The following is a 113185-nucleotide window of genomic DNA, read 5'->3' as shown; positions in this document are numbered from 1 at the left end:
CATGCAGTCGCAGGAGGCCGGCGGAGGCACTCCAGCGACATTCGAAGGGCTCAAGCCGGCTGGACACGGTCCAGGATCATGCGCACGATGATCTGCAGATCGGCGTCTTCCGGCTCACCGCGCTGCATGAACCAGTGGAACATGTCCTGATCCTCGCACTCGAGCAGCTTGCGGTAGCGTGCCTGGTCTTCCGCGCCCAGGGAGGAATAGACCTCCTTGACGAAGGGCACCAGCAATACATCCAGTTCCAGCATGCCGCGGCGGCTGTGCCAGTACAATCTGTTGAGTTCGGTAGCTTCGGTACTCATGGGGACTCCTGCGACAATCGGCGCAGTATAAGCCCGAAGCGCCCCGCCGCGCAGTGCGCCTGACATTCCCCCCGGGCGAGCCTATGATGAGCGGCTTCACTCGACAGGGAGCTGCAGCCGCAATGGCCGACTCGCCGTATTTCTGCCGCTTGACCCACGAAGGCGTCCTGGCCATCCGCGGGGTCGATGCGACCAAGTTTCTCCAGGGGCAGGTCACCTGCAACCTCAATTATCTCGCTGACGACCAGGCCGGCCTGGGAGGGCGCTGCACGCCCAAGGGACGGCTGGTCTCCAGCTTCCGCATCGTCAAGCAGGCCGACGGCTATCTGCTGGCGATGGCCGCGGAGCTGGTCGAGCCGCTGCTGACCGATCTGAAGAAATATGCGGTCTTCTCCAAGTCGGTGCTGACCGACGAAAGCGCGCAATGGCAACGGCTGGGACTCTCGGCCGCCGGCTTCGCCAGCGCCTATCCCGACGTGGCGCTGGGCGAGCAGGCCAATGCCGTGGCGCCGCTCGAAGGCGGCTTCGCCCTGCGGTTGGAGGATAGTCGGGTAGAGACCTGGCGCGCGGCCGACGCAGCGGCGCCGGCGCTGCCGGAGGTGGCACTCGACGAATGGCTGCTGGCCCAGGTGCGGGCTGGCGTGGGCCAGGTGTTCGGCGCGACCCGCGAGCTGTTCGTCCCGCAGATGATCAATCTGCAGGCGCTGGATGGCGTGAGCTTTCGCAAGGGTTGCTACACCGGCCAGGAGATCGTCGCGCGCATGCAGTACCTGGGCAAGCTCAAGCGGCGCCTCTATCGCCTCGCCAGCAGCGAGCGGCCCCCTGCCGTGGGTACCGAGCTGTTCTCGCCGGTGCATGGCAGCAGCGTGGGCGAGGTGGTGCTGGCCGCGGCCAGCCCGGAGGGTTGCGAATTCCTGGCGGTGCTGCAGGGCGATGCTGCCGAGGACGGACGTGTCTCGGTGGGCAGCTCGGACGGGCCAAACTGCCGTTTACTCGATTTGCCCTACTCACTCGATAGCGATCGTGAAATAAAGCGCTGAAGGTTGGGATCGCCTTTATCCGCTCCTCACACAGGTACGTCATGACTCCTCTTGCCGAAAAAGTTGTCCAGGATCTTCTCCACGCGATAGACACCGATCGCGTGGTGCTGCCCACCCTCCCCGAGGTGGCACTGAAGGTCAGAGAAGCGGCCGAAGACCCCAACGTGGGCGTCGCCGAGCTGAGCCGGGTGATCGCCATGGACGCCGCCCTGACGGCGCGCCTGATCAAGGTGGTCAACAGCCCGCTCCTGCGCACCAGCAAGGAGATCACCGACCTGCAGATGGCGGTCGGGCGCCTGGGTATCAACTACACGGCGAATCTGGCCACGGGCCTGGCCATGCAGCAGATGTTCCAGGCCACCAGCGACGCCGTGGATCGCAAGATGCGCGAGGTCTGGAGCCAGGGCACCGAGATCGCCGCCATCAGCCATGCGCTGTGCAAGAAGTACACGCGGCTGATGGCCGACCGCGCCCTGCTCGCCGGCCTGGTGCACCAGATCGGCGTGCTGCCGATCCTCACCTATGCCGAAGAACAGGAAGACCTGCTGGCCAACGCCATCACCCTCGACCAGGTGACGGCGCGCATTCATCCGCAGATCGGCGAACGCATTCTCAAGGTCTGGGATTTCCCGGCCGACATCGCCTGCGTACCGCGGGAATATCTGGCGCTGGAGCGGCAGCCCGCGGCGGCCGACTATGCCGATATCGTGCAGGTCGCGACCCAGCTGCACGCGCAGCGCCAGGGTCAGCAGGAGATCGCGGTCCAGACGCTGCCCGCCGGTATCCGCCTGGGGCTGAACAACCAGCCGGATCCGGCCCAGGATCAGTCCTTCTGGGACGCGGTGGAACAGTCGCGCACCCTGCTCGGTTGAGCCTAGGCTTCCTCGGCGGGAAATTCGACCCGTACCCTTAGCCCGCCGAGCGCGCCGTCCAGCAACTGGATGCGCGCCCGGTGGGCAGCGCAGATCTCACCGACGATGGCCAGTCCCAGACCGGCGCCCCCGGATTGCGGATCCAGGCGTTGAAAGCGCTCGAAGACCTTGGCCCGCGCATTGGCCGGAATGCCGGGGCCGTCATCCTCGACTTCCAGCACCGCCGGGGCCAGCACCCGCACCACGATGTTGCCACCTGACTGGCTATGGGCCAGGGCGTTTTCCACCAGATTGCAGAGCAGCTCGTTGAGCAGTGTCGGCTCGCCGATCACCGGCGCCTTGGCGAAGGGCTCGAAGGCCAGGGCGACGCCCCTGGCATGGGCCAAGGGTGCCAGCGCCATGGCCAGTTCCCTGGCCAGGTCGCTGAGCTCCAGACGTTCGGCGCCGCCTTCGGCGATGGCCTGGGCGCCGCTCTCGATCCGCGCCAGTGACAGCAGCTGGTTGGCCAGGCGCGCCAGGCGATCGGTGCTGGCGCGGGTCTCTTCCAGGGTGGCGTACCAGGCCTGGGGCTCGCGTTCGCGCAGGCCCAGCTCGACCCGCGCCTTGATCGCCGCCAGCGGGGTACGCAATTCGTGGGCGGCGTTGGCGATGAAGTCCGCCTGACGCTCGAACAGCCGCCGCAGGCGCAGGGTGAAGCCTTCCAGGGCATGCACCAGCGGCAGCAACTCCTGGGGCGCCCGCACCTCGGGCAGCGGCCGCAAGTCGTCCACGCCCCGCTCTTCCACGGCCTGGCGCAGACGCTCCAGGGGGCGCAGGGCGGCGCCGACCGCCATCCACACCAGCAGGATGGCACCCAGCCCCATCAGTCCGAGGCGGATCAGAGTGTCGGTGAGCAGGCTGCGGGCCACCTCCTCGCGGGCTTCGGCGGTCTCGGCGACGCGGATCTCGGCCATGCCGGTGAGATCCGGCTGGCTGACCGGCTGGGCCAGGCTGACCACTCGGACGTCCTTGCCGCGATAGGTGCTGTTGTAGAAGCGCGCCAGGGCCGGATAGTCGCGGGTCAGCGGAGCGTCCGCTGGCGGTGGTGGAATCTCTTCGTAGCCGGAGATCAGCCGGCCGCGGGTATCCAGCACCTGGTAGAAGATGCGCCCGACGTTGTCGTAGGCGAAATTGTCCAGGGCGATGTAGGGCACGTCGGCGCGCAGGGTGCCATTGGTGGCCGACAGGCCGGCGGCGATGGTGCGGGCCGAGGCCAGCAGCGTCCGGTCATAGGCCACGTCGGCCAGCCGCCGGCCATTGAGATAGGCGGCCAGGCTGCTGACCGCCAGGATCACCGCCAAGAGCACGACCAGTCGCAGCAGCAGTCGCCCACGCAGACTGCCAGCCGCCTTCGCCACTTCAGCCATGCTGCTCTTCCAGCAGATAGCCCAGGCCGCGGAAGGTGACGATGCGCACGGCGCCGGCTTCCAGCTTCTTGCGCAGGCGGTGGACGTAGATCTCGATGGCCTCGGGACTGGCTTCCTCGTCCAGGCCGAAGACCTGGGCGGCCAGTTGCTCCTTGCTCATGACCCGTCCGGGGCGGGCGATCAGCGCGGCCAGCACGGCGTGCTCGCGCGAGGTGAGCGACAGCGCCTCCTCGCCCAGGGTGAAGCGCGAGGTGTTGAGGTCATAGATCAGCGGGCCGCAGCGCTGCTGGCGATCGCCGCCCAGCACGCTGCGGCGCAGCAGGGCCTTGACCCGGGCTTCCAGTTCGGTGAGTTCGAAGGGCTTGGCCAGGTAGTCGTCGGCGCCTAGGTTGAGCCCCTGTACCCGATCCTTGACCTCGCCGCGGGCGGTGAGCATCAGCACCGGCAGGCGATCGCCGCGCTCGCGCAGGCGCGCCAGCACCTCGAAGCCATCCATGCGCGGCAGGCCGACGTCGAGAATGGCCAGGGCATAGCTTTCGCTCTGCAGGGCCAGATCGGCGGCCACGCCATCGTTGAGCAGATCGACGTTGAGTCCGGCATTCTTGAGCGCCTGGGCGACGCTTTCGGCCAGTGGCGGATGATCTTCGACCAATAGGATGCGCACGCTGACAGCTCCCGCTCAAAAAATCCGAGTTTACCGGATACCGGCCGGCTGGCCTGCAGCCGGAACCCCACTATCGCCGCCTTTCACATCTGAAAGGCTGTTGAAAGCTTGGCGGTCTAGAGTGAAAGGTAGCGGTCCCAGAACCGCATGATGCTTGCCCAAGCGCCACCCCTGGTTGGCCAACAACAATAACAAGCGGAACGACATCCATGCTCGCCCTCGCGCAGCTCCACGTGCTCCCGTATCTCTTCTCCGAACGATCGCCGCCCTGGCGAGCCTGAGCCGTGTCCGCCTGTCAGCTTCTGAAATAACAACAAAAGGAAGACCTCGATGAGCACCACCTTGCGCACCCTCACCCTGACCCTGGCCGCCTCCGTGCTGCTGTCCGCCCAGGCCATGGCCGAACCCAAGCGTCCCGAATGCATCGCCCCGGCCTCCCCGGGTGGCGGCTTCGACCTGACCTGCAAGCTGGCCCAGAGCGGCCTGGTGGAAGCCAAGCTGCTGGACAAGCCCATGCGCGTGACCTACATGCCCGGCGGCGTGGGCGCGGTGGCCTACAACACCGTGGTGGCCCAGCGGCCGGCGGACGGCGACACCATCGTCGCCTTCTCCAGCGGTTCGCTGCTGAACCTGGCGCAAGGCAAGTTCGGTCGCTTCGACGAAAAGGCCGTGCGCTGGCTGGCGGCGGTGGGGGCCAGCTATGGCGCCATCGCGGTCAAGGCAGATTCGCCCTACAAGACCCTGGGTGACCTGGTCGAGGCGCTGAAGAAGGACCCGAGCAAGGTGGTGATCGGCTCCGGCGGTACCGTGGGCAGCCAGGACTGGATGCAGACCGCGCTGATCGCCAAGGCTGCCGGCATCAATCCCAAGGACCTGCGCTACGTGGCCCTGGAAGGCGGCGGCGAGATCGCCACCGCGCTGCTGGGTGGGCATATCCAGGTCGGCAGCACCGACATCTCCGACTCCATGCCCCATGTCGAGGCCGGCAACATGCGCCTGCTGGCGGTCTTCGCCGAGCAGCGCTTCGACGAACCGGCGATGAAGGACATCCCCACCGCGCGCGAGCAGGGCTACGACATCGTCTGGCCGGTGGTCCGCGGCTTCTATGTCGGCCCGAAGGTCACCGACGAGCAGTACAACTGGTGGAAGACCAGCTTCGACAAGCTGCTGGCCTCCGACGACTTCGCCAAGCTGCGTGATCAGCGCGAACTCTTCCCCTTCGCCATGACCGGCTCCGAGCTGGACGCCTATGTGCAGAAGGAAGTCGCGCGCTACCGCGGCATGGCCAAGGAATTCAGCCTGATCCAGTAACGAGCCCCCGCCCCTGGCGCCCTTCCGGGCGCCTTTGAGGATGTCGACATGATCTTCCAACGCGCCTTCATGGCGGTCTGGCTGGTGGCCGGACTCGTCATGCTGTTCATCGCCCGGGATTACCAGGCGCCCTTTTCCTACGAGCCGGTCGGTCCGCGGGCCTATCCGATGCTGATGTTCGGGCTGATGAGCCTGGGCCTGGCCTATCTGATCATCCGCCCCACGCCGATCGGCGATGGCGAAGACCAGAAACCGCTGGACGCCTCCTCGCTGCGCAAGGTAGTGGCCTGCTGCGCCATCCTGCTGGGCTATGCCCTGACCTTCCAGCCGCTGGGCTTCCCCTTGAGCGCCTTCATCACCGCCACCCTCTGCGGTCTGCTCTACGGCGGTCGCCTGATGCCCTGCGCCCTGGTCAGCCTGCTGCTCGCCATCGGCCTCTATGTGCTGTTCGACCGGGTGATGGAAGTCCCCCTTCCCCTTGGCGTGCTGGAATTCCTGGAGGGCTGACATGGATACCTTGAATTTTCTGATGCAAGGCTTCGGCGTCGCCATGACGCCGACCAACCTGATCGTGGCCCTCATCGGCACCCTGATCGGCACCGTGGTCGGCCTGCTGCCGGGTCTCGGGCCGATAAACGGCATCGCCCTGCTGATCCCGGTGGCCTTCGCCCTGGGTCTGCCGCCGGAGACTTCGCTGATCCTGCTGGCGGCGGTCTATCTGGGCTGCGAATACGGCGGGCGGATCTCCTCGATCCTGCTGAACATCCCCGGCGAAGCCGCGACCATGATGACCTGCCTGGACGGCTATCCGCTGGCCCGCCAGGGCATGGCCGGCGTGGCCCTGTCGCTGTCGGCCTGGAGCTCCTTCATCGGCGCCTTCATCGCCACCTGCGGCATGGTGCTGTTCTCGCCCCTGCTGGCGAAATGGGCGATCGCCTTCGGTCCGGCGGAATACTTCGCGCTGATGGCCCTGGCCATCCTCAGCCTCTCCGGCATGGCCGCCGAGAAGCCGGTCAAGACCCTGGTCGCCGCCCTCTTCGGCCTGGCCATCGCCTCCGTGGGCATCGATGCCAACAGCGGCGTCTACCGCTTCACCTTCGACAACGTGCACCTGGCCGACGGCATCGACTTCGTGATCCTGGTGCTGGGTCTGTTCTCGGTGAGCGAACTGCTCCTGCTGCTGGAGCAGACCCATCATGGCCAGGTCGCGGTCAAGGCCACCGGGCGCATGCTGTTCAACGTGCGCGAAGCGCGCAGCGTGTTCATGGTCAACCTGCGCAGCTCGGTGAGCGGCTTCATCATCGGCGTGCTGCCGGGTGCCGGCGCGACCCTGGCCAGTGCCCTGGCCTACACCACCGAGAAGCGCATGGCCGGTGCCGATGGCAAGTTCGGCAAGGGTGACCTGCGCGGCCTGGCAGCGCCGGAAACCGCCATCGGCGCGGCGGTGTGCGGCAACATGATCCCCATGCTGACCCTGGGCATCCCCGGCTCTGGCACCACTGCGGTGATGATCGGCGCCCTGACCCTCTACAACATCACCCCCGGCCCGCTGCTGTTCCAGAACGAGCCGAATCTGGTGTGGGGTCTGATCGCCTCGCTGTTCATCGCCAACGTGATGCTGCTGATCCTCAACGTGCCCATGGTGAAGATGTTCACCAAGATCCTCGAGGTGCCGAACTGGTCGCTGGCCCCGGCCATCGCCATCATCACCGGCATCGGCGTCTACGCGGTGCACGCCACCACCTTCGACCTGGTGCTGATGGTCTGCGTGGGCATCTTCGGCTACATCATGCGCAAGCTGGACTTCCCGCTGTCGCCGCTGCTGCTGGGCTTCATCCTCGGCGAGCTGATGGAAACCAGCCTGAGACGCGCGCTGTCCATCTCCAACGGCGACATGGGCATCCTCTGGCAGAGCGGCATCAGCCAGGCCATCTGGATCGTCTGCATCCTGATGGTGGCCCTGCCCTTCTACCGTGCCTGGCGCAAGCGTCGCGCGCCCAAGCCCGCGACCGTCTGAGGCCGGCGACACCCGCGCCCGCGGCCGGAGTCCTTCGCCCGCGGGCTTTTTCATTCAAGAAGTTTTGAAGCTCTTCTTCGGATAGATATCGTAGCGGCTGGACTTGCCCTCCAGCACGTAGCCGGGCTTGGCGCCTTCGATGGCCGGCGCCTTGCGCGGGCGCTTGACCACCACCCGGTGACTGGCGCGGGCCAGGGCCGCGGCCAGCAACGCCGGGGCGTCCAGGTCGTCGCCCACCAGCGGCCGGAACAGGCGCATCTCCTTCTTCACCAGGGCGCTCTTGTCGCGATGGGGAAACATGGGATCCAGGTAGATCACCTCGGGCGCCTCGCCCTCCCCGCGCTGCAGGTAGGCGGTGGAGTCGGCCTGCACCAGGGTCATCAGGGCGGCGATGGCGGCCGCCTCGTGATCCCGCGCAGCGCGGGCAAGGCCGTCTTCGAGCAGGGCAGCGATCAGCGGCTGGCGCTCGACCAGCGTCACCGCACAGCCAAGGGTGGCCAGCACGAAGGCGTCGCGCCCCAGACCCGCAGTGGCGTCGAGGATGCGCGGACGCACGCCCGGGCCGATCCCGACCGCCTTGGCGATCATCTGGCCGGCGCCGCCGCCGAACTTGCGCCGGTGCGCCGCCGCGCCCTCGACGAAATCCACCCGCACCGGACCCGGCGCCTCCGGGCCGCGCTGTACCAGTTGCAGGCCCTGGGCGCCCACCTGCACGGCGAATTCCTCGGTGGTGGCGCTGCCCAGGGGCAGGCCCAGGCGCGCGGCCCAGGCCGCGGCGGCCTCGGTGAAGGCGGGTTCCAGGGCTTCGACGATAAGCGCGGGGTGGGCGGTGGACATGGGCGACTCGCAGGCGAAAAGACCCGTCATTCTACCGGCAGACGCGAAAGCCACCCATGTCGACATGGAAATGATCGCGGTGCGCCGCGTTGTAGTCCGGTCCCAGGGTGGTATTGAAGGACCGGCAGGCCCCGTCGCGCACCAGCCGCAGGAAGCGCTGGGCCTGGGGATCGCCGGTCCAGTCCCGCGCCACGCTGATGCGCCGCCCATCGGCCAGGCGCAACCCGGCGATGTCCAGGGCATTGGCGGTGGCGTGCTGACTGCGCCGGCCACTGGCGCGGCCATAGATATTGCGGCAGGCGAAGCTGCCATAGTGCTCCACCTCGGCCACCCGCTGGCCATAGACGGCTTCGGCCGCCGGCTGCAGCGCCTGTCGCTCGAACAGCGCGAAGCTCACCGCCAGGGGACAGCTGGCGACAAAGCTGCCGCTGAGTCTCACCCCTTCACCGCGCTGGATGCGCACGGCCCGCTCCAGCGGACAGTCGGCCGACCCCGCATTGCCGCGCAATTCCCGATAGTTGAGCGCCGAGGTGGCCAGGGACGCCGCGCAATAGTCGGCATCAGCCTGCAGACGCCAGAGCTTGAGGCGAGTGACGGCATTGGTGGGGGCCTGGATATCCAGCGGCGCCCAGGGATTGTAGGCCGGCGGGATACGCAGCCAGCCCTGGTCGAAGGCGGTATGCAGACCGCCATAGAGCAGGATGACGAGACCGAGCAGGTGTCTGGCTTTCATGCGGCGCGCCGAAGGAGATTCGCGAGGCGGTAGACCTCATCTGACCGGAGCGAGCCGCGGGAATGCCGGCGAAAACGTCGCCAAACGTATCGCGACAACCGGCGTGGGCTAGAGCAGACCGAGTTGTTCGGTGTCGGCGGTGCTCAGCTCGGGCAATGCCGGCAGACCGGGCAGGCGTTCGCGCAGCTGGGCATGGAATCTCAGGGCCAGCTCGGGCGCCTGGCGGTTGTCCGGGGTGTGCAGGAAGACATAGGGCACCTTGCCCGCCTCGATCCAGTCGGCCACCCGCGTGACCCACTTGGCCAGGTAGTAGTCGTTGGCGGCCAACTCCAGGCGGCCGATGAAGCGCACCTGGGGATGCTCGCTGAACGCCAGGGCGCGAGCCGGAACCCGCGGTTTCTTGGCCTGGGCCAGGCGCACGGCCGGCTCACTCGGATCGGCGCTGAACAGCGCGGCCGAATCCAGGCCGACGCGCTCCACGCCCAGGTCCATGAGCAGCCGGTTCAGGGCCCGCTCGGACTCGCCCTTGTCGAAAAAGGCCAGGTGCCGGACCTCCACCGCCAGGGCGCAACGCGGCGCCATGGCCGAGAGAAAGACCTGCAGTTCCTTGAGCCGATCGGGCCCGAAGCCCGCTGGCAGTTGCAGCCACAGCGGGCTGGCCCGTTCACCCAGGGGCGCCAGCAATTCGAGAAAGGTACGGGCGCTGGCGAGTTGCACCCGCAGATCCTCGGCATGGCTGATGTCGCGGGGAAACTTGGCGCAGAAGCGAAAGCCGGTCGGCATCAATTCGGCCCAGCGGCGGATGGTGTCCGCCGCGGGCCAGGCGTAGAAGGTGGTGTTGCCCTCCACGGCGTTGAACACCTGGGCGTAACGCGGCAGGAAATCACCCGGACGCAAGCCATGGTAGAGGCTCTCGCGCCAGGCGTTGTCGTTCCAGGAGGGGCAGCCGAGAAAGTACGGCAGCATCAGGCGTAGAGGTCGAGGCCCACGACGCTGGAGGAGCCGTCCGGCTCGGCGCCGAAGGCGGCGGTGCTGCCGTAGCTGGCCAGGGCCTGCTGGGCACGGGCGGTGAGCTGACTGGCGAAGCGCCCTTCGCGCTCGCTGAGCACCAGGCCGTTACCATTGCCATTGCCGGCATCGGTCGCCGCAGCCGCTTCCACACGGCGGAGGGGTGCGACGTCGGGCCGGGGATTGCCTGCGGCCTCCCGGGCGATGGCATTCTGGCGGGCGTCCTCATCCTTCGCCACCTCGCGTACGGGCGTGACCGCGCGCGAGGAACGATTCAGGGGATAAGCAGAGGAGGCATAGCCGCTGTCAATGCGCATGGCAGGTCCCGAACGGATGGCACTACTCTAAGTAGGGTCGAAAGCTATGACAATCAAGGGCCGGACGCCCGTCGCGACCGGCGGACGAGCGGCATCTACAGCTTGGACGTCAGACTATTACGCGTGGTTTCCTGCCGTCAGACCGACTGCTTGGGAGTGGCGACCCGATCACGCAGATAAACGGGTTGCGCCGCTTCGGACTCGGCCGACACGGCTTCGCCGCGCTGCCAGGCGGTGGCCGCCAGAACCGCCAGGTCCCGGGCATGGGGCAACAGAGTGGCATCCTGCTCGATCAGCGGCACGGCCATGCGGCCGACATAGCCCCAGCCGGTGCCGGCACCGAACCAGTCGCCGGTGGCGGCGGCCGGCAGGGCAATGGCCTCGGGCGCCAGCACGGCTTCCGCCCCCGCGAGCACCATGGCCGCGCCGTCGAGGCGATAGCAGCCCCAGTAGACCTCGTCCATGCGCGCGTCGATGGCCGCAGCCACCTGGGTCACGCCGCGCTCGCGCCAGGCGCGCTGGGCGATGATCGCCAGATTCGACACCGGCAGTACCGGTCGGTCCAGGCCGAAGGCCAGGCCCTGCACCACGCCGATAGCGATGCGCACGCCGGTGAAGGCGCCCGGACCACGCCCGAAGGCGATGGCGTCCACCTGCGCCAGACTCAGACCGGTCTCGGCCAGCAGCTCCTGCACCATGGGCAGGACCCGCTGGGCATGCAGGCGCGGCGCGATCTCGTAGCGATGGATGATCTCGTCGCCCAGGTGCAAGGCGACCGAGCAGGCTTCGGTGGCGGTGTCGAGGGCGAGCAGGATGGACATGGGGCAGATCCGCAACTGGGAAAAGGGCTGCGCATTCTAGAGGAAGACGGGTCGCGAGGGGACCCGCCCATCGGTCGTGACGCCAGGACGGCGCCTTGACCGGACCGCCTGCAGGCACAGGCGGCCGTGACCGGCGCTTAGTTCAGCGCCTGCAGCACCTTGGCGGTGATGGCATCCACCGAACCCACGCCCTCGATGCGGCTGCACTTCGGCGTGCCCTGGGCGGCGCCCAGCTTCTGGTAGAAGTCCACCAGCGGCTTGGTCTGGGAATGATAGAGGTCCAGACGCTTGCGAATGGTGGCTTCGCGGTCGTCTTCGCGCTGTACCAGCGGCTCGCCGGTCAGGTCGTCGGTGTCGGCGACCTTCGGCGGATTGTGTTCGATGTGATAGACGCGACCCGAACCCGGGTGCACGCGGCGACCGGACAGGCGCTGGACGATTTCTTCGTCATCCACGGCGATTTCCAGCACGTGGTCGATCTTGACGCCGGCGGCTTCGAGGGCCTCGGCCTGGGGAATGGTGCGCGGGAAGCCGTCGAACAGGAAACCCTTGGCGCAATCGGCGTCGAGGATACGCTCGCTGATCAGGGCGATGATGATCTCGTCGGAGACCAGGCCACCGTTGTCCATGATGTCCTTGACCTGCAGGCCCAGGGGCGTGCCGGCCTTGACCGCGGCCCGCAGCATGTCGCCGGTGGAAACCTGCGGAATGCCGAATTTCTCAGTGATGAACCGGGCCTGAGTACCTTTGCCGGCACCGGGCGCTCCCAGCAGGATTACGCGCATCTGTAGCTCCTTAGAATGGTCTCGGACTGGCAGCCCGCGCAGGGCGCTGTCGCGATGATTGTTGTCGACGACACGAGACGGCCAAAGGGACCAACCATACACAGCGCCCCCTGGCCGCACAAGTTACCAAGCGTCGCAGGTGCCGGGCCCGTCCAGACGACCCCGGGCGCCGGCAAAAGCGACAGTCTGTTCAACCGGTATTGCGCAGTCCTGCGGCGATCCCGGCCACGCTCACCAGCAGGGCCTGATCGAGCGCCGCCGGCTGGCTTTCGCCGGCCGCCCGCGCCCGGGCCAGCAACTCGATCTGCAGGAGGTGCAGCGGATCGAGATAGGTGTTGCGCACGGCGATGAACACCAGGGTTTCCGGATGGTGTTCGAGCAACTCGCCCTGCCCGGTCAGGCGCAACACCGCCACGCCCGCCTGGCGCAGCCGCTCGCGCAGCTGGCTGCCGAGCACCTGCAGGTCGGCTTCCACCAGGCGCTGGTCATAGAGCCGCGCCAGTTCGGCCTCCGCCTTGGCCAGCACCATCTCCAGCATGTCGATGCGGGTCTGGAAGAACGGCCAGCGCTCGCGCATCTCGCGCAGCAGCGGCGACTCGCCCCGGCGCTCGGCTTCTTCCAGGGCCCTTTCCCAGCCGAGCCAGGCCGGCAGCATCAGCCGCGTCTGGGTCCAGGCGAAGATCCAGGGGATGGCCCTGAGGCTTTCCACGCCGCCTTCGCGGCGCTTGGCCGGGCGACTGCCCAGGGGCAGCCGGCCCAGCTCCTGCTCGGGCGTGGCCTGGCGGAAATAGCTGACGAAGTGCGGGTCTTCGCGCACCACGCCGCGATAGGCCTGCAGGCTGTCGCGGGCCAGGCGATCCATCTGCTCGCGCCAGGCCGGCTCCGGCGCGGGCGGCGGCAGCAGGGTGGCTTCCAGCACGGCGCCCAGGTAGAGCGCCAGATTCTGCTCGGCGATGGCCGGCTGGCCGAACTTGAAGCGGATCATCTCGCCCTGTTCGGTGGTGCGGAAGCGCCCGGCCACCGAGCCCGGGGGTTGCGAGAGGATGGCCGCGTGGGCCGGGCCACCGCCCCGCCCCACGGTGCCACCGCGGCCATGGAACAGCAGCAATTCCACGCCCCGACTGGCGCAGATGTCCACCAGGGCTTCCTGGGCACGGTACTGGGCCCAGGCCGCCGCCAGGGTGCCGGCGTCCTTGGCCGAATCGGAATAGCCGATCATGACCTCCTGGGGACCGGCCAGGCGCGCGCGGTAGTCGGGCAGATCGAGCAGGCTGGCGATGGCGCTGCCGGCATGGTCCAGGTCGTCGAGGGTCTCGAACAGCGGCACCACCCGCATCGGCTGGCGTACCCCACACTCGCGCAGCAGCAGCTGCACGGCGAGGACATCCGACGCCGCGCCGGCCATGGAGATGACATAGGAGCCCAGGGCATCGGGCGGCGAGGCGGCGATCACGCGGCAGGTGGCGAGTACCTCCTGGGTATCGGCCTCCAGCTGGGCGTCCAGCGGCAGCAGGGGACGCCGGCTGCCGAGCTCGCCACGCAGGAATTCCAGGCGCTGCGCCTCGCTCCAGGCGGCGTAGTCGCCCAGGTCGAGATAGCGGCAGATATCGGCCAGGGCCGCGGCATGGCGCGCGGCGTCCTGGCGGATGTCCAGGCGCACCAGATAGAGACCGAAGGTACGGGCCCGGCGCAGGGTATCGAGCAGGGAGCCATCGGCGATGACCCCCAGGCCGCAGTGCTGCAGGGAGTCGTAGCACAGCTGCAGCGGGGCGATCAGCTCGGCGTTGTCGCTGAGGATATGACGGGCGCCGGCATGGGGATCGGTGATGGCATGGGCCGCCCAGCTGCGGGTGATCTGCAACCGCTCGCGCAGCACCTTGAGCACCTTGCGATAGGGTTCCGGGTGATCGCCGGCCTGTTCGCGCAGGGCCGGACTCGCCGCCTGCATGGACAGCTCCGCGGCCAGCCGGTCGACATCGCGCAGGTAGAGATCGGCGGCCATCCAGCGCGCCAGCAGCAGCACCTCGCGGGTGATGGCGGCGGTGACGTTGGGATTGCCATCGCGATCGCCGCCCATCCAGGAGGAAAAGCGTACCGGCGCCGCGGTCAGCGGCAGGCGCTGGCCGGTGCGTTCCTGCAGGCAGTCGTCCAACTTGCGCAGCAGGCTGGGGATCGCCTGCCACAGCGAATTCTCGATCACCGCGAAGCCCCACTTGGCTTCGTCCACCGGCGTCGGCCGCTGGCGGCGGATCTCCTCGGTGTGCCAGGCCTCGGCGATCAGCCGACGCAGCCGTGCCTCGATGGCGGCCACCTCGGCGGAGGTGAGGTCGCGATGATCGAGGGCCGCCAGCTGCGCGCTGATCTCGTCGTATTTCTGGATCAGGGTCCGCCGCGAGACCTCGGTGGGGTGGGCGGTCAGCACCAGATCGATGTCCAGCGCCGCCACCCGCTCGGCCAGCTCGCTACCCGCGTGACCGGCCGCGCCCAGGCGCTCCAGCAATTCCGGCAGTACCTGCTGCTCGAAGGGCGGCGGCTCGTCTTCGGTGCGGCGTCTGACCCGGTGATATTCCTCGGCGATGTTGGCGAGGTTGAGAAAGTGACTGAAGGCCCGCGCCACCGGCAGCAGTTCGTCTTCGGCCAGGGTATCCAGGGTGTCGCCCAGTTGGCGGGCACCCTCCGCGGAGCCGCCACGGGCGGCCTTGGCGCCCTTGCGGATCCGCTCGATCTTGTCGAGAAAGGCCGCGCCATGCTGGTCGGCAATGGTCTGCCCCAGGAGCTCACCCAGCAAACGCACCTGCTCGCGCAGGCGAACATCGATTTCCACCATCTCGTGCTCCTCGAAAGTACCGGTTCGGACCTCACGGCAACCGCTGCGGTCTAGCGCAGAGGACAGCACCCCGCTGTCACGGTTGCAAGCCCCGGCTGTTGCAGGGTGCCCAGCCGCGCTCGACCTGAATATCCGACCTTTGCCTAAGCCACGGGAGATGCCCATGAAGATTCGCGAACTCGCTCACCAATGGGAGCAGCAGGCCACCACCTCCAGCACCACCCGCCGCTACCACCTCGACCTGGAGCTGGAGACCGCGGCCCGTCTCGAGGCCCTCTGCGAACTCTATCCCCAGCGCACGCCCGAGGCCCTGCTCGGTGAATTGCTGGCGGCCGCCTTCGAAGAGCTGGAGGCCAGCTTTCCCTATGTGCAGGGCGAGGACGTGGTGGCCACCGACGAGCTTGGCGATCCCCTCTACGCCGATGCCGGTACGACCCCGCGCTTTCTCGAATTGGCGCGCAAGCACCTGCATCGCCTGCAGTCCGAAACGCCCGACTAGCCGCCGACCTGCACCTTTACCTACATCGCTACCGCTCTGCCAAGGGCCTCCGCGCCCTGGCGAAATTCGATAGCCAGTGAACATTTTTGTCGGATGAGCGGTCACAGAGTCAGACCGCAGCGCTGGACGAGGGCTGGTTGTCAGCACCCGCCTCGGGCCTCTCAGGGCCGCGCCGGGCTTGTTTCCACATGCGGCTTTACATGACCAGGCGCCCGCCCTGCCCGTGCCGGCGGCGCGCTTTTCGGATCAACAACGGAGCTTGAATCCATGAAGAGTGCCACTGCCCAAAAGTCCCTTTCCAAAGCCTGCACCCTGAAACTGGCAGCCCTTGCCCTGGGCAGCTCGCTGTTGCTGGCCGGTTGCGCCGGCAATCCGCCGACCGCGCAGATGGCCGTGACCCAGTCCGCCGTCAACGAGGCCGTGAGCTCCGGTGGCAACCAGTTCGCGCCCATCGAGACCAAGTCGGCCCAGGACAAGTGGACCCAGGCCCAGACCGCTCTCTCCAACGAGAAGTACGACGAAGCCAAGCAGCTGGCCGAGCAGGCCGAGTGGGATGCCCGCCTGGCCACCCGCAAGACCCAGGCCGCCAAGGCCGATGCCGCTCTCAAGGATGCCCAGAACAGCATCCAGCAGATCCGTGAGGAAGGTCAGATCAACCTGCAGCTCCAGCAGAACCTGCAGAAGAAGGTCCAGCAGTAAGCGACCGCCCCTTTCCTCCCTTCACGAATTAAAAGGACGACCATCATGCGTAAACACATTCTGATCCCTGCCGTGTCGCTGCTCAGCCTGGCCCTGGCCGCGTGCTCCACGCCGCCCAACCCCAACCTGGAAAAGGCCAAGTCCGACTACTCCGCCCTGGAATCCCAGCCGCAGGCCGCCCAGCTGGCCGCCCTGGAGACCAAGGACGCCGGTACCTGGCTGCAGAAGACCGAGAAGGCCTACAAGGACGGTGAAAACGAGAAGACCGTCGACCAGCTGGCCTACCTGACCAACCAGCGCATCCAGACGGCCATGCAGACCATCAAGCTGCGCATGACCGAAGCCCAGATGCAGGGCGTCGATGCCGAGCGCACCCAGGCCCGCCTGGACGCCCGTACCGCCCAGCTCAAGCAGCTGCAGGATGCCCTGCAGGCCAAGCAGACCGAGCGCGGCACCGTGGTGACCTTCGGCAACGTGCTGTTCGACTTCAACAAGGCCGAACTCAAGCCCCAGGGCTATGCCAACGCCCAGAAGCTGGCCGATTACCTGAAGCAGAATCCCGAGCGCAAGGTGATCGTCGAGGGCTACACCGACAGCGTCGGCAGCGACTCCTACAACCAGCAGCTGTCCGAGCGTCGCGCCCAGGCCATCCAGACCGCCCTGGTCAGCGCTGGCGTCGAGCCGAGCCGCATCCAGGCCCGTGGCTATGGCAAGAACTTCCCGGTGGCCAGCAACAGCAACGCCTCCGACCGCGCCCTGAACCGTCGCGTGGAAGTGACCATCTCCAACGACGCCAACCCCGTCGCCCCGCGCATGTAACGACTGCGTGAAGCCAGAAGACCCCGCCCAGGCGGGGTCTTTTTTTACCTGCGGATCGGCTAGCGGCGCCTGCCACCCAGCAGGGAGCCGAGCAGTCCCCGTACCAGCTGCCGCCCGAGCTGATTAGCCGCCTGGCGCGCCGCGCTTCTGAGCGCATTGCCCGCGAGCTCGCCCACCAGATCGCCGAGGGCACCACCCTGCCCGGCCTGGGTCTTTTCCGCTACCGGCGCCTGCGCCGGGACCCGCTCGGCCTGACGATCCCGCAGGATCTCGTAGGCCGATTCGCGATCCACCGCCCGGTCATAGCGACCCGCCTGGGGCGACTGACGGATCAGCGTCTGGCGCTCGGCTTCGCTGAGCGGGCCGACCCGGGATTGCGGCGGGGCGATGGCCACGCGCTGGACCATCGCCGGCGTACCCTTGTCTTCCAGGCTGCCCACCAGGGCCTCGCCAATGCCCAGCTCGGTCAGCACCTCCAGGCTGTCGAAGGCCGGATTGGGATGGAAGCCGTCGGCCACCGCGCGCAGCGCCTTCTGCTCCCGGGCGGTAAAGGCGCGCAGGCCGTGCTGGATGCGCAAGCCGAGCTGGGCCAGGATGGTATCCGGCAGATCGGCGGGGGACTGGGTGACGAAATAGACGCCGACGCCCTTGGAACGGATCAGCCGCACCACCTGCTCCAGGCGCTCGCGCAGGGCCTTGGGGGTGTCGCCAAACAGCAGGTGGGCCTCGTCGAAGAACAGCGCCAGTACCGGCTTATCGGCATCGCCGCGCTCGGGCAACTGCTCGAACAGCTCGGCCAGCAGCCAGATCAGAAAGGTGGCGTAGACCTTGGGCGCCTCGTGCACCAGGCGGCTGGCGTCGAGCAGGTGGATGCGTCCACGGCCGTCAGGCTCGGGGCGCAGTACGTCTTCCAGTTGCAGGGCCGGCTCGCCGAAGAAGGCCTCGGCGCCCTGCTGCTCCAGGGTCGCCAGCCTGCGCAGCAGCGCCTGGGCCGAGGCGCCAGTGAACAGGGCGCGGTCCTCGCCCAGGGCGTCGGGCTGTTCGCGCAGGTGATTGAGGACCGCCTTGAGGTCCTTGAGGTCGAGCAGCAGCAGGCCTTCGCGATCGGCCACCTTGAAGGCGGCGTGCAAGGCGGCCTGCTGGCTGTCGGTCAGCTCCAACAGATTGCCCAGCAGCAGCGGGCCCATCTCGCTCAGGGTGGTGCGCAGCGGATGACCGCTCCGGCCATCGACGTCCCAGAGGGTGACCGGATAGGCCTGGGACTGGTGCGGCAGACCCTGGGCGGCGATGCGCTCGGCCAGCTTGCCCTGGGGTGCGCCGGCCGCGCCGAGGCCGCAGAGATCGCCCTTGATGTCGGCGGCGAAGACCGAGACGCCGGCATCGCTGAAGGCTTCGGCGAGGCGCTGCAGGGTCACGGTCTTGCCGGTGCCCGTGGCGCCGGCGATCAGGCCGTGGCGGTTGGCCAGCTTGAGTGGATGGCCGAGCGGTTGACCAGCGCTCTGGTCATTGGAAACGGCAGTACCCAGGATCAGCAGGGGCGTCGAGGACATGGCGCAGCTCCGTAGCAGTTCTGCGCCAGCTTAACCCGAGCGTCCGGGCTCAGGTACGGTTGCGAATGCGCTCGACGATGGCGGTGGTGGAGCTGTTCTCCACCAGACCGAGGATGCGCACCTCGCCGCCGTAGCCCTGCACGATCTGGGCGCCGACCACCTCGTCCACGCTCTTGTAGTCGCCGCCCTTGACCAGCACGTCCGGGCGCACCTGTTCCAGCAGGCGCTCCGGGGTGTTCTCGCTGAAGGGGATGACCCAGTCCACCGCGCCGAGGCCGGCCAGCACCGCCATGCGCCGGTCGACGCTGTTGATCGGTCGACCGGGGCCTTTCAGCCGGGTCACCGAGGCATCGTCGTTGACCGCCACGATCAGGCGATCACCCTGGGCGCGCGCCTGCTCCAGATAGGTCACGTGGCCGGCGTGGAGGATGTCGAAGCAGCCGTTGGTGAAGACGATCTTCTCGCCATGGGCGCGAGCGTCCTCGATGGCCAGCTGCAATTGTTCGAGGGACAGGACGCCGCGCTCGGAGCCTTCCGAACGCTGCACCGCGCGACGCAGCTCGGGGGCGCTGATGGCGGCGGTGCCCAGCTTGCCGACCACGATACCGGCAGCCAGATTGGCCAGCCCCACGGCCTGCGGCAGGTCTTCACCGGCGGCCAGGGCGGCGGCCAGGGTGGAGATCACGGTGTCGCCGGCGCCGGTGACGTCGAACACCTCGCGGGCCCGGGCCGGCAGGTGCAGGGCCGGCTGGGCGGGACGCAGCAGGGTCATGCCGTGCTCGCCACGGGTCACCAGCAGGGCGCCCAGCTCCAGGCGCGCCATCAGCTCGTTGCCCTTGGCGACCAGCTCGGCATCGTCGGCGCAGACACCGACGATGGCTTCGAATTCGGACAGATTCGGCGTGATCAGGCTGGCGCCACGATAGATGGAGAAATCCTTGCCCTTGGGATCGGCCAGCACCGGGATGTTGCGGGCCTTGGCCAGCTGGATCAGCGCCTGGTGGTTCTTCAGCGCGCCCTTGCCGTAGTCGGACAGCACCAGCACCTTGACCCCGGCCAGCATGGCGGCGGTGTCCGAGGCCAGCGCCTGGGGATCGGTGTCGAAGGGCTCTTCGAAGTCGACGCGGATCAGCTGCTGGTGGCGACTCATGATGCGCAGCTTGACGATGGTCGGCTGCTGGGCGATGCGCTGGAAGCGCACCTGCACATGGGCGGCTCTCAGGCTGTCGGTGAGGGCATCGGCGGCTTCGTCCTGACCGGTGACGCCGACCAGATAGGCCGGCGCGCCCAGGGCGGCGATGTTGAGGGCGACGTTGGCCGCGCCACCGGGACGATCCTCGTGCTGGTCGACGCGGACCACGGGCACCGGCGCCTCGGGGGAGATCCGCGAGGTGGTGCCGTGCCAGTAGCGGTCGAGCATCACGTCGCCAACCACCAGGACCGGCGCGAGATCGAAGCGAGGCATGGTCAGCTTCATAGGGACAGGCTCCAAAGCGCGAAAATGGCGGCGATCATAGCATAGGGGCCAAGGCGCCCCGGAAGCGCCTGCCGGCGGGAGAGGCCGGGGTCAGAGCTCGTCGCGGCGGCTTAGCCAGAACAGCTCGTGACGCCGCACGGCCTTGCGGAAGAATTCGTCTTCCCCGGTGCGCGGCCAGCGGCGACCGGCCAGCAGCCACTGGATGGCCCGGCGCAGGCGCTTCTTGGCCGGCAGCGGCACCAGCAGGTCGTGCTGCATCCCCAGGGCCATGGCCTTGTCCAGCCGCCGTTCGGGGGTCAGCAGCGGACTCCAGGGCACCAGGGGGGCCGGCGTCTCGATGGCGGGTGGCAGGGCGATGCCGCCCTCGGCCGGCCCCATGGGCCAGCGGTCGTTGTCGTGCAGGTGATTGGCGTAGAGCAATTCGAGCTCGGGCTGCCACTGGCTGAGGGTCAGGGCCTCGCGCAGGGCCTGGGTGCTGGCCACGTGATCGGCATGGGGATCGATCTGCGGATGCGGCAGCACCACCACCTCGGGGCGGAAGTGCTCCAGCAGGGCCACCAGATCGGCCACCAGGTTGCGCCAGGTGGGGGCGCCGTCGACATCGCCGGGCAGTTGCAGGGGGTTGTGGCGACGGGCACTGCGCACATCGCCTTCGCCGGATTCGCGGGAGCCGAAGGCGTCTTCCGGCGCCTGGCGCATGGCCGGCAGCTGCAGGCAGTAGTAGCCCAGCTGCACGCAACGCTCTGTTGGTACCCCACCCCACAGCGGGGTGACCAGGCTGTCCCAGGTGCGCAGGCGCCCCTTGAGCCGGGCCGCCGCCTGGCGATCGAGGCCCAGGCGCTGGTAGTGCGCGGCCTCGATTTCGCCCTGGGTCAGGGTGACGATGCTGGCTTCCCGCGCCTGGCTGTAGAGGCCGAAGGCGGCCAGCTCGGCGTCGTCGGCGTGGGGCGCGATGACCATCACTCTCTTGCTGCGGAGGTCCGGCTGGGCGAAGACGTGCAGGCGCAACTCGCCCTGCAGCCGGCAGAAGCGCGTCCAGAGGTGCAATTCGCCGCGCCGCAGGGCCTCGGCATAGCCGCTGAGATTGACATAGCGCCGCCCGGCCACGCCGCGCTCGAAGTCCTGGCGATCCGCGTCGTCACCTGCGCGCAGACGTACTTGGGGATCCAGTAATCGGCCCAGCCAACCGGCCTTGAGGCGGCATTCCAGGAACAGCGTCAGCTCGCCCGGCGGCAATTCCACCGCGGCCAGGCGACCGTGCCGCAGATGCAGGCCCAGCACCAGGGTGTCGGCAGGGAACTGGTAGCTGTAGTTGTCGCGCGGCGAATAGAAGAGGTGATCGGCGAACCAGGCCTCGTGGCCGAGCCACACCAGCAGCGCCAGCAGCGGCGCGCTCCACCAGGGCCCCAGCGCCAGGCAGCCGAGCAGCACGACGGCGATGACCGCCAGGACCAGCCGCTTGTGGCGGCGGTGACGTTTGAGCAGGGCTTGTTTGCGGGCGGTCATCTCAGCTCTCGAAGACGGTGACGCGGTGGCACCAGCGGTCCTTGTAGTCGCGATCGGCGCGGCCGAAGGAATAACGCAACGTCTTGCCCAGGGCGCGGGCGTCCTGCCAGGCGGCCTGGGTGTTCAGATAGGTGAGGACGCTGCCCGGACTCAGGTCGCTGGCCGCGGGATCGACGCCGCCGTTGACGTACTCGACGCTGATCCAGTCGGGCGCTTCCACCCGATAGAGCACCTGGATCGCCACCGGGCGCTCGCCGAGCATGAGCAGCGAACCGGTCATGAATTCCCGCAGCAGGGCGAACACCTCGGCCAGCCGGGTCTTGCCCGGTACCTCGAAGCCCCAGCGCGCCTCGAACAGCTCGGCATAGATCCGTGCCTGCTCGGCGCTGTCCAGCTCGGCCATGGGGACCGCGCGGCCACCGGCGTCTTCGAACAGCCGCTGCTCGCGTCTCTGGTTGTAGCGGAATTTCTTCGACCAGGCTTCCGGCTCGCGGAGCATGGCCAGCTCTTCGCTCTGCCGGCGCAGACCGGCGAAACGCTCGTCGCACAGCGGCGACAGATAGCGGGCGCGCTGGCGCAGGGGCGCCAGCGCGCCAGGGGCGGCCGGCAGGATGATCTCGGCGTTGCCCAGGTCGAACAGGGCACGCTGGCGGCGCTTCTTCAGCACCGCGCGCGACAGCGCCAGCTCGCGCCCCCAGCAGGGTACCGCCGCCTGCAGGCCATCAGCGCCGGGCCAGCCCAGGTAGCGCACCGGGATGCCGGCCAGCTCGGCCAGGCGGGCGATGACCTCGGGGTGGGTGGCGACGCTGCCGCCATGACGCTGCCAGGCAGCGGCGTAGTCGGCGGCGGAAATCGTGGTCCAGCCGCGCTCGCGCCAGAAGCGGAATCTGTTCAGCATTCGATCGTCGGCGCCGGCGGCGCGACCTCCTCGAACTGCTTGGCATGCAGCCGCGCATAGTAGCCGTTCAGCGCCAGGAGCTCGCCATGGCTGCCACGCTCGACGATACGGCCATTGTCCATCACCAGGATCAGGTCGGCCTTCTCGATGGTGGAGAGGCGGTGGGCGATCACCAGGGTGGTACGGCCCTGCATGACGCGATCCAGTGCGGCCTGGATGTGACGCTCGGACTCGGTGTCCAGCGCCGAGGTGGCTTCGTCGAGGATCAGCAGCGGCGCGTTCTTCAGCAGGGCCCGGGCGATGGCCAGGCGCTGGCGCTGGCCGCCGGAGAGCAGCACGCCGTTCTCGCCGACCTGGGTGTCGTATTTCTGCGGCAGACGCTCGATGAATTCGTCGGCATAGGCCGCCTCGGCCGCCGCCCTGACCTGCTCCATGGGCGCCCCGGCCAGATCGCCATAGGCGATGTTGTTGGTGACGCTGTCGTTGAACAAGGTGACGTGCTGGGTCACCAGGGCGATGTGCCGGCGCAGGTTGGTCAGGCGATAGTCCTGGATCTCCAGGCCGTCGAGGAGGATCTCGCCCTCTTCATGCTGGTAGAAGCGCGGGATGAGATTGGCCAGGGTCGACTTGCCGCTGCCCGAGCGCCCCACCAGGGCCACCATCTGGCCGGGTTCGGCGACGAAGTCGATGCCTTCCAGCACGGCCTTCTCGGTACCCGGATAGCGGAAGGTCAGGTTGCGCACCTCCAGGCGACCCTGGACGCGCTCGCGCTCTTCGCGGCCTTCGTCGCGCTCGGCGGGTTCGTCGAGTTGCTCGAAGATGCTTTCCGCGCCGGCCACGCCGCGCTGGATGGTGGAGCTGACCTCGGAGAGCTGGCGGATCGGCTTGGGCAAGAGGCCGGCCATGGTGATGTAGGCCACCAGGTCACCGGCGGAGGCTTCGCCGCGCAGCCAGAGCACCAGGAACATCAGCACCGCCATGGCCGAGTAGATGACCAGCTGCAGCATGGGCGTATAGACCGCGCCGGTCTTGGTCATGGTCAGCTGCTTGTCGGTGTTGGCCGTGCTGGAATCGAGGAAGCGCTGCTGCTCGTAGCGCTCGCCACCGAAGCTGCGCACCACCCGATAGCCCTGGATGGCTTCGGAGGTGATGTGGGTGACGTCGCCCATGGCCGACTGGATCTTGCTGCTCTGCTTGCGGAACTTGCGACTGGCGCTGGTCACCATCAGGGCGATCAGCGGCAGGATGGCCACCATCACCAGGGTCAGTTTCCAGTTCATCCACAGCAGGGAAGCGAACAGGAAGACCACGGTCATGCCTTCGCGGATCACCACCTTGATCGCCTCGGTAGCGGCGCCGGTCACCATGGTGACGTTGAAGGTGATGCGCGAGATCAGATGACCCGAGTTGTTGGCGTCGAAGTAGCGATTGGGCAGCCGCAGCATGTGGTTGAACAGCGCCACCCGCAGGTCGTGCACCAGGCCGAGGGAGACCCGCGCCAGGAAGTAGTTGCCGAGAAAGGAACCGACGCCCTGCCAGGCGGCGATCAGGATGATCATCAGCGGCACCGCCTGCACCAGGTGCAGGCCACCGACGATGGGCCAGCCCGGAAACATGGAGGCATTGGGGTTGTTCAGGCCATCGACGAAGTACTTGAGGATGCCCGCCAGCATCGGCTGGGTGGAGGCGAAAATCAGGAAGCCGACGATACTCAGGGCGAACATGCCGATGTAGGGCCGCACGTAGCCGAGCAGGCGGAAATAGATCTTCAGACTGGAGGTCTGCGCAGGGGAGTCTTGGCTCATGGTCTCGTCGTGACGCAAAAGCGCCATGTTAACACGCACCCGCCGCCGACCCAGCGGCGGGATTTTCCGCTAGGCTTGCCCTCCCCTGCTGCGGAACCCTGACATGCAACCGCTGATCGCCACCTATGCCGAACTCAAGGACTACTGGCGCCTGGAGGTGCTGGATGCGCCGGGCAAGCCCTTGCGCCTCAAGCGCCTGTTCCGGCGCGTAGCGGCCGGAGAGAGTCCGAGCTTTCTGTTCTGGTATCGCCTGGCGCAATTTCTCTACTGCCGCCCGCGCGGCCTGCTCAACTATCGCAAGCTGGCCGAGCGCATCAATCGCCGGCTGATCCGTCGGCACAATATCGAGATCCTGCTGGGCGCGCGCATCGGCCCCGGGTTGCGCCTGCCCCATCGCATGGGCATCTGCGTGTCGAATCTGGCGGTGATCGGGCGCAACGTGATGATCCGCCAGCACACCACCATCGGCATCAAGAGCGACGATCCGGCACAACTGGTCGGCATCTTCATCGGCGACAACGTCAGCCTCGGTGCCCACGTCTGCATCGTCGGCGACCACCTGACCATCGGCGACAACGTGGTGGTCGGCGCCGGCGCCCTGGTAATGCGCGACATCCCCGCCGACAGCCTCTACTACAGCCGCCACGAGGCGGTGATCCGCCCGCTGCCGGGCGCTACGCCCGGGGATGCCGCCCGCTGAGGACGGTCCGCAGCATCTGCGGCAGGACGCCATACAGATACAGCCGGTTGCCCAGCAGCTGTCGCCCCAGATAGCGCAGCACCTTGCCGCGCGAGGCGCCCTTGTAGTGCAGGCGCAGCAGCAGGGCGACATAGAATTTCTCGATGTCGCGAAAGCGCCGCTGGGCCGGGGTCTCGGCTTCCAGCTCGGACAGCGAATGGTCGAGGATGCCCGCGCAAAGCAGTTCGACCGGCTCTTCCCGCGCCAGCGCCTGCACCCGCAGGAAAAAGGAGACATCGACGCCATAGAGGGCGAAGCGCTCGTCGAAGACATCGCCGTGGCGGGCCGCGATACGCGCGGCCAGGCCCTGCGTCAGGCACAGCCCCGAACTGATGGTCACGGTGGCCCGGGGATCCAGGGGGCCCTCCGCGGTCACCACCGCCTTGTACTGATGGGGATAGCGGATGGCGCCCGCCCCCAGCACCAGGGGCACCAGCAACTCGGCCTGCTGCCCGAGCGCCTGCAGAAAGCGTGCGTCCACCACGGTGTCCTGGTCGAAGATCACCAGGCGCTCGGCGCCCAGTCGCAAGGCCTGGTTGTAGACCCGGCTCAGCGGCGGATTGCCGAGGTCCTCGCTGATGAGCACCTCCGTCCAGCCCGGCGCGGCGAGCAGCGTCTGGCGATCCGCCTGAGCCAGGGGCTGGGGCCCGTTGTTCCAGACCAGCAGGACGCTGTCGGCCGGCAGGCTGGCAGAGGGCTGGGCCAGCAGGCTGTCGAGGGTGGCCGACTCCCCAGGGCGCAAGCCATAGAGGACGACGAGAAAGAGCGTTCGCATGGGCTTTCCTGAGGATGGCGGCCTAGCCGCGCACCCGCTTGCGCAGGTAGTCGAGGGCCGCGCTGGCTTCGTCGGCCAGGTGCGGACGCGGCAGGTCGTTGGGCCAGATGCCTTCGGCGAAGGCCTGGCGATCACCGCCGCCGAGGCGCTCGCTCAGCGCCCGCTCCCACCAGACGTGGCGGCAGGCGCGGGCATAGCTGTCCTGGGGTGCCAGGCAGCCGTAGAGCAGCTTGCGCCCCAGACTCGCGCGCTGCTTGTCCAGTCCGGCCAGTTGCCACTTCACCCGCAGGCGGGTCCAGACATCGGGCAGCGGCTTGGTCAGCGGCACCTCCTGCCAGTGCCGCTGCAGCTCCGGGGAATAGTCTTCGCCATAGCGTTCGAAGAAGTGCGCCAGCATGAAGCGCAGAAAGCGCTTTTCCGCGTAGTAGTGACGCACGGGACCGCGCGCCGTGCTGATGGTCAGATCCGCCAGGCTGAACGACAGGGCGATCTGCTCCAGGGTATGGACCTCCTCGTCGTGGCCATGCCAGTCATCGATCAGGGCGATGGCCCGTTCGACCCGCGGCAGATGGCTGCGTGCCAGACCGCAGACGCCGCTGTTATAGAGCCGGGTCTCTTCCGACGGCTCCTGGCCACGCGCGGCCAGGGCGGCAGCGAAACGGGCGAATTCCGGGCGGGTACGGGCCTTGCGCCACGGCCACTCCTCGATGTCCATCAGCCCGCGCTGCTCATCGATGCCGTCGAACAGCGCGGCCAGCGGCGTCTGGACCACGGTATCGCTGTCGAGGAACAGGGTCTTGTCGGCGGCGGGCAGCGCCCAGGCGATGGTGCAGGCCTTGCTGCGGTGCAGATAGCCGTGCTGCCCCTGCCAGGCCTTGAGCGTCGCCCCCTCGATGGCCAGTACTTCCACCGGCCAGCCGCGATAGTCCTGCGGCCGATCGGTCAGGATACGGAGGGCGATGTCCTGGCCCTGGCGCCAGTGCAGGGCGCTGAGCAGGCTGAATTTCAGCTCCTGCCGATAGGCCTGAGCACCGCCGTAGACGAAATACAGGAGTTGGCGTGTTGGACGCATGTAAAGCTGCCGGCAAAAATCTGATTCTAGCAACAAGCGGCCGGATAGGTCGTAAGGGTCACTTCACAGCCTGCCACCTTCGGGTAACATGCACGCCCTGACGTTGACGGGTCCTGCATGAAGCCTCTCGAACATTCGCGCTATATCGAACTGCGCGACGCCGCCCAGGTAGTGGAAGCCGACCACCATGGCGACAAGGTCCTGCGCCTCACCGATGGCAGCTATCTCAAGCTGTTTCGCCGCAAGCGGCTGTTGACCTCGGCGGCACTGTTTCCCTACGCCCAGCGTTTTGCCGACAACGCCCGCCAACTGGCCGAGCGCGGCATCCCCTGCCCGCAGGTTCTGGAGGTCTATCGCGCCGCCTCGCTGCAGCGCGACCTGGTGCACTACAGTCCGCTGCCGGGCGCCACCCTGCGTCAACTGCGCGCCTCGAGCGAGGCCGCGACCCTGCGGCCGGCGCTGGGTCGCTTCATCGCCGAATTGCATGACAGTGGTGTCTATTTCCGTTCGCTGCACCTGGGCAACGTGGTGCTGACGCCGAAAGGCGAACTGGGGCTGATCGATATCGCCGACCTGCGCTGCCATGCGCGGCGTCTGCCGCTGCGCCTGCGGGTGCGCAACTTCCACCACCTGCTGCGCTATACCGAGGATCGCGACTGGGTGTTCGAACCCGGTCGCGAACCCTTCCTCCGGGCCTATGCCGAAGCCTGCCGCCAGCCCCTGGACTGGCGCGAGCTCGACCGGCAACTCCAGGACTAGTGCGGTGTTTCAGAAATTATCTGCACAATTTCGGCGGCGCTTTTTTGGCCTTGGCGGCGTTGCCGCTCTTCGCCATAGCCCTGCTATGACTCGTCGCGGCGCCTAGCCCATACCAAAAAAATCACTCGCCGATTCTTGCGCGAACTTCTGAAACACCACACTAGACCGGCACCGCCTGTCCCAGCGCCAGCTTGCGCCGGCGCTGCACCTCGGCCCCGGCGATCATCGCCGCGGGCAACAGCACCAGCGGCCACAACTCGTCCGGATTGCCGATCAGCTTGGCGCCATCGAAATTGAGCATCAGCAGGGCCACGGCCAGATAGAGTCCCCAGGGATCGCGCTGGCGCAGGGCCGCGCCCAGGCTGGCCAGCATCAGCACGCCAAAGATCAGCAGCGATACCAGGCCGGTGTAGATGCCAAAGGACACGAAGATATTGTGCGGGTGCTGAATGGCCTCGGTGCCATGCAGCAGATCGTGACTCTGATAGCCAAGACCGCAACCGAGCCACCAGCCGCAAGCCTCCCAATCCTTGATCATGAAGTGGAACAGCTCGATGCGTCCGGAATCCGCCCGTCCCCAGAAGGCGACGAACCAGGCTTCGGTGTGCACCACCTGGACCACCCCGGCGATCAGGGCACCGACCAGGACCACCAGCGCCAGGGTACGCAGCGGAAAGCGCGGAAAGGCGAAGAGCACGCCGAGGGCGGCCAGGAAGCCGATGCCGACCAGGCCGGTGCGGGTCTGCAGGGCGAAGGAGATGCCGACGATGGTGACCACCACCGCCGCCAGCAACTCGATCCAGCGCCGCTCGCGGATCCAGGTGGGCGCCGCCAGGCCGCCCAGGCAGACCATCCAGATGCTCACATAGATGGGATTGGAGATGCGTCCCGGCAGGTGGATGATCCGCTGGCCGACCGCATAGTGACCGGTGAGCCAGAACACCAGGCTGGAGCCCACGGCATAGGCGCAGACCACCCAGAAGGCCAGGCGTACGAAGCCGGGCCGGCGAAAGAAGTCGCCATCCACCAGGCAGGCCACGCTCAGCACGAACAGCAGCACATAGAGGATGTGCTTGAAGAACTGCCCCTCCTCGGCCCGCACCCCTGGCACGATGAACCAGGCGAGAAACACCAGCCAGAGCAGCAGCAGCGGCGAGCGCCAGTCGATCAGCCGCGGGCGCAGGACGAAGAGGATCAGTGCCGGCAGGGCGATGGCCGCATAGTAGTAGCTGTTGATCCACTTCGCCGTGGGGATGCACAGGTAGGCGGCCATGAACACCAGCACCGCCAGGGTGAAGTAACGGCTTTGCTGCAGACGATCAAGCAAGGGTGTCACCACAACAGGGCTCCCAGGAGTGCACCGACCAGGAAGGCCAGTGCCAGTTTGATGCGTTCCATCCGCCGGCGCTTCCGCTTGTCGTTGCGGTCTTTGTCGCTGACCACGTGCTGGCCGAAGCCGGTGTGCAGCACGGCATCGTTTTCCAGGATCAGCGCGTGGCGCTGGGCGTCGGCATAGCGCCGGGACAGTTCCTTCTCGCCGCTCAGGTCGCCATAGGGCGCGTGCAGCAGGTAGTCGGCGCGCCGGCGCAGACCGGGATTGAAGGAAAAGCCCTGCCATTCGGGCTTGTGCGAGCCGACCTCATGAAAGGCGATGCCGGCATGCACCTGGCGCGGCTTGAGATAGACGTAGGGGCTGTGGATCGCCAGGTCATGGGCATGACTGCGCAGCCAGACCTGCAGCGCCTGGGGATCGGCCTCCAGCAGCGCCTGGGAATCCTCGATGAAGCCCGGGCGATAGAAGGCCCAGTCGTCTTCGCAGTGAAAGATCCAGCTTGTCTCGACCCGGGCATAGGCGGCGTCGACGCTGCGCATCTGGCCGAGCTTGGGGTTGTTGACGATGAACTCGGTGTGCTCGCGCCAGTGCTCCGGGATGCAGTCGCGTACCGCCTCTTCGCCGGAGTCCTCGGTGATGAAGACCCGGCGGATGGGCGCGGTGTTGAATTCGTCGAAGGTCGCCAGCGTCTGCCGCAGCAGGTCGAAGCGCCCGCAGCTGGTGACGACCACAGAGATGTCGCTGTCGGCGGAAAACTGCACGTTCTACCCTTTCTGCCAGTTGAGTCGAAAGCCGGACCTTGCGCGGCGCATCAGCGTCCCAGCCAGCCCAGCAGGCGGCGGAGGAACCCCGGTGCGACGGCCGGTCGCAGCGCTGGGGTTATAGCCGAAACGATGCGCTCACCCAAGTGGCCGAAGGCGAAAGAGTGACGCGCCAGGGCCTCTCCCGCCCTGGCGATGGCCGCGGCGTGCGCCGGATCGCTTCGCAGCCGGGCGAGTTTCTCGCGCAATTCCTCCAGCGAGCGATAGAGCACCACGTTGACGCCATCCTCGAAGCCCAGCGCCCGGTTCTCTTCTTCGCCCTGGTCATAGGTGAAGAGCACGCAGCCGCAGGCCATGGCCTCGAAGTTCTTGATCATGTATTCGCCCATGCCGACATCGGCGCCGACAAAGAAGCGGATGCGGTTGAGGGTCTGCAGGTATTCGTCGCCCGAGCGGGTCTTGGTGATCAGCAGCGGCTCGACCCTGGCCAGATCTTCCAGCAGCTGCTTGCGGCCGCTGTAGGCCACGCTGCCCAGGCTGCCGACGAAGCCCAGTTCGATGTCGCGCTCGACACCCAGGTCGCGCAGGCGACTGTCGTCGTAGCCCTTGGGTACGAAGTGGGCGTCGATCCCCTCCTCCTGCAGCCGCCGCGCCACCCCGGCGCCGGAGACCAGCACCCGGACGTGGGGCATGGCCCGGTAGTAGCGGCTGAATTTGCCGGTGTACTTGCAGGGGATGAAATTCTGGTAGGCGTCGTGTTCCAGCTCCACCAGATTGGGCAGGCTGCGGATGAAGGGGATCTGCTTGAGCTGCTTCTTGAATCGCAGAAACAGCAGGATGCGGTCGTATTGCTCGGGCTGGGGCACGGCGCGGCGGAAATAGCCGCGCAGATCGGCCTGTTCCTCGTCGCTCAGCCAGCGCAGGTCGCAGTCGCAATGGGCGGCGATGCTGGCATAGAAGTGGTCCAGCAGGATGCGTTGCTCCTTCTGGACCAGGAACAGGACTTTCACGGCGCCGGGGCCTTGAAGGCGGCAACCATCGGCAGACGCCAGAAGTCGCGGCGCACGGCCTCGTCGGAGAAGCGTTCGGCCAGGCGCTCGCGCATGTGCTGTACGCAGGCACGTCTCTGGCTCGGCGCCAGGCGACCTAGATGCTGCAGCCCCTGGCCCAGGGCCTCGGCGTCGCCCAGGGGAAAGAGAAAGCCCACGCCTTCGACGATCTCCCGGGCGCCGCCGCAGGAGGTGGCGATCAGGGGCACGCCGGCGGCCATGGCTTCCAGCAGGACCATGCCGAAGGGCTCGTGATCGGAACTCAGGGCGAAGACGTCGAAGGCCTTGAAATAGCGCCGGGCGCCTTCCACCTGGCCAAGGAACAGCACCCGGTCGGCGATGGCCAGTTCACGGGCCAGGTCCTTGAGGTCTTCTTCCAGGCGACCCTTGCCGAGAATCGCCAGCAGGGCGTTGGCCGGCAGATTCGGCAGGGCGGCGGCGAAGCCGCGCAGCAGCGTGGCCTGGTCCTTGTCCGGATGCAGGCGACCGACGTTGCCGACGATCCAGGCGTCATGGGGCAGCTTGAGCTCGGCGCGGGCCTGGTCGGCCGGCAGGAGTTCGCGCTCCACCGCCTCGACGTCCAGGCGGTTGTAGAGGGTCTCGATGCGCTCGGCCGGCCAGTCCTTGAGGCGCAGGCGCAATTCGTCGCGCACCGCGTCGGAGACGCCCAGCAGGGTCAGGCGCTTGCTCATCAGCTTGGCGAACAGCCGCCGGCCGAACCGGTCGTAGTCGCCAAAGGCATGGTGCACGCCGATCACCGGCAGATTGGTGGCGAGGCAGGCGATCCAGATCGGCTTGAAGCGGTGGGCGATGACGAAGCGGATGCCTCGCGAGCAGACGATCTCGCGCAGCGCCTGGATGGCGCCGAGCTTGAGTCCGCGCACGTCCCGGGAGGAATATTCCAGGAACAGCACCTCGTCGCTGCCGCAGCCGGCCGCCACCTCGGCGTCGGCGGTGCCGGTGAGAAAGACCGTGGTGACGCGATAGCCGCTGCCCGCGAAGAGGCTGGCGGTCTGGCGGGCGCAGTCGAGGAAGGGACCGTCGTAGCCGTGACAGAACTGCAGCACCCGCGGTTCGGCGGAACGCGTCATACGCCAGCCCCCTCCTTGACCACCAGGATGTCTTCCATGATCAGGTACTGCAGATCCGAGCCGAAGAACATGTTCAGGGCGTCGGTGGGCGAGCAGACCATGGGTTCACCGCGGCGGTTGAGCGAGGTGTTGAGGGAGACGCCGTTGCCGGTGAGCTTTTCCAGCTCGACCATGAGGTCGTACCAGCGCGGATTGTGCCGGCGCTCCAGCACCTGGGCGCGGGAGGTGCCGTCTTCGTGGACCACCTCGGGTACCCGGCTCTTCCACTCTTCGTTGACCTCGAAGGTAAAGGTCATGAAGGGCGAGGGATGGTCGACCTTGAGCATCTGCGGCGCCACGGTGTCGAGCATGGACGGGCAGAACGGCCGCCAGCGCTCGCGGAACTTGATCTGGGCGTTGATGCGATCGGCCACGCCCGGCACGCTGGGGCAGCCGATGATGGAGCGACCGCCCAGGGCGCGCGGACCGAATTCCAGGCGACCCTGGAACCAGGCCACCGGATTGCCGGCCACCATGATCTCGGCGATGCGCTGGGGCATGTCGTCGATCCGCTCCCACTTGGGTGCGTTGGGATGGCGGGCGCAGGCGGCGATGACGTCTTCGTTGCTGTAGCCGGGGCCGAGATAGACGTGCTCCATCTTCTCCACCGGCACGCCGCGGGCATGGGAGACGTAGGCGGCGGCGCCGACGGCGGTGCCGGCATCGCCCGAAGCCGGCTGGACGAACAGCTCCTTGACCTCGGGACGGGCGATGATCTTCTGGTTGAGCTTGACGTTGAGCGCGCAGCCGCCGGCAAAGGCAATCTTGCCGGTCTGGCGGATGATGTCGCCCAGGTAGTAGTCCATCATCTCCAGCGCCAGCTTCTCGAACAGCGCCTGCATGCTGGCGGCATAGTGGATGTAGGGATCGTCGGCGATATCGCCTTCGCGCTTGGGCCCAAGCCACTCGATCAGCTTGGGCGAGAAGTAGTAGCCCTTGCCCTTTTCCTTGTAGCGGCGGAAACCGATGACGTTGGCGTAGTCGGTGTTGATGATCAGCTCGCCGTTCTCGAATTTCGCCAGGCGCGAGAAATCGTACTTGCTGGCATCGCCATAGGGCGCCATGCCCATGACCTTGAATTCGCCGTCGAGCATCTCGAAGCCGAGGAATTCGGTGAGGGCGCCATAGAGGCCACCCAGGGAGTCCGGGTCGTAGAACTCCTTGATCTTGTGGATCTTGCCGTTCTCGCCGTAGCCGAAGAAGGTGGTGGCGTACTCGCCCTTGCCGTCGATGCCGAGGATCGCGGTCTTTTCGCTGAAGCCCGAGCAGTGATAGGCACTGGAGGCGTGGGCCAGGTGGTGCTCGACGGCTTCCAGCTTGACCTTCTTGAGGTCGAAGCCGAGCTGCACCAGGCACCACTCGATGCGCTTCTGGTAGCGGTGATAGCGGCGATTGCCGAACAGGATGGCGTCCAGGGCGCGATCCGGCGCGTAGGCATAGCGCTTGGCGTAGTGCCAGCGGGCTTCGCCGAAGAGGCTGATGGGCGCATAGGGAATGGCCACCACGTCGACGTCGGCGGGGGTGATCCCGGCCTGTTCCAGGCAGAACTTGGCCGACTCGTAGGGCATGCGATTCTTGGCATGCTTGTCGCGTACGAAGCGTTCTTCTTCCACCGCGGCGATCAGCTTGCCGTCGATATAGAGCGCGGCGGAGGGATCGTGGCTGAGGGCGCCGGACAGGCCAAGGACGGTCAGGGACACAGGTAAAGCCTCTGTACAGGGCGAAGCCAGGGGAGTTCGCCGGGGTTTCGCGAGGCCGCTGCAGGCCCGCCTCGCCTCAAAAACGGCGAATTATAGCCGTTCAGGCAGGCCACGGGTAATGGCCGCACGCCGGACCGGGGCTTAGCGCACGGCGATTCAGCCCCGGTACAGATGGCGGCGCTTCGCTCAAGCCGGCGGCAGGCGCTCGTCGAGCAACCGGTGCAGGGCGCTGTCGGTCGGCCAGTTGCGCAGCAAGCGGGCACGGTCGCGGGCATAGGCACTAGCATAGGCGCTGTCGCTGCCGTGGGCCTGCAGGGCGTCGAGGTCGATCACCAGCCAGCGGCCGTCGTGCCAGATCAGGTTGGTGCCCTTGAAGTCGCCATGACCGAGGCGCTCGCGGCGCAGGGCCTCGACCAGCGCCAGCAGGGCGTCCAGCTCGGCCGCGGGCGGGGCGGAATCCACATAGGGGGCGAAACGCTCCAGCAGATTGGGCCCGTCGACGAAGGGCGTCACCAGGTAGGCGCGACCGCGCAGGCCGAGGAAGCGCCGCTCGCGCACGGCCAGGGGCTCGGGGGTGGGAATGCCGAGGAACAGCAGGCGATGGCCTTCGCGCCAGCTGTGCCAGGCCCGGCTCGGTCGCCAGAAGCGCGTCAGCCAGTGGCCGAAGCCCTTGATGTTGTATCTCTTGAGCACCAGGTCCTGGCCCTGCCATTGCAGCCGGGCCACGGTGGCGGCGCCGCCGTCCTTGAAGGTCGGCAGGCCGGCCAGGGCGGCATCGGGATCGGCCAGCAGGCCTTCCAGACGACTCAGCCAGGTACGGCGCACGGCGATCAGGCCGAAGGCGCTGCGGGTGACGGCGAACAGGGTGCACTCCCGACCGCTCTTCTTCAGGTAGTCGGCCAGGCGCCAGCGGCGGATCTCGGCGGTGCGCGCCAGCAGGGCGTCGAGGCGCAGGGCGTGCTCGGCATTGACCAGCAGGTAGTGGATCAGCAGTTCTTCCAGCTGGGCATCCAGGGCGGCCGGCAACTGGGCGAAGAACACCGCCAGATTCTCCTGCACCCGCGCCTGGGACAGCGGCTGGCCGACGCTCTCGGCCTGGATGTCCGCCGCATCTATGACCAGGGCGGCGCCGTCCTTGACCAGCAGGTTGTCCAGGTGCAGATCGGCTTGCCAGAGGCCCTGGGCATGCAGCCGCGCCAGGGTGGCGAGGGCGGCGCCAAGCAATTCGTTCTGCGCCGGCGACAGGGGTGGCTCGGCGGCCACCTGCTGCCAGAGCTGCTCGACGCTGGGCGCCGCCTCGATGAAGTCGAACAGCAGCCAGGCGCCCTGCCCGCCTGCCTCGCCGCTGTCCAGCAGCGCGGGAGTCGGCGTCGCGGCGGCCGCGAGCAGGCGACAGCCCTCGCGCTCGCGGGCGAATTGCCGGCTCGCGCGCTCGCCGACCAGCAGCTTGGCCAGCACCCGCCGGCCCTGCCAGCGGGCTTCGCCGACATAGCGCTGACCGGGCAGCACCCTGAGCAGCGACAGCACTTCCAGTTCGCCACCGGGCAGTTCGATGCGCAGCGGCAGGGCTGGCGCGCGGCCGGCCCTGGCCAATTGCTCCAGGGTCATGCCTTGCGCTCCTTGTGGCGGCGACGCCCCGCCAGACGCTGGCTCCAGTCCCGCACGGCGGCGCTGTCCAGCGGCTGGTCCAGATAGCTCGCCAGCAGGCGGGCGATGTCCGGTTCACTCCATTGCGGCGCGCGGCGCAGCAGGGGTTCGAGATCGCGCAGGCGATCGCGCCGGCCGAACAGCAGCGGCCGGGTCTTTTCCAGATCGATCAGCCGCGCGATCAGGCCTTCGCCCTGGCGCTGCAGGAACAGATGCTTGGGATAGAAGCAGCCGTGCACCTGGCCGGCGCCGTGCAGCTGCCGGGCCAGTTCACCGACGGCGACCAGCACCGCCTGGCGCTCGTCCGGCGACAGGTGCGGCCAGACCCGCAGCCAGCTGTCCAGATCGCGCCAGTCATCCAGCGCCCGGGTCAGCAGGATGGCGCGCCAGCCCTGGTCGTCGCGGCGCTCGCCGTAGTACGCCAGCTCCAGCGCCGGGATGCCGAGCTCGGCGTAGTGGCGGATGTTGCGACTCTCGCGGGCAAAGGTCGGCTCGCCCAGCGGGCGGGCCAGGGTCCGGGTCAGGTAGTCGCGCTGGCGCTTGAGGTAGTAGCCATGACCGGCGACGTCCAGGCGAAATACCTGGCTGAAGCCGCCGCGCCCCTGGTTGGGTTCATCCACCGCGGGCAGCTCCAGCGCCCACAGCGCCGCGAAGCTGTCCAGACCCTGGCCGGCCAGCACGGCCCGATCCTCGGCCGCCCATACCTCGTTCATTCCCGCCCCTTGAAATAGTCCAGCACCTCGCGGATGCGCCCCTTGTCGTTGTCGCTGAGGCGCGCGCGACCGCGGTACTGCAGATAGAACCTGAGGCGCTGGGTGCGCGACAGCTGGTACTTGGCCACCTTGTCCAGGCAGGCCAGGTCCTTGACGATGCGCCAGCGCAGCCAGTGGCCGACCCAGAAGGCGCCGGCCGGGCAATCGATGAAATAGAGCACGCCCTGGCCATCCACCAGCAGGTTGCGCCACTTGAGATCGTTATGGACGAAATGGTGGTCGTGCAGGGTGCGGGTGGCCGCGGCCAGCTGGCGGCTGACGTTGTCGACCCAGACCCGGTCGCGCAGGCGTGGATCCTCGCGCCGGGCCAGTTCGGCGAGATCCAGGGTGTCGGGAATCTCGCGGGTGATCATGGCGCCGCGGGTGAACCCCCGCGGCGAACGCTCCATCCCCCAGGCCACCACCGGCGCGGTGGCGATGCCCCACTTGGCGAAGCGCTTGAGATTCTGCCACTCGGCCTTGACCCGCGGCCGCCCGACATAGCGCCGCAGTCCCTTGCCAGCGCCGTGGTAGCGCTTGACGTAGTACCGGATGCCGTCGCGCTCGATGCGCACCACTTCCGACAGCGGATCGCTGGTCAGGCGTTCGCCGGTCAGGGCGAACACCGCGTCCAGGGTCGCGAATTCGGGCAGGTGGGCGACGCTGGAATCGATGCGCCAGTCAGCCATCAGAGCCGGTCCCCGTAGCGTTCCTTGCGCTCCAGCAAGGCGGCGGCCTTGCGTTCCAGCCGCGCCAGCAGCGGGGCCTCGTCGCGCAGGATCTCGCGCAGCGGGCGCTGGAAGTAGCCGCGCAGGAAGCGCAGGAAGTCGCGCCGCGTCAGGCCGATGCCCAGGGCGGAGAAATACAGTCCGGCCAGGTCCTTGTCGCGCCAGCGCCGGGGCACCTGGGCGCGGCACTGGGCGCGGTGCAGGTCGATCAGCCAGAGTCGCAGAGTGGCCACGGTGACCGGCTGGGCGGTGTCGAGCAGGAAATGGCAGATGTAGCAGTCGCGATGATTGACGCCGGCCCGGTGCATGGCGCCGGTCATGCGCGCCACCTCGGCGATCAGCGCCCGCTTGAGCGCCGGCTCGGGCGGCTGGCGGACCCAGTCGAGACTGAAGTCTTCGAGACTGACAGTGGGCGCCAGCTCCTCGGTGATGATGAAGGAGTGCTGGGTCGCCGGATTGACGCCGCGCTCGCCAAAGGCCACGGCGGTCATGGTCGGCACGCCGACCTGGTGCAGCCGCTCGATGGCCTGCCATTCCTGGCGCGCACCCAGCACCGGCTGCTTGGCCTGCAGCAGATTCTTGGCGATCTCGCCCCAGCCGATGCCGCGGTGGATCTTGACGAAGTAGCCGCGCCCGGCCACCTCGGTGCGCAGGGTGCGGCGGCCGTCCAGTTCGCGATAGACCTGGCCCTGCAGGGCCTCCACGGCGACGAAGGGATCCTGGCCGGCCCAGAGGCTGGCGAAGGGCTCACGCAATTCCAGGGTCATGCCACCCCCAGGATGACATCGGCGGCGCGCTCGGGCAGCGAATAGAGATCGGCGCTGTCGGCGAAGGCCAGGCCGTTGCGACCCTGCACCGCGCGGCGCTCGGGATCGGCCAGCAATTCGGCCAGCATCCGGTCCAGGGTCTCCTGGGCGAAGGGCGACGGCACCACCTCGCCGGCGCGGGCCTCGTCGATGTAGTGGGCATAGCCGCAGACGTCGGTGACCAGCACCGGCAGTCCGGCGACCAGCGCCTCCAGGAGCACGGTGCCGGTGTTCTCGTTATAGGCCGGGTGGATCAGCAGATCGGCGCCGAGCAGGAAGCGCGGGATGTCGCTACGCCCCTTGAGGATCTGGACGCGATCGCTCACGCCCAGGGCCTTGGCCTGCAGCAGGAAGGGCTTGGGATCGTCCTGGCCGATGGCGAACAGCCGGGTGCGCTTGCGCAATTCCCTGGGCAGCGATGCCAGGGCGCGCAGACTGCGATCCAGGCCCTTGGTCTTGAAGCCGGAACCGATCTGCACCAGCAGCAGCTCGCCCTCCTCCAGCCCGAATTCGCGGCGGAAGTCGGCGCGGATCTCGGCGGCATTGGTCGGCGCGCGGCGGTCGGCGGCGATGCCCGGCGGCAAGAGATGGAAGCGCGGCGCCGGCGTGCCGTAGTGCTTGACGAACAGCGGCTGCTGCACCTCGGAGATCATCAGGATCTCGGTGGAGGACTCGGGCGCGAACACCGCCCGCTCGTATTCGGCGAAGTGGCGATAGCGACCCCACTGGCGATAGAGCGGGTTGCGCAGGGTCTGGGCCTTGTCCTCGAAACAGGGATCGGCGGCGTAATAGACGTCCAGCCCCGGCATCTTGTTGAAGCCGATCACCCGGTCGACCGGATCGCGGGCGAGGTCGGCCTGCAGCCAGGCGTGGAATTTCTCGTTGCGTCGGTGATTGAACAGGGCGCTGACCCGGGCCACCCGCACATCGAAGCCCTCCGGTACCGGGCCTTCCCAGATCAGGGTGTAGACGCGAATGGCATGGCCGCGGCGCTGGCACTCCTGGGCGATGCGCAGGAAGTCCCGCTGCAGGCCGCCAAAGGGAAAGTACTTGTAGAGCACGAAAGCCAGGGTCATGCGGGGAGGTCTTCCAACAGCAGGGTTTCCAGTTCCAGTTCGACCCGCTCCGGGGTCAGGGCGGCCAGACTCGCGGCCGGCTGATCGCGCGGCTCGTCGGTGCCATCCAGGCCCACGGCGCTCAGGTGCACCTGGGAGCGGCCATAGGCGCCGACCTTCTTCGGACTGGTCGGGCCATAGAGCGAAACGGTGGGCACGTCCAGGGCGGCCGCCAGGTGGCCAAGACCGGTATCCACCGCCACGCAGGCTCGGGCGCCGGCCAGCACCTTGGCCACCCCGGCGAGATTCAGGCGCGGCAGCACCTGGACGCCATCCAGGCCGTCGGCGATGCGTTCGGCCCGGGCGTGCTCCGCCTCGTTGCCCCACAGCAGCCGCACCGGCCAGTCCAGCCGGCTCATGCGTTCGGCCAGTTCGCGCCAGTGGGCCTCGGGCCAGTGCTTGCTGACCCAGGTGGTGCCATGCAGGAACACCACATAGGGCGTCTCGTTGGGCCCGGCCAGGCGTTGCCGATCCAGGCCGTAGTCACCCACGCCGGCCGGCAGCGGATAGTCCAGCGCCTGGGCGAACAGCTGGCGGATCCGCTCCAGGGCATGCTGCCCCTTGGCCACGTGATAGCGTTCGTCATAGAAGCGGCTGGCCAGGGGCTCGCGCGCGGAAGTGCGGTCGAGACCGGCTACCGGCGCCTCGGCATAGCGGGTCAGCCAGGCGCTCTTGAGCAGGCCCTGGGCATCGATCACCCGGTCATAGCGCTGCTCGCGCACCCGGCTCTTGAATTCGCCCCATTCGCCACTGGCCCAGGCGGAAAAGGGCTGCTTGCGCCAGCGCCGCAGGGCCACCGGGATCACCTGGCTCACCGCCGGGTGCCAGGCGGGGATCTCGGCGAAGCCCTCCTCCACCACCCAGTCGAAGCAGATGCCGGGGATGGCCCGGGCCGCATCGGTCAGCGCCGGCAGGGTATGGATGACATCGCCGAGCGACGAGGTCTTGACCAGCAGCACGCGCATCTAACCCACCTCGACCGGATCGGCGACCAGACGGCCGAGAGCGTCCTGCACCAGACTCGGCTGCAAGAGGCGCAGGCAGTCGTAGTGACCGAAGCGACAGGTGCGGTCGAAGCAGGGACTGCACTCCAGCCCCAGGCGCACCACCTCGACCTGACTGGCCAGCGGCGGCGTGAAGCCCGGCGAGGTGGAGCCATAGACGGCCACCAGCGGGCGATCCAGGGCGGCGGCCACGTGCATCAGCCCGGAATCGTTGCTGACCACGGCGCTCGCACAGGAGAGCAGGTCGATGGCCTCGGCCAGGGAGGTGCGCCCGGCGAGGTTGCAGACATCTTCTTCGAAGCCGGGAGTGACCCATTCGCGGATCTCTTCACCGCCCGGGGCATCCTTCTGCGAGCCGAACAGCCAGACCTGCCAGCCCTGGCGCAGCCGGGCATCGGCCACGGCGGCATAGTGCTCGGCCGGCCAGCGCTTGGCCTCGCCGAACTCGGCGCCCGGACAGAGCGCCAGCACCGGCCGGTCCAGACTCAGGCCGAAGCGTTCCAGGGCGGCGTCGCGGCTGGCCGGGTCGATGGCCAGGCGCGGTTCGGGATAGGGTTTGGGCAACTCGGCACCGGGCGCATGGGCCAGCGCCATGAAGCGCTCGATCATCAGCGGATAGCGGGCCTTGTCCAGGGTGCGGATGTCGTTGAGCAGGCCGAATCTCATCTCGCCGCGCCAACCGGTGCGCTTCGGGATGCCGGCGAAATAGGGTACCAGCGCCGACTTCAGCGAGTTGGGCAGGAGGATCGCCTGGTCATAGCGACCGCGCAGCTGCTGGCCGATGCGCCGGCGGGTGGCCAACTCGAAGGCGCCATGGCCGAGGGGAAAGCTCAGGGCTTCGCGCACCTCGGGCATGCGCTCGAGCAGCGGGCAACTCCACTCGGGGGCGAGTACGTCGATCTGACAGTCGGGGTGCTGGCGCTTGAGGCAGACGAAGAGGGTCTGCGCCATCACCATGTCGCCGACCCAACTGGGTCCGATGATCAGAATATTCATGCTGGAAGGCGATCGGCACCTAGCGGGTGGCCGACTCCCACTCCCTCAGGCCCGGCCTGATCGAAAGCTCGCGCACGGACATCGACATCTTGCCTCTCCTTACTGATGACGGCCTAAAAGGTGGCCGGATTGCCGGACGGCGTGTCCAGCCCCAGGCCGTGCCAGATACGGCGTACTTCGTCGCGCTCGGCGAGAAAGCCGTCGGCCGGCACCTTGCCCGGCTGCTTCTGCAGCACCAGGCGGTGCAGCGCGGCGCGGTAGGCCTTGTAGGCTTCGCGCAGGGCAATGGCGTCCGTGGCCGGTACCAGACCAGCCGCTTCGAGGGATTCCAGGATGCGGATGTTGTCGGGAAAACGCAGCAATTCGGGATGCTGCCACGACCAGGCCAGAACGGCATATTGGACCATAAATTCGATATCGACGATACCGCCGGCATCCTGCTTGAGGTCGAACAGCTGCTCCGGCCGGCGTGCGTTCGGCCCCAGTCCGCCGGCGGTCAGCGCGGTGCCGAGGTTGTCGAGCATCTTGTCGCGCATGCCGGCCACGTCGGCCTGCAGGGTCGCCAGCTCCCGTTGCCGACCGAGGATGCGCGCCCGCACCGCGTCGAAGCGCTCGCCAAGCCGCGGACAACCCGCCGCCACCCGCGCCCGCACCAGGGCCTGGTGTTCCCAGGTCCAGGCCTCGCTCTGCTGGTAGCGCTCGAAGGCCTCCAGCGAACTCACCAGCAGCCCCGCCGCGCCGGACGGCCGCAGGCGCATGTCCACCTCGTAGAGGGTGCCCACCGGGGTGGTGGTGGTGAGCAGATGGATGATCCGCTGACCGAGGCGATTGAAGAACTGGGCGCCATCCATGGGCTTGGCGCCATCGGTCTCGGCCAGGGGATCGGCGTCGTGGATGAACACCAGGTCGAGATCCGAGCCGTGGCCGAGTTCGATGCCCCCGACCTTGCCATAGCCGACGATGACGAAATCCGGCTGGCAGGGCGAGCCATCGCGCCGCTGCGGCGTGCCATGACGCTGCACCAGCTGACGCCAGGCCAGGCCGAACACCTCTTCGAGGATCACCTCGGCCAGCCAGGTGAGATAGTCGCTGACCTTCATCAGCGGCAGGCTGCCGGCGATCTCCGCCGCCGCCACCCGCAGGCTGTGGGCGCGCTTGAAGTGGCGCAGCACGTCCATCTGCTGCTCCAGGTCCTCTTCGGGCAGGCGCATCAGGCGCTCGCGCAACTCGGCGGCCAGTTCCGGCTTCTGCGGCGGATGATAGAGCCGCCCCTCGTTGAGCAATTCGTCGAGCAGCGCCGGATAGCGGGCGATCTGCTCGGCCACCCAGGCACTGGCGCCGCAGAGTTCCAGCAGCCGCGCCAGGGCCGGCGGATTCTCGCTGAGCAGGACCAGGTAGGCCGAGCGGCGCGCCACCGCCTCCACCAGCGGCAGCACCCGCTCCAACGCCCGATCGGGTTGCTCGTCGGCGCTGACCGCATCCAGCAGCCGCGGCATGAAGGCATCCAGGCGTTCGCGACCGGCGCGCTGCATGGCGCGCACCTGACCACTGGCGCGCAGGCTGGCCAGCAATTCCAGCGCCTGCTCCGGCGCCTGGAAGCCCGCCTCGCGCAGTCGCGCCAGGGACTCCTCGGGGTCGAGCAGGTCGTCCCACAGCGGCAGCCAGCTGTCTTCCAGTTCGGCGCTCTGGGTCTCCTCCTCGGGATCGGCGATGGTCTGCTGGAAGTGCCAGTCGATGCGGCTGCGCCAGGCGTCGAGCGCGGCGCTGAATTCATCCCAGTCGGCATGGCCCATGAGAAAGGCCACCCGCGCCCGGCCCTGGGGATCCACCGGCAGGGTCTGGGTCTGCTGGTCGGCGATGGCCTGCAGCCCGTGCTCCACATAGCGCAGGAAGCAATAGCCCTCGCGCAACTCGGCTTCGGCCGCGGCCGGCAGATAGTCGCGCTCGCGCAGACTGGTCAGCACCCTGAGCAGCGGTCGCTGCTGCAGCGCCGGATCGCGTCCGCCGTGGATCAGCTGATAGGCCTGCGCGATGAATTCCACTTCGCGGATGCCACCCGCGCCCAGCTTGACGTTGTCGGTCATGCCGCGCCGGCGCACCTCCTGGCGGATCAGCTGCTTCATGCTGCGCAGGGCTTCGATGGCGGAGAAATCCAGATAGCGCCGATAGACGAAGGGCCGCAGCAGGGTCAGCAGTTCGGCGCCGCTGGCCTGGTCGCCACCGACCACCCGCGCCTTGATCATGGCGTAGCGTTCCCAGTCGCGCCCCTGGTCCTGATAATAGAGCTCCATGGCGGCAAAGCTCAGCACCAGGGCACCGGCGCTGCCATAGGGCCGCAGGCGCATGTCGACGCGAAAGACGAAGCCGTCCACGGTGACGGCGTCCAGCGCCTTGATCAGGCGCTGCCCGAGGCGGGTGAAGAATTCCTGGTTGTCCTGTTCACGTCGCGCGCCGCGGGTCTCCCCGGCTTCGCCATAGGCGAAGATCAGGTCGATATCGGACGACAGGTTCAACTCGCCCGCGCCCAGCTTGCCCATGCCCAGCACCACCAGCTGCTGCGGCTGGCCGCTGTGGCGTCCGGTCGGCACGCCGAACTGGCTGCACTGCTGGGCGTACAGCCAGGCGCAGGCCTGGTCGATGCAGGCATCGGCCAGGTCGCTGAGGTCGCGACAGGTCTCCACCAGATCGGCGCGGCGGGTCAGGTCGCGCCAGACGATGCGCACCTGCTGCAGCATGCGGAAGCGCCGCAGCCGCCGTCCCAGTTCGGCTTCGTCCGGGCAGTCGGCCAGGGCGTCGCGCAGGCGCTGCGCCATGGCCCCCGGCGCCAGCGACAGCGCAAGGTCGCCGCTGTCGACCAGCGCCAGGCAAGGCTCGGGCAACCGGCAGAATTGCTCGACGACGAAGTCACTGAGGGCAGCCACCCGTCGCCAGTCGGCGCGTTGCGCCGCGGACCAGTTCGCCTGGCGGGCCGCCGCCGCGGGCAGCGTGGCAAGGGCATCGGCCAGACGCCGGTCGGCGAGCTCGGCACATGCGACGAGAGTCGGAGGCAGATCGGGACGAAGGAGGGGTATCATGGGCAGTCCTGCGCAGGGACGGTCGAATCCCGCCACCCTGCCGCGAACCCCCTGCCAGGGACATTCCGACGGACCACCTGGTCCGAGCGGGAACCGTTTTCACGTCCGCGGTTCGGAGTTCGCGAGCCCTTGAGCAGCGCGTTCGACAAACGTCGAATTGTTTTTTATCGCATTACAGCTCGGAGCTGAAACGGATTTGAATTTGTAGTAAAACTACACGCCGATCGGAACCGTCCGGTCATAAATCCAAGAATTTTCGCTGCCCCCAAGAGGCCGGCGGCGACCCTGAGGCGACCGATTTTGGAAGCCTTTCCGCCCTGGAGCAAGCCATGCAAGATCTCGATCCCGTCGAAACCCAGGAATGGCTGGACGCCCTGGAGTCCGTCCTCGACCACGAAGGCGAGGAGCGCGTTCATTATCTGATGACCCGCATGGGCGAACTGGCTACCCGCAGTGGTACCCAGCTGCCCTACTCCATCAATACCCCCTATCGCAACACCATTCCAGTGACCAAGGAAGCCCATATGCCGGGCGACCTGTTCATGGAGCGACGCATCCGCTCGCTGGTTCGCTGGAACGCCCTGGCGATGGTCATGCGCGCCAACCTCAAGGATCCGGATCTGGGTGGCCACATCTCCACCTTCGCCTCCAGCGCCACCCTCTATGACATCGGCTTCAACTATTTCTGGAAGGCGCCCAACGAAGAGCACGGCGGCGACCTGATCTACTATCAGGGCCACGCCTCCCCCGGCGTCTACGCCCGTGCCTTCCTGGAAGGCCGCCTCTCCGAAGACCAGATGAACAACTTCCGCCAGGAAGTGGACGGCAAGGGGCTGTCGAGCTACCCGCACCCTCACCTGATGCCCGACTTCTGGCAGTTCCCGACCGTGTCCATGGGTCTGGGTCCGATCACCGCCATCTACCAGGCCCGCTTCATGAAGTACCTGGAGAACCGCGGCTACATCCCCGCCGGCAAGCAGAAGGTCTGGTGCTTCATCGGCGACGGCGAGTGCGACGAGCCGGAAACCCTGGGCGCCATCTCCCTGGCCGGCCGCGAGAACCTCGACAACCTGATCTTCGTCATCAACTGCAACCTGCAGCGCCTCGACGGCCCGGTCCGCGGCAACGGCAAGATCGTCCAGGAACTGGAAGGCATCTTCCGCGGCGCCGACTGGAACGTCACCAAGGTCCTCTGGGGTCGCATGTGGGATCCGCTGTTCGCCCGCGACACCGAAGGCCGCATGCAGCAGCGCATGGACGCCGTGGTCGATGGTGAATACCAGAACTACAAGGCGAAAGACGGTGCCTATGTGCGCAAGCACTTCTTCGGCGCCAACCCCGAGCTGCTGAAGATGGTCGAGGACCTGTCCGACGACGAGATCTGGAAGCTCAACCGTGGCGGTCACGACCCCTACAAGGTCTATGCGGCCTACCACCAGGCGGTCAACCACAAGGGCCAGCCCACCGTCATCCTGGCCAAGACCATCAAGGGCTACGGCACCGGTGCGGGCGAAGCCAAGAACACCGCGCACAACACCAAGAAGGTCGATGTGGAGTCGCTGAAGAAATTCCGCGATCGCTTCGACATCCCGCTGAACGACTCCCAGCTCAGCGAGCTGCCCTTCTATCGTCCGGCCGACGACAGCGCCGAGATGAAGTACCTGATGAGTCGTCGCGAATCCCTGGGCGGTCACCTGCCCCAGCGTCGCGCCCGCAGCATCAGCATCCCCACGCCGCCCCTGGACACCCTGAAGGCGGTACTGGACGGCTCCGGCGATCGCGAGATCTCCACCACCATGGCCTTCGGCCGCATCCTGTCGCAACTGGTCAAGGACAAGGACCTGGGCAAGCGCATCGTGCCCATCCTCGCCGACGAGGCCCGTACCTTCGGCATGGAAGGCATGTTCCGCCAGCTGGGCATCTACTCGCCCCACGGCCAGCTCTATGAGCCGGTCGACCGCGACCAGGTGATGTACTACCGCGAGGAGAAGGACGGCCAGATCCTCCAGGAAGGCCTCAACGAGGCCGGCGCCATGTCCTCCTTCATCGCTGCCGGTACCGCCTACAGCAACTACAACCAGCCCATGCTGCCGGTCTACATCTTCTATTCGATGTTCGGCTTCCAGCGCATCGGCGACCTGGCCTGGGCGGCGGGCGATGCCCAGACCCGCGGCTTCCTGCTGGGCGGCACCTCCGGTCGTACCACCCTGAACGGTGAAGGCCTGCAGCACGAGGACGGTCACAGCCACATCCTGGCCGGCACCATCCCCAACTGCCGCAGCTACGATCCCACCTATGCCTACGAGCTGGCGGTGATCATGCGCGAAGGCATCCATCAGATGATGGAACTGCAGCAGAGCGTCTTCTACTACATCACCGTGATGAACGAGAACTACCAGCAGCCGGCCATGCCCGCAGGTGTCGAGGACGGCATCATCAAGGGCATGTACCTGCTGGAAGAAGAAAAGGGCGACTTCAAGCACCGCGTCCAGCTCTTGGGCTCGGGCACCATCCTCAACGAGGTCCGCGCTGCCGCCGGCCTGCTGCGCGAGATGGGCGTCGGCGCCGATATCTGGAGCGTCACCAGCTTCAACGAACTGCGCCGTGAAGGCCTGGCCGTGGATCGCTGGAACCGCCTGCACCCGCTGGAAGAGCGCCGCCTGACCTATGTCGAGCAGTGCCTGGGCGAGCGCCAGGGTCCGGTCATCGCCTCCACCGACTACATGAAGCTGTTCGCCGACCAGATCCGCCAGTGGGTCCCCACCGAATTCCAGGTGCTGGGTACCGACGGCTTCGGTCGCAGCGACAGCCGCAAGAAGCTGCGTGATCACTTCGAGGTCGACCGCCGCTGGGTCGCCGTCGCCGCTCTGCAGGCGCTGGCCAACCAAGGCAAGCTGGAACGCAAGGTCGTGGCCGATGCCATCACCAAGTTCGGCATCGACACCGAGAAGCGCAATCCCCTGGATTGCTGATGCGGCACACGGATAAGAGGAAACAACTGTGAGCGAGACCATCCGCGTACCCGACATCGGCAGTGGCGACGGCGAAGTCATCGAGCTGCTGGTAAAGGTCGGCGATACCGTCGAGGCCGAACAGAGCCTGGTGGTGCTGGAGTCCGACAAGGCCAGCATGGAGATCCCGGCCCCCAAGGCCGGCAAGATCGCCGCCCTGCACATCAAGGTCGGCGACACCCTCAAGACCGGTGATCTGCTGATCGACCTGGAAGGCGAGGACGCCGCCACCGGCAGCGAACCCGCCGCCGAACCCAAGGCCGAGTCCAAGCAGACCCAGGTCGAGGAAAGCGAAACCCCGACGCCGGCCGGCGACGAAGACGCTTCGGCGTCCGCCGGCGAAGGCGAAGCCCAGGAGATCCATGTCCCCGACATCGGCTCCAGCGGCAAGGCCAGCATCATCGAGGTGGCGGTCAAGCCCGGCGACACCATCGCCGCCGAGCAGACGCTGATCACCCTGGAGTCCGACAAGGCCAGCATGGAAATTCCCTCCCCCGCCGCCGGCGTGGTGGAGAGCGTTTCCGTCAAGGTCGGCGACGAAGTGGGCACCGGCGATCTGATCCTGGTGCTCAAGGGCGCCGCCAATGCCAAGCCGAGCAAGAGCGTCGAGTCCAAGGCCGGCGACAAGCCGGCCAAGGAAGCCGCCGAGCCCGAGCTGCACGAGGAAGCCGCCGCCGAGCCGGCCGGTGAATCGGTCGAGGAGATCAAGGTCCCCGACATCGGCTCCACCGGCAGCGCCAACGTCATCGAGGTGCTGGTCAAGGCCGGTGACCAGGTCAAGGCCGAGCAGTCGCTGATCGTGCTGGAGTCCGACAAGGCCAGCATGGAAATCCCGGCGCCCAAGGCGGGCGTGGTGGAAAGCGTCGCCATCAAGGTCAACGACCAGGCCAAGACCGGCGATCTGATCCTGACCCTGAAGGTGGCCGGTGCCGCGCCCAAGCAGGCGGCCAAGCCGGCTGCCGGCAACACCGCCAGCGCGCCGGCTGCCGAGAAGAAGGCCGAGGCTCCGGCCAAGGCCGCCGCTCCTGCCAGCGCCCCTGCCGCCGGCAAGGGCAAGAAGGTCCATGCCGGCCCGGCCGTGCGTATGGTCGCCCGCGAGTTCGGCGTCGATCTGGGCGAGGTCACCCCGACCGGTCCCAAGGGTCGCATCCTCAAGGAAGACGTCCAGGCCTACGTCAAGGATCAGCTGCAGAAGAGCAAGGCGGCTCCGGCCGCGGCTGCCGGCGCCACCGGTGGTGCCGGCATCCCGCCGATCCCCACCGTGGACTTCAGCAAGTTCGGCGAGATCGAAGAGGTGCCGATGACGCGCCTCATGCAGGTCGGTGCCAACAACCTGCATCGCAGCTGGCTGAACGTGCCCCACGTGACCCAGTTCGACCAGTCCGACGTGACCGATCTGGAGGCCTTCCGAGTCGGCCAGAAAGCCGTGGCGGAAAAGGCCGGCGTCAAGCTGACCATCCTGCCGTTCCTGCTCAAGGCCTGCGCCCATGTGCTTAAGGAACTGCCGGACTTCAACGCCTCCCTGGCCCCCAGCGGCAAGGCGGTGATCCGCAAGAAGTACGTGCACATCGGCTTCGCCGTGGACACCCCGGACGGCCTGCTGGTCCCGGTCATCCGCAACGTCGACCAGAAGAGCCTGCTGCAACTCGCCGCCGAAGCCGCCCAGCTGGCGGAAAAGGCGCGGACCAAGAAGCTCAGCGGCGACGACATGCAGGGCGCCTGCTTCACCATCTCCAGCCTGGGTCACATCGGCGGCACCGGCTTCACGCCGATCGTCAATGCCCCGGAAGTGGCGATCCTCGGCGTGTCCAAGGCCAGCATGCAGCCGGTATGGGACGGCAAGGCCTTCCAGCCGCGCCTGATGCTGCCGCTGTCGCTGTCCTACGATCACCGCGTGATCAACGGGGCGGCCGCCGCGCGCTTCACCAAGCGCCTGGGCGATCTGCTGGCGGAAATCCGCGGCCTGCTGCTGTAAACCGCCACAGGACGGTAACGGAAGGCCGTTACCGTCCCCTGGTGTAGTTCAGAAACCCCGCTCACGCGGGGTTTTTGCTGTCAGATCAACCGAAAGATCCAGGAAAAAGGTAGGATGAGCGCCCCGAGCGCCGCCCCTTGCATGCGCCGGGCCCTATCGGGCAACCTGACAGCCATACCAGCGTGCTGGCGAGGCGGAAAGGAAAAAGGATTAATGATTTGTCTGTCCTTTCCGATAAACCTAGGACATCTTTCCGTCTTCACAAGGACGCGGACCCTCGCATGAGTATTCACTCCGATGCTGCCGATGCCGCGGTAGCCGATCAGGCGGGCGCGCTCAGCGCTCCTGCCCGATTGGGCTTGCTGCGTTTCGAGCGTCTGAATGAAGCCTCCTGGGCGATGCTCTATCTCGATTCCCGCTGCGAAGCCAGCCTCGGCCTGCCCGCCCAGGCGCTGTGCTCGCTCATCGATGCCCCCTATGCCAGCCTGATGGAGCCCAGCGTCCGTCATCGGCTGCACGAAGACATCCAGCTGCAACTGGCCGAACACGGCAGCTATCAGGTGCGCTACCTGTTCCACTCCCCCACGGCGCCCTGCCAGGTCGTCGAGGTCGGCGAGAGCCTGCAGCGCCATGGTCGCCCGCTGCTGCGCGGCTATCTGCTGCGGGTGATGAACGACGACGCCCTGGCCGGCGAATGGGAAGCCCATAATGTGGCCCTGCGCTCGACCCTGGCCCTCCTGCAGGACAGCCAGGATCACAGCCAGCAACGCCTGGCGATGGCCCAGGCGCGGCAGACCCTGTTGCTCGAATTGTCCCGCCTAGCCCTGCGCCAGGCGCCGGTGGACGACGACCTGGTGCAGCTGCTGCGCGCCCAGGGCCCGGCCGCCTTTGCCGTGGACGAACTCAGCCTGTGGCGCTACGAGGGCAATGGCCTCGTCACCCTGTGCAAGGAAGAACGCCTGCCGACCCTGTGCAGCGACCACCGGCGCCGGTTGCGCGAGCAGGGCGTGATCGAAGACGCCAGCCAGGTGCTGCACCCGTCCCACAGCGGAGGCGGAACGGCGCTGGACGTGGCACTGCTGCACGACGGTCAACTGACCGGTTTGCTCTGCCTGCGACGGGACCGAGCGGCCACCTGGGAAGCCGAGGACGTCACCTTCGCTCGCAGCCTGGCGGAATGCCTGGCCGCCCTGCTCCAGCAACCGCAGCGCCCGTCCAAGCTCGCCCACCCCCTGACCCGGGTGATGGAAGCCAGCAACGATGCCTTCCTGCTGCTGGATGCCAGCGGTTGCCTGGAGCACGCCACCGACAGCTTCGCGCGGATCACCGGCTATCCCATCGGCAAGCTCCAGGGGCTGCACATCGAATCCCTGCCCGCCCTGGAAAACTGGGGCGAGCTGCTCTACGAAGCCTGGCAACGCCTGGCGCACCAGGACAGCTGGCAGGGCGAACTGCGCTGCTATCGCCGGGACGGCGAGAGCTACTGGGGCCAGCTGTCGCTCTCCAAGATCAAGCAGCCCAATGGCGACCTGCAGGGCTATCTAGGCATCTTCCAGGACACCAGCAAGACCCGCTTCGCCCAGCAGCACAACGACGAATTGGTGTTTCGCGACAGCCTCACCGGGCTGGCCAATCGCAGCCACTTCATCGCCCGCCTGGAAGCCCGCCTGGAGCAGTCCAATCCGAGCCGCGAACACTCGCTGCTGCTGGTGGACGTCGACAACTTCAAGAGGGTCAACGACAGCCTGGGGCATCGTATCGGCGACCAGCTGCTGGTGGGTCTGGCCCGGCGCCTGCGCAGCGCCCTGGGCACGGGCGCGCTGATCGCCCGCATCGCCAGCAACGAATTCGCCGTGCTGCTCGAAGGCATGGACGCGGTCGCCGCCGACAGCCTGGCCCGCGACACCCTGGTGGCCCTGGATCCGCCGCTCTATGTGGAAGGCCACCCGACTCTGATCAGCTGCTCGATCGGCCTGACCACCGCGCGACCGCACGAGACCGATCCGCAGACCCTGATCAAGCACGCCGGCCTCGCCCTGCACCGAGCCAAGGCCACTGGCGGCCATCAGGTCCAGGTGTTCACCGAGGCGCTGATCGCCGAGGCCAGCAACAAGCTGTTCGTGCAGAACAACCTGCGCCGGGCCCTGGAGCAGAACGAACTGCTGGTGCACTACCAGCCCAAGGTCTGCCTGAAACGCGCCAAGTTGCTGGGACTGGAGGCCCTGATCCGCTGGCAGCACCCGGAAAAGGGCATGATCCGCCCGGATCAGTTCATCAGCATCGCCGAGGAAACCGGGCTCATCGTGCCCATCGGCAAATGGATCATCCGCGAGGTCTGCCGCCAGCTGCACCGCCTCGACGCCGCCGGCTTCGACGATCTGCAGATCGCCATCAACCTGTCGCCCAAGCAGTTCACCGATCCCGACCTGGTGCAGTCCTTCGTCACCATCCTCGACGAGGAGGGCATCGCGCCCAAGCGGCTGGAGCTGGAACTGACCGAAAGCCTCCTGCTGGATGCCACCGACGCTACCCGCAACACCCTCGAAGCCCTCAAGCACCTGGGCATGAGCCTGGCGATGGACGACTTCGGCACCGGCTATTCGTCGCTCAGCTACTTGAAAAAATTCCCCATCGACGTCATCAAGATCGACAGGAGTTTCATCAAGGACATCCCGGACAACCAGGACGACATGGAAATCACCTCCGCGGTGATCGCCATGGCCCACAACCTGCGGCTGCAGGTGGTTGCCGAGGGCATCGAGACGACCGAACAGCTGGCTTTCCTGCGCCACCATCGCTGCGATATCGGCCAGGGCTATCTGTTCGACAAGCCCATCCCGGCCGACCAGCTTGACGCCTCCCTGGCGCGTTACCTGCCGACGCGCTGACCCGCCGCGCGGACTGACCCCGCTGCCGCGATTTTGCGTACACTGAGCCTTTCGCCTGGCCCTTTCCCACGAGGTATCCCATGGTCCTGCGTTCCGAAATCCTGACCAAGAAGACCCATCTGCCCGCCGCCGAGCAGGCACTGCCCGGCCGCGAGACGGCCATGGCCGTACCCGCGGCCCACTATGTCAACGGCAATCCGTTGCAAGGCCCCTTCCCCGCCGGGCTGCAGAGTCTGGTGGTGGGCATGGGCTGCTTCTGGGGCGTCGAGCGGCGCTTCTGGCAACAACCCGGTGTCTGGACCACCGCGGCCGGCTATGCCGGCGGCCATACCCCCAACCCCACCTACGAAGAGGTCTGCTCCGGCCTGACCGGTCATACCGAGGTGGTGCTGGTGGTGTTCGATCCGGCCCAGACCTCGCTGGAGGCGCTGCTGAAGATCTTCTGGGAAGCCCACGATCCGACCCAGGGCATGCGCCAAGGCAACGACGTCGGCACCCAGTATCGCTCGGCCCTGTATTACGCCGACGACAGCCAGCGGGAAGCCTTCGAAGCCAGCCAGGCCGCCTTCCAGGCGCAGTTGGCCGAGGCCGGCTATGGCGAGATCACCACCGAGATCGCCCCGCTGCCGCCCTTCTACTACGCCGAGGCCTATCACCAGCAATACCTGGCGAAGAATCCCAACGGCTACTGCGGCCTGGCCGGTACCGGTGTCTGCCTGCCGCCCAGCCTCGCGGTCTGATCCCGAGCCGCTGCGGCGGCTTTCTTTGTTGGGCTGCGGCGGTAGCGCCGCCTCAACCCAACCTGCGCCAGGCTCTTCCCGTAGGTTGGGTTGAGCCCAGCGAAGCCCAACGGTCCCGGCCTCGCTATTCCGCGATCAGCCAGTCCAGTCGCCAGCTGCCTTCACCCTGGGCCAGGTGCTCGGCCAGCCAGGGCAGCAACTCGCGCAATTCTTCTTCCAGCCCCCACGGCGGATTGACGATGGCCAGTCCCGAGCCATTGAGCCGGGTGGGATCGTCCGCCGCGCGGATCAGCAATTCGACGTTGAGCAACTTGGGCGCGCCGCTGGCCTGCAGCCCGGCATGGAAGCGCCTCAACTGGCGGCGATCCTTGATCGGATACCAGAGCGCTACCACCGTCTGGCGCATGCGGCCGACGGCCTCCGCGACCGCCTTGACGCAGCGCTCCAGCTCGTCGGTCTTCTCGAAGGGCGGATCGATCAGCAGCAGGGCCCGGCGCTCCAGCACCGGCAGCAGCGCCCTGGGCAGCAGCCAGCCATCCTTCTGGTGCACCGCCACCCGGCGATCTCCAGCCATGTTTTCCTTGAGCAGACGACCGTCCTCGGGGTGGAGCTCATTGAGCAGCAGTCGATCCTGAGGGCGCAGCGCCTGGCGCATCAATTCGGGCGAACCCGGGTAGTAGCGCAGCGCGCCATCGGGATTGAGCGCCGCCACCGCTTCGCGATAGCCGACAAAGGCCGCCGGCGCGGATTCCAGGGCCCACAGACGTCCGATGCCTTCGCGCCATTCGTCGGTACGGCTGGCCTGGTCGCCGGCCAGGTCATAGCGACCCACGCCGGAATGGCTGTCCAGATAGACGAAGGGCGTCTCCTTGCGCGCCAGCAGCGCGGCCAGGCGCAACAGGGTGGCGTGCTTGAAGACATCGGCGTGATTGCCGGCGTGGAAGGCGTGTCGGTAATTCATGGGATACTCCAGCGTCAGCCCTACAGTGTACCGCCTTCCTCGGGCACCCGCGGCGTCGCGCTTTGACACCCCGGCCACCCAGCGGGTTAAATCCCCTGGTTCTTCAATTCTTTACCCCAGGAGTCACGCTTGGACGCTGTCACCATCAACAGCTTGTTCTTGATCGGTGCGGTGCTGATCGGCCTGTCGATTCTGGTCAGCTCGATTTCCTCGCGGGTCGGCATCCCGATCCTGGTGATCTTCCTGGTGGTCGGCATGTTCGCCGGCATCGACGGCCCCGGTCACATCGCCTTCGACAACTATCCGATGGCCTACCTGGTGGGCAACCTGGCGCTGGCGGTGATCCTGCTGGACGGCGGCATGCGCACCCGGGTGTCGAGTTTCCGCGTGGCGCTCTGGCCGGCGCTGTCGCTGGCCACCGTGGGGGTGATGATCACCACCGGCCTGACCGGGGTCGCCGCCGCCTGGCTGTTCGACCTCAGCCTGCTGCAGGGCCTGCTGATCGGCGCCATCGTCGGCTCCACCGATGCCGCGGCGGTGTTTTCCCTGCTCGGCGGCCGCGGTCTCAACGAACGGGTCACCGCGACCCTGGAAATCGAATCCGGCAGCAACGACCCCATGGCGGTGTTTCTCACCGTCACCCTCATCGAGATGCTCGCCAGCGGCCAGAGCGGTTTCAGCTGGAGTCTGCTGGGCCATTTCGTCAGCGAATTCGCCATCGGCGGGGTGATCGGCCTCGGCGGGGGCTGGCTGCTGCTGCAACTGATCAACCGCATCCACCTCGCCGACGGCCTCTATCCGCTGCTGGCCATCAGCGGTGGCCTGCTGATCTTCGCCCTGACCAACGCCGCCCATGGCAGCGGCATTCTCGCCGTCTACCTGGCCGGTCTGCTGATGGGCAATCTGCCGATCCGCAGCCGCCACGGCATGCTGCACATGCTCGATGGCATGGCCTGGCTGGCGCAGATCGGCATGTTCCTGGTGCTGGGCCTGCTGGTGGAGCCGCACAACCTGCTGCCCATCGCCCTGCCCGCCCTGGGCCTGGCCCTGTGGATGATCCTGGTCGCCCGCCCGCTGTCGGTGGCCATCGGCCTGCTGCCCTTCCGCGCCTTCCATGACCGGGAAAAGGCCTTTATCGCCTGGGTCGGGCTGCGCGGCGCAGTCCCTATCATCCTGGCGGTGTTCCCGATGATGGCCGGGCTGCCCCAGGCCCAGCTGTTCTTCAACGTGGCCTTCTTCATCGTGCTGGTGTCGCTGCTGGTGCAGGGCTCCAGTCTGCCGCTGGCGGCCAAGCTGCTCAAGGTGACGGTGCCGCCGGAACCGGCGCCCTTCTCCCGCGCCGGGTTGCAGGTTCACCCGACCAGCGAATGGGAGCTGTTCATCTATCGTCTGGGCGCCGAGAAGTGGTGCATCGGCGCCGCCCTGCGCGAGCTGAAGATGCCCGAGGGCACCCGTATCGCCGCGCTGTTCCGCGGCGAGACCCTGCTCCACCCCTCCGGCAGTACCACCCTGGAAGCCGGCGACATCCTCTGCGTGGTCGGCCACGAACACGACCTGCCGGCCCTGGGTCGGCTGTTCAGCCAGGCGCCGCAGCAGACCCAGAGATTCTTCGGCGACTTCGTCCTCGAAGCCGACGCCGAACTCAGCGCCGTGGCTGCGCTCTACGGCCTGCAACTGGGCGAGGTGGACGGCAACCAGCGCCTCGGCAGCTTCATCACCCACGAGATCGGTGGGGAACCCATCGTTGGCGACCTGGTGGAATGGAACGGCCTGGTGTGGATCGTCGCGGCCATCGAGAACAAGCGCGTGCGCAAGGTCGGTGTGAAGTTTCCCGAAGGGCGCAACAGCGGGCCCGCGCTCTTTCTTTAACGGTGTAGAAGCTGTTCACGATCTCGCGAGCTAGCGACAAACCAGGCGAAAAGGCCTGAGGAAGCGGAGTTTACTCAAGGTAAATGAGCATTCCGAAGGCCTTTTCAACGCAGTTTGGCCGACGCGCAGCAGATCGTGGACGGCTTCTTACGAACAGGGTTCGCGGCTTGAGGGACGTTACCTTGCACCCCAGGCAGCCTGGCTTTAACCTCGCGCCTTTCCACTGCCCGACGCCTGCCGCATGCACCGCCTGTCCGCTCTGCTTCGCGCCGCCGCCCTCTGCGGCTGCCTGTTCACCCTTCCCGCCGTCGCTCAGGATTCCGGGCCGCCGGATGCCCAGCAGGTGCAGCAGAATCTGAACGGCCTGGCCGATCGCAAGCTGCCCGCCCCCGAGCAGAGCGCCGCCCAGGACAGCCTGCAGCAGACCCTCAAGCTGCTCGACCAGCGCGACCAGTACGTCAAGCAGCTGGCCGATCTGCGCCAGCAACTGGCCCAGGCGCCGCAGCAGACCAAGGACGCCCAGCGGCAACTGGCACGGCTGCGCGCCGAGCCGATCAAGCCGGCCGAACAGCGCTATGCCGGCGCCACACCCCAGGCCCTGGAACAGCGCCTGAGCGAGACCAGCCTGGCGCTCAACAGCGTGCAGGACGACCTCAATGCGGCCAACAGTCTGGTGATCAACGCCCAGACCCGTCCCGAGCGCGCCCAGGTGGACATCGCCAATCTGCAGACGCGTCTGCAGCAGATCGCCGATCTGCTCAAGGCCGGACGCGAGAACGCCAAGCCCCTCACCGCCGAGCGGCGCGGGCAGTTGCTGGCGGAACAGGCGGCCGCCAATGCGCAGATCCAGCTGCTTCGCCAGGAACTGGCCGGCAACAGTGTGCTGCAGGATCTGGGCGCCATCCGCCGCGAACTCTTCACCGAGCAGGTCAAGCGCTACGAGCAGGAGACCCTGGACCTGCAGACGCTGATCAGCGGCAAGCGCCGCCAGCAATCGGAAAAGACCCTGGCCGAAGCCTCGCGCGAATCGGAAAAGACCGCCGGGGACGATGTGCTGTCCCAGGAGACCGGGCTCAATCTGCAACTGTCCGACTACCTGCTGCGCGCCACCGATCGCCTCAACGACCTCAATCGCCGCAATCTCGAGTCGCGCCAGCAGCTGGATCAGCTCAAGCAGACCACCGAGAACATGGAACAGCAGATCGGCGTGCTCAAGGGCAGCGTGCTGCTGTCCAAGCTGCTCTATCAGCAGCGGGCGGCGCTGCCCTCGGTCAAGGTCAACAAGGACCTCACCGACGACATCGCCGATCTGCGCCTCTATCAGTTCGAACTCAATCAGCAGCGCGCCCAGATCGCCAATCCGGAAGGCTATGTCGACAATCTGCTGGCCCAGCAGCCGCCGGAAAAGGCCACCCCGCAGCTGCGTCAGCAACTGCTCGACCTGCTCAAGACCCGCAGCGAATTGCAGGAGCGTCTCAATACCGAGCTCAATGCTCTGCTCAGCGAATCCATCGATCTGCAGCTCAACCAGAACCAGCTGCGCAGCACCATCACCAGCCTGCGCGGCACCCTCGACGAGCAGATGTTCTGGATTCCCAGCAACAAGCCGCTGGACTGGAACTGGGTCAAGACCGCGCCTCGCAAGCTGCTGCAGCAGCTGCGCGACGTGCCCTGGGGCTCAAGCCTGCACGAACTCTATGTCGGTCTGGCCGAGCGGCCGCTGCTGCTGCTGCCGCTGGTACTGGCCTTCGCCACCCTGATCTGGCAACGCCCGCGCATCCATGGGCGGGTCAACAAGCTCAACCAGGACATCGGCCACTATCAGCGGGACAGCCAGCTGCACACTCCCCAGGCCATCCTGCTCACCATCCTGCTGGGCCTGCCGGCGAGTCTGGTGCTCTGGCTGGGCGGCGTGGCCCTGGAGGGTGACGAACGCGGGGTCAATGCCGCCATCGGTGCGGCGCTGCTGGAGATCGCCGCCGGCTGGCTGGTGTTCTACACGGTGTATCGCCTGCTGGCCTCCGGCGGCGTGGCCGAGACCCACTTCCGCTGGGCGCGGCCCCAGGCGCAGTCGCTGCGCCGGCTGGTCAGACGGGTGGGTCTGCTGGCCCTGGCGCTGATGGCGGTGGTGGCCATCGCCGAGCGCCAGCTCGCCGGCCTCGCCGACGACGTCCTCGGCATCCTCATCGTGCTGGTCGCCTATGCCAGCCTGGCCTGGATGCTCGGTCGCTCCCTGCTCAATGCCACCGCCCGCGAGCGCCTGCCGTTCTTCCGCCTGCTGCTCGGCCTGATGATCACCGCCATTCCGGCCGTGCTGTTCTTCGCCGTGCTCTTTGGCTACTACTACACCGCGCTCAAGCTCACCGATCGGCTGGTGGACACCCTCTATGTGCTGATGGCCTGGATCATCCTCGAAGCCACCCTGGCCCGCGGCCTGAGCGTGGCCGCGCGACGCCTGGCCTACCAGCGCGCCATCCAGAAGCGCCAGGCGCAGCAGGAAGACGCCGAGGGCGTCGAGGTGGTGCAGGAGCCGACCCTGGACATGGAACAGGTCAACCAGCAGTCCTCGCGCCTGCTGCGCCTGACCCTGCTGCTGGCCTTCCTCGGCGTGCTCTACCTGGTCTGGGCCGATGTGGTGGCGGTGTTCTCCTACCTGGACAACGTCACCCTCTACCAGTACACCAGCGGTACCGGCGCCGCCGCCACCCAGGTACCCCTGACGCTGCGGGTGTTCATCATCGCTTTGGTGATCGCCGGTCTCACCGTCGCCCTGGCGCGCAACCTGCCGGGCCTGCTGGAGGTGCTGGTGCTGTCGCGGCTGAATCTGGCCCAGGGCAGCGCCTACGCCACCACCACCCTGCTCTCCTACGTCATCGTCGGCTTCGGCACCGTGACCACCCTGGCGACCCTGGGGGTGAGCTGGGACAAGCTGCAGTGGCTGGCCACCGCCCTCTCGGTCGGTCTGGGTTTCGGCTTGCAGGAGATCTTCGGTAACTTCATCTCCGGCCTGATCATCCTCTTCGAGCGCCCGGTGCGCGTCGGTGATCTCATCACCATCGGCAACGTGACCGGTACGGTGAACAAGATCCGCATCCGCGCCACCCATATCACCGACGCCGACCGCAAGTCGGTGGTGGTGCCGAACAAGACCTTCGTCACCAGCCAGCTGATCAACTGGACGCTGACCGACACCGTCACCCGTATCGTGCTGACCTTCGGCGTCAATCGCGGCAGTGACCTGGCCCAGGCGCAACAGCTGATCATGCAGGCGGTCAAGGAGAATGCGCGGGTGCTCCACGACCCCGAACCCTCGCTGTTCGTCACCCACTACGGCGCCACCACCCTGGATCACGAACTGCGCATCTATGTCCGGGAACTGGGCGATCGCAGCGCCGCCACCGATGAGCTGATCCGCCGGGTCGACCAGCTGCTGCGCGACGCCGGCATCAACCTGCTGTCCACGCCGCAGATGGAGATCACCCTGAAGAATCGACACGGAGCGGAGAAACAACTGGGCAAAAAGCCTCTCCTAACTGAAGGGGATGCCCAGCAGGAGGCCGAGGATCCCAAGCCACCCAAGGCCTGACGGCCCCTGCGCGGATAGTTCGGGAGACCCATGAAACAGCTGCTCGACCTGACCTTCGACAACAGATTCGCCCGGCTGGGCGATGACTTCTCCACCCGTATCGACCCCCGGCCGCTGGACGATCCGCGGCTGGTGGTCGCTTCGCCCGCCGCCCTGGCCCTGCTGGACCTGGATCCGGCGGTGGCCGAGACGCCCGAGTTCACCCAGGTGTTCGCCGGGGCCCAGCTCTGGGACAGCGCCGAGCCCCGGGCCATGGTCTATTCCGGCCATCAGTTCGGTTCCTACAACCCCCGCCTCGGCGATGGCCGCGGCCTGCTGCTGGGCGAGGTGGTCAACGACCGCGGCGAGCACTGGGATCTGCACCTCAAGGGCGCCGGCCTCACGCCCTTCTCGCGCATGGGCGACGGCCGCGCCGTGCTGCGCTCCTCGATCCGCGAATTCCTCGCCTCCGAGGCCCTGCACGCCCTGGGCATCCCGACCACCCGCGCCCTGTGCGTGATCGGCTCCAGCACCCAGGTGGTGCGCGAGCGGCTGGAAACCGGCGCCACCCTGTTGCGCATGGCCCCCAGTCATGTGCGCTTCGGCCACTTCGAATACTTCTACTACACCCGCCAGCACTCGCTGCTGGAGCAACTGGGCGAACACGTCCTGGCCGCGCACTTCCCCGAGCTGCTGGGCACCGCGGAACCCTGGGCGGCGCTGTTTCGCGAGGTGGTCGAACGCAACGCCCGGCTGATCGCCTACTGGCAGGCCTATGGCTTCTGCCACGGGGTGATGAACACCGACAACTTCTCGATCCTGGGTCTCACCTTCGACTTCGGCCCCTTCGCCTTTCTCGACGACTTCGACGCCCAGTTCATCTGCAACCACTCCGATCACACGGGGCGCTACTCCTACAGCAACCAGGTGCCCATCGCCCACTGGAACCTGGCGGCCCTGGCCCAGGCCCTGACGCCCAAGGTGGCGGTCGAGACGCTGCAGGAGAGCATCGCGCTCTTCCTGCCGCTGTATCAGGCGCACTACCTCGACCTGATGCGCCGGCGTCTGGGTCTGCAGGAAGCGCACGACGAAGACCAGGAACTGGTCGAACGCCTGCTGGCCCTGATGCAGCAGGGCGGCGTGGACTATCACCTGTTCTTCCGCCAGCTGGGCGAAGACGAACCCGCCGCGGCGCTGGCCCAGGTGCGCGAGGACTTCATCGACCTGCGCGGCTTCGACGACTGGAGCCAGGCCTATCGCGCCCGCCTGGACGCCGAAGGCGGCGCGGCGGCCGAGCGCACCACCCGTATGAACGCGGTCAATCCGCTGTATGTGCTGCGCAACTACCTGGCCCAGCAGGCGATCGAGCAGGCCGAAGCGGGCGACTACAGCGAGGTGCGCCTGCTGCACGAGGTGCTGTCACGCCCCTTCGAAGCCCAGCCGGGACGCGAACGCTTTGCCCAGCGGCCGCCGGACTGGGGCAAGCACCTGGAGATCAGTTGCTCGTCCTGAGAGCCTGTTTATAACCTGCTGCGCGTCGGCCGAACTGCGTTGAAAAGGCTCTGGAAGGCCAGCCCCGTCGGAATGCTCATTTACCACTCGTAAACTCGCGCGCGAGCCCGGTCCGCTTCCTCAAGCCTTTTTGCGGGGCTGCCCAGGCCTTGTTTGTCTCTAGCTCGCGAGATTATAAAAAGGCTCTGAGAGCTAACCGTAGCTAGGCGCCGTTGACCTGGAAGACGTGCCTTAGATAGTGCAGGAAGTCCGGCTCGCCGCCCTGGGCCTTGCCCGGGGCGTCGGAGATCTTCGCCACCGGCTGGCCGTTGCAGCGACTCATCTTGAGCACCATGTTCATCGGCTGCACCCCCGGGATGTCGCAGGTGAAATGGGTGCCGATGCCAAAGCTCACGTTGATCCGCTCGCGCAGGGCCCGGAACAGGGCGAGGGCCTTTTCCAGATTGAGCGAATCGGAAAACACCAGGGTCTTGGTCAGGGGGTCGATGCCCAGCTGCTGATAGTGGGCGATGGCCTTTTCCGCCCACTGCAGGGGATCGCCGCTGTCATGGCGCAGGCCGTCGAACAGCTTGGCGAAGTAGAGATCGAAATCGCGCAGGAAGGCTTCCATGGTGATGGTGTCGGTCAGGGCGATGCCGAGTTGTCCGCGATACTCCCGTACCCAGCAGTCGAGGGCGGCGATCTGGCTGTCGATCAGCCGCGGACCCAGTTGCTGGTGCGCCATCAGCCACTCGTGGGCCATGGTACCCAGGGGCGCGACGCCCAGCTTCCAGGCCAGGTGGACGTTACTGGTGCCGACGAAGCGACCGGGGAAGTCGTCCCTGAGGCTGCGCACCACCATCTCCTGCACGCCATAGGAGAAGCGCCGCCGGGTGCCGAAGTCGGCCATCTTGAATTCGGCCAGCTCGTCGGCGCCCGCCTCCCGAGCCAGCCAGTCGAACTTGCGATAGAGCTGATCCCGGGCCACCTGCAGCGGCAGGTCGGCATGGCGCTGGCGATTGCGCACCTCGCTGATCAGCGCCAGGATCGGCACCTCGAACAGGATCAGGTGCAGCCAGGGGCCTTTCAGGGTCAGGGTGAAGCGCCCCTCCTCCTCGCCGAGGAACACATAGGAGGGATTGAAACGGAACAGTCGCAGGAAGCGGATAAAGTCGGGGGTAATGAAGGGGATGCGCTCGAGAAAGGCCAGCTGGCTGTCGCTGATGGCGACATCGGCCAGGGCATCGATCTCGGCCTGAATGGCCGCGTGGTAGGGACGCAGGTCTTCGTCGTTGCGGCAGCGAAAGGCCCACTCGACTTCCGCATTGGGATAGTTGTGCAGGACGGCCTGCATCATGGTGAGCTTGTAGAAGTCGGTGTCCAGCAGGCTCTGCACGGCCTGCTCGGAAAAACTATCGGCCATCATTGGCGGGGGCTCGGCAGCTAGAAGTCAGACGACAGGATGCCCAACTTGCCGAGGAAGCGAAAGGCGCTTGACCGCCCGGGGGCCTAGCGGTTGTGGGTCTGGGTCATGCCGAAGAGAAACAGCAGCAGGTCCTGGCTACCGGTGCTGGAGGTGGTCAGGCTGCGGGCGACCGGTGTCTGGCAGTAGTCCAGACCCTCGCTGCCCACCACTGCAGCTGCCGGCCGTAGCCAGCTCGCATAGGCCAGGGTGGTGACCCCGCAGAAAGCCGCGATCAGTAAACCTCGAGTAATTTGTGAAGTCATGGCTCCAACCCTCTGATCTTCCGTCCCAACGCCTGTTGGTAAACGTAGAGGAGAGTTCGCCATTGCGCAGCATTCCACGACGAATGGCGGCGCAATTGCAGCATATCCCGACGAGCGGCCGTGTCTATGCCGAGGCGCTGGCGACATTTCTCCAGATCGAGCAGGGCCACCGAGAACTCCTTGCCCTGGGGACCGGCTCGTTCGGCGACGAAGATGTGCTTGGGATAGAGGCAACCGTGCTGCCAGCGATGCCGGTGCATGCGCGCCAGCACCTCACCGAGGGTGGCCAGGAACCGCTCGTGCTCGGCCTCGCTGAGCGCCTTGCCACCGCCTTCGGCATACCAGTGATCGAGATCCTGGTAGCCTTCCAGGGCCGCGCTCACCAGCAGGGCGCGCCAGCCACCCTGGGCATGCTGGGCATCGCAGAACAGCAATTCGGGAACCTGGATGCCCAGATCGCGAAAGGCGATCAGCGCATCGCGCTCGCGCAGGGCGGTGGGACGCCCCAGGGGGTGACGCAGGCTGCGATAGAGGTGGCCGACCTGGCGCTTGACGTAGGCCAGGGTACCGTCAGGGAGTTGCAGGCGCTGGACACCGCTTTCGCCACCACGGCGGACGTTGGGCGCTTCCACCCAGTCGCCCGCGGTATTCCACCAGCGATCGAAACGCTCTTCGCCTTGCGTCACGGCTCCCATCGGCTGCCTCTCTTATTCTGAAATAGCTTCAATTGGCCTTGCGCAGGACGTAGACCCGCCACATGGCATAGCCCGGCAGGAAGTCCAGGGCCCGGTCGACGACGAAGCCGGCCTGGGCGACTTCCGCCTCGAACTGGCTGCGCTCGACGATGAATCTGTTCTGATAACCGCCGCGGTCGCGGCCCTGAGCCTTGCGACGACGTTCCAGTGCCTGACGCCGCCAGGCCTTGAAGTTGCCGTCCACCCACAGCGACAGGATGACGCTGTCGCGGGTCACCCGGTGGAACTCCTGCAGCAGGGCCAGACGGTCCGCCGATTCGCCCACGTGGTGAAACAAACGCATACAGAAGATGCAATCTACAGAATTGTCGGACAGGTCGATAGCGAAAGCCGACGTCTGTAGCGTCTTCACCCGGGCCACGACGTCCGCGGGCTGCTGTTCACGGGCGGTGGCCAGCATGTTTTCCGAGTAGTCGGCACCGATGATCAGGCGATTGCGCTTCTCCGCCAGCAGCGGCCAGAAGCGGCCGGCGCCACTGGGCAGATCCAGCACCAGATTGGGCTGGCCGGCGATGCTCAGGGCCTGCCGGGCGAGCTGCTGGTCGCGCCAGTTGGACAGGCGCCGGGCCAGGCCGTCCTGATGCTTCAGGTAATACTGGCGGGCGTGGTCGGCGTCGTACTTTTGCGAAAAGGGCAGGTCGATGGGCGCTTTCACGGAGGCGGCTCCTGAGGGAGTGGAGAAGTGCCGCCACCCTACCCAGGCCGCTGTCAAACCGCGGTCAAGGCGTTGTGAAAATTCTGTAACCTCAGTCCGCTAGGCTGTCGCTGCCCAGCGCTATCTCGAAGCGACAGCCACCCGCCGCGCTGTCACCCAGGGCCACGGTCCAGCCTTGCAGCTGGCAGATCCTGCGGACCAGCGACAGCCCCAGCCCGAGGCCTTCGCCACGCCCCTCGGCGCCCCGCACGAAGGGCTGGAACATCGCCTCGCGCTGCTCCTCGGGAATGCCCACGCCGCTGTCTTCCACCACGAAGCCGTCCGCTCCGACCTGCAGGCCGATATAGCCCCGCTCGGTATAGTGCAGCGCATTGCGTAGGAGATTGCTCATCACCGAGCGCAGGAAGGGCTCGTGCCAAAGCGCCTGGTCGGCCTCCGGCGCCACGCTCAGCCGCCACTGCAGGCCCTTGGCTTCCACCGCCGCCTGCCATTCCTGCGTCTGGCGCCGCGCCACCTGGGCCAGGGTGGCACGCGGCGCCTGGGTGTCGTTGTCGCCCTGATTGCGCGCCAGGGCGAGAAAGGTCTGCACCAGCTCCTGCATCTCCCGCGCCGCGCGGGTCATGCGCTCCAGCGGCCCCTTCGCCCGGGCTGGCAGGTCCGGCGTGGCCTCGAGCAGCTCGCAGGAGGAATTGATCACCATCAGCGGGGTGCGCAACTCGTGGCTGACGTCGCTGGTGAACAGGCGCTCCCGGGCCAGGGCGGCGCGCAGGCGATTCAGGGCGTCGTCGAAGGCGCCGGCCAACTCGCCGACCTCGTCCTTGGCATAGTCCGGCGCCAGGGGCGGCGTCACATCGAGCAGTTGATCACGCCGGCGCACCTGACGCGCCAGCCGCACCACCGGGGCGATCACCCGCCGCGACAGCGCCCAGCCCAGCAGCCAGGCCAGAGCCACGCTGATCAGGAAGCCGACCAGCACCACCTTGTAGAGCAGCCGTTCGCGCGCCTCGAAGTCGCTCTGATTCTGCAGCAGGACGAAGTGATTGCCCTCCAGCTCGGCCACATAGGCATAGAAGTACTGCTGGTCCTCCTCCACCTCGCTGAAGCCGGCCGGCAACTCGCGCAGGTGGGCAGGCAACTGCGCCACCTCGGCGAGGGGCACGAAATACAGGCGCATGTCCGGGTCCAGCACCGGCTGGCCGCCGCGTTTCATGTCGCGCTGCACCATGCGCTCCAGTTCGTTGCGCAGGTCGGTGGAGATCAGCCGCTCTTCCACGGTGTGCACCACCGCGACGATGCCCAGGGAAAACACCCCGCCGACCAGGAAGGTCATCAGCACGAAGGCGATGACGATCCGCCGTGACAGGCTCAGGTGGTATTCCATGGCTACTCCTGCTCGACCAGTTTGTAGCCCACCCCGTGAATGGTGCGCAGCAGCGGCTGCTCGAAGGGCTTGTCGATCACCTGGCGCAACTGGTGGACGTGGCTGCGCAGGCTGTCGCTGTCGGGGTAGTCCTCGCCCCACACCGCCTCTTCCAGCACCTCGCGCCGCACCACGTGGGGCGACTTCTGCATCAGCAGGGCGAGGATCTTGAGGCCGATGGGATTGAGCTTGAGCGGCTTGCCGGCGCGACTGACCTCCAGGGTGTCCAGGTCATAGCTGAGATCGGCGACCTGCAGCTGGCGGCGTCCGCCGCCCTTGGCCCGGCGCATCACCGCCTCGACGCGAGCGGCCAGTTCGGACAGGGCGAAGGGCTTGACCAGATAGTCGTCGGCGCCGGAGCGAAAGCCTTCCAGGCGATCATCGAGCTGATCGCGAGCGGTGAGCATGATCACCGGGGTATCGCGGCGGGCATCCTGGCGCAACCGCTGGCAGAGGGTGTAGCCATCGATGCCGGGCAGCATGATGTCGAGGATCAGCAGGTCATAGTGTTCGGTTGCGGCCAGGTGCAGCCCGGACAAGCCATCCTGGGCGCAATCCACGCTGTAGCCCTTGAGGCTGAGGTAATCCAGCAGGTTGCTGAGGATGTCCTTGTTGTCTTCTACCACCAGGATACGCATGTCGCTGACCTCATTGCCCGAGTCCGCTGCGGGCCTCGTTGTCGTCTGTTCGGCACAGAGCCTAACCGGCCCCGGCGACCGCGACCAGCGCGGCGGCGGCGCGCAGGGTGGGAGCATCGAGGATCACCGGCCATAAAAAACCCCGGTGTCCGCGAGGAGCACCGGGGTTCGGCTCGGCCCTAGGGCCGGAGCGGTTCTTACATCATGCCGCCCATGCCACCCATGCCGCCCATGTCGGGCATGGCCGGGGCTGCGTCGTCTTTCGGCAGCTCAGCCACGATGGCTTCGGTGGTGATCAGCAGACCGGCGATGGAGGAAGCGGCCTGCAGCGCGCTGCGGGTCACCTTGGCCGGGTCGATGATGCCGAATTCCAGCATGTCGCCGTATTCGCCGGTAGCGGCGTTGTAGCCATAGTTGCCGCTGCCCTGCTTGACCTTGTCCAGCACGACGGAGGCTTCGTCACCGGCGTTGGTCACGATCTGGCGCAGGGGCGCTTCGACGGCGCGACGCAGGATGTTGATACCGGCGTTCTGCTCTTCGTTGATGCCTTTCAGGTCTTTCAGAGCTTCCAGGGCACGCACCAGGGCGACACCGCCGCCAGGCACCACGCCTTCTTCCACCGCAGCACGGGTCGCGTGCAGGGCGTCTTCAACGCGGGCCTTCTTCTCTTTCATCTCGACTTCGGTGGCAGCGCCAACCTTGATCACGGCAACACCGCCAGCCAGCTTGGCCAGACGCTCTTGCAGCTTCTCCTTGTCGTAGTCGGAAGAGGTTTCTTCGACCTGGGCACGGATCTGCTTGATACGGGCCTGGATGTCGGCTTCGACGCCAGCGCCGTCGATGACGGTGGTGTTTTCCTTGTTCAGGACCACACGCTTGGCTTGACCCAGGTGCTCCAGGGTGGTGCTTTCCAGGCTCAGGCCGACTTCTTCGGAGATGACGGTACCGCCGGTCAGGATGGCGATGTCCTGCAGCATGGCCTTGCGACGATCACCGAAGCCGGGCGCCTTGACGGCAGCGACCTTGACGATACCGCGCATGTTGTTGACCACCAGGGTGGCCAGGGCTTCGCCTTCGACGTCTTCGGCGACGATCAGCAGCGGGCGACCGGCCTTGGCGACGGATTCCAGCACCGGCAGCAGTTCGCGGATGTTGGAGATCTTCTTGTCGACCAGCAGCAGCAGCGGGCTGTCCAGCTCGGCGGACATGGTGTCGGGCTTGTTGATGAAGTAGGGCGACAGGTAGCCACGGTCGAACTGCATGCCTTCGACGACGGACAGTTCGTTTTCCAGGCCCGAGCCTTCTTCGACGGTGATGACGCCTTCTTTACCGACCTTCTCCATGGCTTCGGCGATGATGTTGCCGATGCTGTCGTCGGAGTTGGCGGAGATGGTGCCTACCTGGGCGATGGCCTTGCTGTCGGCGCAGGGCTTGGACAGGTTCTTCAGCTCGGCGACGACGGCCGCGGTGGCCTTGTCGATGCCGCGCTTCAGATCCATCGGGTTCAGGCCGGCGGCCACGGACTTCAGGCCTTCGGTGACGATGGCCTGGGCCAGCACGGTGGCGGTGGTGGTGCCGTCACCGGCAGCGTCGTTGGCCTTGGAGGCCACGTCTTTCACCAGCTGGGCGCCGATGTTCTCGATCTTGTCCTTGAGCTCGATCTCCTTGGCGACGGAAACGCCGTCCTTGGTGATCAGGGGAGCACCGAAGCTACGCTCCAGCACTACGTTGCGGCCTTTCGGGCCGAGGGTGGCCTTGACGGCGTCGGCCAGGGTGTTGACACCGGTCAGCAGCTTCTTGCGCGCGGAGTCACCGAATTTGACGTCTTTTGCAGCCATGTTCTGTTTCCTCTAAGAAATTCGAAAAGTGAGCGGGGATCAGCCTTCGATGACGGCCAGAATTTCGGACTCAGCCATCACCAGCAGTTCTTCGCCATCGACCTTGATGGCGTTGCTGCCGGAATAGGGACCGAAAACCACCTTGTCACCCACTTTCACCGCCGGAGCACGGACATCACCGTTGTCCAGCACGCGTCCAGTGCCTACGGCAACCACTTCACCGCGGTTCGGCTTTTCGGCAGCCGAGCCCGGCAGCACGATGCCGCCAGCGGATTTGGTCTCTTCTTCGCTGCGACGAATCACAACGCGATCATGCAGAGGACGAAGCGCCATTGTCGTATCTCCCAAAGTTCTAAGTGTTTCCAGCGCCGATGACTGCATCGGCAGTTTGTTTTTACCGGCTGCGCCGGGTGCGCCCCGTGCATGACAGGACGCGAAACCTGCTCGCCTTGCGGCGACAACCTTGCGGTGTCCGCTACATGAGGTTGTCGCCAGGCATTTCAAGGGCGGGGGGCAAAATTTTTAGTGCTTTTGCTCGTCGCGGTGCACCACTTCACCTTCGATGACCTCGGGGCGATGGGGCGCGGCCTGACCGGAGCCCGGCTGATGGCCTTGGTAGCCCTGGGCACCGGGGTTGCGCCGGGTCACCCGGCCGATCACCGCGCCCAGCAAGGCCTTGCGGGTCACCGGCAGGAGGCAGACGAGCGCCAGGACATCGCTGATGAAGCCCGGAAAGATCAGCAGGGCGCCGGCGATCGCCAGGGTCAGACCCTGGATGACCTCCTGCTCCGGCATCTGCCCCTGGGCCAGGCGCATGCGGATGCGCCAGAGGGTGGTGAAGCCGGCGACGCGCAGCAGGGCGACGCCGACCAGAAAGCTCAGCAACAGCAGGGCGAAGGTGGCGAGCACGCCGATTTCGCTGCCGATCTTGATGAGTACGGCCAGTTCCACAAAGGGGAACAGCAAGAAGAGTAAGGCGGTCACGCGCATCTCGGGTCCTTCACGGTGGAAGCCGGTTGAAAGTCAGGAGATGGAGGCGGCCGAGCCGATTTCAAGGTGGCCGCCCGACGCCGCCCGGAAACGCAAAGGCCGCGAAAATCGCGGCCTTGACGGATTGGCGCCTGCCTAGGGAAACATGACGTTACCAGGACACGCCGACACCGGCGGTGTACTCGGTCTGGTTGACGTTGCCCTCGGCACCGCTGGTCAGTTCCTTGGACGCCTTGAGGTTCAGCGACGCCCAGTTGGTCACCTTGTATCTCAGGCCGACATCGCCGTCGAAGGTGAAGTTGGCGGTGTTGTCCAGCGGCCGGCCCAGTTCACCATTGGTGAAGAACTGGATGGTCTGGCCGTACAGGTAGCGGTTGTAGTCCCACTTCACGCTCGCCGAGAGGAACTGGTCGGAGCCGCCGTCCGAGTACTCGTAACGGTTGTGGTTGAGCAGGCCGGTAAGGGAGAAGGCACCCAGCTCGTTGTCCCAGAACTGGTAACCGGGACCGGTACCCAGGGTGCGCTGCTTGGCCAGGTCCTGGATCCAGTCGCGCTTGTATTCGGCGCGGCCCTGCCAGAAGAATTTCTCGTCGAAGAAGCGATCCAGGGCGTACTGCAGACCGTACTTGCTGGTCGAGACCACGTCGTCGGTCTTGTAGCGGTCATAGCTGCCGTTGGCGTTGTGCCGCCACATGCCGTGCCGGGCCTGGGTCTTGAAGTCGATGTCGTACTTTTCGCTGTCCTGGGACGAGCTGATGTAGTCCAGACCGGCGTCGATGTTGCCCTTCCAGGCGAAGTCGCGCAGGAAGGGACGCGGCGGCACGATCTGGGTGATGCTGGCCAGGGGCACGGTCTGCTGGCCATCGGCGGTGCTGACCACCACCTGACCGTCATCGGCCGGCTTGAGGCTTTCCACCGGGAAATCGGGTTCGTACTTGCCGCGTTGGACGATGACGGGCTTGTCACGCTGCAGGGTCTTGATCTTGTCCCAGGACAGGGGAATGTTGCCGCCGTATTCGGTCTGCAGGAGCAGCTTCTTGCTGTCGAGCAGCTTGATGGTTCCGGTCAGGCGGTCGCCGTTCTTCAGCCAGACGGTATCGGCATGGGCGAAGGAGGCGAGTGACAACAGCGCGAGCGAGGAGAGCAATCGAAAACGCATGGGCACCAGGACACCTTTGGGTGGACTTGGGTGGAAAGGTAACGAAACGAGAGGGGCGCGATTATCCGGGTGCCGGAGACCCGCGCAACCGTTCCTGGGTAAAAGTTAGGCAAGTTTCCGCAAATACTGCCCAAAGGTCGGACGTCTTGGGAGAATGTGGCAGCTCGACACGTTTCAGCACCACCGTAACCAAACTTTTCGGCACACTGGCACTCTTCTCCCCCGGAGCAGCAGGGCGTCATGAGCGCATCCCCTCCCCTCGAACCCCGGCGTCAGGCCGTCTTCCTGGCGCTGGCCGCCATTCCCGCGGGACGGGTGGTCAGCTATGGCCAGCTGGCGGAGCTCGCCGGCCTCGGTCGCGGCGCGCGCTGGGTGGGCTGGGTGCTGGGACGCCTGCCCGAGGGCAGTGCCCTGCCCTGGCACCGGGTGATCGCCGCGGACGGCCGCCCGAGCCTGACCCGCGACAGCCCCTCCGGCCGGGAGCAACGCGAGCGTTTGCGGGCCGAGGGCGTGCTGCTGCACGAGGACCGGGTGGACATGCGTCGGTACCGGTGGAATCCAGCTGAGAGTGTCGAGTAGAGTGCGCGTTTTTTCCGAGCCCAAGGGCATGTTTGCACGTTTCTGGCGTGAAGCCGTCACCACCTACAAATCCAGGGCCTGCCTGGCCCTGCTGCTGCTGGGCTTCGCCGCGGGCCTGCCGGCCATGCTGGTGTTTTCCACCCTGTCGGTCTGGCTGCGCGAAGCGGGCGTGAGTCGCGAGACCATCGGCTACGCCAGCTGGATCGGCCTGGCCTATGCCTTCAAGTGGGTCTGGTCGCCCATGCTCGACCTCTGGAAGCTACCGCTGATCGGCAAGCTCGGCCGTCGCCGCTCCTGGCTGGTGCTGTCGCAGATCCTGGTGGGTCTGGGGCTGATCGGCATGGCGCTGTGCAATCCGCAGCAGCACCTGGAGCAGCTGATCGCCCTGGCGGTGCTGGTGGCCTTCGCCTCGGCCACCCAGGACATCGCCGTGGACGCCTATCGCCTGGAGATCGCCAGCGATGACCGCCAGGCCGCCCTCGCCGCCTGCTACATGACCGGCTATCGCATCGCCGCCCTGCTGGCCAGCGCCGGCGCGCTGTTTCTCGCCGAGGAACTGGGCTCGTCCCGCCTGGGCTACAGCCAGAACGCCTGGGCCACCACCTATATGCTGTTCGCCCTGCTGGTCCTGCCCGGCCTGGTCACCAGCCTGCTGATCCGCGAGCCCGAGCCGGTGGCGCCCATGGCCATGGCGGAATCGCGCTTCGGCTTCAATCACCAGCTGGTGGCGGTCGCCCTGCTGCTGGTGATGCTGGTCTCCATCCCCGCCGCCATCAATGCCGCCATCGCCCAGGCCTGGCCGCGCGCCCTGCTCTACAGCCTGTTCATCGTCGGCTGCCTGTCGCCCTGGGGGCGCTATTGCTCCAAGCCGCTGAGCGATCTCATGCGGCGCATGCGCGAACCGCTGCGACTGCGCGATGCGGCCAATGCCGAAGAGCTGCCGCGCTTCGACTTCGTCCACCAGATGGTCTCGGTGATCCTGCTGATCGTGCTCATCGTCGCCGTCACCGGTGGCCTGTCGGCGCTGGCCGGCGGCTACTGGCCGCGCGGCCTGATGTACGGCCTGATCGCCTGGCTCTGCCTCACCGCGCCGGGGCGCCGGCTGATGGCACCGGTGCTGACGCCCATCACTGAATTCATCCAGCGTTACCAGTGGCAGGCGCTGCTGCTGCTCGGCCTGATCTCCACCTATCGGCTGTCGGACACGGTCATGGGCGTGATGGCCAGTGTCTTCTATATCGACGTGGGCTACAGCAAGGAAACCATCGCCGGCGTCAGCAAGATCTTCGGGGTGTTCATGACCCTGTTCGGCGCGGGCCTGGGCGGCGTGCTGATCACCCGGGTGGGGATCCTGCCGATCCTCTTTCTCGGCGGCGCCGCCTCGGCGCTGACCAATCTGCTGTTCGTGGTGATCGCCTCCACCGGCGCCAACGTGCCGCTGCTGATCGCCACCATCTGCGCCGACAACGTCAGTGGCGGCATGGCCACCTCGGCCTTTGTCGCCTACCTGTCGAGTCTGACCAACCTCAGATTCTCGGCCACCCAGTACGCCATGCTCAGCTCGCTGATGCTGCTGTTGCCGCGGCTCTTGGGCGGCTACTCGGGGGCCATGGTCGAGCACGTCGGCTACAGCTCGTTCTTCTCGCTGACCGCCCTGATGGGGGTGCCGACGCTGCTGCTGATCGCGGTGCTCTGGCTGCGCCAGCGGCGGACCGCGATACCCAGCGGTCCTTCCGGCAGCGGCCACTGAGACCGGGGCGGCCTATGGCCGCCCCGGCCTGCCCTAGGCTTCGCCGCGCGCGGCCGCGGTGGCGCGCTCGTCGCCCTTGTCGTCGATCACCTTGACCACCCGGCTGGGCAGCGCGATGTCGATGCCTTCGGCCCGCAGGCGATCGCGGATCTGCTCGTTGAAGGTGAACTGGGTGCCCCAGAAATCGCTGTTGGCGGTCCAGCAGCGCAGCGACACGGTGATGAAGGTGTCGCCCAGGCCAGCCACCACGATGGCGGGTGGCGGCGTCTCCAGCACCCGCGGATCCTTGGCCATGTCGGCCAGCACCTGCTTGGCCTTCTGCAGATCGGCGTCGTAGCCGACCTTGACGTCGAAGACGATCTGCCGCGTCGCCTGGCGCGACTGGTTGGTGATGATGCCGTTGGACAGGTTGCCGTTGGGCACGGTGACGGTGCGGTTGTCGCCGGTGCGCAGCACGGTGTGGAAGATCTGGATCGAATCCACGGTGCCCTGCACGCCCTGGGCCTCGATGTAGTCGCCGATCTTGAACGGCCGGAACAGCAGGATCAGCACCCCGCCGGCGAAGTTGGCCAGGCTGCCCTGCAGCGACAGGCCGATGGCCAGGCTGGCGGCGCCGAGGGCGGCGACGAAGGAGGTGGTGGCGATGCCGATCATGGAGGCGACGCTGATCACCAGCATGACCTTGAGACCGATGTTGACCAGGGTCACCACGAAGGTTTCCAGGGCCTGGTCCATGTGCCGCGCGGTGAACAGCGCGGCCAGTCGCCCGGTCAGGCGATTGATGATCCACCAGCCGATCCACAGGGTGATCAGGGCCAGTACCACCTTGCCGCAATATTGCAGGATCACCGGTAGCCAGGCCATGAAGGCCGTCAGCAGGTGATCGGTCTGGGCACTCAAATCCATCGTCTACCTCTCCACGCACAAGAAAAAAGTCGGGCGCGGCCTGAATGGCGGCGCCCTATGTGCGACGGACGGTAGCCCGAGAGGTTCCGAAACGCGGCTCAGTCGCGGAAGTTGTCGAACTGCAGCGGCATGCCCAGGGACTGGCCGCGCAGCAGGGCGATGACCTCCTGCAATTCGTCGCGTTTCTTGCCGGTGACGCGCACCTGTTCGCCCTGGATGGCGGCCTGGACCTTGATCTTGCTGTCCTTGATCAGGGCGACGATCTTCTTCGCCAGCTCCTTGTCGATGCCCTCGCGCAGGGTGGTCTCCTGCTTCACGGTCTTGCCGGAGGCATAGGCGTCCTTGACCTCCAGGCACTGGACGTCGATCTTGCGCTTGGCCAGGTTGACCTTGAGGATCTCCAGCATCTGCTCGAGCTGGAAATCGGCGTCGGCGGTCAGGGTGACGGTAAGGTCCTTGGCCTCGAAGCTGCCCTTGCCGCGCAGGTCGTACCGGCGCTCGAGCTCCTTCATGGCGTTGTCCACGGCGTTGGTGACTTCGTGCTTGTCCAGCTCCGATACGACGTCGAAGGAAGGCATGGATTTTCTCCTCGGTTGGGGTGGGGCAGCCTTGACGCTGCAGCCTGACCGACCATTATAACGACTGGCCCTCTTCCTCAGGAATCCGACCATGCGCAAGGAATCGACACTGGAGTCACAGCTGTGAGCTGGCACGTGCTGGGCGCCGGCAGTCTCGGCGGACTCTGGGCCGCGCGGCTGTTTCGCGGTGGCGAGCCGGTCCGGCTGATCCTGCGAGATCGCACGCGCCTGGCGCAGTATCGCGCCCGCGGCGGCCTGCAACTCAGCGAAGGCGACACCACCAGCCTCTATCCGCTGCCGGCCGAGACGCCCGAGGCCGGCAATCCGATCCGCCGGCTGATCCTCGCCTGCAAGAGCTACGACGCCGAAGAGGCCATCGCCAGCGTCGCCGCGCGCCTGGAACCGGAAGCCGAGATCCTGCTGCTGCAGAACGGCCTGGGCAGCCAGGACGCCGTGGCCGCCCGGGTACCGCGGGCGCGCTGCCTGAGAGCCAGCACCACCGAGGGAGCCTATCGCGAGACCGATTTCCATGTGGTCGCGGCCGGTGCCGGGCAAATCTGGATCGGCGACCAGCTCGGCAGCCACACCCCGCCGCCCTGGCTGGATACCCTCGCCGAGCTGGGTTTCCCGGTGCGCTGGACCGACGACATCGACGCCCGCCTGTGGCGCAAGCTGGCGATCAACTGCGCCATCAATCCGCTGACCGTGCTCTATCGCTGCCGCAACGGCGAACTGCGCCAGCATCTGCCGGAGGTCACGGCGCTCTGCGACGAACTCGCGGCGCTGCTGGAAGCCATGGGACTCGCCCCGGCGGCCCAGGGGCTGCAGCAGGAGGTCGAGGCGGTGATCGCCGCCACGGCCAACAACCGCTCCTCGATGCTGCAGGACGTGGAGCGCGGCCAGCGCACCGAGGTGAGCTACCTGCTCGGCCACGCCCTGCCGATCGCCGGACGGCTGCGCCTGCCGGTGCCGCACCTGACCGAGCTGCAGCAGCGCCTGCAGGTCCGGCTCGCGGAGCGTGGATTGCCCGTCGATTAGCAGCGGGCTACCCTGCCCGCTTCCCTGTTGCCACGGCTGCGCCATGATCCTCGCCAAACGCCTGAAGAATCTCCCGGTCGGCCGCAAGTTGCTGGCTGCCCTGCTGGTGATGATGATCGCGGTGCTGGTGGTAGCCAATGTGACCTTTATCAGCGCCGCCTACTGGATCTCCCAGGAGAGCGTGGCACCCCAGGCGCTGCAGACCCTGGGCCGGCTGTTCGCCAGCCCGGTGCTCAGCCGCGAGGTGCTGGCCTCGCCGGCGGCGGCCGAGGTGCAGCTGCGCCAGCTGGACGGCTATGCGCCGCTGCGCCTGGCCGCGGTCTACGACAGCCAGGGCCAGCGCCTGGCCGAGTTGCACAATGGCGATCGGCTGCAGGTGCCGGCGCGCTTCGAAGAGCTGCAGACCTGGCGCCTGCGCGAATTCCGCACCAATCTGCTGGTGGAGCTGCCGCGTCCCGAGGGCGCTCCCGGGCATCTGCTGCTGGTGGCCAGCAGCGAACTGCCGGGGGCCTTCTACCGCGGCACCCTGACCGCCAGTCTGGCGATCCTGACCTTCAGTATCCTGCTCTGGCTGGTGGTGGCGCGGCAGATCAAGAGACTCATCACCCTGCCGATCCGCGAACTGGAAGAACTCTCGCGCCAGGTGACCCGCGAGGAGAACTATTCGCTGCGCGCCAGCAAGGGCAGCGAAGACGAACTGGGCCGCCTGGCGGAATCCTTCAACACCATGCTCGGCCGCATCCAGGGCCGCGAGCAGCAACTCAAGCGCGCCCGCGACGACGCCCAGTACGCGGTGCTGCAGGCCCAGAGCCTGGCCGAGGAGACTCGCCGCTCCAACCGCAAGCTGGAGCTGGAGGTGCAGGTCCGCGGCAAGATCGAGAAGAAGCTCACCGGCTTCCAGAACTACCTCAACAGCATCATCGACTCCATGCCCTCGGCGCTGATCGCCGTGGACGAGCAGTTCTACGTCACCCAGTGGAACCAGGAGGCCACCCACCTCTCCGGCACCCAGCTGGACGAGGCGCTGAACCAGCCGGTGTTCCTGGCCTTTCCCTCGCTCAAGCCGTTCCTGCCGCAGCTGAGTCGCACCGCCGAATTGCTGCGGGTGGAAAAGGTGGAACGGGTGACCTGGGCGCTGACCGATACCCCGCGGCACTACACCCTGACCTTCTACCCGCTGATGGGCGGCGCCGGGCGTGGCGTGGTGATCCGCATCGACGACATCACCCAGCGCCTGAACATGGAAGAGATGATGGTGCAGTCCGAAAAGATGCTCTCGGTGGGCGGCCTCGCCGCCGGCATGGCCCACGAGATCAACAATCCGCTGGGCGCCATCCTGCACAACGTGCAGAACATCCGTCGGCGGCTGTCGCCGGAGTTGCCGAAGAACGTCGAGCAGGCCGCCGAATCCGGTGTCGAGCTCAATGCGGTGAACTGCTACCTGGAGAGCCGGCAGATCCCGCGGCTGCTCGACGGCATCCACCAGGCCGGCAGCCGTGCGGCCAAGATCGTCAGCCACATGCTGGCCTTCAGTCGCCGCAGCAATCGCAAGATGGAAGCCAGCGAACTGCCGCCGCTGATCGACCAGGCCATCGAGATCGCCGGCAACGACTTCGACCTGGCCGAGGGCTTCGACTTCCGCACCCTGTCGATCATCCGCGAATTCGATCCGGCGCTGGGACCGGTGCCGGTGATCGGCAACGAACTGGAGCAGGTGCTGCTCAACCTGCTGAAGAACGCCGCCCAGGCCATCCACCTGCGCGATGACGAGGAAGAAGGCGAATACGGCCGCATCACCTTGCGCACCAAGCTGCGCGGCGGCTGGGCCGAGATCCAGGTGGAAGACAACGGCATCGGCATCCCCGAGGACATCTGCAAGCGCATCTTCGAGCCGTTCTTCACCACCAAGGAGGTGGGTCAGGGCACCGGTCTGGGCCTGTCGGTGTCGTATTTCATCATCACCAACAACCACAAGGGGCAGATGGAGGTGCACTCCACGCCCGGCGTAGGGACCTGCTTCACCCTGCGCCTGCCCCTCGTCCAGGCCGACTTCGACGCGGCCTAGGACCTCATCAGGAGCTGCGCCATGGGTTTTCGCCTCACCGAGATCTACACCCGCCAGGGCGACGCCGGCGACACCGGCCTGGCCGACGGCAGCCGGGTACCCAAGGACCATCCGCGCATCGAGGCCATCGGCGCGGTGGATGAGCTCAACAGTGCCCTGGGTCTGCTGCTCGCCGAGCTGGCCGAGGACGCCCGCCTGGCCGAGGTGAGCGAGCTTCTGGCGCCCTGTCAGCACCGCCTGTTCGACCTCGGTGGCGAACTGGCCATGCCCAGCTATCGCGCCCTGCAACCGGTGGAGATCGAACGCCTGGAGGGCGCCATCGATCGGTGGAACGCCGAGCTGGGGCCGTTGGAGAATTTCATCCTGCCCGGCGGCTCGCGCGCCGTGGCCCAGGCCCATGTCTGCCGCACCCTGGCGCGCAGCGCCGAGCGCCGCTGCCGCAGCCTGCATGCGGTGGAGCCGCTGGAGGGCCAGGGCTTGCCCTATCTCAATCGCCTGTCCGACCTGCTGTTCGTCGCCGCCCGCATCGTCGCCCGGCGCCAGGGGGTGAGCGAGGTGCTCTGGCAGGCCGCGCGGCCATGAGCGCGCCGGCCGCACCCGCCGCGCCACCGCCGCGCCGCCACGAGGGCCTGCTGGCGCTCTGGGACGGCCTGATCCTGATCCTGGTCTGCGTGAACCTGGCGCTGATCCTGTTCGACAGCCTCTATGCCCTGGGACCGCTCAACCAGGCCCTGGCTGCGGTGTTGCCCGGCTTCCACGCCTTCTATGGCGAACGCATCCACGCCCATTTCACGCGCATCGACCTGGTGTTCGTCGCCTTCTTCATCGCCGACGTGCTGCTCGGCTGGCTGGTGGCGGTGATCGAGCGCCGCCACGCGCGCTGGTACCACTACCCCTTCATCCACTGGTACGACGTGCTCGGCTGCATCCCCTTGGGCGGCTTCCGCCTGCTGCGGGCGCTGCGCATCGTCTCGCTGCTGCTGCGCCTGCAACGCCTGGGGCTGATCGACATGCGCGGCTGGCGGCCCTATCGGCTGTTCAACCACTACTACCAGCTGCTCATGGAAGACCTGTCCGACCGGGTGATGATCAAGATCTGCGGCGAATTGCAGGACGAACTCAACACCCGCGACGACTTCTCCCAGAGCGTGATCGACCGCGTCATCCGCCCGCGCAAGCAGCGGCTGATCGACGGCATGGCGCTGCGCATCCAGACCATGGTGGAACAGGGCTATAGCCAGAATCGCGCCACCCTGGAGCGCCTGGTTGGCGACGTGGTGCAACGCGCCCTGAACGAGAATCCCGATCTGGCCCGACTCAAGCGCCTACCCATGGGCGAGCGCCTGGCCGACACCCTGGACGGGGTGCTCACCGATATCGTCAACGGCCTGGTCAGGGAGGCGGCGGCCAGCCTGCGCACCCGCGACTTCCGCGCCCTGGCCAGTCGCCTGGCCGATCACGGCTTCGATCAGAGTCTGCCCAGCGGCGCCCAGGACAATGCCCTGGACGAGGTGCTGGTGGAGATCCTCGAGGTGTTCAAGCAGAAGGTCCTGCAGCGCCGGCTCGATCAACTCGATGGCGAGCTCTGGCCGCAGGAATGGCAGCGCAGCGAGATCGATCCGATCAACGCGCCCCGGCGCTGATCTGCTGCTGCAGATTCTGCACCTGGGTCTGCAGGGTGGTGATGTTGCGGGTGGTCTGCAGGCGGAAGGCGTCGAATTCCTTGCTGTCCGGGCCCACCGGGCGCGCATCCAGCTCGCTGCGCAGCACCAGCAGGTCCTGCTGCATCTCGCCCAGGGCCTGATTCTGAGCACTGGGCTTCTTCAGCGCGGCGATGTCGGCCTGCAGCGCCTTGTTCTGCGCGGTGAGGCTGGCGACCTGCTCGGTCAGGCTGGCGGTCTGCGCCAGGCCGTTCTTCAGCGCGGTCTGCTCATCGGCCAGGGCCTTGAGGCGGGTATCTACCTCGCCACTGCCGGTCTGCACCGTCTGGACCGCGGTAGAGAGATTCTGCAGACGGTTGTCCTGGGCCTGCTGGTTGTCCGTCACCCCCTGCTGCTGGCGGGTGAGTTCGGCGACCTTGGTCTGCAAGGTCTTGACCTGCAGCAGCAGCGCCTCGCGACTGGTGGTGCCGGAGGATTCACTTTCCACCAGCTTGCCGGAGATGTCCCTCAGGCGACCCTGGGCGTCTTCGCTGATGCGCGCGAAGTTTTCCTGGGTGGCCACCACCTGCTCCTGCATCAGCACCAGTTGCTGATGACTCCACCAGGCGACCCCGGCCAGGGCCAGAGTCAGGGCCGCGACCAGCACCCACAGCGGCGCGGTGGACGGGCCACGGCGTACCGCGCGCGCATGACCGGCCGTGGGCTCGCGATAGACCTCCTCGGCTTCGACCGACCGGCGACCCGCGGGACGGCGATCGTCACGCTCCGGCGTCAGACTCGGGACGTTATCCATTTCATCGAGAAGATCGTTGCGCATGGCAGACCTGTGAGCAAAGGCAGGAAGACGAAATCGCGGCCAGTATAACGGCCGTCGGCGCCGACGCGAGGCCGTGCGCAGACGGATTCACCCCGGGAGCGTGCGCGGAAACGCAGTCTGCGCCGATAGCAAAGCGCCAGCATGCCATATCCCGAGTGCCTTTGGTGCGGCGCTAGACCGGGCCGCTGCGGGCCTGGGGCGCCCGCGGGCGATATTCTTCCAGGGCGTTCCAGGAGCTGGCCTCGGGCAGGTAGCCGAAGGCCTCCTGGGCGGCGCGGATATCCAGGGTGAAGGGGCTGTCGAGCAGGTCGGGCCAGCGCGACTCGTGACCCGGGGTACGCAGGCGGGCATAGAGACGCCGGGGATCGAAGGCCTTGCGCTCGACCACCGGCGGCAGCTCGAAGCGCCGCAGCAGGAAGTTGATCGCATCCCAGCACACCAGCGGTTGGCCATCGCTGAGGTTGAAGACCTTGCCCTGGGTGGCGGCCGGCTGCCTGAGCAACAAGGTCACCAGGGCCTTGCGCAGATTGCCGGCGCTGGTGAAGTCCCAGCGATTGAGGCCGTTGCCGCTGCGGCCCAGCTGCCTGGCCTTGGCCCTTTCCAGCAACCAGCGCGCCCAGTCGCGATCGGCCAGGCCGAGCACCTGGGCCGGCCGCAACACCGTGACCTGGGGGCCGAATTCGCCGGCGGCCAGCGCCAGGCGCTCCAGTTGCAGCCGGCGCTGGGCCTCGCGGCTGGCGGGCTTGGCCGGCACCTGGTCTTCCTTGAGCGCTTCGCCGCCCCGCTCGTAGACGCGGGCGGACGAGACATAGACGAATTGCGCGACCTGCTGCTGCAGCGCGGCTTCGATCAGCACCTGGCCGTGGTCGAGATCGGCCGCGCTCGGCACGCCGGCCACATCGGTACAGTGGGCGATGGCATCGATGTCGTCGCACAGCGCCACCACCTGCGCGGGCTGGTCGAGCAAGGCCGGGTGATAGTCGGCGCCGCGCTCGACCAGGGCGTCCAGGGTCGCGCCGGGGCGGCCGTGCACCCGCACCAGTTGGCCGCGGTCGAGCAGGTCGCAGGCCAGGCCCGCACCGAGCGGCTCGCTGGCGCCCGTGATCAAGATACGCATGTCGCTGGGATTCCCGAAGCTGTCCGCGGTCGCCCGGGGCGACCCATCCGCCAGTGTAACCAAAGCCTTCGACAGGCGCCGCTAGTCGCGCACCAGCCACTGGCCGGCGACCTGTTCGAGGTGCCGGGTGAGTGCCTGCAAGGCGGCGCCGCCATTGCGCCAGTGATGCCAGAACAGCGGCACGTCCACCCAGTGACCGGGCGCCAGATCCACCAGCGCGCCCCGCGCCCGGGCGGTCGCACTCTGGATATCCGGCAGGAGACCCCAGCCGATGCCACCCAGGGTCATCTGCAGAAAGCCCTCGGCGGAAGGACAGAGGTGGTAGTCGAAGGTCTGGGTGACGCCGAGCTGCTCCAGATAGCGATGCTGCAGGCGATCATCCGGGCCAAAGACGATGGCCGGCGCCCGTGCCAGGGCCTGGGGATCCGGCAATGCGGCCAGTTGCCGAGCGCGGAATTCCGGACTGGCCAGGGCCCTGTAGCGCATGGCGCCCAGGGCGCTGACCCGTGCGCCGGCCAGCGGCTGGCCGTTGGCGCAGAGGCAGGCCGCCACCTCGCCGGCGCGCATCCGTCGGAGCACCACGTCCTGGTCTTCCACCACCAGATCCAGCAACACCCGCTGTGCCCGGACCCAGGGGCCGACCGCCAGCGGCCACCAGTTGGCCAGGCTGTCGGCGTTAAGGGCGATGCGCAGGCGCTGCGGCGCCTCTTCGGCCAGACCCGGCACCTCGCTGCCCAGATCGGCTTCCAGCAGCCGCACCTGCTGGATATGGCGCAACAGCCGCAGACCCGGCGCCGTCGGCTGCGGGGGTGTCTCCCGCACCAGCACCGCCTGGCCGACCCGGGCTTCGAGCAGCTTGATGCGCTGGGACACCGCCGATTGCGACAGCCCCAGGCGCCGCGCCGCCCGCTCGAAACCGCCCTCTTCCACCACCACTGCCAGGGCTTCCAGCAACTTGTAGTCGATCATCGATTCAGCTAATGCTGCATAAGGAATATTGGTTTTTCTTATACACCTGGACGCGGCAAGGTGGCAGCCAATCCAGCACGACAGGGCACCACTTCCGCAATGAACAGCTACGTCACCGGCCTCCTGACCATGGCCAGTCTCATCATGGCGCTGGGCGCGCAGAACACCTATCTGCTGGCCCAGGGGCTGCGCCGCGAGCACCATCTGGCCATCGCCGCCTTCTGCCTTACCTGCGACGTGATTCTGGTGGCCGCCGGGGTACTGGGCCTGGCCGCGCTGATCCAGCACAGTCCGTTGCTGGTGGATATCCTGCGCTGGGGCGGCGCGGCCTTTCTGCTCTGGTATGGCGCCCAGGCATTGCGTCGGGCCTGGCGGCCGGCAGCCATGGGCACCCTGGCCGCGGCGGAGCCACGCAGCAGGCGGCAGGCGCTGCTCGCCGCCGCGGCGGTCTCGCTGCTCAATCCCCATGTCTATCTGGACACGGTGCTGCTGGTGGGCTCCCTGGGCAGCCAGCAGGCCGCGCCCCTGGCCTATGTGTTCGGCGCGGCCACGGCCTCCATGCTGTGGTTCTTCGGCCTCGCCCTAGGCGCCGCCTGGGCCGCGCCCTACCTGGCCCGCCCAGGGGTGTGGCGGTTGATCGATCTGCTGGTGGCCGGGGTGATGTTCGCCGTCGCCGCCCAGTTGCTGGTCTCGACCTGAGGCTGGCCTTCCCCGGGCGAGCGCCCTAAGCTGCGGCTCTGCGTTTCCTGTCGAGAGTCCTCATGCCCTTCGCCCGCTCGCTCCGCAGTCAGAGCCTGCTCCTGTTCGGCGGCAGCCTGCTGCTGATGCTGCTGATCGCCCTGGCCGGCTTCGGCCTGCTCTCCCGCGAGTTGCATCGCTACCAGCACCTGATCGAAGGCCCGCTGGAGCGCCTGGTGGAGATTGACGACACCCACCTGATCTTCAAGATCCAGGTCCAGGAGTGGAAGAATTTTCTTCTGCGCGGCGGCGATGCCACGACGGCCGAGCGCTACTGGCAGGCCTTCCTGACCCGCGAGGCGGAGGTCGACCGGCGTCTGCAGCAACTGACCGGCAGCGTCGATCCCGATCTGCAACCGCGGCTCCAGGCGCTGCGGGCCCAGCACCAACGCCTGGGCGAGCGCTATCGCGCCGGCCAGGCCGCCTATCTCGCCCATGATCGCGATCCGCGTCGCGGCGATGCCGAGGTCCGTGGTATCGACCGCGAGACCGCCGAGGGCTTCGCCGCCCTGGTCGACGACCTGCACGGACGCACCGCCGCGCAGATCGCCGCCATCCGCGCCGAGGCGCAGCGCGACATCCTGCTCGCCGGCCTCGCCCTGCTGCTCTGTGGCGGCGGCCTGCTGTTCCTCGGGATACGGCTGGTGGAGCGGCGGCTGGTGGATCCGCTGGTGGCCTGCGCCCGGCAACTGGGGCTGCTGGCGCGCGGGCGTTTCGGCGAGCGCCTGCCCGGCGGCCGCGATGACGAAATGGGGCGCCTGGTCCTCAGCACCAATCTCCTGCGCGACGCCGCCGTGCAGCACACCCACGACCTGCGCCACCAGGCCGGCGAGGTGGGCGCCCTGAGCGCGCTGCTGGCCAATCAGCTGGTGACCGAGCCGGGCCAGCCGCCGCGAGAGGTCGATCCGCAGGTGCTCAAGGACGTCAGCCGCCGCCTCGCCGACATCGCCGGCGATCTAGAGGAGGCCGCCAGCCAGCGGCAGGACTGAGCTCCGCCGCTAGAGCTGCGCCGGCACCTCGCGCCACGCGCCCGGCGCCAGATCGTCCAGGGTCCAGGGGCCGATGCGGACGCGCACCAGGCGCAGGGTCGGCAGGCCCACCGCGGCGGTCATGCGCCGCACCTGGCGATTGCGCCCTTCGCGAATGGTCAGCTCGATCCAGGCGGTCGGCACGCTCTTGCGAAAGCGCACCGGCGGATCGCGCTCCCAGAGCGCCGGCGGCTCCGCCAGCAGGCGCGCCTCGGCCGGCAGCGTGGGGCCGTCATTCAGTTCGACGCCCTGGCGCAGGCGCTGCAGCTGCTCTTCTCCAGGTGTGCCCTCCACCTGGGCCCAGTAGGTCTTGGGCAGCTTGTGCCTGGGATCGGCGATGCGCGCCTGCAACTGGCCATCGTTGGTCAGCAGGAGCAGGCCTTCGCTGTCGCGATCCAGGCGGCCAGCGGGATAGACGCCCGGCACCTCGACATAGGCCTTGAGGGTCGCGCGGCCGTCGGCGTCGGCGAACTGGGTGAGCACGTCGAAGGGCTTGTTGAGCAGCAGCAACCGCGGCGTGACCGGCGGTGCCTTGGCCTGGCGACGCGGACGCTGGCCGGGGGTGGAACGGGTATTTCGCGACATGGGGATCGACGGCGGCTAGCCAAAGGGTAATCTGGACCGCCCAGTCTATTCGTCCGAGGTCCCATGCGCATCTTTCGTCCGCTGTGGCTGATCCACCTGCTGACCCTGGCCGGTTGCGCCTCCTCCGCCTACGAGGGTCCGCGCTCCGATCACTTCGACGGCGAGCGCTTTCACAACCTGGCGCCGCGCGAAGACAAGAGCCTCTGGACCCTGCTGAAATGGCAGTTCACCCGCACCCGTCCCGAGTGGACCTGGCAGGACGGGCCGGCCGTACCGACGCGGCCAGTGGCCCGGGTCGAGGGTGGCGAATTGCGGGTGACCTTCGTCAATCATGCCACCCTGCTGATCCAGCATCAGGGTCTCAACATCCTCGCCGATCCGGTGTGGTCGGAGCGGGTCAGTCCCTTCAGCTTCATTGGTCCGCGACGCTATCACGCGCCGGGCGTGGCCCTGGACGACCTGCCGCCGCTGGACTTGATCTTCGTCAGCCACAGTCACTACGACCATATGGATCTGGCGACGCTGCGGCGCCTGGCCGAGCGCGCGCCCCTGACGCCGGTGGTGACGCCCCTCGGCAATGCCGAGCTGATCCGCCGCGAGACCGGTTTCGTCACCGTCAGCGAACTGGACTGGTGGCAGAGCCTGCCGCTCAAGGACGGCGTGCGCCTGCACCTGGTGCCGGGCCAGCACTGGTCGGCGCGCAGTCGCTTCGACACCAACCGCCGGTTGTGGGGCGGCTTCGTACTGGAAGCGCCGACCGGACCGGTCTATTTCGCCGGTGATACCGGCTGGGGCCCGCACTTCGCGCAGATCCGCGAACGCCTGGGCGCGCCACGCTTCGCCGCCCTGCCCATCGGCGCCTATGAACCGCGCTGGTTCATGCGGGACAGCCATCTGAATCCCGACGATGCGGTACGTGCTCATCAGGCGCTGGGCGCCGTCAGCAGCCTGGGCATCCACTTCGGCACCTTTTCCCTGAGCGACGAAGAACAGTTCGCCCCGCCCCGCGACCTGGCCCACGCCCGCGCCCTGCATGGCCTGGCGGACGAGGCGTTCCGGACACTGGCACCGGGCGAGATCTGGTCGGTGCCCTGAGGTCAGCCGCCGACCTTTGCTGCTTCGATCAAAGGTGGCAAGGAGGAGGCGCTGAGCCAATCCATCAGGGTGGCTCTCATACCGACTCCCCAATGCTGGTCATAAAGCATCCAGGCCTCGGTAATCACGATGGCCCAGAGAATGCTGAACAGCGAGCCGACCAGAAAGTATTCGGCAAAGTCCCGCTGATCCAGCTCCTTGAAGCGAGCGACGGTCTTTAGCGCTATCACCGCCGCGAGGATTTCCCAGCTGTTGCTTAGCAGTCCCGCAGCCAACACCAGACGTTCGAGCCAGCCGATGAGGCGTCCCGCGGAAAAGGCGCCATCGCTGGACGCGCCTGGCATTCTTGGCCGTGTCATGCGGATGAGCATCCTGCGACACAAGACATTGCCAAGCTCGGTCAACAGGGCCAAGGCGAAGAGCGTATAGGCCAGTGCATGCAATCCTTGCAGCAACCCGTTCATTGCTCAGCCTCCCTGCGATCCAGATCCGCCAGCACTTCCAGCACGGCATTCCACTGTTGGCTATAGGCGTCGAAGTGACCGGAGGTGCGTACCTTGTAGATGCTATGGACCGACACCTGACGCTGCTCTGCCAGCTCCGCGGGTAACTGTCCGTTCAACAGTGCCGCGATGTCGCTCAATTGACGTTGTGTCCAACCCTTCTCGATAACCGTCAAGCCAACCCCTAGTGCATCGAGAGTGGTCTCCAACAGCGGCTCCTGAGGCAGCGAGAAACCATAGCGGCAGAGCGCGCGCTTTTCGTTTAGCTTGTGCCGACTGCGGCTAAGACCCGGCCCCATCATGTTCCAGGCCTGCTGCGGATTCACAGCCGTTTCTATCCGGGCCAGCCCCAGCACGAAACGGCAATCGATACCACGCTGCAGGAGATCCAGCCTGATGTCACGCAACAGCCGAGCGCCGGCATTCAGGGACGTCACCAAGCCCTGAAATTCGTCTCCAAGGGTGATGGTCAACGGTGATGCCAGGACGTCGGCATAACGCCTGTTGCACTGCACGACCGCTTCATTGAAAGCCTTGTGTAACTGCGCGATATCGGCAGCGTGCTCGCTATGCACCAGGTCGCCCATTACTACCGCGAGTGTCCTGGCAGTTATTTCCTGTTTTGGGGTCATTTTTCGCGATGTAACCATAAAAGGGTCAATCGCTTCTTTTTACCCAAAAACGGTGCGACTCGCCTAGCGCTAAATGTCATCAGTAATCAGCAGGGCAAGAGACAAAAGCAGCCAGGACGCTTGAGGATGCCCTCAACACCTCGCTGCTCCCGCCCATTAATTCAGGTTATTCCACCAGCCCCTTGTCCCAGAGTCGTACCAGCTCACTGGGCGCGCGGTCCTCGGGAATCAGCAGGGTCAGTTCGTCCTGCTGCTCGGCGGGCTGGGGACGGAAGCGCAATTCCACCTTGAAGTAGCGCTGATCGCCCCGCCCGACCTGGGTCGGTTCGCCGGATTCCGGCAGGCAGCGTTCCAGCACCGAGCAGATGCGCCCGCGCTGGGCGCTGTCGTACTGGCCGAATTCGATCTCCCGCGGCTTGCTCAGCGCGTGCAGGGGCGCGAAGCCGCCCTGTCGCGAGAGTCGCACCACGGTGTCCTTGCCCAGCGGGGGAAGTTCGCGCATTGCCCTGCTCCTCTAGATGAGAGTGACGCCCACGCCGGCCCAGGCCTCTTCGACCGCACGCACCTCCGCCGACTCGGCGCCGAAACGGCGACCGGCATTGGAGACGGTCAGACGGGCGAAGGCGGCGAAATCCGCATCGTTGGCCAGGCGACTGTCGCACAGGGTGTCGTACCAGATCGGCCCGGCCTTTTCCCAGGCGTAGCCACCCAGGGCCATCGCCGCCAGATAGAAGGCCCGGTTGGGAATGCCCGAGTTGAGGTGGACACCGCCGTTGTCTTCGCGGGTCTCGATATAGTCGCGCATATGCCCGGGCTGGGGGTCCTTGCCCAGGGTCGGATCGTCGTAGGCGGTGCCCGGCTCGGCCATGGACCTCAGGCCCTTGCCGTTGATCTTCTTGGTCAGCAGCCCGGCGCCGATGATCCAGTCCGCCTCGGCGGCGGTCTGCTTGAGCTGGTACTGCTTGACCAGGATGCCGAAGACGTCGGAGACCGATTCGTTGAGCGCGCCGGACTGGTTGAAGTACACCAGTCCCGCCTCGCTCTCGGTGACGCCATGCACCAGTTCGTGGGCGATGACGTCCAGGGCGATGGTGAAGCGGTTGAAGATCTCGCCGTCGCCATCGCCGAACACCATCTGCTCGCCGTTCCAGAAGGCGTTCTGGTATTCCTGGCCATAGTGGACGGTACCGGCCAGCGGCAGGCCCTGGCCATCGATGGAATTGCGCCCGAACACCTCGCTGAAGAATCTGAAGGTGGCACCCAGGTAGTCGTAGGCCTCGTCCACCGCCACATCGCTCAGTGCCGGCTGCCCTTCCTGACGCACCAGACGCCCGGGCAGCTGCATGGCGTTGCCGGCATCGAAGATGCTGCGCTGCGGACTGGCGTCATCGGTACGCGGCAGCGGCCCGACCGGTGCCTGGCGCACGCCGGGGCGACCGGGATTGTGCAGCAGACTCTGGACGTGACTCAGGGTGGTCAGGGCGCAGGAACGCTGGTGTTCGTCGCCATGATCGATGATGCGACCAAGAATGTAGGGGGGAATCACCCCCTGGTAGGTGCCCGGGTTACAAGACATGCGCGCCCTCCTCCTCTGGGGGACAAAGGTCCCCGATCACCGCAGCGTGCGGTCCGTGTTTCTTGGACCACGAAACGACCAGACGGCTCCCGCCTCTTCACCCGGAGGCAGGCTTCTGGTACAAAGGCACCCCACGCGGGCGTCGTATAATGGCATTACCTGAGCTTCCCAAGCTCATGACGAGGGTTCGATTCCCTTCGCCCGCTCCAGATTCCAGACGGCCTCCAATCAGTCCTTGCGGACACGCTGATTGGGGGCCGTTGCGTTTCCGGGCCCTGCCAAAGGGGTTTCGCGCGCGAAACCTACCCCGCCACCAGCCCCTTCACCCGCTGCGCCAGGGCCTCGACCGCGAAGGGCTTTGTCAGGATCGCCATGCCCGGTTCCAGGTGGCCGTCGCTGAGCAGCGAGGTTTCGGCGAAGCCGGTGATGAACAGCACCTTGAGCGCCGGGCGGCGGACGCGGGCGGCGTCGGCCAGCTGGCGGCCGTTCATGCCGCCGGGCAGGCCGACGTCGGTGACCAGCAGATCGATGCGCGCATCGGAGTGCAGCACCTCCAGGCCGCCGGCGCCATCGGCGGCCTCGATGATGACGTAGCCCAGTTCGCGCAGCAGATCGGTCACCAGCATGCGCACCGTGGGTTCGTCGTCGACCACCAGCACCGTGGCATTGGCGCCCTCCAGCAGACAGGGCTGACCGTCTGCCAGAGGCGAGCCGCACGGCCGCTCCACCGGTCGCAGGGGCAGGTACAGGCAGACGGTGGTGCCTTCGCCGGGTGTCGAGCGCAGCCGCAGCTGGCCGCCAGACTGGCGGGCGAAGCCATAGATCATCGACAGCCCCAGGCCTGTGCCCTGCCCCATGGGCTTGGTGGTGAAGAAGGGCTCGAAGGCCTTGGCGGCGACTTCCGGCGTCATGCCGCTGCCGCTGTCGGTCACGCTCAGATGCAGATAACGCCCGGGGGCCAGTTCGAAGTCGCGGGTATCCGCTTCGCCAAGGGTGCGATGACTGGCGGCGATGAGGATGCGCCCGCCCTTGGGCATGGCGTCGCGGGCGTTGATGCACAGGTTGAGCAGGGCGTTCTCCAGCTGGGACTGGTCCACCAGCAGGGGCTGGTCGTCCGGCAGGCTGCTGAATTGCACCTGGATGGCCGGTCCCACGGTGCGCTGCACCAGGTCGAGCAGGCCGCCTACCAGTTGGTTGACCTCGGTGGCTTCCGGGGCCAGGGTCTGGCGGCGGGCGAAGGCCAGCAGCCGGTGGGTCAGGGCCGCGGCGCGCTTGGCGCTGCTCTGGGCAGCCGTCAGGTATTTTTCCAGCTCGGTGAAGCGCCCCTGGCCAATTCTCAGGCTCATGAGGTCGAGGCTGCCCGAGATCCCGGCGAGCAGGTTGTTGAAATCGTGGGCCAGGCCGCCGGTGAGTTGCCCCACGGCTTCCATCTTCTGCGACTGACGCAGGGCCTCTTCCGAGCGGCGCAATTCTTCGGTGCGCTCTTCGACCCGCTGCTCGAGGGTGGCGGTCAGGTCCCGCAGGTCCGCCAGGGCGCGGTCGCGCTCGTCGGCCAGGGCCCGGCGGGCGTCCACGTCCAGCAGCACGCCGGGAAAGCGCAGCGGGGTGCCATCCGGCGCCAGTTCGACGTGGCCGTTGGCCTCCAGCCAGTAGTAGCGGCCGTCACTGCGGCGGACCCGGTACTGGTGGGCATAGCGGCCACCACGGCCGATGACGTCGGCGATGGCCGCGGCCAGGCCGGCCTGGTCGTCCGGATGGACGGTGGCCACCACTTGCGCCAGGCTCAGGCCATCGCGCCCCAGGGCCGGGTCGAGGCCGAAGTTGATGGCGAAAGCCTCGTCGACGGTGAATCTGTCGGTGGGCAGATCCCAGTACCAGGTGCCGATGATGGCGCCGGCGGCGAGGGCCAGCTGCACGCGCTCGGCGGCGGCCAGCACGCTGCTCTCCGCGGCGCGGGCGCTGTCGAGCTCGTCGATGCGTGCGGAAAGCTCCTGTTCGAGGGTCAGGTTGTGCCGCCGCAGGGCGGCCTCGGCCACATCGCGCTGACGGTGGGCCTGAACACTGGCGGTGGTCTCGGTGGTGATGTTGAGCATGCCGACGATGCGCTCGCCATCGCGCAGCGGGCTATAGGAAAAGCTCCAGTAGGTGTCCTCGGGATAGCCGTTGCGGGTCATCACGAAGTGCTTGTCGACGAAGTGCAGCGCCTCGCCGGCCAGCGTCCGCGCGATCAGCGGCGCGATCTCGTCCCACAATTCCGCCCAGACCTCGTCGATCGGCTGCCCCAGGGCGGCCGGATGGCGGGCGCCGAGAAAGGGGGCGTAGGCCTGGTTGTAGATCAGTGTCTGCTCGGCGCCCCAGGTGGCGCACATGGCGAAGGGAGACGCCATGAGCAGGTCGTAGGTGGTCCGAAGGGCCACGGGCCAGCTGGCGCGCGCGCCCAGTGGCGTGGTTTCCCAGGCGAAACTTTCGAGATAGGACAAGGGACGACTCACTGGCAGAGGCACGGAGGGATCTCGTGGCCGTCCGGGCCTGCCGCGAGGCGCCCGGATGCCCATGATAGGCAGGTACGCAAGGCCCCTGCCAGTACCGCGATCCATCGCTGGCGCCGCCCTGCCCACCCGAGGCGGGACCGGGCCTGCGGCATGCTGTCCCGGTGAAACGACTGGCACCGGCGCCGTGCATCTCTTACCGTGTGGCCCCCGCTGTCGCTGTCAGGTATCCGCTCGTCATGTCCGCGTCTCCCACCCCGCCCGAGGGGCTGCAACGCAGCCTGTCCAATCGCCATCTGCAACTGATCGCCATCGGCGGCGCCATAGGCACCGGCCTGTTCATGGGCTCGGGCAAGACCATCGCCCTGGCCGGCCCCTCGATCCTGCTGGTCTATCTGATCATCGGCAGCGCCCTGTTCTTTGTCATGCGCGCCCTGGGCGAATTGCTGCTGTCGGATCTGGAGTACAAGTCCTTCATCGACTTCTGCACCGATCTGCTCGGGCCCTGGGCCGGCTTCTTCTGTGGCTGGACCTACTGGTTCTGCTGGATCGTCACCGCCATCGCCGATGTCATCGCCATCGCCGCCTATGCCCAGTTCTGGTTTCCCAGCCTTGCGCCTTGGATCCCGGCGCTGCTCTGCGTGCTGCTCCTGCTGGGTCTGAATCTGGTCACGGTGCGGCTGTTCGGCGAACTGGAATTCTGGTTCGCGCTGATCAAGATCGTCGCCATCTGCGCCCTGATCGTCACCGGATTCGGCCTGGTGCTCTGGGGCTTCCAGTCGCCCTCGGGCAACGTCGCCAGCCTCGCCAACCTGTGGAACGACGGCGGCGTCTTTCCCATGGGGCTGGGCGGCTTCTTCGCCGGTTTCCAGATCGCCGTCTTCGCCTTCGTCGGTATCGAGCTGGTGGGCACCACTGCCGCCGAGACCGCCGATCCGCGGCGCAACCTGCCGCGGGCGATCAACTCCATTCCGGTGCGCATCCTGGTGTTCTATGTGCTGGCGCTGGTGGTGATCATGGCGGTGACGCCCTGGCGCCAGGTGGTGCCGGACAAGAGTCCCTTCGTCGAACTCTTCGTGCTGGCCGGCGTGCCCATGGCCGCCAGCCTGATCAATTTCGTGGTGCTGACCTCCGCCACCTCCTCGGCCAACAGCGGCATCTTCTCCACCAGCCGGATGCTCTATGGCCTGGCCCGGGAAGGCCATGCGCCACGCGGCCTCACCCGCCTCTCGCGGGCGGCGGTGCCGGCGCGCGGCCTGGTGCTGTCCTGCCTGTGCCTGCTGCTGGGTACGGTGCTGATCTACCTGATTCCCAACCTGGTCACCGCCTTCACCCTGGTCACCACCCTGGCCGCGGTGCTGTTCATGTTCGTCTGGTCGCTGATCCTGCTGGCCTGGCTGGCCTACCGCCGCAACCGTCCGGAGCGCCATGCCGCCTCGGCCTTCCGCCTGCCCGGCGGGCGCTGGGTGTGCTACGGGGTGCTGGCCTTCTTCGCCGCGGTGCTGGTGCTGCTGACCCTGCAGGACGACACCCGCCAGGCGCTGCTCGCCAGTCCGCTGTGGTTCCTGCTGCTGGGGGTGGGCTACTGGTGGCGCGGGCGGCGGGCGCTACGCGCCGGCTAGCCGGACGCTGGCCGCTCAGCCCAGCGTCCAGAGTTCATCGAGCCGGGTGGTGTAGCGCGGGCTGAGCAGGTCGCGGCGCATCTGCCAGGCGGGATCGCGCGGGATCCGCGCCGGTCTCAGGGTCTCGCGACCGAACCGGCTGTTGATGGCGTCCAGGGTCGCCATCAGCCGGGCCGCGGCCGGATCCGGGGCGGCGGCGAAGAGATCCGCCGCCACCTCGCTACGGCCGCAGAGATCGAGCAGCAGCACCTCGGCCTTGGCGTAGCCGAAGCCGTCGCGAAAGATCTCGCGCAGGCCCGCCTGGGCCTGGTCGTTGAGCACCCGGGTGTCGTCGCTGGGCACCGGCAGGTTGAGCAGGGCGGCATTGGCGTAGCGGCCTTCGTCGGCGCCGTGCATGCCGGTCTGGATACTGACCCTCAGGGTGCGACAGAGCGAGCCCTGGGCGCGCAGCTTTTCCGCAGCCCGCGCGGTGTAGCTGGCCACCGCCTCGGCCAGGGCGCCGAACTGATACTGGCGGCGACCGAACATGCGACTGCAGCAGATGGTCTGCCGGGGCGCTTCCACTTCCTCCAGGCTCAGGCAGGCCAGACCGCGCAATTCCCGCGCGGTCTTTTCCAGCACCACGCTGTAGCGCTGGCGCAGCGACCAGGCGTCCTGCCCGGCCAAGTCCCAGGCCGTGCTGACCCCCTCCCCGCGCAGCCGCGCGGCCAGGCGCCGGCCGACGCCCCAGACGTCTTCGATGGGCGAATGCCTGAGCACCCAGTCATGCACCGCCGGATCGCGCAGATCCAGCACCCCGCCGGTGCGCTCCGGCCAGCGCTTGGCGGCGGCGTTGGCCAGCTTGGCCAGGGTCTTGGTGCCAGCGATGCCGACGCTGACCGGGATGCCCGTCCACTTCTGCACCCGGGCCTGCAGGCGATGGCCGAGGGCGTCCAGGGGTTCGGGCAGGCCGGCCAGATCGGCGAACACCTCGTCGATGCTGTAGCGCTCCAGGCGCGGCACCAGGGTCGCCAGGGTGCGCATCACCCGGTCGCTGAGATCGCCATAGAGGGCATAGTTGGAACTGAAGGCCGTCACTTCGCCGCGCCGGGCCAGTTCGCGCACCTGGAACCAGGGCGCCGCCATGGCGATGCCCAGGCGCTTGGCCTCGGGCGAACGGGCGATCACGCAGCCGTCATTGTTGGACAGCACCACCACCGGGCGCCCGGCGAGATCGGGGCGGAAAACCCGCTCGCAACTGCAATAGAAGGCGTTGCAGTCGATCAGCGCCAGCACCGACTCAGCCATGGCCGAAACGCCTCAGGCTGTGGGTGGCCACGCCCCAGACCTCGAAGTCGTCGCGCTCGCCGATGACCAGGGGGGCATAGGCGGGATTTTCCGCCAGCAGGACGAAATTGGCGCCGCGCCGACCGAGGCGCTTGAGGGTGGGTTCGCGATCGCGCACCGCCACCACGATGTCGCCGACCCGTGCCGGCCGGGCGCGATCGACGATCACCAGGTCGCCGGCAAAGATGCCGGCGCCGGTCATGCTGTCGCCACTGACCTGGATGACATAGGTGTGGGGCGCGCGCAGGTCGACCAGCTCGTCCAGCGAGACCTGGCGCTCCAGATGATCCTGGGCCGGCGACGGGAAGCCGCACGGCAGGCGAAAATCATAGAGCGGCAGCCGGGTGTCGGACGATTCCAGGCAACCCAGGACGGTAACGGACATGACAAGGCGCTCCTGCGGATAACTGTCTATTTATACAGTTATCCGCAGCTGCCGTGTTGTAAAGTCCGACCTAATCTGCGCCGATGAGCGGCGCCATCAGGCGCTGAGGCGGAAGCGCGAGACGATGCCGCGCAGGTCCTGGGAGAGGCCGGCGAGGCGTTCGGCGGTACCGGCATCGGACTCGATACCGGTCAGGACCTGCAGGGTGCTGGCGCGGATGCCGGTGGTGTTGCGGTTGATGTCTTCGGAGACCGCAGCCTGCTGTTCCGCGGCGCTGGCGATCTGCACATTGACGTCGACGATGCGCTCCACCGCGGCGCCGATGCTGGTCAGGCTGACGCTGGCCTGCTCGGCCGCCGCGACGCCGGTCAGGGCATGGCCGCGGCTGGCCTGCATCTGCCCGACGGCCTCGCCGGTGGCGGCCTGCAACTGCTCGATGATGCGGCGGATTTCCTCGGTGGAGGTCTGGGTGCGCGAGGCCAGGGTGCGGACCTCGTCGGCCACCACGGCGAAGCCGCGGCCCTGCTCGCCGGCCCGAGCGGCCTCGATGGCGGCGTTGAGCGCCAGCAGGTTGGTCTGCTCGGCGATGGTGCGGATCACCGCGATGACCCCGCCGATGGCCTGGCTGTGGGTTTCCAGGGCCGCGACCTTGGTGGCGCTGAGGTCCACCTCGGCGGCCAGGGCCTCGATGGCCTGTTGCGTCTGCTGCATCACCCGGGTGCCTTCCCGGGTGGCCTGATCGGCCTGCTGGGCCGCGGCCACGGCGCCTTCGGTGTTGTTGGCGACGTCCGCCACGCTGGCGGTCATCTCGGTGATGGCGGTGGCCACCTGATCGGTCTCGCCCTGTTGCGTCTGCATGGTCGAACGGGCCTGGCCGATGGAGCCGGCCAGGGACCCCGAGGCCTCGGCCACCGCGCTGGAGGCCTGATCCACCTCGCGCAGCGAGCGACCGAAGGCCTCCAGCATCGCGTTCAGGCTACGGCCGATGTCGGCGATCTCGTCACGCCCGAGCAGGGCGGCGCGGCGACTCAGATCGCCCTGGGCGGCGGCGGCGGTCACCCCGACCAGTTCGGCGATCCCCAGGCGCAGGGCCTGGTAGATGCCGGCGAAGGTATAGGCCAGCAGCAGCAGGGCGCCCAGGATCATGCCCACGACCAGATTACGCAGCGTGGTCGCATGCGCCAGACGCTCGGCCAGCAGCTGGGAGAGCTGACCCTGCGCTTCCTCCTGCACCTTGTAGTAGCGGGCGACCACGGCATTGCCCTGGGCACCCAGGGCGCGACCGGAAACCGTACCCTCATTGGTCATGGCCGCCTGCATGCCCTGACGGAAGTTGGCATAGTCGTCCGCCGCCTGGGCCAGGGAGCCCTTGAGGCGCTGGGCCAGCTCCGGCCCCTGCCGCGCCAGGAGTCTGAGGCCCTGCTCCAGTTCGTCGGCGCTCTGCCGTTCCTGGTTCACCACGCTGCGCGCCAGATTCAGACTGGCCGGATCGAAGCGGTTGGTGGCACTCAGGCCGAAGGCCAGGCCGCGCAGCTGGCCGATGAGGTTGATTTCCCGCGGCAGGCGCACGGAGGTGATGTCGATGAGAAAGAGGCTGGTGTAATCCGAATCCAGCGCCAGGCCGGAGGTGGCCGACACGTAATAGAAGAGGTTGAGGGTCTGGGTCAGCTGCTCGTTCCAGGCCTCGAATCCCTCCAGCGGGGTGCCGTTGGCTCCCTGCATCAGGCGCTCGGCGCCCCGCCGCAGCTGGCTCAGGCGATCGCCGGTTTCCAGCTGGGTGCCGAGTTCGCGATCCAGCCGGCCGAGGTCGTCATAGGCCTTGAGCAGGTTGTCACGGTTGTTCTGCCAATCCTGCTGGGCGGAGGCATCGCCATCCTGGAGTCGCTTGGTCAGGGCGCGCTGCAACATGCTCAGGCGGGCGACCGGCGTCAGTTGCGTCAGATAGCGCTGACCGTCGATTTCCTGGGCCAGACCGACCCGCTGTTCCTGGATATCCTGATAGAGATAGACGCTGAGAAACACCAGGGGCACCAGGATGATGGCCGCCAGGCAGGCGAATTTGGCGGGGAATCTCAGGCGATTCATTAGGCTTACGACGGGGGTCAACAGATTCATGGCGAGCTCACGGGCGGCAGAGGGGGTCACTTGGGCTGTACCGCCCAATTTGTGACCTAATAGACAGAGTTTTCTGTAACAGTTCTATCGCTATCGGCCTGCCGTCTCGCTTATATGGCCCTTTGCCACTCGACGGTCGAAAGGCGTCTCCCAACGGTCGCAGGATGGCTCTAGCATGCATGATGTAGTGATTCTCAATGCCCTTGTGCTGGATGGTCGCGACCGTCCGGGCCGGGTTCTCGACGTGGCGATTGCCGGCGAGCGTATCCAGGCACTCGGTCAGTTGGCCGGGCAACCGGCACGGGAGGTCCGCGATGGCCGCGGCCTGGCGCTGGCGCCCGGCTTCATCGATGTCCATACCCATGACGACACCATGGTCATCCGCCGCCCCGAGCAACTGCCCAAGCTCAGTCAGGGGGTCACCACCGTGGTGGTCGGCAACTGCGGCATCAGCGCCGCCCCGGTGCGGTTGCGTGGCGAGCCGCCGGATCCGCTGAATCTGCTGGGCCCGGCCGCGGCCTTCAGCTATCCCACCTTTGCTGCCTATCGCGCGGCGGTGGAGCAGGCCCGCCCCGGCGTCAACGTCGCCGCTCTGGTCGGGCACACGGCGCTGCGCAGCAATCACCTGGACGATCTCCAGCGCGCCGCCACCCCTGCCGAGATCGCTGCCATGCGCGCCGAATTGCGCGACAGCCTGGCCGCTGGCGCTCTGGGGCTCTCCACCGGCCTGGCCTACGCCTCCGCCATGGCGGCGCCAACCGCCGAGGTTGCCGCGCTGGCCGCCGAGCTGGACGCCGTGGGCGGACTCTATGCCACCCACTTGCGCAGCGAATTCGCCGCGGTGCACGAGGCCCTGGACGAAGCCCTGGACATCGGTCGCCAGGCCCGGGCGCCGGTGGTGGTGTCCCACTTCAAGTGCGCCGGGGTGGACAACTGGGGCCGCGCGCCGGAGTTGCTCGGCGCCCTGGCGCGGGCCGCCCACAGCCAGCCGGTCGGCTGCGACTGCTATCCCTATGCCGCCAGCTCCTCCACCCTGGATCTCAAGCAGGTCACCGACCGCCACCGCATCACCATCACCTGGTCCACCCCGCACCCCGAGTGCGGCGGCCGCGACCTGGCCGCCATCGCCGCCGACTGGGGCCTGGACCTGCAGGCCACCGCCCGTCGCCTGCAACCGGCCGGTGCCGTCTACTACGGCATGAGCGAAGCCGACGTGCGCCTCATCCTCGCCCATCCGCTGAGCATGATCGGCTCCGACGGCCTGCCCGAGGACCCCTTCCCCCATCCGCGACTCTGGGGCGCCTTCCCGCGGGTGCTCGGTCACTTCAGCCGCGACCTTGGCCTCTTTCCCTTGCACACCGCCGTGCACAAGATGACCGGCCTCTCCGCCGCCCGCTTCGGCTTGGCGGGTCGCGGCCTGATCGAGCCCGGCGCCCAGGCCGATCTGGTGCTGTTCGACCCCGCCCGCATCCGCGACGTGGCCGACTTCAGCGAGCCGCAACGGCCTGCCGAAGGCATCGAAGCGGTCTGGGTGAATGGGCACCTGGCCTATGCACCGGGGCAGGCCATTGGCGAGCGTCATGGTCGCTTCCTGCCGCGCGCCGGGGATCTGCGGTCGACCTTCCCACGTTCCGCCTGAGCGCTACCGGGTAACGCCTCCAGCTGGTGCATCCCCGTTACCTTCCGCCACCTCCCGGTGCCCTCTGGCACACCGGGAGCACTCTCTGCTGCCTGTCACCAAAGCCAAGCCCTTGATTTGCAACGCCACGCGAAGAGCTGGCACAGTCACTGCAATCTATTCCGTTGTTACGAACACACTTCCGCTATAACGGAAAAGGAGACACGCGATGACAGGCAAGACGAAGGGGTGGAAAACGCTGGCGCTGCTGGTCGGCCTGGTCGCCATGACCGGCGCCCAGGCGGCCAAGCTGGATGACGTGCTCAAGCGCGGCCATCTGGTCGTGGGCACCGGCAGCACCAATGCGCCGTGGCACTTCCAGGGCGCCGACGGCAAGTTGCAAGGCTTCGATATCGATATCTCCAAGGTCATCGCCAAGGGCCTGTTCAACGATCCGGAAAAGGTCGAATTCGTCGTCCAGGGCTCGGATGCGCGCATCCCCAACCTGCTCACCGACAAGGTCGACATCAGCTGCCAGTTCATCACCGTGACCGCCAGCCGCGCCCAGCAGGTGGCCTTCACCCTGCCCTACTACCGCGAAGGCGTGGCCCTGCTCCTGCCGGCCAACAGCCGCTACCAGCAGATCGACGACCTCAAGGCGGCCAAGGGCGACCTGACCGTAGCCGTGCTGCAGAACGTCTATGCCGAGGAACTGGTGCACCAGGCGCTGCCCGGCGCCAAGGTCGACCAGTACGACAGCGTCGACCTGCTCTACCAGGCCTTGGGCACCGGCCGCGCCGACGCCGTGGCCACCGACCAGTCCTCGGTCAAGTACCTGATGACCCAGAATCCCGGCCGCTACCGCTCGCCCGACTATGCCTGGAGCCCCCAGACCTACGCCTGCGCGGTCAAGCGCGGCGACCAGGACTGGCTGAACTTCGTCAATACCGCCCTGCACGAGGCCATGACCGGTGTGGAATTCCCCACCTATCAGGCGTCCTTCAAGAAGTGGTTCGGCGTCGAGCTGCCCTCCCCGGCGATCGGCTTCCCCGTCGAGTTCAAGTGATCCTGGCCCCGGCGCGGCTCGTCCGCGCCCTCTAGGTAGACGTCGAGCATGAACTACACCCTCAACTTCGCCCCCGTGTGGCAGAACCTGGACCATTTGCTGGCCGGGCTCGCCCTCGGCTTGCAGCTGGCGCTGGTGGGCATCGCCATCGGCTGCCTGATCGGCCTGGCCACCGCCTTCGCCCTGCTCTCGCCAGTGCGGGCGCTGCGCTGGCTGGCGGGGGGCTATGTCACCCTGGTGCGCAACACCCCGATCCTGGTGCTGATCCTGCTGCTGTACTTCGCCCTGCCCAGCGTCGGCATCCGCCTGGACAAGCTCAGCTCCTTTCTCATCACCCTGGCGCTCTATGCCGGGGCCTACCTGGCCGAGGTGTTTCGCGGCGGGCTCATGGCCATTCCCAAGGGCCAGCGCGAGGCGGGCCTGGCCATCGGCCTGCGCGAGTGGCAGATCAAGGCCTACGTCATCATTCCGGTGATGCTGCGCAACGTGCTGCCGTCGCTTTCCAACAGCTTCATCTCGCTGTTCAAGGACACCTCCCTGGCGGCGGCCATCGCCGTGCCGGAGCTGACCTACCAGGCGCGCAAGATCAACCTGGAAAGCTACCGGGTCATCGAGACCTGGCTGGTGACCAGCGCCCTCTACATCCTCACCTGCTACGTCATCGCCCTGCTGCTGCGCCAGCTGGAGCGACGCCTGAGCCTGACCCGCTAGGAGCCCGATCGTGTACGAAGCCCCCTCCTGGTTCCTGGAATTGTGGAACGCGCGCCAGACCCTGGCCGCCGGGTTCGCCACCACCCTGGCCTGCTCGGTGCTGGCGGTGCTCGGCGGCACCCTGTTCGGCACCCTCGGCGGCCTGGCGCTGACCTATGGCCGCTGGCCGCTGCGCCTGCCCTTTCGCCTCTATGCCGATCTGATCCGCGGCACCCCGGTGTTCGTGCTGGTGCTGGCCTGCTACTACATGGCGCCGGCGCTGGGTCTGCGGCCCACGCCCTTCCAGGCCGGCACCGCGGCGCTGCTGCTGTTCTGCGGTTCCCACGTGGCGGAGATCGTCCGCGGCGCCCTGCAGGCCATCCCTCGTGGCCAGCACGAGGCGGCCAAGGCCATCGGCCTGACCTTCGCCCAGAGTCTCAAGGAGGTGCTGCTGCCCCAGGCGCTGCGCCAGATCCTGCCGACCTGGGTCAATGCCTCCACCGAGATCGTCAAGGCCTCCACCCTGCTCTCGGTGATCGGCGTGGCCGAGTTGCTGCTGAGCAGCCAGCAGGTCATCGCCCGCACCTTCATGACCCTGCAGTTCTATCTGTTCGCCGGGCTGCTGTTCTTTCTCATCAACTTCGCCATCGAGCGGCTCGGCCGCTATCTGGAAAAACGGGTGACCCTGCCATGACCGACGCCAACGCCCCGCTGTTGAGCATCAACGGCCTGCACAAGAGTTTCGGCGCCACCGAGGTGCTCAAGGGCATCGACCTGTCCCTGGACCGCGGTGACGTGGTCACCCTGATCGGCTCCAGCGGCTCGGGCAAGACCACCCTGCTGCGCTGCGTCAACCTGCTGGAAGACTTCCAGGGCGGCAGCATCCAGCTGGCCGGCGAGGCCATCGGCTACCGCGAGGAAGGCGGTCGCCGCCAGCGCCTGCCGGAGCGCGAGATCGCCCGCCAGCGCTCGCTCACCGGCATGGCCTTCCAGCAGTTCAATCTGTTTCCCCACCTCACCGCCCTGGAAAACGTCACCCTCGGCCTGCGCAAGGTCAAGAAGATGGGCAAGGACGAAGCCATCGCCCTGGGTGAGCGATGGCTGCGGCGGGTCGGCCTGATCGAAAGACGCGACCATCATCCCGGCCAACTCTCCGGCGGTCAGCAGCAGCGGGTGGCCATCGCCCGCGCCATCGCCATGAATCCCAGCCTGATGCTGTTCGACGAACCCACCTCGGCGCTGGACCCGGAGCTGGTCGGCGAGGTGCTGGCGGTGATCAAGGACCTGGCCCAGGACGGCATGACCATGCTGCTGGTGACCCACGAGATGAGATTCGCCTACGAGGTGTCCGATCGCATCGTCTTCATGAGCCAGGGCCGCATCGAGGAGCAGGGCCCGCCCCGCGAACTCTTCGAGCGCCCCCGTTCCACCCGTCTCGCCGAATTTCTCGGCCGGACCTCCTTCTGAATCCTTCCCCCGCTACAGGAGCACCCTTATGAGCATCACCCGATACGGCGCCGGCGAACGCGGCGCAGGCGGCCAACCCCTGCCCTTCGCCCGAGCGGTGGAAGCCGATGGCTGGCTGCACGTCTCCGGCCAGGTGGCCATGGAGAATGGCGAGATCATCGACGGCGGCATCGTCGCCCAGACCCACAAGACCATGCAGAATCTGATCGCCATCCTGCACGAAGCCGGCTACGGTCTGGAGCACGTGGTGCGTGCCGGCGTCTGGCTGGACGATCCGCGCGATTTCTGGAGCTTCAACAAGGTGTTCGCCGAGTACTTCGCCGGCCACGCCCCGGCGCGCGCCTGCGTGCAGTCCTCCATGATGGTGGACTGCAAGGTCGAGATCGACTGCATCGCCTACAAACCCAAGGCCTGAGACAAACCGCCCAGATGACCGAACCTACCCGCCAACGAGCCCGCGGCCTGGACCGCGCCTTCGACATCCTCGATCACCTCAAGCGGGTGGGTCGGCCGCTGCGCCCCAACGAGATCGCCGCGGGCCTGGGCATTCCCAAGTCCACCGTCTACGACCTGGTCGGCCTGCTGCTGGAGCGGCACATGCTCGATGCCGTGGGCCGCGACGGCCAGGTCTACCTGGGCCGCGAGCTGTACTTTCTCGGCCAGGCGCACCTGCGCCACTTCGATCTGGCCCGCGAGGCCGGGCTGCTGCTGGACGACATCGTCGCCCAGACCCGCGAGACCGCCCAGCTGTGCCAGCTCAACGGCCGCAAGTACACCGTCTCGCTGATGAAGGAAGGCGCCCGCGCCTTTCGCATCTCGTCCAATGTCGGCGAGGACGCGCCCATTCCCTGGACCGCGTCCGGGCGACTGCTGCTCGGTCATCTGAGCGATGCCGAGATCCTCGCCCTGATCGATCCGGACGACTTCATCCTGCCCGACGGCAGCCGTCTGGCCCCGACGACCTTTATCGCCGAGATCCGCAGCGCCTGCGCCGAAGGCTTCTTTTCCTTCGACAGCATCGCCGACACCTACACCCACTGCTTCGCCGCCCCGGTGCAGGACGCCAGCGGCCTGAGCATCGCCACCCTGTGCATCGTAGCGCCCCGCGCCGACGCCCAGGCCCACCATGCCGAGTACCGCCAGGTGCTGGTCGACAGCGCCCGCCGCCTGTCCCAGCGCCTGGGCGGCCAGGAGAATCCATGACCATCCTCATCGCCCCCGAGAAAGGCGCCGCCAGTCCTGGCGCCAACCTGCTCAGCGACATCGCCCTGCCCGCCCTGGTCATCCACCAGGACGCACTCGATCACAACATCGGCTGGATGCAGGCCTTCGCCAGCGACCGCGGCGCCGAACTCGCGCCCCATGGCAAGACCAGCATGGCGCCGGCGCTGTTCCAGCGGCAGCTGGCCGCGGGTGCCTGGGGCATGACCCTGGCCACCGCGGTGCAGACCCGCGCCGCCCAGGCCCACGGCGTGCGCCGGGTGCTGATGGCCAACCAGCTGGTGGGCGCACCGAACATGGCGCTGATCGCCGAGTTGCTCGCCGCCGATCCGGACTTCGACTTCCATTGCCTGGTGGATCATCCCGACCAGGTGACCGCCCTGGGCGCCTTCTTTGGCGCACGGGGGCTGGCGCTGCAGGTGATGATCGAGTACGGCGTACCGGGCGGCCGTTGTGGTTGCCGCAGCGAAGCCGAGGTACGAGAACTGGCCCGGACCATCGCCGGGCAACCGGCGCTACGCCTGACCGGCATCGAAGGTTACGAGGGGGTGATCCACGGCGCCGAGGCGGCCACCGACATCCGCGCCTTCGCCGATTCCCTGGTGCGCTTGGCGGAGGAACTGCGCGGCCAGGGCGCCTTCGCCCTCGACCGACCCATCGTCACCGCCTCGGGTTCGGCCTGGTATGACCTGATCGCCGCCGCCTTCGACCAGCTGGAAGTGCGCGAGCGCTTTCTCGCCGTCATGCGGCCCGGCAGCTATGTGGTCCATGACCACGGGATCTATCGCGATGCCCAGCGTGGCGTCCTGGCCCGCACCGGTCTGAACGAGGGCCTGCAACCGGCGCTGGAGGTCTGGGCTCACGTGCAATCCCTGCCCGAACCCGGTTTCGCCATCCTGGCCCTGGGCAAGCGCGACATCGCCCACGATGCCGGCCTGCCGCTGCCGCTGCGCCGCTACCGGCCCGGCCAGACTGCTGCCGAGGCGGTCGACGTCAGCGGCTGCACGGTCACGGCCATCATGGACCAGCACGCCTTCATGGTCGTCGCCCCGGGAACCGCGCTGGCCATCGGCGACCTCATCGCCCTGGGCACCTCCCACCCCTGCCTGACCTTCGACAAGTGGCGCCAGGGCTGCATCGTCGACGAAGGACTGCAGGTGGTGGAGACCTTCGCCACCTGCTTTTAGGCTTGTTTGAAAGGTCGTCGAACGAAGGTCAGGCAAGGCAAAAATCTGTGAGGAAGCGGATCGGACTCGCGCTCGAGTTTACGAATGGTAAATGAGCATTCCGACTGGGCTGGCATTCCAGCAGATTTTTAACGCAGCATGACCGAGTGCAGGCACCTTTCAGACAAAGCCTAGGGGCGCAGCTCGCCCTCTTCCTCCCCATCCCAGTAACGGATGCGCTCGGCATGCACCTTGATGAGGATCATGCCGGGCGTGTCGGTGCCCTGGGGAAACCAGCGGTCCAGACTCTTGGTCCAGTGCGCCTCGAATTGCGCCTTGTCGCGGATAAGCTCGGCGTGCCCTTCGATGCCGATGAAGATGCCGGGCTTGCCGAGCAGGCTCTTGCCTTCGCTGAAGCTCAGTCCCACCGCCGGATCCTGCTCGATGTCCCGGATCTTGGCCGAGTCCTCGTAGGCATAGAACCAGGAGTCCCCGTCGTATTCGACGTCGCCGTTGTTGCTCATCGGCCGGCTGGTCAGGCGCCCGGTGCCGGTGGTCAGCATGCAGAAATCCAGATCGCGCATCGCTTTGGAAAGGTCGTGCAGGGTCTTGTCGGCCATGGGGGTCGCTCCGGTTGGGCGGGCAGGCAGTGCCCGTCTCCATTCAGACCGGGGGCGGCGGCCGCTTGGTTCCGGCGCAGCGGCGTCGCCCGGGCTTTTCGGACGGACAGCCCTAGTGGGAAGCGACATAGACCGCCGTCGCAGGCGGTGCCGGCAGCGCATAGGTGGCCTTCATCCAGTCGATCTCCGCCAGCGGGGTCCGGCCGAACAGCCGCTTGAATTCGCGGCTGAACTGGGAGGCGCTCTCGTAGCCTACGGCAAAGGCCGCGTTCGCCGCCGGGAGGGCGTCGCGCAGCATCAACAGCCGCGCCTGGTGCAGACGGGTCGACTTCAGATACTGCATGGGCGTGGTGCCGGTAATGTCGCGGAAGTGCCGGTGGAAGCTGGGCTGACTCATGCGCGCTTCCTGCGCCAGCGCGGCGACGTCCAGCCGCTCGGCATAGCGGGCGTGCAGGGTGCGCAACGACCGGGCGATACGGCCGAAACGCCCCTGGCGATCCAGGGCCGCGCGCAACGAACCACCCTGGGCGCCGGTGAGGATCCGATAGTAGAGCTCACGCAGCAGCGCCGGCCCCAGCAGCCGGGCGTCGGTCGGCACGCTCAGGACCTCCAGAAAGCGCAGCGTCGAGGTGCGCAGCGGCTCATCGATCGGCGAGGCATAGAGTCCGCGGGGCGCCTCCAGCGCCGGCCCCAGTTCGCTGTCTAGCTGCAGCACCAGGTCGCCGAGCAGCCGAAAATCCAGGCGTAGATAGATGGCCAGCAGCGGTGCCTCCGGACTGGCATCGGTCTCCATGGTGAAGGGCACGGGCACGGAGACCACCAGGTAGTGCTGGGCATCGTACTGATAGACGCGGTCACCGAAGTAGCCACGCTTGCCGCCCTGGCAGACGATGACGACCCCGGGATCATAGAGCACGGGTACGCCGGTCAGCGGGCGATCCGAGCGCAGGAAGCGCACATCCTCCAGAGGGCTGAGGTTGTAGCCTTCCTGGGGCGCCAGCCTGCCCAGCAGCGCCACCAGACGTCTGGCAAGGGGATCGCTCGGATTCATGGGACCTCCGCTTCAGCCATCGGTGGAAAGGGTCAGGGCTTCCCAGCGGTCGATTTCCCGGCTGGCCGTGGCCAGGCGTTCGCGAACCAGGTGCAAGGCATCGCTCCCCAGCAGCAAGTGCGTTGGCGGCGCCGGCAGGGCGATGAGCTGCAGCAGCGCCTGGGCCGCCTTGCGTGGATCGCCCAGCTGCTTGCCGCTCTTGGCCTCCCGCGCCGCCCGGATCGGCGTGAACTGCTCGTCGTAGTCGGAGATGCCGCGTGCGCTGCGACGCATCGAGCGACCCGCCCAGTCAGTGCGAAAGGAGCCGGGGGCCACGGCGGTGACCCAGACGCCGAAGGGTGCCAACTCCTGGCCCAGGGCCGCCGAGATACCTTCGAGGGCGAACTTGCTGCCGCAATAGTAGGAGATACCCGGCAGGGTGATGGTGCCACCCATCGAGGTGATGTTGATGATATGACCGCGGCGCCGCTCGCGGAAGGACGGCAGGAAGGCCTTGGTCATGGCGACCGCCGCGAAGACATTGACCTCGAATTGCTGGCGCAGCTCTTCCAGCGGCGATTCTTCGAGAATGCCCTCATGGCCGTAGCCGGCGTTGTTCACCAGGACATCCACCGGACCGTGGGCTGCCTGAACCTCGGCCACCACTGTCGCCAGGCGCGCATGGTCCGTGACATCCAGCAGCACGCCATGGGCCCGGTCCGACAAGGCCGCGAAGGCCTCCAGATCGGCTTCCCGGCGCAGCGTGCCGATGACACGGTGGCCGGCCGCCAGGGCTTCCCGCGCCAGGGCATTGCCCAGGCCGCTGCTCACGCCGGTGATGAAAAGGGTCTTGTGCTCGTTCATGGTCTACTCCCATCGTTGGAAGCGGCCATGCTAGCGCCGGTGTCTGGCGCCCCCACTGCCGGATCGTCTGGGTGTCTTGCCTAATCCTCTCGGCATCGACGCCCCGTGCTCAGGTCCCCCGCGGCTTGGCTCGGGCCGTGGGTTCGGCGATCAGGGGATCGTCCGGCCAGTAGTGCTTGGGATAGCGGCCCTTGAGATCCTTCTTCACCTCGGCGTAGGTATTGGCCCAGAAGCTGGCCAGGTCCTGGGTGACCTGCACCGGTCGCCGCGCGGGCGAGAGCAGGTGCAGCTTGACCGCCAGACGGCCACCGGCGAGGCGCGGGGTGTCGGCCAGGCCGAACAGCTCCTGCAGCCGCACCGCCAGCACCGGCGGCTGCTCGCTGTAGTCCAGGCGGATCGTGGAACCCGACGGCACTGCCAGACCTCGCGGGGCCAGCTCGTCGAGCTGACGGGGCAGCGGCCAGGGCAGCAGGCCCTGGAGCATGGCGGCCAGGTCCAGGGTGGCGAAGTGGGCCAGGCGGCTGACGCGATCCAGATAGGGCTGCAGCCAGACTTCCAGGCTGGCCAGCAGGGCGGCGTCGCTCACGTCCGGCCAGTCGCTCGTCGGCTGCTGCTGCAGATCCAGCTGGCGCAGCAGCGCCACCCGCGCCTGCCACTGGCGCAGCTCCGGCGTCCAGGGCAGCAGCTCCAGCCCCTTGCGCCGCACCAGTCCGAGCAGGGCCCGGCTGCGGGCGGCGGTGTCCAGATTCTTCAAGGGTTCGCGACTCAGCACCAGCTGGCCGATCCGCCGCTGGCGTTCGGCGCGCAACACCCCTTCGCGCTCGTCCCAGTCCAGTTCGTCGTGGCCTGCCACCTGCTCGGCCAGCTGCCCCTCGAACAGCGCCGGATCCAGTTCGGCAGCCAGGTAGATGCGCTCTTCGCGCTGGCCCTGGCGGCTGCCCAGATCGGCCACCACCAGCCAGGGCGATTTCATCAGTCCATCCGGTTCGCCAAAGCTGGCGGCCCGGCCATTGGCCAGGCGATAGTCCTGGCCGCCGGCCTTGCGCTGCTGGGCGATGCGATCCGGATAGGCGCAGGCCAGCAGGGCACCGGTCCAGCGCGGGTGCTCGGGATGGGCCACCGGCTGCCCGGCCGGACCACGCAGCAGGCCGCGATACTGGCGGACCAGCTGTCGGATACGCGCCACGCCGCCGCGCGGACCACGGCCTTCACCGCCCAGGAGCAGCAGGCGGGTGTGCAGATCGGCGCCCTGCCCCGGAGCCAGGTCGCGCTCGCCCAAGAGCGCGGCGATCTCGCAGGCGCGTTCGGCCAGGCCCCAGGCCTGCCCACGCAACAGCAGGTGCGCCAGCCGCGGATGAGCCGGCAGGCCGCTCATGGCCTGGCCGTGAGGGGTGAGCACGCCCTGGTCGTCCAGGGCGCCCAGGCGCACCAGCAGATCGCGGGCCTGCGCCAGGGCGGCGGCGGGTGGCGGATCGAGCCAGGCCAGCTCCTCGGCGTTCATGCCCCAGCGCGCCAGTTGCAGCGCCAGCCCGGCCAGATCGGCCTGGAGGATCTCGGCGCTGTCATAGGCCGACAACTGCTGATGCCCCTCCTCCGACCAGAGTCGATAGCAGACGCCCGGCTCCAGGCGGCCGGCGCGGCCCTGGCGCTGGGTCGCCGAGGCGCGGGAAATGCGCCGGGTGGTCAGGCGGGTCATGCCACTGCCGGGATCGAAGGCCGGCACTCGCGCCAGGCCCGCGTCCACCACTACCCGCACCCCTTCGATGGTCAGACTGGTCTCGGCGATGTTGGTGGCCAGCACCACCTTGCGGCTACCTGGCGGCGCCGGCTCGATGGCCGCACGCTGGGCGGCCAGTTCCAGCTCGCCGTGCAGCGGACAGAGCAGCACCCCGGAGGGCAGCTGCTCCGCCAGGCGCTCGGCGGTGCGGCGGATCTCCGCCTGGCCGGGCAGGAACACCAGCAGGCTGCCGGCTTCCTCGTCCAGCGCCTGGAGCACCGTGGCGGCCACCCGCGCTTCCAGGCGCTCGTCCTGGCCGAGCGGCCGGCTCCAGCGGGTCGTCACCGGAAACATCCGTCCTTCGCTGCGCACCACCGGCGCGCCGCCGAGCAGCGCGGCGAGGCGTTCGCCTTCCAGGGTGGCCGACATCACCAGCAGCTTGAGCGGGGTATCGCGCAGCAGTTCGCGACCGCTCAGGGTCAGCGCCAGGGCCAGGTCGGCGTCCAGGCTGCGTTCGTGGAATTCGTCGAAGATCACCAGGCCGACGCCGTCCAGCGCGGGATCGTCCTGCAGGCGCCGGGTGAGGATGCCCTCGGTCACCACCTCGATACGGGTGCGCGGCCCGACCCGGCTCTCCAGGCGGATGCGATAGCCCACGGTCTCGCCGACGCCTTCGCCCAGCTCCGCGGCCAGGCGCTCGGCGGCAGCGCGCGCCGCCAGCCGGCGCGGCTCCAGCAGCAGGATGCGCTGGCCGGCCAGCCAGGGCTCCTGCAACAGCGCCAGGGGCACCCGGGTGGTCTTGCCGGCCCCGGGCGGCGCTTCCAGCACGCAGTCGTCGCGGTGGGCAAGGGCCTGGCGCAGCTCGGGCAGGACAACATCGATGGGCAAGGGCGTCATTGGGCACGGCCGGTGGTCTCAACGGGGCGGGCAGTATAAAGCGTCTCGCCCGCCGTGATTCCGGCCGCTATAGTGGCGGCCTCATCCAACCGGAGGTTGTCTATGTCGATGCGTACCCGCGCGGTGTGTGGCGTCCTCGCCGCCGCCCTGTTCACCCAGCTGACCGCTTGCGGCTCGCTGTTCTATCCCGAGCGTCGCGGCCAGATCACCGGCAGTGGCCGGATCGATCCGGGCATCGTCGCCCTCGATGCCATCGGCCTGCTGTTCTACATCATTCCCGGCCTGATCGCCTTCGGCGTGGACTTCGCCACCGGCGCCATCTACCTGCCCGACAACAAGCGCGCCGAGGTCGATCCCGGCGAACTGAACAAGGCGGTCAATCCGGACGGCAGCGTCGATCGCGCGCGCCTCAAGGCCATCATCCAGCAGGCCACCGGCCACAGCCTGCCGCTGGACGATCCGCGCCTGCTGCAGCGCAGCGGCAGCAACGAGCAGCTCGCCAGCCTGGGGCTCGCCCCGCGCGCCTGATGAGCGACCCGCACCGCACCGAGCGGCTGCTGCGTCGCGCCACCGCCGCCTCGGTGGCGGTGGCGACGACGCTTATCCTGGCCAAGGCCGTGGCCTGGTGGTTCAGCGGCTCGGTCAGTCTGCTCGCCGGCCTGACCGATTCGCTGCTCGACGGCCTGGCCTCGGTGTTCAACCTGCTGGCGGTGCACTACGCCCTCAAGCCGGCGGACGACGACCACCGCTATGGCCATGGCAAGGCCGAATCCCTCGCCGGCATCGCCCAGGCGGTGTTCATCGGCGTCAGCGCCGTGCTCATCGCCTGGCAGGCGATCGGGCGCCTACAGCAACCCGAGCCCCTGGGCGCCCATGCCCTGGGTATCGCCGTCACCCTGTTTTCCCTGGCCCTGACCGCCGTGCTGGTGGCCTACCAGCAGCACGTCATCCGCCTCACCGACTCCACGGTGGTCCGCGCCGACGCCCTGCACTACCGCTCCGATCTGCTGCTCAACGTCGGCATCCTGGCCGCCCTGGCGCTGACCGGCTTCGGCTGGTACTGGCTGGATCCGCTGTTCGGCCTGGCCATCGCCCTCTACATCCTCTGGAGCGCCTACGGCATCGCCCGCGACTCCTTTGGCGTGCTGATGGACCAGGAACTGCCCGCCGACATCAGCGAGCACATGCTGCAGCTGGCCTGCCAGGTGCCGGGCGTGGAAGGTGCACACGACCTGCGCACCCGCCTCTCCGGCAATCACTGGTTCGTGCAACTGCACCTGGAGCTGCCGGGCGAGATGAGCCTGTCCCGCGCCCATGTGCTGTGCGACGAGGTGGAAGCCGCCATCCGCGCCGAATATCCCCAGGCGGAGGTCCTGGTCCACGCCGATCCACTGGACGCACCCGACGTTCCGCACCGACATCCGCTGCCGCCCGCCACCTGAGCGGAACCCGGCGCCGCTGCGCTCTCTCGAATCTGCTGAGCCTGATTCAAGAGAGCGCCCAGACGGCGCCGGAGTCCACCATGAAAGCCATGCACCCCGTCGCGCGCCTCGCCGACCTGCGCGAAGACCGTGGCACCGCGGTCAAGATCGAAGACACCGAGATCCTGCTGCTGCGCGTCGGCGACGAGGCCCGCGCCTTCCAGGCCAAGTGCCCCCACGCCGGCGCGCCCCTGGCCGACGGCGCGGTCTGCCAGGGGCGCCTGGTCTGTCCCTGGCACAAGGCGAGCTTTGCGGTCGAGGATGGCAGCCTGTGCGAACCGCCGGCGCTGGACGCCCTGCAGCGCTATCCGGTGGAGGTGCGCGATGGCAAGGTGCTGGTCGGCTGCGAACCCCTGCCCGCACAGGCGGCGGAATCCCGACCCGACGACCGCCTGTTCGTCATCGTCGGCGCCGGCGCCGCAGGTACCGCCGCGGCCGCCGCCCTGCGCGAATTCGGCTATGGCGGACGCCTGTTGCTGATCGGTCGCGAACCGGGCGAGCCCTATGACCGGACGGCCCTGTCCAAATTCGTCCTCCAGGGCGACAAGGCCCCCGACGAAGCCCCGCCGCTGCGCGAGCCCGAGTTCTTCCGCCAGCAGCGCATCGAACGCCTGCATGCCGAGGTGACCCGCCTGGATCCCCAGACCCGTCAGCTGGAACTCGCCAACAGCCAGACCCTTAGCTACGACGGCTGCGTGCTCGCCGCCGGTGGCGAACCCAGGCCGCTAGACGTTCCCAGCGCCCAGCTCGAGGGCATCCACCTGCTGCGGACCCGCGCCGACGCGGCCGCGATCCTCGCCGATCTGCCCGCCGAGGGCCGCGCGGTGATCGTCGGTGCCAGCTTCATCGGCCTGGAAGCCGCGTCCGCCCTGCGCAAGCGAGGCCTGGCAGTGGACGTGGTCTCCCCCGCCTCCCTGCCCTTCGTCAAGCAGATGGGCGAGACCCTCGGCCAGCACTTCAAGACCCTGCACGAGGCCAATGGCGTGACCTTCCACGCCCCCAACGAGGTAGTGGGCTTCACCGGCGACGCTCACGTCCGCCAGGTCAGCCTCAAGGACGGCAGCCAATTGCCCGCCGATCTGGTGCTGGTGGGTACCGGCATCACGCCGGCCACCACTTTCCTGACCGATCTGCCCCTGGCGGGTGACGGCAGCGTTCCGGTGGACGCCGAGCTCCGGGCCGCCGAGGGCCTCTACGCTGTCGGCGATCTGGCCACCTTTCCCTTCGCCGGTCAGCCGACCCGCATCGAGCACTGGCGCCTGGCCCAGCAACACGGCCGTCTGGCGGCGCGCAATCTGCTGGGCCACGCCGAACGCTACGCGGACGTGCCCTTCTTCTGGACCCTGCATCACGGCAAGCGTTACGAATACCTTGGCCATCCCCGCCACTGGGACGACATGCATCTGGACGGCAGCCTCGGCGACCAGACCTTTGTCGCCCTGCTGCTGGCCGAGGATCGGGTGGTGGGCGTGGTGGCCTGCCAGCGGGAACGCGCCACCGCCATCCTGGCCCAGCGTATGCGCCAGCCGCTGGGACGCGCCGAGGCCCTGGACATCGTCCAGGCCAATTGAGGAGTCGCCATGGCCAATCCCTATCGCGTCGGCCTGATCGCCGATACCCATGGTCTGCTCCGGCCCGAGGCGCTGGAGGCCCTCGCCGGCAGCGACTTCATCCTGCACGCCGGTGACATCGGCAAACCCGAGATCCTCGATGCCCTGCGCGAGCTGGCACCGCTGGCTGTGGTCCGGGGCAACAATGACGACGTGCCCTGGGCCGACGACATCCCCGAGCGCGTCACCCTGACCCTGGGCGGCATCGACATCCATATGCTGCACATCCTGCCCGAGCTCGACCTGGCCGCCGCCGGTGCCCAGGTACGGGTGGTGGTCAGCGGGCACTCGCACAAGCCGCTGATCGAAGAGCGCGATGGCGTACTCTACATAAACCCCGGCAGCGCTGGCCCACGGCGCTTTCGGCTGCCGATCAGCGTCGGCCGCCTGATCCTGGACGCCGGCCAGATCCAGGCCGAGATCCTGGAACTCACCCCCTGAAGGAATCCCGATGAGCATCGATTACCATTTCTACGAACCCAGCCAGGGCCACGGCCTGCCCCACGATCCCTTCAACGCCATCATCGCGCCGCGCCCCATCGGCTGGATCTCCTCCCAGAGCGAAACCGGCATCCTGAACCTCGCGCCCTACAGCTTCTTCAATGCCTTTAACTACAAGCCGCCACTGATCGGCTTTTCCAGCCAGGGCTACAAGGACAGCGTGGCCAACATCGAGCGTACCGGCGAATTCGTCTGGAACCTGGCCACCCGCGAACTGGCCGAGGAAATGAACACCAGCAGCGCCATGGTCGGACCCGAGGTGGACGAATTCGCCCTGGCTGGCCTGGAGCCTGCCGCTTCGACAGTGGTCAAGGTGCCGCGTGTGGCCCGTGCCCAGGTGGCCTTCGAGTGCCGGCTGAGCCAGATCGTCCGCCTCAAGACCGCCGCCGGGGACGAACTGGATCAGTGGCTGGTGCTGGGCGAGGTGGTGGCCGCCCACATCGACAAGCGCCTGCTCAAGGACGGCATCTACCAGACCGCGGCCGCTCGCCCCATCGTCCGCGGCGGTGGCCCGGCCGACTATTTCGAGATCACCGAGGCCGCGCTGTTCCGCATGCGCCGCCCGGACTGAGCGGTAGGCTCTGAAATGCAAAACGGCGCCCTCGGGCGCCGTTGTCGTTGTCGCGACCCCTAGCCCGCTGCACTGACGCGGAAATTCAGGCGCGGGAAATGCACCTGGATCGCCCCCAGATGCTCGTCGTGACGGCGGATCACCAGAGCCTCGCTGTCGGCATGCACCAGTTCACCCACCACCGGATCCACCCCATAGTCGGTTGCCGCCACACTCACCCGGTCACCCCAGGCGAAGCCTTCCACGGCGAGGGCCTGGTCGCGCGGCAAGGCCAGTGGCTCCGCCGCCCTGGCGATCTCCAGCGCCTCGGCGGCGCCGAGTTCCTCATGGGTACCATGACCGAACCCCAGCACCCGGGCGAACCAGGCGGCGATCTCGGGGCGCCCGTCGACCAGGGGCGCCAGTTGCGGCGTGCTCTTGAGAAACCAGAAGTTGTGCGCCAGGGCGATGTCGGCCACCGAGGGCGCGCCGAACAGGAATTCGCCGGCGCTGCGCTGGAGCTGGGTCTCCAGGCGGGTCAGCAGGGTCGGCAACTGTTGCCGGGCCTGCTCGGGACTCAGCCGGCTCAGGCTGCCACCGCTGAACAGCGCCTTGCGGTCGTCCAGGAACGCCTGGGCCTGCTCCGGCGGCAGGCTGGCCAGGCGCGGGCCCATGATCTCCGGCTGGAACATCAGCGCCACGGCATGCTGGAACAGCACCGAGTCCGCCCAGGCGGCAAAGGCGGCCGCCACCGCTTCCTGGCCTTCCGGAAACAGCGCCGGCACGGCCTTTTCCGCCTCCAGGCGACGGGCGATCAGTGCCGTGTCGCAATAGACATCTGCCCCCACCTGCAATACCGGCGTCTTGCGATAGCCACCCGTGAGCGCCACCAGCTCGGGCTTGGGCAGCATCCGCGGAATGATCACCGAACGCCAGGCCAGCCCCTTGAAGCCCAGCAGCAGGCGCGCCTTCTCGGCGAAGGGCGATTGCCAGTAGTGATGCAGAATCAGCTCGGACATGACAGCTCTCCTGAAGGGGCCGCGGACGCCAGGCCGGCGCGGGCCAGCACCAGGGATTCCTTGGCTTTTTTGGGCAGCTTCTTGATCTGGATTTCGCGACGCAGGGCGGTCGATTTGTCGCCACAGGCTTCCACATAGACCAGCGCCTGGGCCGGGCTGGAGGCGAAGAAGCGGGCACCGCGGCCACTGCGGTGCTGGGCGAAACGGCGCTCGGGATCATCGCTGATGCCGCAATAGAGCGCCTGATTCTCGGCACGCACCAAGTAGACATACCAGGTGCGCGCGGGTGGCAGGGGGTTATCGCTCACCGTCAGGCGAACCACTCCCGGGCGGTACGCCAGACGCACACGCCAACGAAATAGATGCCGCTGGCGAACCAGAGGACCATCAGCCACAGTGGCTTGTCGGGATGCACGAATACCATCATGGCGCTGCTGAGCAGCCAGATGGAGGTCACGGTGATGTTCACCGCCATCAGCTGGCGCACGCGGAAGGGATGCAGGAACTTGACCCGGGTCAGGGTCAGGGCGGCCAGCACCAGCACCACCGCCATGCTGAACCAGGGCGCCAGGTCCAGTACGTAGAAATACAGCGCCACCACGTTCCAGGCCGCGGGAAAGCCGACGAAATAGTTGTCGGCGCTCTTCATGTTCACATTGCAGAAACAGAACAGCGACGACAATAGGATGATGCCCACCGCCACCAGTTCGAAATGCGGCGGCAAGGGCACGAAGCGATAGATGAAGATGGCCGGAATGAACACATAGGTCAG

Annotated in this window: 103 protein-coding genes and 1 tRNA gene (2 of these 104 cut by a window edge); 41 read left to right on the top strand and 63 right to left on the bottom strand. The window is 67.3% G+C overall.

Annotated elements, in window-relative coordinates:
* Both QKY98_RS19715 and QKY98_RS19710 read right to left on the bottom strand, forming a co-directional pair.
* A protein-coding gene (locus QKY98_RS19715; RefSeq protein ID WP_284671435.1) for a protein YgfX crosses the window boundary here: on the bottom strand, positions 1-67 show its 5' end (the start). Its footprint begins 386 nt before the window's first position; the window shows 67 of its 453 coding nt (coding positions 1-67); it begins with the start codon at positions 65-67; the stop codon falls past the left edge of the window.
* Entirely contained in the window at positions 51-308 is a 258-nt protein-coding gene (locus QKY98_RS19710; RefSeq protein ID WP_027603054.1) for an FAD assembly factor SdhE, read from the bottom strand. Before QKY98_RS19710 ends, QKY98_RS19715 begins: the two co-directional genes overlap by 17 nt.
* A 122-nt stretch (positions 309-430) precedes the next feature.
* Between QKY98_RS19710 and ygfZ the strand changes: the two genes are divergently transcribed.
* Entirely contained in the window at positions 431-1348 is a 918-nt protein-coding gene (ygfZ, locus tag QKY98_RS19705) for a CAF17-like 4Fe-4S cluster assembly/insertion protein YgfZ (RefSeq protein WP_267399539.1), read from the top strand.
* 41 nt (positions 1349-1389) lie between these two features.
* Positions 1390-2220, top strand: a complete 831-nt coding sequence (locus QKY98_RS19700; RefSeq protein ID WP_027598573.1) for an HDOD domain-containing protein — start codon at positions 1390-1392, stop codon at positions 2218-2220.
* A gap of 2 nt (positions 2221-2222) precedes the next feature.
* Here the strand turns inward: QKY98_RS19700 and QKY98_RS19695 are convergent, their stop codons facing one another.
* Both QKY98_RS19695 and tctD read right to left on the bottom strand, forming a co-directional pair.
* Positions 2223-3626: a sensor histidine kinase gene (locus QKY98_RS19695; RefSeq protein ID WP_284671434.1), complete on the bottom strand. Its 1404-nt coding sequence runs from the start codon at positions 3624-3626 to the stop codon at positions 2223-2225.
* Positions 3619-4290: a two-component system response regulator TctD gene (gene tctD / locus QKY98_RS19690; protein ID WP_007161984.1), complete on the bottom strand. Its 672-nt coding sequence runs from the start codon at positions 4288-4290 to the stop codon at positions 3619-3621. The genes QKY98_RS19695 and tctD overlap by 8 nt, the downstream gene beginning before the upstream one ends.
* Before the next feature lie 330 nt (positions 4291-4620).
* Between tctD and QKY98_RS19685 the strand changes: the two genes are divergently transcribed.
* From QKY98_RS19685 to QKY98_RS19675, 3 genes are read left to right on the top strand one after another with little or no spacing between them, the layout of a single operon-like run.
* Positions 4621-5601, top strand: coding sequence for a Bug family tripartite tricarboxylate transporter substrate binding protein (locus QKY98_RS19685; RefSeq protein ID WP_284671433.1), 981 nt, complete (start codon positions 4621-4623; stop codon positions 5599-5601).
* Between the two features lie 48 nt (positions 5602-5649).
* Entirely contained in the window at positions 5650-6108 is a 459-nt protein-coding gene (locus QKY98_RS19680) for a tripartite tricarboxylate transporter TctB family protein (protein WP_007161982.1), read from the top strand.
* A 1-nt stretch (position 6109) separates the two neighbouring features.
* Positions 6110-7618 carry a tripartite tricarboxylate transporter permease gene (locus tag QKY98_RS19675; protein WP_027598571.1) on the top strand — a complete coding sequence of 503 codons (1509 nt, stop codon included), beginning with the start codon at positions 6110-6112 and terminating at the stop codon, positions 7616-7618.
* A 54-nt stretch (positions 7619-7672) separates the two neighbouring features.
* Here the strand turns inward: QKY98_RS19675 and QKY98_RS19670 are convergent, their stop codons facing one another.
* The 7 genes from QKY98_RS19670 to ppc form a co-directional block, all read right to left on the bottom strand.
* Complete coding sequence (locus tag QKY98_RS19670) at positions 7673-8455, bottom strand: class I SAM-dependent methyltransferase (RefSeq protein ID WP_181085837.1); 783 nt, start codon at positions 8453-8455, stop codon at positions 7673-7675.
* A gap of 31 nt (positions 8456-8486) precedes the next feature.
* Positions 8487-9188 carry an extensin-like domain-containing protein gene (locus QKY98_RS19665; RefSeq protein ID WP_007161979.1) on the bottom strand — a complete coding sequence of 234 codons (702 nt, stop codon included), beginning with the start codon at positions 9186-9188 and terminating at the stop codon, positions 8487-8489.
* A 108-nt stretch (positions 9189-9296) separates the two neighbouring features.
* Positions 9297-10154: a DUF72 domain-containing protein gene (locus QKY98_RS19660; protein WP_007161978.1), complete on the bottom strand. Its 858-nt coding sequence runs from the start codon at positions 10152-10154 to the stop codon at positions 9297-9299.
* The gene (locus QKY98_RS19655) at positions 10154-10513 is read right to left on the bottom strand and encodes a hypothetical protein (protein ID WP_042136892.1); all 360 of its coding nucleotides are present in this window, start codon (positions 10511-10513) and stop codon (positions 10154-10156) included. Before QKY98_RS19655 ends, QKY98_RS19660 begins: the two co-directional genes overlap by 1 nt.
* A 137-nt stretch (positions 10514-10650) precedes the next feature.
* Complete coding sequence (gene tsaB, locus QKY98_RS19650) at positions 10651-11334, bottom strand: tRNA (adenosine(37)-N6)-threonylcarbamoyltransferase complex dimerization subunit type 1 TsaB (RefSeq protein ID WP_007161976.1); 684 nt, start codon at positions 11332-11334, stop codon at positions 10651-10653.
* A gap of 137 nt (positions 11335-11471) precedes the next feature.
* The gene (gene adk, locus QKY98_RS19645) at positions 11472-12119 is read right to left on the bottom strand and encodes an adenylate kinase (RefSeq protein WP_007161975.1); all 648 of its coding nucleotides are present in this window, start codon (positions 12117-12119) and stop codon (positions 11472-11474) included.
* A 190-nt stretch (positions 12120-12309) separates the two neighbouring features.
* Positions 12310-14946 (bottom strand): phosphoenolpyruvate carboxylase, encoded by a 2637-nt coding sequence (gene ppc / locus QKY98_RS19640; protein ID WP_077170944.1) that lies wholly within the window; start codon positions 14944-14946, stop codon positions 12310-12312.
* 163 nt (positions 14947-15109) lie between these two features.
* On the opposite strand from ppc, the gene QKY98_RS19635 reads away from it, so the two are divergent.
* From QKY98_RS19635 to lptF, 3 genes are all read left to right on the top strand, one after another.
* On the top strand, positions 15110-15445 hold the full coding sequence (locus QKY98_RS19635) for a hypothetical protein (protein ID WP_007161973.1): 336 nt from the start codon (positions 15110-15112) through the stop codon (positions 15443-15445).
* Positions 15446-15712: 267 nt separating this feature from the next.
* Positions 15713-16144, top strand: coding sequence for a DUF4398 domain-containing protein (locus QKY98_RS19630; RefSeq protein ID WP_007161972.1), 432 nt, complete (start codon positions 15713-15715; stop codon positions 16142-16144).
* Between the two features lie 45 nt (positions 16145-16189).
* On the top strand, positions 16190-16963 hold the full coding sequence (gene lptF, locus QKY98_RS19625; RefSeq protein ID WP_007161971.1) for a lipotoxin F family OmpA-related lipoprotein LptF: 774 nt from the start codon (positions 16190-16192) through the stop codon (positions 16961-16963).
* 59 nt (positions 16964-17022) lie between these two features.
* Here lptF and QKY98_RS19620 read toward each other — a convergent pair whose 3' ends face one another.
* From QKY98_RS19620 to msbA, 5 genes are all read right to left on the bottom strand, one after another.
* On the bottom strand, positions 17023-18513 hold the full coding sequence (locus QKY98_RS19620) for a helicase HerA-like domain-containing protein (RefSeq protein WP_284671432.1): 1491 nt from the start codon (positions 18511-18513) through the stop codon (positions 17023-17025).
* A 49-nt stretch (positions 18514-18562) separates the two neighbouring features.
* The gene (hldE, locus tag QKY98_RS19615; RefSeq protein WP_027598567.1) at positions 18563-19990 is read right to left on the bottom strand and encodes a bifunctional D-glycero-beta-D-manno-heptose-7-phosphate kinase/D-glycero-beta-D-manno-heptose 1-phosphate adenylyltransferase HldE; all 1428 of its coding nucleotides are present in this window, start codon (positions 19988-19990) and stop codon (positions 18563-18565) included.
* Between the two features lie 90 nt (positions 19991-20080).
* A complete protein-coding gene (locus QKY98_RS19610) occupies positions 20081-21496 on the bottom strand; it encodes a PIG-L deacetylase family protein (RefSeq protein ID WP_115946790.1) in 1416 nt (471 codons plus the stop codon).
* A 1-nt stretch (position 21497) separates the two neighbouring features.
* On the bottom strand, positions 21498-22394 hold the full coding sequence (locus tag QKY98_RS19605) for a GNAT family N-acetyltransferase (RefSeq protein WP_115946789.1): 897 nt from the start codon (positions 22392-22394) through the stop codon (positions 21498-21500).
* A complete protein-coding gene (gene msbA / locus QKY98_RS19600) occupies positions 22388-24199 on the bottom strand; it encodes a lipid A export permease/ATP-binding protein MsbA (protein ID WP_042136879.1) in 1812 nt (603 codons plus the stop codon). Before msbA ends, QKY98_RS19605 begins: the two co-directional genes overlap by 7 nt.
* Before the next feature lie 103 nt (positions 24200-24302).
* On the opposite strand from msbA, the gene QKY98_RS19595 reads away from it, so the two are divergent.
* Positions 24303-24899 (top strand): serine acetyltransferase, encoded by a 597-nt coding sequence (locus QKY98_RS19595; protein ID WP_108582555.1) that lies wholly within the window; start codon positions 24303-24305, stop codon positions 24897-24899.
* On the opposite strand, the gene QKY98_RS19590 is transcribed toward QKY98_RS19595, so the two are convergent.
* Both QKY98_RS19590 and QKY98_RS19585 read right to left on the bottom strand, forming a co-directional pair.
* Positions 24874-25713 carry a glycosyltransferase family protein gene (locus QKY98_RS19590; RefSeq protein ID WP_284671431.1) on the bottom strand — a complete coding sequence of 280 codons (840 nt, stop codon included), beginning with the start codon at positions 25711-25713 and terminating at the stop codon, positions 24874-24876. The genes QKY98_RS19595 and QKY98_RS19590 overlap by 26 nt on opposite strands.
* A gap of 22 nt (positions 25714-25735) precedes the next feature.
* On the bottom strand, positions 25736-26785 hold the full coding sequence (locus QKY98_RS19585) for a hypothetical protein (RefSeq protein WP_284671430.1): 1050 nt from the start codon (positions 26783-26785) through the stop codon (positions 25736-25738).
* A gap of 117 nt (positions 26786-26902) precedes the next feature.
* Here QKY98_RS19585 and QKY98_RS19580 point away from each other — a divergent pair, with 117 nt between their 5' ends.
* Positions 26903-27544, top strand: a complete 642-nt coding sequence (locus QKY98_RS19580) for a lipopolysaccharide kinase InaA family protein (RefSeq protein WP_077170949.1) — start codon at positions 26903-26905, stop codon at positions 27542-27544.
* A 160-nt stretch (positions 27545-27704) separates the two neighbouring features.
* Here the strand turns inward: QKY98_RS19580 and QKY98_RS19575 are convergent, their stop codons facing one another.
* From QKY98_RS19575 to glnE, 13 genes are all read right to left on the bottom strand, one after another.
* Complete coding sequence (locus tag QKY98_RS19575; protein WP_077170950.1) at positions 27705-28871, bottom strand: O-antigen ligase family protein; 1167 nt, start codon at positions 28869-28871, stop codon at positions 27705-27707.
* A gap of 5 nt (positions 28872-28876) precedes the next feature.
* Positions 28877-29638: a glycosyltransferase family 2 protein gene (locus QKY98_RS19570; protein ID WP_284671429.1), complete on the bottom strand. Its 762-nt coding sequence runs from the start codon at positions 29636-29638 to the stop codon at positions 28877-28879.
* A gap of 50 nt (positions 29639-29688) precedes the next feature.
* Positions 29689-30648 carry a glycosyltransferase family protein gene (locus tag QKY98_RS19565; RefSeq protein WP_284671428.1) on the bottom strand — a complete coding sequence of 320 codons (960 nt, stop codon included), beginning with the start codon at positions 30646-30648 and terminating at the stop codon, positions 29689-29691.
* Positions 30645-31778 carry a glycosyltransferase gene (locus tag QKY98_RS19560; RefSeq protein WP_284671427.1) on the bottom strand — a complete coding sequence of 378 codons (1134 nt, stop codon included), beginning with the start codon at positions 31776-31778 and terminating at the stop codon, positions 30645-30647. The genes QKY98_RS19565 and QKY98_RS19560 overlap by 4 nt, the downstream gene beginning before the upstream one ends.
* Positions 31775-33517, bottom strand: a complete 1743-nt coding sequence (locus QKY98_RS19555) for a carbamoyltransferase family protein (RefSeq protein ID WP_027603040.1) — start codon at positions 33515-33517, stop codon at positions 31775-31777. The genes QKY98_RS19560 and QKY98_RS19555 overlap by 4 nt, the downstream gene beginning before the upstream one ends.
* A gap of 186 nt (positions 33518-33703) precedes the next feature.
* On the bottom strand, positions 33704-35125 hold the full coding sequence (locus QKY98_RS19550) for a lipopolysaccharide kinase InaA family protein (RefSeq protein ID WP_278388945.1): 1422 nt from the start codon (positions 35123-35125) through the stop codon (positions 33704-33706).
* Positions 35122-35877: a lipopolysaccharide kinase InaA family protein gene (locus tag QKY98_RS19545; RefSeq protein ID WP_284671426.1), complete on the bottom strand. Its 756-nt coding sequence runs from the start codon at positions 35875-35877 to the stop codon at positions 35122-35124. The genes QKY98_RS19550 and QKY98_RS19545 overlap by 4 nt, the downstream gene beginning before the upstream one ends.
* A complete protein-coding gene (locus QKY98_RS19540; protein ID WP_027598552.1) occupies positions 35874-36605 on the bottom strand; it encodes a lipopolysaccharide kinase InaA family protein in 732 nt (243 codons plus the stop codon). The genes QKY98_RS19545 and QKY98_RS19540 overlap by 4 nt, the downstream gene beginning before the upstream one ends.
* Positions 36605-37411 carry a lipopolysaccharide core heptose(I) kinase RfaP gene (gene rfaP / locus QKY98_RS19535; protein ID WP_108582549.1) on the bottom strand — a complete coding sequence of 269 codons (807 nt, stop codon included), beginning with the start codon at positions 37409-37411 and terminating at the stop codon, positions 36605-36607. Before rfaP ends, QKY98_RS19540 begins: the two co-directional genes overlap by 1 nt.
* Positions 37408-38526, bottom strand: a complete 1119-nt coding sequence (locus tag QKY98_RS19530; protein ID WP_150340668.1) for a glycosyltransferase family 4 protein — start codon at positions 38524-38526, stop codon at positions 37408-37410. Before QKY98_RS19530 ends, rfaP begins: the two co-directional genes overlap by 4 nt.
* Positions 38523-39530, bottom strand: a complete 1008-nt coding sequence (gene waaC, locus QKY98_RS19525; protein ID WP_074585025.1) for a lipopolysaccharide heptosyltransferase I — start codon at positions 39528-39530, stop codon at positions 38523-38525. The genes QKY98_RS19530 and waaC overlap by 4 nt, the downstream gene beginning before the upstream one ends.
* Positions 39531-40565 carry a lipopolysaccharide heptosyltransferase II gene (waaF, locus tag QKY98_RS19520; protein WP_284671425.1) on the bottom strand — a complete coding sequence of 345 codons (1035 nt, stop codon included), beginning with the start codon at positions 40563-40565 and terminating at the stop codon, positions 39531-39533.
* Between the two features lie 113 nt (positions 40566-40678).
* Positions 40679-43639: a bifunctional [glutamate--ammonia ligase]-adenylyl-L-tyrosine phosphorylase/[glutamate--ammonia-ligase] adenylyltransferase gene (glnE, locus tag QKY98_RS19515; protein ID WP_284671424.1), complete on the bottom strand. Its 2961-nt coding sequence runs from the start codon at positions 43637-43639 to the stop codon at positions 40679-40681.
* 329 nt (positions 43640-43968) lie between these two features.
* Between glnE and aceE the strand changes: the two genes are divergently transcribed.
* From aceE to msrA, 4 genes are all read left to right on the top strand, one after another.
* Positions 43969-46611 carry a pyruvate dehydrogenase (acetyl-transferring), homodimeric type gene (gene aceE, locus QKY98_RS19510; RefSeq protein ID WP_007161948.1) on the top strand — a complete coding sequence of 881 codons (2643 nt, stop codon included), beginning with the start codon at positions 43969-43971 and terminating at the stop codon, positions 46609-46611.
* A 28-nt stretch (positions 46612-46639) separates the two neighbouring features.
* Entirely contained in the window at positions 46640-48625 is a 1986-nt protein-coding gene (gene aceF / locus QKY98_RS19505) for a dihydrolipoyllysine-residue acetyltransferase (RefSeq protein ID WP_027598546.1), read from the top strand.
* A 281-nt stretch (positions 48626-48906) separates the two neighbouring features.
* On the top strand, positions 48907-51513 hold the full coding sequence (locus QKY98_RS19500) for a putative bifunctional diguanylate cyclase/phosphodiesterase (protein WP_284671423.1): 2607 nt from the start codon (positions 48907-48909) through the stop codon (positions 51511-51513).
* A gap of 80 nt (positions 51514-51593) precedes the next feature.
* A complete protein-coding gene (gene msrA, locus QKY98_RS19495) occupies positions 51594-52253 on the top strand; it encodes a peptide-methionine (S)-S-oxide reductase MsrA (RefSeq protein ID WP_007161945.1) in 660 nt (219 codons plus the stop codon).
* Between the two features lie 124 nt (positions 52254-52377).
* On the opposite strand, the gene QKY98_RS19490 is transcribed toward msrA, so the two are convergent.
* Positions 52378-53214 (bottom strand): 23S rRNA (adenine(2030)-N(6))-methyltransferase RlmJ, encoded by an 837-nt coding sequence (locus QKY98_RS19490; RefSeq protein WP_284671422.1) that lies wholly within the window; start codon positions 53212-53214, stop codon positions 52378-52380.
* Positions 53215-53343: 129 nt separating this feature from the next.
* Between QKY98_RS19490 and QKY98_RS19485 the strand changes: the two genes are divergently transcribed.
* The 3 genes from QKY98_RS19485 to selO all read left to right on the top strand — a co-directional run bounded on the left by QKY98_RS19485 (position 53344) and on the right by selO (position 60160).
* On the top strand, positions 53344-55083 hold the full coding sequence (locus QKY98_RS19485; RefSeq protein WP_144956020.1) for a potassium/proton antiporter: 1740 nt from the start codon (positions 53344-53346) through the stop codon (positions 55081-55083).
* Between the two features lie 241 nt (positions 55084-55324).
* Positions 55325-58669, top strand: a complete 3345-nt coding sequence (gene mscK, locus QKY98_RS19480; protein ID WP_144956023.1) for a mechanosensitive channel MscK — start codon at positions 55325-55327, stop codon at positions 58667-58669.
* Positions 58670-58699: 30 nt separating this feature from the next.
* A complete protein-coding gene (selO, locus tag QKY98_RS19475; protein WP_144956026.1) occupies positions 58700-60160 on the top strand; it encodes a protein adenylyltransferase SelO in 1461 nt (486 codons plus the stop codon).
* Between the two features lie 202 nt (positions 60161-60362).
* Here selO and pncB read toward each other — a convergent pair whose 3' ends face one another.
* The 10 genes from pncB to QKY98_RS19425 form a co-directional block, all read right to left on the bottom strand.
* Positions 60363-61565, bottom strand: coding sequence for a nicotinate phosphoribosyltransferase (pncB, locus tag QKY98_RS19470; protein ID WP_027598540.1), 1203 nt, complete (start codon positions 61563-61565; stop codon positions 60363-60365).
* Positions 61566-61648: 83 nt separating this feature from the next.
* Entirely contained in the window at positions 61649-61867 is a 219-nt protein-coding gene (locus QKY98_RS19465) for a hypothetical protein (protein ID WP_027598539.1), read from the bottom strand.
* Positions 61864-62562: a lipopolysaccharide kinase InaA family protein gene (locus tag QKY98_RS19460; RefSeq protein ID WP_007161938.1), complete on the bottom strand. Its 699-nt coding sequence runs from the start codon at positions 62560-62562 to the stop codon at positions 61864-61866. Before QKY98_RS19460 ends, QKY98_RS19465 begins: the two co-directional genes overlap by 4 nt.
* 28 nt (positions 62563-62590) lie before the next feature.
* Positions 62591-63277: a class I SAM-dependent methyltransferase gene (locus QKY98_RS19455; RefSeq protein ID WP_027598537.1), complete on the bottom strand. Its 687-nt coding sequence runs from the start codon at positions 63275-63277 to the stop codon at positions 62591-62593.
* 91 nt (positions 63278-63368) lie between these two features.
* Positions 63369-64658: a sensor histidine kinase gene (locus tag QKY98_RS19450; RefSeq protein WP_284671421.1), complete on the bottom strand. Its 1290-nt coding sequence runs from the start codon at positions 64656-64658 to the stop codon at positions 63369-63371.
* Positions 64659-64660: 2 nt separating this feature from the next.
* Positions 64661-65335 carry a response regulator transcription factor gene (locus QKY98_RS19445; RefSeq protein ID WP_007161935.1) on the bottom strand — a complete coding sequence of 225 codons (675 nt, stop codon included), beginning with the start codon at positions 65333-65335 and terminating at the stop codon, positions 64661-64663.
* A 197-nt stretch (positions 65336-65532) separates the two neighbouring features.
* Positions 65533-67173, bottom strand: a complete 1641-nt coding sequence (gene groL, locus QKY98_RS19440) for a chaperonin GroEL (protein WP_027598535.1) — start codon at positions 67171-67173, stop codon at positions 65533-65535.
* A 39-nt stretch (positions 67174-67212) separates the two neighbouring features.
* Entirely contained in the window at positions 67213-67506 is a 294-nt protein-coding gene (locus tag QKY98_RS19435) for a co-chaperone GroES (RefSeq protein WP_007161933.1), read from the bottom strand.
* A 189-nt stretch (positions 67507-67695) separates the two neighbouring features.
* Complete coding sequence (locus QKY98_RS19430; RefSeq protein ID WP_027598534.1) at positions 67696-68163, bottom strand: FxsA family protein; 468 nt, start codon at positions 68161-68163, stop codon at positions 67696-67698.
* A 151-nt stretch (positions 68164-68314) separates the two neighbouring features.
* Positions 68315-69322: a DUF481 domain-containing protein gene (locus QKY98_RS19425; RefSeq protein ID WP_027598533.1), complete on the bottom strand. Its 1008-nt coding sequence runs from the start codon at positions 69320-69322 to the stop codon at positions 68315-68317.
* Between the two features lie 240 nt (positions 69323-69562).
* Between QKY98_RS19425 and QKY98_RS19420 the strand changes: the two genes are divergently transcribed.
* Both QKY98_RS19420 and QKY98_RS19415 read left to right on the top strand, forming a co-directional pair.
* Positions 69563-69901, top strand: coding sequence for an MGMT family protein (locus QKY98_RS19420; protein ID WP_007161930.1), 339 nt, complete (start codon positions 69563-69565; stop codon positions 69899-69901).
* Between the two features lie 28 nt (positions 69902-69929).
* Positions 69930-71651, top strand: a complete 1722-nt coding sequence (locus QKY98_RS19415; protein ID WP_027598532.1) for an AmpG family muropeptide MFS transporter — start codon at positions 69930-69932, stop codon at positions 71649-71651.
* Between the two features lie 33 nt (positions 71652-71684).
* On the opposite strand, the gene QKY98_RS19410 is transcribed toward QKY98_RS19415, so the two are convergent.
* Entirely contained in the window at positions 71685-72557 is an 873-nt protein-coding gene (locus QKY98_RS19410) for a mechanosensitive ion channel family protein (protein ID WP_044342171.1), read from the bottom strand.
* A gap of 98 nt (positions 72558-72655) precedes the next feature.
* The gene (locus QKY98_RS19405; protein ID WP_017640080.1) at positions 72656-73135 is read right to left on the bottom strand and encodes a YajQ family cyclic di-GMP-binding protein; all 480 of its coding nucleotides are present in this window, start codon (positions 73133-73135) and stop codon (positions 72656-72658) included.
* A 123-nt stretch (positions 73136-73258) separates the two neighbouring features.
* On the opposite strand from QKY98_RS19405, the gene QKY98_RS19400 reads away from it, so the two are divergent.
* From QKY98_RS19400 to QKY98_RS19385, 4 genes are read left to right on the top strand one after another with little or no spacing between them, the layout of a single operon-like run.
* Complete coding sequence (locus tag QKY98_RS19400) at positions 73259-74173, top strand: putative 2-dehydropantoate 2-reductase (RefSeq protein WP_074585019.1); 915 nt, start codon at positions 73259-73261, stop codon at positions 74171-74173.
* Positions 74174-74216: 43 nt separating this feature from the next.
* Positions 74217-76238: a sensor histidine kinase gene (locus QKY98_RS19395; protein WP_027598529.1), complete on the top strand. Its 2022-nt coding sequence runs from the start codon at positions 74217-74219 to the stop codon at positions 76236-76238.
* A gap of 21 nt (positions 76239-76259) precedes the next feature.
* A complete protein-coding gene (locus QKY98_RS19390) occupies positions 76260-76820 on the top strand; it encodes a cob(I)yrinic acid a,c-diamide adenosyltransferase (RefSeq protein WP_027603025.1) in 561 nt (186 codons plus the stop codon).
* Complete coding sequence (locus tag QKY98_RS19385; RefSeq protein ID WP_284671420.1) at positions 76817-77881, top strand: ion transporter; 1065 nt, start codon at positions 76817-76819, stop codon at positions 77879-77881. The genes QKY98_RS19390 and QKY98_RS19385 overlap by 4 nt, the downstream gene beginning before the upstream one ends.
* Here QKY98_RS19385 and QKY98_RS19380 read toward each other — a convergent pair.
* The 3 genes from QKY98_RS19380 to QKY98_RS19370 form a co-directional block, all read right to left on the bottom strand.
* Positions 77862-78716, bottom strand: a complete 855-nt coding sequence (locus QKY98_RS19380) for an ATPase (protein WP_074585017.1) — start codon at positions 78714-78716, stop codon at positions 77862-77864. The genes QKY98_RS19385 and QKY98_RS19380 overlap by 20 nt on opposite strands.
* A gap of 172 nt (positions 78717-78888) precedes the next feature.
* Positions 78889-79833 carry an NAD-dependent epimerase/dehydratase family protein gene (locus QKY98_RS19375; protein WP_284671419.1) on the bottom strand — a complete coding sequence of 315 codons (945 nt, stop codon included), beginning with the start codon at positions 79831-79833 and terminating at the stop codon, positions 78889-78891.
* 81 nt (positions 79834-79914) lie between these two features.
* Positions 79915-80802, bottom strand: coding sequence for a LysR family transcriptional regulator ArgP (locus QKY98_RS19370; RefSeq protein ID WP_027598524.1), 888 nt, complete (start codon positions 80800-80802; stop codon positions 79915-79917).
* A 99-nt stretch (positions 80803-80901) separates the two neighbouring features.
* Between QKY98_RS19370 and QKY98_RS19365 the strand changes: the two genes are divergently transcribed.
* Together QKY98_RS19365 and QKY98_RS19360 are read left to right on the top strand one after the other, a co-directional pair.
* Complete coding sequence (locus QKY98_RS19365) at positions 80902-81501, top strand: LysE/ArgO family amino acid transporter (RefSeq protein WP_007161919.1); 600 nt, start codon at positions 80902-80904, stop codon at positions 81499-81501.
* Between the two features lie 62 nt (positions 81502-81563).
* Positions 81564-82529, top strand: a complete 966-nt coding sequence (locus QKY98_RS19360) for a methyl-accepting chemotaxis protein (RefSeq protein WP_042136821.1) — start codon at positions 81564-81566, stop codon at positions 82527-82529.
* A 9-nt stretch (positions 82530-82538) separates the two neighbouring features.
* Here QKY98_RS19360 and QKY98_RS19355 read toward each other — a convergent pair whose 3' ends face one another.
* A complete protein-coding gene (locus tag QKY98_RS19355) occupies positions 82539-83153 on the bottom strand; it encodes a pseudouridine synthase (RefSeq protein ID WP_144947352.1) in 615 nt (204 codons plus the stop codon).
* A 63-nt stretch (positions 83154-83216) separates the two neighbouring features.
* Here QKY98_RS19355 and QKY98_RS19350 point away from each other — a divergent pair, with 63 nt between their 5' ends.
* A complete protein-coding gene (locus tag QKY98_RS19350; RefSeq protein ID WP_144956046.1) occupies positions 83217-84248 on the top strand; it encodes an MBL fold metallo-hydrolase in 1032 nt (343 codons plus the stop codon).
* 2 nt (positions 84249-84250) lie between these two features.
* Here the strand turns inward: QKY98_RS19350 and QKY98_RS19345 are convergent, their stop codons facing one another.
* From QKY98_RS19345 to QKY98_RS19330, 4 genes are all read right to left on the bottom strand, one after another.
* Positions 84251-84712, bottom strand: a complete 462-nt coding sequence (locus QKY98_RS19345; protein WP_284671418.1) for a hypothetical protein — start codon at positions 84710-84712, stop codon at positions 84251-84253.
* Positions 84709-85338 (bottom strand): SatD family protein, encoded by a 630-nt coding sequence (locus QKY98_RS19340; protein WP_037007319.1) that lies wholly within the window; start codon positions 85336-85338, stop codon positions 84709-84711. The genes QKY98_RS19345 and QKY98_RS19340 overlap by 4 nt, the downstream gene beginning before the upstream one ends.
* A gap of 211 nt (positions 85339-85549) precedes the next feature.
* Positions 85550-85885 (bottom strand): protealysin inhibitor emfourin, encoded by a 336-nt coding sequence (locus QKY98_RS19335; protein ID WP_007161915.1) that lies wholly within the window; start codon positions 85883-85885, stop codon positions 85550-85552.
* Positions 85886-85897: 12 nt separating this feature from the next.
* Positions 85898-86959 carry a M4 family metallopeptidase gene (locus QKY98_RS19330; protein WP_284671417.1) on the bottom strand — a complete coding sequence of 354 codons (1062 nt, stop codon included), beginning with the start codon at positions 86957-86959 and terminating at the stop codon, positions 85898-85900.
* 135 nt (positions 86960-87094) lie between these two features.
* Between QKY98_RS19330 and QKY98_RS19325 the strand changes: the two genes are divergently transcribed.
* Positions 87095-87168: transfer RNA gene (locus QKY98_RS19325), tRNA-Gly, on the top strand.
* 93 nt (positions 87169-87261) lie between these two features.
* Here QKY98_RS19325 and QKY98_RS19320 read toward each other — a convergent pair.
* On the bottom strand, positions 87262-89439 hold the full coding sequence (locus QKY98_RS19320; protein WP_350030291.1) for a hybrid sensor histidine kinase/response regulator: 2178 nt from the start codon (positions 89437-89439) through the stop codon (positions 87262-87264).
* A 248-nt stretch (positions 89440-89687) separates the two neighbouring features.
* Between QKY98_RS19320 and cycA the strand changes: the two genes are divergently transcribed.
* Positions 89688-91070: a D-serine/D-alanine/glycine transporter gene (gene cycA, locus QKY98_RS19310; protein ID WP_181085785.1), complete on the top strand. Its 1383-nt coding sequence runs from the start codon at positions 89688-89690 to the stop codon at positions 91068-91070.
* A gap of 15 nt (positions 91071-91085) precedes the next feature.
* Here the strand turns inward: cycA and QKY98_RS19305 are convergent, their stop codons facing one another.
* The 3 genes from QKY98_RS19305 to QKY98_RS19295 form a co-directional block, all read right to left on the bottom strand.
* Positions 91086-92357, bottom strand: coding sequence for a Y-family DNA polymerase (locus tag QKY98_RS19305; protein WP_284671416.1), 1272 nt, complete (start codon positions 92355-92357; stop codon positions 91086-91088).
* On the bottom strand, positions 92350-92781 hold the full coding sequence (locus QKY98_RS19300) for a LexA family protein (protein ID WP_027598514.1): 432 nt from the start codon (positions 92779-92781) through the stop codon (positions 92350-92352). Before QKY98_RS19300 ends, QKY98_RS19305 begins: the two co-directional genes overlap by 8 nt.
* Positions 92782-92877: 96 nt before the next feature.
* Positions 92878-94896 carry a methyl-accepting chemotaxis protein gene (locus QKY98_RS19295; RefSeq protein WP_284671415.1) on the bottom strand — a complete coding sequence of 673 codons (2019 nt, stop codon included), beginning with the start codon at positions 94894-94896 and terminating at the stop codon, positions 92878-92880.
* Positions 94897-95071: 175 nt separating this feature from the next.
* On the opposite strand from QKY98_RS19295, the gene QKY98_RS19290 reads away from it, so the two are divergent.
* The 8 genes from QKY98_RS19290 to QKY98_RS19255 all read left to right on the top strand — a co-directional run bounded on the left by QKY98_RS19290 (position 95072) and on the right by QKY98_RS19255 (position 102145).
* Complete coding sequence (locus QKY98_RS19290) at positions 95072-96535, top strand: N-acyl-D-amino-acid deacylase family protein (RefSeq protein WP_284671414.1); 1464 nt, start codon at positions 95072-95074, stop codon at positions 96533-96535.
* Positions 96536-96800: 265 nt separating this feature from the next.
* Positions 96801-97580: a transporter substrate-binding protein gene (locus QKY98_RS19285; protein ID WP_223855486.1), complete on the top strand. Its 780-nt coding sequence runs from the start codon at positions 96801-96803 to the stop codon at positions 97578-97580.
* Between the two features lie 48 nt (positions 97581-97628).
* Positions 97629-98291 carry an amino acid ABC transporter permease gene (locus QKY98_RS19280; protein ID WP_027598510.1) on the top strand — a complete coding sequence of 221 codons (663 nt, stop codon included), beginning with the start codon at positions 97629-97631 and terminating at the stop codon, positions 98289-98291.
* Between the two features lie 10 nt (positions 98292-98301).
* Entirely contained in the window at positions 98302-98964 is a 663-nt protein-coding gene (locus QKY98_RS19275; RefSeq protein WP_027603009.1) for an amino acid ABC transporter permease, read from the top strand.
* Entirely contained in the window at positions 98961-99737 is a 777-nt protein-coding gene (locus QKY98_RS19270) for an amino acid ABC transporter ATP-binding protein (RefSeq protein WP_284671413.1), read from the top strand. The genes QKY98_RS19275 and QKY98_RS19270 overlap by 4 nt, the downstream gene beginning before the upstream one ends.
* A 28-nt stretch (positions 99738-99765) precedes the next feature.
* Entirely contained in the window at positions 99766-100152 is a 387-nt protein-coding gene (locus QKY98_RS19265) for a RidA family protein (RefSeq protein ID WP_007161900.1), read from the top strand.
* Between the two features lie 14 nt (positions 100153-100166).
* Positions 100167-100940 carry an IclR family transcriptional regulator gene (locus tag QKY98_RS19260; protein WP_042136802.1) on the top strand — a complete coding sequence of 258 codons (774 nt, stop codon included), beginning with the start codon at positions 100167-100169 and terminating at the stop codon, positions 100938-100940.
* Complete coding sequence (locus QKY98_RS19255; RefSeq protein WP_042136799.1) at positions 100937-102145, top strand: amino acid deaminase; 1209 nt, start codon at positions 100937-100939, stop codon at positions 102143-102145. The genes QKY98_RS19260 and QKY98_RS19255 overlap by 4 nt, the downstream gene beginning before the upstream one ends.
* A gap of 170 nt (positions 102146-102315) precedes the next feature.
* On the opposite strand, the gene QKY98_RS19250 is transcribed toward QKY98_RS19255, so the two are convergent.
* From QKY98_RS19250 to hrpB, 4 genes are all read right to left on the bottom strand, one after another.
* On the bottom strand, positions 102316-102744 hold the full coding sequence (locus tag QKY98_RS19250) for a pyridoxamine 5'-phosphate oxidase family protein (protein WP_027598506.1): 429 nt from the start codon (positions 102742-102744) through the stop codon (positions 102316-102318).
* Positions 102745-102856: 112 nt separating this feature from the next.
* Positions 102857-103795, bottom strand: a complete 939-nt coding sequence (locus tag QKY98_RS19245; protein WP_284671412.1) for an AraC family transcriptional regulator — start codon at positions 103793-103795, stop codon at positions 102857-102859.
* A gap of 12 nt (positions 103796-103807) precedes the next feature.
* Positions 103808-104638 (bottom strand): oxidoreductase, encoded by an 831-nt coding sequence (locus tag QKY98_RS19240; RefSeq protein ID WP_284671411.1) that lies wholly within the window; start codon positions 104636-104638, stop codon positions 103808-103810.
* 109 nt (positions 104639-104747) lie between these two features.
* Positions 104748-107252 (bottom strand): ATP-dependent helicase HrpB, encoded by a 2505-nt coding sequence (gene hrpB, locus QKY98_RS19235; protein WP_284671410.1) that lies wholly within the window; start codon positions 107250-107252, stop codon positions 104748-104750.
* Between the two features lie 102 nt (positions 107253-107354).
* Here hrpB and pmcY point away from each other — a divergent pair, with 102 nt between their 5' ends.
* The 5 genes from pmcY (at position 107355) to QKY98_RS19210 (ending at position 111415) form a co-directional block, all read left to right on the top strand.
* Positions 107355-107780, top strand: a complete 426-nt coding sequence (gene pmcY / locus QKY98_RS19230; RefSeq protein ID WP_027598502.1) for a periplasmic Zn2+ metallochaperone PmcY — start codon at positions 107355-107357, stop codon at positions 107778-107780.
* Positions 107780-108694 (top strand): cation diffusion facilitator family transporter, encoded by a 915-nt coding sequence (locus QKY98_RS19225; RefSeq protein ID WP_027598501.1) that lies wholly within the window; start codon positions 107780-107782, stop codon positions 108692-108694. The genes pmcY and QKY98_RS19225 overlap by 1 nt, the downstream gene beginning before the upstream one ends.
* 80 nt (positions 108695-108774) lie before the next feature.
* Positions 108775-110304, top strand: coding sequence for an FAD-dependent oxidoreductase (locus QKY98_RS19220; protein WP_284671409.1), 1530 nt, complete (start codon positions 108775-108777; stop codon positions 110302-110304).
* A gap of 9 nt (positions 110305-110313) precedes the next feature.
* Positions 110314-110784 carry a metallophosphoesterase family protein gene (locus QKY98_RS19215; protein ID WP_284671408.1) on the top strand — a complete coding sequence of 157 codons (471 nt, stop codon included), beginning with the start codon at positions 110314-110316 and terminating at the stop codon, positions 110782-110784.
* A gap of 10 nt (positions 110785-110794) precedes the next feature.
* A complete protein-coding gene (locus tag QKY98_RS19210) occupies positions 110795-111415 on the top strand; it encodes a flavin reductase family protein (protein WP_027602999.1) in 621 nt (206 codons plus the stop codon).
* Between the two features lie 59 nt (positions 111416-111474).
* Here QKY98_RS19210 and QKY98_RS19205 read toward each other — a convergent pair whose 3' ends face one another.
* The 3 genes in view from QKY98_RS19205 to pcsA are tightly spaced (at most 2 nt apart) and all read right to left on the bottom strand, a layout consistent with a single transcriptional unit that may run on beyond the window.
* Positions 111475-112413 carry a glutathione S-transferase family protein gene (locus QKY98_RS19205; protein WP_284671407.1) on the bottom strand — a complete coding sequence of 313 codons (939 nt, stop codon included), beginning with the start codon at positions 112411-112413 and terminating at the stop codon, positions 111475-111477.
* The gene (locus tag QKY98_RS19200; protein WP_027602997.1) at positions 112401-112721 is read right to left on the bottom strand and encodes a GIY-YIG nuclease family protein; all 321 of its coding nucleotides are present in this window, start codon (positions 112719-112721) and stop codon (positions 112401-112403) included. Before QKY98_RS19200 ends, QKY98_RS19205 begins: the two co-directional genes overlap by 13 nt.
* A 2-nt stretch (positions 112722-112723) precedes the next feature.
* Positions 112724-113185, bottom strand: the 3' portion of a protein-coding gene (pcsA, locus tag QKY98_RS19195) for a phosphatidylcholine synthase (protein ID WP_085982652.1). It continues 231 nt past the right edge of the window; 462 of the gene's 693 nt are visible here — the last part of the coding sequence; its start codon lies off the right edge, out of view — the gene reads right to left on this strand; the stop codon is at positions 112724-112726.

It is taken from the genome of Pseudomonas sp. HR1 (assembly GCF_030175875.1).
Taxonomy (GTDB): domain Bacteria; phylum Pseudomonadota; class Gammaproteobacteria; order Pseudomonadales; family Pseudomonadaceae; genus Chryseomonas; species Chryseomonas oryzihabitans.
Note: the sequence above shows the minus strand (reverse complement) of the source record. Positions and strands in the feature narration are given on the sequence as shown.

Excerpts from the sequence above, each read along its gene's own strand:
- QKY98_RS19380 (WP_074585017.1), bottom strand. The coding sequence starts at position 78,716 with ATGCGCAACGATCTTCTCGATGAAATGGATAACGTCCCGAGTCTGACG.
- QKY98_RS19305 (WP_284671416.1), bottom strand. The coding sequence starts at position 92,357 with ATGGCTGAGTCGGTGCTGGCGCTGATCGACTGCAACGCCTTCTATTGC.
- rfaP (WP_108582549.1), bottom strand. The coding sequence starts at position 37,411 with ATGACCCTGGAATTGCGTGAGCCCTTCGCCAGCCTCTGGGCCGGCCAG.
- QKY98_RS19395 (WP_027598529.1), top strand. The coding sequence starts at position 74,217 with ATGATCCTCGCCAAACGCCTGAAGAATCTCCCGGTCGGCCGCAAGTTG.
- QKY98_RS19680 (WP_007161982.1), top strand. The coding sequence starts at position 5,650 with ATGATCTTCCAACGCGCCTTCATGGCGGTCTGGCTGGTGGCCGGACTC.
- QKY98_RS19420 (WP_007161930.1), top strand. The coding sequence starts at position 69,563 with ATGAGCGCATCCCCTCCCCTCGAACCCCGGCGTCAGGCCGTCTTCCTG.
- QKY98_RS19330 (WP_284671417.1), bottom strand. The coding sequence starts at position 86,959 with ATGTCTTGTAACCCGGGCACCTACCAGGGGGTGATTCCCCCCTACATT.
- aceE (WP_007161948.1), top strand. The coding sequence starts at position 43,969 with ATGCAAGATCTCGATCCCGTCGAAACCCAGGAATGGCTGGACGCCCTG.
- QKY98_RS19700 (WP_027598573.1), top strand. The coding sequence starts at position 1,390 with ATGACTCCTCTTGCCGAAAAAGTTGTCCAGGATCTTCTCCACGCGATA.
- QKY98_RS19670 (WP_181085837.1), bottom strand. The coding sequence starts at position 8,455 with ATGTCCACCGCCCACCCCGCGCTTATCGTCGAAGCCCTGGAACCCGCC.
- QKY98_RS19300 (WP_027598514.1), bottom strand. The coding sequence starts at position 92,781 with ATGTCCGTTACCGTCCTGGGTTGCCTGGAATCGTCCGACACCCGGCTG.
- QKY98_RS19365 (WP_007161919.1), top strand. The coding sequence starts at position 80,902 with ATGAACAGCTACGTCACCGGCCTCCTGACCATGGCCAGTCTCATCATG.
- lptF (WP_007161971.1), top strand. The coding sequence starts at position 16,190 with ATGCGTAAACACATTCTGATCCCTGCCGTGTCGCTGCTCAGCCTGGCC.
- QKY98_RS19685 (WP_284671433.1), top strand. The coding sequence starts at position 4,621 with ATGAGCACCACCTTGCGCACCCTCACCCTGACCCTGGCCGCCTCCGTG.
- glnE (WP_284671424.1), bottom strand. The coding sequence starts at position 43,639 with ATGATACCCCTCCTTCGTCCCGATCTGCCTCCGACTCTCGTCGCATGT.
- QKY98_RS19425 (WP_027598533.1), bottom strand. The coding sequence starts at position 69,322 with ATGCGTTTTCGATTGCTCTCCTCGCTCGCGCTGTTGTCACTCGCCTCC.
- QKY98_RS19280 (WP_027598510.1), top strand. The coding sequence starts at position 97,629 with ATGAACTACACCCTCAACTTCGCCCCCGTGTGGCAGAACCTGGACCAT.
- QKY98_RS19545 (WP_284671426.1), bottom strand. The coding sequence starts at position 35,877 with ATGAACGAGGTATGGGCGGCCGAGGATCGGGCCGTGCTGGCCGGCCAG.
- QKY98_RS19255 (WP_042136799.1), top strand. The coding sequence starts at position 100,937 with ATGACCATCCTCATCGCCCCCGAGAAAGGCGCCGCCAGTCCTGGCGCC.
- QKY98_RS19710 (WP_027603054.1), bottom strand. The coding sequence starts at position 308 with ATGAGTACCGAAGCTACCGAACTCAACAGATTGTACTGGCACAGCCGC.
- QKY98_RS19435 (WP_007161933.1), bottom strand. The coding sequence starts at position 67,506 with ATGGCGCTTCGTCCTCTGCATGATCGCGTTGTGATTCGTCGCAGCGAA.
- QKY98_RS19205 (WP_284671407.1), bottom strand. The coding sequence starts at position 112,413 with ATGTCCGAGCTGATTCTGCATCACTACTGGCAATCGCCCTTCGCCGAG.
- QKY98_RS19675 (WP_027598571.1), top strand. The coding sequence starts at position 6,110 with ATGGATACCTTGAATTTTCTGATGCAAGGCTTCGGCGTCGCCATGACG.
- QKY98_RS19290 (WP_284671414.1), top strand. The coding sequence starts at position 95,072 with ATGCATGATGTAGTGATTCTCAATGCCCTTGTGCTGGATGGTCGCGAC.
- QKY98_RS19335 (WP_007161915.1), bottom strand. The coding sequence starts at position 85,885 with ATGCGCGAACTTCCCCCGCTGGGCAAGGACACCGTGGTGCGACTCTCG.
- QKY98_RS19595 (WP_108582555.1), top strand. The coding sequence starts at position 24,303 with ATGCAACCGCTGATCGCCACCTATGCCGAACTCAAGGACTACTGGCGC.
- QKY98_RS19450 (WP_284671421.1), bottom strand. The coding sequence starts at position 64,658 with ATGGAATACCACCTGAGCCTGTCACGGCGGATCGTCATCGCCTTCGTG.
- QKY98_RS19405 (WP_017640080.1), bottom strand. The coding sequence starts at position 73,135 with ATGCCTTCCTTCGACGTCGTATCGGAGCTGGACAAGCACGAAGTCACC.
- adk (WP_007161975.1), bottom strand. The coding sequence starts at position 12,119 with ATGCGCGTAATCCTGCTGGGAGCGCCCGGTGCCGGCAAAGGTACTCAG.
- QKY98_RS19345 (WP_284671418.1), bottom strand. The coding sequence starts at position 84,712 with ATGAACGGGTTGCTGCAAGGATTGCATGCACTGGCCTATACGCTCTTC.
- QKY98_RS19260 (WP_042136802.1), top strand. The coding sequence starts at position 100,167 with ATGACCGAACCTACCCGCCAACGAGCCCGCGGCCTGGACCGCGCCTTC.
- QKY98_RS19610 (WP_115946790.1), bottom strand. The coding sequence starts at position 21,496 with ATGACCGCCCGCAAACAAGCCCTGCTCAAACGTCACCGCCGCCACAAG.
- QKY98_RS19695 (WP_284671434.1), bottom strand. The coding sequence starts at position 3,626 with ATGGCTGAAGTGGCGAAGGCGGCTGGCAGTCTGCGTGGGCGACTGCTG.
- ppc (WP_077170944.1), bottom strand. The coding sequence starts at position 14,946 with ATGGTGGAAATCGATGTTCGCCTGCGCGAGCAGGTGCGTTTGCTGGGT.
- ygfZ (WP_267399539.1), top strand. The coding sequence starts at position 431 with ATGGCCGACTCGCCGTATTTCTGCCGCTTGACCCACGAAGGCGTCCTG.
- QKY98_RS19245 (WP_284671412.1), bottom strand. The coding sequence starts at position 103,795 with ATGAATCCGAGCGATCCCCTTGCCAGACGTCTGGTGGCGCTGCTGGGC.
- QKY98_RS19410 (WP_044342171.1), bottom strand. The coding sequence starts at position 72,557 with ATGGATTTGAGTGCCCAGACCGATCACCTGCTGACGGCCTTCATGGCC.
- QKY98_RS19445 (WP_007161935.1), bottom strand. The coding sequence starts at position 65,335 with ATGCGTATCCTGGTGGTAGAAGACAACAAGGACATCCTCAGCAACCTG.
- QKY98_RS19340 (WP_037007319.1), bottom strand. The coding sequence starts at position 85,338 with ATGGGCGACCTGGTGCATAGCGAGCACGCTGCCGATATCGCGCAGTTA.
- QKY98_RS19355 (WP_144947352.1), bottom strand. The coding sequence starts at position 83,153 with ATGTCGCGAAATACCCGTTCCACCCCCGGCCAGCGTCCGCGTCGCCAG.
- pncB (WP_027598540.1), bottom strand. The coding sequence starts at position 61,565 with ATGATGGCCGATAGTTTTTCCGAGCAGGCCGTGCAGAGCCTGCTGGAC.
- msrA (WP_007161945.1), top strand. The coding sequence starts at position 51,594 with ATGGTCCTGCGTTCCGAAATCCTGACCAAGAAGACCCATCTGCCCGCC.
- QKY98_RS19560 (WP_284671427.1), bottom strand. The coding sequence starts at position 31,778 with ATGACGCGTTCCGCCGAACCGCGGGTGCTGCAGTTCTGTCACGGCTAC.
- QKY98_RS19585 (WP_284671430.1), bottom strand. The coding sequence starts at position 26,785 with ATGCGTCCAACACGCCAACTCCTGTATTTCGTCTACGGCGGTGCTCAG.
- QKY98_RS19375 (WP_284671419.1), bottom strand. The coding sequence starts at position 79,833 with ATGCGTATCTTGATCACGGGCGCCAGCGAGCCGCTCGGTGCGGGCCTG.
- hrpB (WP_284671410.1), bottom strand. The coding sequence starts at position 107,252 with ATGACGCCCTTGCCCATCGATGTTGTCCTGCCCGAGCTGCGCCAGGCC.
- QKY98_RS19270 (WP_284671413.1), top strand. The coding sequence starts at position 98,961 with ATGACCGACGCCAACGCCCCGCTGTTGAGCATCAACGGCCTGCACAAG.
- selO (WP_144956026.1), top strand. The coding sequence starts at position 58,700 with ATGAAACAGCTGCTCGACCTGACCTTCGACAACAGATTCGCCCGGCTG.
- QKY98_RS19240 (WP_284671411.1), bottom strand. The coding sequence starts at position 104,638 with ATGAACGAGCACAAGACCCTTTTCATCACCGGCGTGAGCAGCGGCCTG.
- pmcY (WP_027598502.1), top strand. The coding sequence starts at position 107,355 with ATGTCGATGCGTACCCGCGCGGTGTGTGGCGTCCTCGCCGCCGCCCTG.
- QKY98_RS19295 (WP_284671415.1), bottom strand. The coding sequence starts at position 94,896 with ATGAATCTGTTGACCCCCGTCGTAAGCCTAATGAATCGCCTGAGATTC.
- QKY98_RS19350 (WP_144956046.1), top strand. The coding sequence starts at position 83,217 with ATGCGCATCTTTCGTCCGCTGTGGCTGATCCACCTGCTGACCCTGGCC.
- msbA (WP_042136879.1), bottom strand. The coding sequence starts at position 24,199 with ATGAGCCAAGACTCCCCTGCGCAGACCTCCAGTCTGAAGATCTATTTC.
- groL (WP_027598535.1), bottom strand. The coding sequence starts at position 67,173 with ATGGCTGCAAAAGACGTCAAATTCGGTGACTCCGCGCGCAAGAAGCTG.
- QKY98_RS19590 (WP_284671431.1), bottom strand. The coding sequence starts at position 25,713 with ATGCGAACGCTCTTTCTCGTCGTCCTCTATGGCTTGCGCCCTGGGGAG.
- QKY98_RS19660 (WP_007161978.1), bottom strand. The coding sequence starts at position 10,154 with ATGCTGCCGTACTTTCTCGGCTGCCCCTCCTGGAACGACAACGCCTGG.
- QKY98_RS19220 (WP_284671409.1), top strand. The coding sequence starts at position 108,775 with ATGAAAGCCATGCACCCCGTCGCGCGCCTCGCCGACCTGCGCGAAGAC.
- QKY98_RS19460 (WP_007161938.1), bottom strand. The coding sequence starts at position 62,562 with ATGGGAGCCGTGACGCAAGGCGAAGAGCGTTTCGATCGCTGGTGGAAT.
- QKY98_RS19635 (WP_007161973.1), top strand. The coding sequence starts at position 15,110 with ATGAAGATTCGCGAACTCGCTCACCAATGGGAGCAGCAGGCCACCACC.
- QKY98_RS19265 (WP_007161900.1), top strand. The coding sequence starts at position 99,766 with ATGAGCATCACCCGATACGGCGCCGGCGAACGCGGCGCAGGCGGCCAA.
- hldE (WP_027598567.1), bottom strand. The coding sequence starts at position 19,990 with ATGAAGCTGACCATGCCTCGCTTCGATCTCGCGCCGGTCCTGGTGGTT.
- waaC (WP_074585025.1), bottom strand. The coding sequence starts at position 39,530 with ATGCGCGTGCTGCTGGTCAAGACCTCGTCGCTCGGCGATGTCATCCAT.
- QKY98_RS19430 (WP_027598534.1), bottom strand. The coding sequence starts at position 68,163 with ATGCGCGTGACCGCCTTACTCTTCTTGCTGTTCCCCTTTGTGGAACTG.
- QKY98_RS19500 (WP_284671423.1), top strand. The coding sequence starts at position 48,907 with ATGAGTATTCACTCCGATGCTGCCGATGCCGCGGTAGCCGATCAGGCG.
- QKY98_RS19605 (WP_115946789.1), bottom strand. The coding sequence starts at position 22,394 with ATGCTGAACAGATTCCGCTTCTGGCGCGAGCGCGGCTGGACCACGATT.
- QKY98_RS19250 (WP_027598506.1), bottom strand. The coding sequence starts at position 102,744 with ATGGCCGACAAGACCCTGCACGACCTTTCCAAAGCGATGCGCGATCTG.
- QKY98_RS19385 (WP_284671420.1), top strand. The coding sequence starts at position 76,817 with ATGAGCGCGCCGGCCGCACCCGCCGCGCCACCGCCGCGCCGCCACGAG.
- QKY98_RS19630 (WP_007161972.1), top strand. The coding sequence starts at position 15,713 with ATGAAGAGTGCCACTGCCCAAAAGTCCCTTTCCAAAGCCTGCACCCTG.
- QKY98_RS19215 (WP_284671408.1), top strand. The coding sequence starts at position 110,314 with ATGGCCAATCCCTATCGCGTCGGCCTGATCGCCGATACCCATGGTCTG.
- QKY98_RS19655 (WP_042136892.1), bottom strand. The coding sequence starts at position 10,513 with ATGCGCATTGACAGCGGCTATGCCTCCTCTGCTTATCCCCTGAATCGT.
- QKY98_RS19665 (WP_007161979.1), bottom strand. The coding sequence starts at position 9,188 with ATGAAAGCCAGACACCTGCTCGGTCTCGTCATCCTGCTCTATGGCGGT.
- QKY98_RS19390 (WP_027603025.1), top strand. The coding sequence starts at position 76,260 with ATGGGTTTTCGCCTCACCGAGATCTACACCCGCCAGGGCGACGCCGGC.
- mscK (WP_144956023.1), top strand. The coding sequence starts at position 55,325 with ATGCACCGCCTGTCCGCTCTGCTTCGCGCCGCCGCCCTCTGCGGCTGC.
- QKY98_RS19285 (WP_223855486.1), top strand. The coding sequence starts at position 96,801 with ATGACCGGCGCCCAGGCGGCCAAGCTGGATGACGTGCTCAAGCGCGGC.
- QKY98_RS19550 (WP_278388945.1), bottom strand. The coding sequence starts at position 35,125 with ATGACCCTGGAGCAATTGGCCAGGGCCGGCCGCGCGCCAGCCCTGCCG.
- QKY98_RS19465 (WP_027598539.1), bottom strand. The coding sequence starts at position 61,867 with ATGACTTCACAAATTACTCGAGGTTTACTGATCGCGGCTTTCTGCGGG.
- cycA (WP_181085785.1), top strand. The coding sequence starts at position 89,688 with ATGTCCGCGTCTCCCACCCCGCCCGAGGGGCTGCAACGCAGCCTGTCC.
- QKY98_RS19530 (WP_150340668.1), bottom strand. The coding sequence starts at position 38,526 with ATGACCCTGGCTTTCGTGCTCTACAAGTACTTTCCCTTTGGCGGCCTG.
- QKY98_RS19225 (WP_027598501.1), top strand. The coding sequence starts at position 107,780 with ATGAGCGACCCGCACCGCACCGAGCGGCTGCTGCGTCGCGCCACCGCC.
- QKY98_RS19490 (WP_284671422.1), bottom strand. The coding sequence starts at position 53,214 with ATGAATTACCGACACGCCTTCCACGCCGGCAATCACGCCGATGTCTTC.
- QKY98_RS19580 (WP_077170949.1), top strand. The coding sequence starts at position 26,903 with ATGAAGCCTCTCGAACATTCGCGCTATATCGAACTGCGCGACGCCGCC.
- QKY98_RS19360 (WP_042136821.1), top strand. The coding sequence starts at position 81,564 with ATGCCCTTCGCCCGCTCGCTCCGCAGTCAGAGCCTGCTCCTGTTCGGC.
- QKY98_RS19620 (WP_284671432.1), bottom strand. The coding sequence starts at position 18,513 with ATGTCCTCGACGCCCCTGCTGATCCTGGGTACTGCCGTTTCCAATGAC.
- tsaB (WP_007161976.1), bottom strand. The coding sequence starts at position 11,334 with ATGTCCATCCTGCTCGCCCTCGACACCGCCACCGAAGCCTGCTCGGTC.
- waaF (WP_284671425.1), bottom strand. The coding sequence starts at position 40,565 with ATGAATATTCTGATCATCGGACCCAGTTGGGTCGGCGACATGGTGATG.
- QKY98_RS19370 (WP_027598524.1), bottom strand. The coding sequence starts at position 80,802 with ATGATCGACTACAAGTTGCTGGAAGCCCTGGCAGTGGTGGTGGAAGAG.
- QKY98_RS19540 (WP_027598552.1), bottom strand. The coding sequence starts at position 36,605 with ATGGCTGACTGGCGCATCGATTCCAGCGTCGCCCACCTGCCCGAATTC.
- QKY98_RS19210 (WP_027602999.1), top strand. The coding sequence starts at position 110,795 with ATGAGCATCGATTACCATTTCTACGAACCCAGCCAGGGCCACGGCCTG.
- QKY98_RS19415 (WP_027598532.1), top strand. The coding sequence starts at position 69,930 with ATGTTTGCACGTTTCTGGCGTGAAGCCGTCACCACCTACAAATCCAGG.